Origin of the sequence: Streptomyces sp. NPDC088252, from assembly GCF_044740965.1 — a bacterium.
In the GTDB taxonomy this organism is placed as follows: domain Bacteria; phylum Actinomycetota; class Actinomycetes; order Streptomycetales; family Streptomycetaceae; genus Streptomyces.
In genome coordinates this window covers 283,133-398,475 of the sequence record NZ_JBIURS010000007.1, presented here as the reverse complement: position 1 = coordinate 398,475, position 115,343 = coordinate 283,133, and the positions used below count along the sequence as shown (strand labels likewise).

85 protein-coding genes, 6 pseudogenes and 1 riboswitch (2 of these 92 running past the window's edge) are annotated in these 115,343 nt (G+C 70.0%); of the genes and pseudogenes, 32 read left to right on the top strand and 59 right to left on the bottom strand.

Translation table 11 applies throughout. The annotated features are described in order from the left end of the window. From ACIOHC_RS17745 to ACIOHC_RS17735, 3 genes are all read left to right on the top strand, one after another. A protein-coding gene (locus tag ACIOHC_RS17745) for an alpha/beta hydrolase (RefSeq protein WP_401843132.1) crosses the window boundary here: on the top strand, nt 1–22 show its 3' end. It extends 782 nt beyond the left edge of the window; 22 of the gene's 804 nt are visible here — the last part of the coding sequence; the start codon falls outside the window, past its left edge; the stop codon is at nt 20–22. Between the two features lie 266 nt (nt 23–288). Next, nucleotides 289–1,083, top strand: a complete 795-nt coding sequence (locus tag ACIOHC_RS17740) for an integrase (protein WP_365690181.1) — start codon at nt 289–291, stop codon at nt 1,081–1,083. 70 nt (nt 1,084–1,153) lie between these two features. Beyond that, a complete protein-coding gene (locus ACIOHC_RS17735; protein ID WP_401843131.1) occupies nt 1,154–1,741 on the top strand; it encodes a carboxymuconolactone decarboxylase family protein in 588 nt (195 codons plus the stop codon). A gap of 136 nt (nt 1,742–1,877) precedes the next feature. On the opposite strand, the gene ACIOHC_RS17730 is transcribed toward ACIOHC_RS17735, so the two are convergent. Continuing rightward, nucleotides 1,878–2,477: a short chain dehydrogenase gene (locus ACIOHC_RS17730; protein WP_351074126.1), complete on the bottom strand. Its 600-nt coding sequence runs from the start codon at nt 2,475–2,477 to the stop codon at nt 1,878–1,880. A gap of 120 nt (nt 2,478–2,597) precedes the next feature. On the opposite strand from ACIOHC_RS17730, the gene ACIOHC_RS17725 reads away from it, so the two are divergent. Continuing rightward, nucleotides 2,598–3,464 carry a LysR family transcriptional regulator gene (locus ACIOHC_RS17725; RefSeq protein WP_351074125.1) on the top strand — a complete coding sequence of 289 codons (867 nt, stop codon included), beginning with the start codon at nt 2,598–2,600 and terminating at the stop codon, nt 3,462–3,464. Nucleotides 3,465–3,607: 143 nt separating this feature from the next. On the opposite strand, the gene ACIOHC_RS17720 is transcribed toward ACIOHC_RS17725, so the two are convergent. The 5 genes and pseudogenes from ACIOHC_RS17720 to ACIOHC_RS17700 all read right to left on the bottom strand — a co-directional run. Continuing rightward, nucleotides 3,608–4,705 (bottom strand): hypothetical protein, encoded by a 1,098-nt coding sequence (locus ACIOHC_RS17720; RefSeq protein WP_351074124.1) that lies wholly within the window; start codon nt 4,703–4,705, stop codon nt 3,608–3,610. 674 nt (nt 4,706–5,379) lie between these two features. After that, nucleotides 5,380–7,181, bottom strand: a pseudogene (locus ACIOHC_RS17715) (flavin-containing monooxygenase); the annotation flags it as partial. Between the two features lie 939 nt (nt 7,182–8,120). Further along, nucleotides 8,121–9,068 (bottom strand): ATP-dependent DNA ligase, encoded by a 948-nt coding sequence (locus ACIOHC_RS17710; protein WP_351074123.1) that lies wholly within the window; start codon nt 9,066–9,068, stop codon nt 8,121–8,123. 14 nt (nt 9,069–9,082) lie between these two features. Beyond that, nucleotides 9,083–10,015: a Ku protein gene (locus tag ACIOHC_RS17705; protein WP_351074122.1), complete on the bottom strand. Its 933-nt coding sequence runs from the start codon at nt 10,013–10,015 to the stop codon at nt 9,083–9,085. Between the two features lie 574 nt (nt 10,016–10,589). Next, nucleotides 10,590–11,162, bottom strand: a pseudogene (locus ACIOHC_RS17700) (transcriptional regulator); the annotation flags it as partial. A 91-nt stretch (nt 11,163–11,253) separates the two neighbouring features. Between ACIOHC_RS17700 and ACIOHC_RS17695 the strand changes: the two are divergent. Continuing rightward, entirely contained in the window at nt 11,254–11,961 is a 708-nt protein-coding gene (locus tag ACIOHC_RS17695) for an SDR family oxidoreductase (RefSeq protein WP_365690177.1), read from the top strand. Between the two features lie 349 nt (nt 11,962–12,310). Here the strand turns inward: ACIOHC_RS17695 and ACIOHC_RS17690 are convergent, their stop codons facing one another. Further along, nucleotides 12,311–13,168 (bottom strand): serine protease, encoded by an 858-nt coding sequence (locus ACIOHC_RS17690; RefSeq protein WP_365690175.1) that lies wholly within the window; start codon nt 13,166–13,168, stop codon nt 12,311–12,313. Between the two features lie 420 nt (nt 13,169–13,588). Between ACIOHC_RS17690 and ACIOHC_RS17685 the strand changes: the two genes are divergently transcribed. Then, nucleotides 13,589–14,296, top strand: a complete 708-nt coding sequence (locus tag ACIOHC_RS17685; RefSeq protein ID WP_365690174.1) for a hypothetical protein — start codon at nt 13,589–13,591, stop codon at nt 14,294–14,296. A 466-nt stretch (nt 14,297–14,762) separates the two neighbouring features. Here the strand turns inward: ACIOHC_RS17685 and ACIOHC_RS17680 are convergent, their stop codons facing one another. After that, nucleotides 14,763–15,278 (bottom strand): MarR family transcriptional regulator, encoded by a 516-nt coding sequence (locus ACIOHC_RS17680; RefSeq protein WP_351074117.1) that lies wholly within the window; start codon nt 15,276–15,278, stop codon nt 14,763–14,765. A gap of 817 nt (nt 15,279–16,095) precedes the next feature. Here ACIOHC_RS17680 and ACIOHC_RS17675 point away from each other — a divergent pair. Continuing rightward, a pseudogene (locus tag ACIOHC_RS17675) lies at nt 16,096–17,163 on the top strand (MFS transporter); the annotation flags it as partial. Between the two features lie 14 nt (nt 17,164–17,177). Here ACIOHC_RS17675 and ACIOHC_RS17670 read toward each other — a convergent pair. Further along, nucleotides 17,178–18,320 carry an alpha/beta hydrolase-fold protein gene (locus tag ACIOHC_RS17670; protein ID WP_351074204.1) on the bottom strand — a complete coding sequence of 381 codons (1,143 nt, stop codon included), beginning with the start codon at nt 18,318–18,320 and terminating at the stop codon, nt 17,178–17,180. Nucleotides 18,321–18,526: 206 nt separating this feature from the next. Then, on the bottom strand, nt 18,527–19,075 hold the full coding sequence (locus ACIOHC_RS17665) for an FABP family protein (RefSeq protein WP_351074116.1): 549 nt from the start codon (nt 19,073–19,075) through the stop codon (nt 18,527–18,529). A gap of 408 nt (nt 19,076–19,483) precedes the next feature. On the opposite strand from ACIOHC_RS17665, the gene ACIOHC_RS17660 reads away from it, so the two are divergent. Further along, complete coding sequence (locus tag ACIOHC_RS17660; RefSeq protein ID WP_351074115.1) at nt 19,484–19,942, top strand: hypothetical protein; 459 nt, start codon at nt 19,484–19,486, stop codon at nt 19,940–19,942. Nucleotides 19,943–20,077: 135 nt separating this feature from the next. Here the strand turns inward: ACIOHC_RS17660 and ACIOHC_RS17655 are convergent, their stop codons facing one another. Further along, entirely contained in the window at nt 20,078–21,154 is a 1,077-nt protein-coding gene (locus ACIOHC_RS17655; RefSeq protein WP_351076370.1) for a hypothetical protein, read from the bottom strand. 194 nt (nt 21,155–21,348) lie between these two features. Between ACIOHC_RS17655 and ACIOHC_RS17650 the strand changes: the two genes are divergently transcribed. Together ACIOHC_RS17650 and ACIOHC_RS17645 are read left to right on the top strand one after the other, a co-directional pair. Further along, on the top strand, nt 21,349–21,936 hold the full coding sequence (locus ACIOHC_RS17650) for a L,D-transpeptidase (protein ID WP_401843129.1): 588 nt from the start codon (nt 21,349–21,351) through the stop codon (nt 21,934–21,936). Nucleotides 21,937–22,205: 269 nt separating this feature from the next. Next, nucleotides 22,206–23,579: an alkaline phosphatase gene (locus ACIOHC_RS17645; protein WP_401843128.1), complete on the top strand. Its 1,374-nt coding sequence runs from the start codon at nt 22,206–22,208 to the stop codon at nt 23,577–23,579. Nucleotides 23,580–23,732: 153 nt separating this feature from the next. Here ACIOHC_RS17645 and ACIOHC_RS17640 read toward each other — a convergent pair whose 3' ends face one another. Further along, on the bottom strand, nt 23,733–25,577 hold the full coding sequence (locus ACIOHC_RS17640) for a protein kinase (protein WP_401843126.1): 1,845 nt from the start codon (nt 25,575–25,577) through the stop codon (nt 23,733–23,735). Nucleotides 25,578–25,687: 110 nt separating this feature from the next. Between ACIOHC_RS17640 and ACIOHC_RS17635 the strand changes: the two genes are divergently transcribed. Both ACIOHC_RS17635 and ACIOHC_RS17630 read left to right on the top strand, forming a co-directional pair. Beyond that, entirely contained in the window at nt 25,688–25,855 is a 168-nt protein-coding gene (locus ACIOHC_RS17635) for a hypothetical protein (protein WP_351076380.1), read from the top strand. Nucleotides 25,856–25,937: 82 nt separating this feature from the next. Then, nucleotides 25,938–26,738 carry a hypothetical protein gene (locus tag ACIOHC_RS17630; RefSeq protein ID WP_365690171.1) on the top strand — a complete coding sequence of 267 codons (801 nt, stop codon included), beginning with the start codon at nt 25,938–25,940 and terminating at the stop codon, nt 26,736–26,738. A 306-nt stretch (nt 26,739–27,044) separates the two neighbouring features. Here the strand turns inward: ACIOHC_RS17630 and ACIOHC_RS17625 are convergent, their stop codons facing one another. After that, nucleotides 27,045–27,635 (bottom strand): dihydrofolate reductase family protein, encoded by a 591-nt coding sequence (locus tag ACIOHC_RS17625; RefSeq protein ID WP_401843124.1) that lies wholly within the window; start codon nt 27,633–27,635, stop codon nt 27,045–27,047. Nucleotides 27,636–28,070: 435 nt separating this feature from the next. On the opposite strand from ACIOHC_RS17625, the gene ACIOHC_RS17620 reads away from it, so the two are divergent. The 5 genes from ACIOHC_RS17620 to ACIOHC_RS17600 all read left to right on the top strand — a co-directional run bounded on the left by ACIOHC_RS17620 (nt 28,071) and on the right by ACIOHC_RS17600 (nt 35,432). Beyond that, nucleotides 28,071–28,544, top strand: coding sequence for a hypothetical protein (locus ACIOHC_RS17620; RefSeq protein WP_365690169.1), 474 nt, complete (start codon nt 28,071–28,073; stop codon nt 28,542–28,544). A 180-nt stretch (nt 28,545–28,724) separates the two neighbouring features. Next, nucleotides 28,725–29,969 carry an MFS transporter gene (locus ACIOHC_RS17615; protein WP_389637018.1) on the top strand — a complete coding sequence of 415 codons (1,245 nt, stop codon included), beginning with the start codon at nt 28,725–28,727 and terminating at the stop codon, nt 29,967–29,969. A 784-nt stretch (nt 29,970–30,753) separates the two neighbouring features. Further along, nucleotides 30,754–31,668: a diiron oxygenase gene (locus ACIOHC_RS17610; protein ID WP_351076388.1), complete on the top strand. Its 915-nt coding sequence runs from the start codon at nt 30,754–30,756 to the stop codon at nt 31,666–31,668. A 28-nt stretch (nt 31,669–31,696) separates the two neighbouring features. Then, nucleotides 31,697–33,346 (top strand): FAD-dependent oxidoreductase, encoded by a 1,650-nt coding sequence (locus ACIOHC_RS17605; RefSeq protein WP_365690168.1) that lies wholly within the window; start codon nt 31,697–31,699, stop codon nt 33,344–33,346. An 805-nt stretch (nt 33,347–34,151) separates the two neighbouring features. After that, nucleotides 34,152–35,432: a cytochrome P450 gene (locus ACIOHC_RS17600; protein ID WP_351076554.1), complete on the top strand. Its 1,281-nt coding sequence runs from the start codon at nt 34,152–34,154 to the stop codon at nt 35,430–35,432. A 191-nt stretch (nt 35,433–35,623) separates the two neighbouring features. On the opposite strand, the gene ACIOHC_RS17595 is transcribed toward ACIOHC_RS17600, so the two are convergent. The 8 genes from ACIOHC_RS17595 to bla form a co-directional block, all read right to left on the bottom strand. After that, nucleotides 35,624–36,826 (bottom strand): cytochrome P450, encoded by a 1,203-nt coding sequence (locus ACIOHC_RS17595; protein ID WP_351076394.1) that lies wholly within the window; start codon nt 36,824–36,826, stop codon nt 35,624–35,626. A gap of 82 nt (nt 36,827–36,908) precedes the next feature. Further along, complete coding sequence (locus ACIOHC_RS17590; protein ID WP_351076397.1) at nt 36,909–37,964, bottom strand: NADP-dependent oxidoreductase; 1,056 nt, start codon at nt 37,962–37,964, stop codon at nt 36,909–36,911. Further along, a complete protein-coding gene (locus tag ACIOHC_RS17585; RefSeq protein ID WP_351076399.1) occupies nt 37,961–39,685 on the bottom strand; it encodes an NAD(P)/FAD-dependent oxidoreductase in 1,725 nt (574 codons plus the stop codon). The genes ACIOHC_RS17590 and ACIOHC_RS17585 overlap by 4 nt, the downstream gene beginning before the upstream one ends. Before the next feature lie 20 nt (nt 39,686–39,705). Beyond that, on the bottom strand, nt 39,706–41,388 hold the full coding sequence (locus ACIOHC_RS17580) for a phytoene desaturase family protein (RefSeq protein WP_389637022.1): 1,683 nt from the start codon (nt 41,386–41,388) through the stop codon (nt 39,706–39,708). Next, nucleotides 41,378–50,881, bottom strand: a complete 9,504-nt coding sequence (locus ACIOHC_RS17575; RefSeq protein ID WP_401843122.1) for an amino acid adenylation domain-containing protein — start codon at nt 50,879–50,881, stop codon at nt 41,378–41,380. Before ACIOHC_RS17575 ends, ACIOHC_RS17580 begins: the two co-directional genes overlap by 11 nt. Nucleotides 50,882–50,961: 80 nt before the next feature. Then, the gene (locus ACIOHC_RS17570) at nt 50,962–51,819 is read right to left on the bottom strand and encodes a sterol desaturase family protein (RefSeq protein WP_401843163.1); all 858 of its coding nucleotides are present in this window, start codon (nt 51,817–51,819) and stop codon (nt 50,962–50,964) included. 1,002 nt (nt 51,820–52,821) lie between these two features. Further along, nucleotides 52,822–53,667, bottom strand: coding sequence for a Gfo/Idh/MocA family protein (locus ACIOHC_RS17565; RefSeq protein WP_401843121.1), 846 nt, complete (start codon nt 53,665–53,667; stop codon nt 52,822–52,824). A 128-nt stretch (nt 53,668–53,795) separates the two neighbouring features. Continuing rightward, nucleotides 53,796–54,629 (bottom strand): class A beta-lactamase, encoded by an 834-nt coding sequence (gene bla, locus ACIOHC_RS17560; protein ID WP_389637050.1) that lies wholly within the window; start codon nt 54,627–54,629, stop codon nt 53,796–53,798. A 504-nt stretch (nt 54,630–55,133) separates the two neighbouring features. On the opposite strand from bla, the gene ACIOHC_RS17555 reads away from it, so the two are divergent. Beyond that, on the top strand, nt 55,134–55,724 hold the full coding sequence (locus tag ACIOHC_RS17555) for a lytic polysaccharide monooxygenase auxiliary activity family 9 protein (RefSeq protein WP_351076412.1): 591 nt from the start codon (nt 55,134–55,136) through the stop codon (nt 55,722–55,724). A 222-nt stretch (nt 55,725–55,946) separates the two neighbouring features. On the opposite strand, the pseudogene ACIOHC_RS17550 reads toward ACIOHC_RS17555, so the two are convergent. The 4 genes and pseudogenes from ACIOHC_RS17550 to ACIOHC_RS17535 all read right to left on the bottom strand — a co-directional run bounded on the left by ACIOHC_RS17550 (nt 55,947) and on the right by ACIOHC_RS17535 (nt 59,977). Next, nucleotides 55,947–56,860 (bottom strand): annotated as a pseudogene (locus ACIOHC_RS17550) (aminoglycoside phosphotransferase family protein). 225 nt (nt 56,861–57,085) lie between these two features. After that, nucleotides 57,086–57,958 carry a DMT family transporter gene (locus ACIOHC_RS17545; protein ID WP_351076415.1) on the bottom strand — a complete coding sequence of 291 codons (873 nt, stop codon included), beginning with the start codon at nt 57,956–57,958 and terminating at the stop codon, nt 57,086–57,088. A gap of 192 nt (nt 57,959–58,150) precedes the next feature. Next, nucleotides 58,151–58,804, bottom strand: coding sequence for an HD domain-containing protein (locus ACIOHC_RS17540; protein WP_351076417.1), 654 nt, complete (start codon nt 58,802–58,804; stop codon nt 58,151–58,153). A 51-nt stretch (nt 58,805–58,855) separates the two neighbouring features. Beyond that, nucleotides 58,856–59,977: an NAD(+)/NADH kinase gene (locus ACIOHC_RS17535; protein ID WP_351076420.1), complete on the bottom strand. Its 1,122-nt coding sequence runs from the start codon at nt 59,975–59,977 to the stop codon at nt 58,856–58,858. A 269-nt stretch (nt 59,978–60,246) separates the two neighbouring features. Here ACIOHC_RS17535 and ACIOHC_RS17530 point away from each other — a divergent pair, with 269 nt between their 5' ends. Then, the gene (locus ACIOHC_RS17530; protein WP_351076423.1) at nt 60,247–61,137 is read left to right on the top strand and encodes an alkaline phosphatase family protein; all 891 of its coding nucleotides are present in this window, start codon (nt 60,247–60,249) and stop codon (nt 61,135–61,137) included. 156 nt (nt 61,138–61,293) lie between these two features. On the opposite strand, the gene ACIOHC_RS17525 is transcribed toward ACIOHC_RS17530, so the two are convergent. After that, complete coding sequence (locus ACIOHC_RS17525; RefSeq protein WP_351076425.1) at nt 61,294–62,691, bottom strand: APC family permease; 1,398 nt, start codon at nt 62,689–62,691, stop codon at nt 61,294–61,296. 338 nt (nt 62,692–63,029) lie between these two features. On the opposite strand from ACIOHC_RS17525, the gene ACIOHC_RS17520 reads away from it, so the two are divergent. Together ACIOHC_RS17520 and ACIOHC_RS17515 are read left to right on the top strand one after the other, a co-directional pair. After that, nucleotides 63,030–63,347, top strand: a complete 318-nt coding sequence (locus ACIOHC_RS17520; RefSeq protein ID WP_351076427.1) for a hypothetical protein — start codon at nt 63,030–63,032, stop codon at nt 63,345–63,347. A gap of 109 nt (nt 63,348–63,456) precedes the next feature. Further along, on the top strand, nt 63,457–64,107 hold the full coding sequence (locus tag ACIOHC_RS17515; protein WP_351076430.1) for a DUF2461 family protein: 651 nt from the start codon (nt 63,457–63,459) through the stop codon (nt 64,105–64,107). A gap of 135 nt (nt 64,108–64,242) precedes the next feature. Here the strand turns inward: ACIOHC_RS17515 and ACIOHC_RS17510 are convergent, their stop codons facing one another. Further along, nucleotides 64,243–64,974, bottom strand: coding sequence for a transglycosylase SLT domain-containing protein (locus ACIOHC_RS17510; protein WP_401843118.1), 732 nt, complete (start codon nt 64,972–64,974; stop codon nt 64,243–64,245). A gap of 4 nt (nt 64,975–64,978) precedes the next feature. Continuing rightward, nucleotides 64,979–65,166: riboswitch (cyclic di-AMP (ydaO/yuaA leader) on the bottom strand. A gap of 674 nt (nt 65,167–65,840) precedes the next feature. Here ACIOHC_RS17510 and ACIOHC_RS17505 point away from each other — a divergent pair. Next, nucleotides 65,841–67,502 (top strand): ATP-binding cassette domain-containing protein, encoded by a 1,662-nt coding sequence (locus tag ACIOHC_RS17505; protein WP_365690162.1) that lies wholly within the window; start codon nt 65,841–65,843, stop codon nt 67,500–67,502. Between the two features lie 79 nt (nt 67,503–67,581). On the opposite strand, the gene ACIOHC_RS17500 is transcribed toward ACIOHC_RS17505, so the two are convergent. From ACIOHC_RS17500 to ACIOHC_RS17490, 3 genes are all read right to left on the bottom strand, one after another. Then, complete coding sequence (locus ACIOHC_RS17500; protein WP_351076438.1) at nt 67,582–68,247, bottom strand: DUF305 domain-containing protein; 666 nt, start codon at nt 68,245–68,247, stop codon at nt 67,582–67,584. Nucleotides 68,248–68,347: 100 nt separating this feature from the next. Beyond that, nucleotides 68,348–68,767, bottom strand: a complete 420-nt coding sequence (locus ACIOHC_RS17495) for a hypothetical protein (protein WP_351076440.1) — start codon at nt 68,765–68,767, stop codon at nt 68,348–68,350. 146 nt (nt 68,768–68,913) lie between these two features. Beyond that, nucleotides 68,914–70,887, bottom strand: a complete 1,974-nt coding sequence (locus ACIOHC_RS17490; protein ID WP_401843115.1) for a heavy metal translocating P-type ATPase — start codon at nt 70,885–70,887, stop codon at nt 68,914–68,916. A 103-nt stretch (nt 70,888–70,990) separates the two neighbouring features. On the opposite strand from ACIOHC_RS17490, the gene ACIOHC_RS17485 reads away from it, so the two are divergent. Then, a complete protein-coding gene (locus ACIOHC_RS17485; protein WP_351076446.1) occupies nt 70,991–71,383 on the top strand; it encodes a metalloregulator ArsR/SmtB family transcription factor in 393 nt (130 codons plus the stop codon). A 117-nt stretch (nt 71,384–71,500) separates the two neighbouring features. Here the strand turns inward: ACIOHC_RS17485 and ACIOHC_RS17480 are convergent, their stop codons facing one another. Next, entirely contained in the window at nt 71,501–72,340 is an 840-nt protein-coding gene (locus tag ACIOHC_RS17480; protein ID WP_365690159.1) for an alpha/beta fold hydrolase, read from the bottom strand. A 57-nt stretch (nt 72,341–72,397) separates the two neighbouring features. Here ACIOHC_RS17480 and ACIOHC_RS17475 point away from each other — a divergent pair, with 57 nt between their 5' ends. The 3 genes from ACIOHC_RS17475 to glpK all read left to right on the top strand — a co-directional run bounded on the left by ACIOHC_RS17475 (nt 72,398) and on the right by glpK (nt 75,491). After that, nucleotides 72,398–72,871 carry a MarR family transcriptional regulator gene (locus tag ACIOHC_RS17475; protein WP_351076452.1) on the top strand — a complete coding sequence of 158 codons (474 nt, stop codon included), beginning with the start codon at nt 72,398–72,400 and terminating at the stop codon, nt 72,869–72,871. A gap of 211 nt (nt 72,872–73,082) precedes the next feature. Further along, entirely contained in the window at nt 73,083–73,928 is an 846-nt protein-coding gene (locus ACIOHC_RS17470) for an MIP/aquaporin family protein (protein ID WP_351076454.1), read from the top strand. 45 nt (nt 73,929–73,973) lie between these two features. Next, entirely contained in the window at nt 73,974–75,491 is a 1,518-nt protein-coding gene (gene glpK / locus ACIOHC_RS17465) for a glycerol kinase GlpK (RefSeq protein WP_351076457.1), read from the top strand. A gap of 61 nt (nt 75,492–75,552) precedes the next feature. Here glpK and ACIOHC_RS17460 read toward each other — a convergent pair whose 3' ends face one another. The 22 genes from ACIOHC_RS17460 to ACIOHC_RS17355 all read right to left on the bottom strand — a co-directional run bounded on the left by ACIOHC_RS17460 (nt 75,553) and on the right by ACIOHC_RS17355 (nt 102,664). Continuing rightward, a complete protein-coding gene (locus ACIOHC_RS17460; protein WP_351076460.1) occupies nt 75,553–77,826 on the bottom strand; it encodes a M20/M25/M40 family metallo-hydrolase in 2,274 nt (757 codons plus the stop codon). Beyond that, nucleotides 77,823–79,577: a non-ribosomal peptide synthetase gene (locus ACIOHC_RS17455; protein WP_351076463.1), complete on the bottom strand. Its 1,755-nt coding sequence runs from the start codon at nt 79,575–79,577 to the stop codon at nt 77,823–77,825. The genes ACIOHC_RS17460 and ACIOHC_RS17455 overlap by 4 nt, the downstream gene beginning before the upstream one ends. Further along, nucleotides 79,574–82,873, bottom strand: coding sequence for an amino acid adenylation domain-containing protein (locus tag ACIOHC_RS17450; RefSeq protein ID WP_401843111.1), 3,300 nt, complete (start codon nt 82,871–82,873; stop codon nt 79,574–79,576). Before ACIOHC_RS17450 ends, ACIOHC_RS17455 begins: the two co-directional genes overlap by 4 nt. Beyond that, complete coding sequence (locus tag ACIOHC_RS17445) at nt 82,870–83,685, bottom strand: class I SAM-dependent methyltransferase (protein ID WP_351076468.1); 816 nt, start codon at nt 83,683–83,685, stop codon at nt 82,870–82,872. The genes ACIOHC_RS17450 and ACIOHC_RS17445 overlap by 4 nt, the downstream gene beginning before the upstream one ends. Nucleotides 83,686–83,696: 11 nt before the next feature. Next, nucleotides 83,697–84,770, bottom strand: a complete 1,074-nt coding sequence (locus tag ACIOHC_RS17440; protein ID WP_389637027.1) for an ornithine cyclodeaminase family protein — start codon at nt 84,768–84,770, stop codon at nt 83,697–83,699. Nucleotides 84,771–84,829: 59 nt separating this feature from the next. Then, complete coding sequence (locus ACIOHC_RS17435; RefSeq protein WP_401843109.1) at nt 84,830–86,056, bottom strand: MFS transporter; 1,227 nt, start codon at nt 86,054–86,056, stop codon at nt 84,830–84,832. Between the two features lie 2 nt (nt 86,057–86,058). After that, complete coding sequence (locus ACIOHC_RS17430) at nt 86,059–87,093, bottom strand: pyridoxal-phosphate dependent enzyme (protein ID WP_351076477.1); 1,035 nt, start codon at nt 87,091–87,093, stop codon at nt 86,059–86,061. 318 nt (nt 87,094–87,411) lie between these two features. Further along, entirely contained in the window at nt 87,412–88,509 is a 1,098-nt protein-coding gene (hypE, locus tag ACIOHC_RS17425; RefSeq protein ID WP_401843161.1) for a hydrogenase expression/formation protein HypE, read from the bottom strand. 16 nt (nt 88,510–88,525) lie between these two features. Continuing rightward, nucleotides 88,526–89,653 carry a hydrogenase formation protein HypD gene (hypD, locus tag ACIOHC_RS17420; RefSeq protein WP_351076480.1) on the bottom strand — a complete coding sequence of 376 codons (1,128 nt, stop codon included), beginning with the start codon at nt 89,651–89,653 and terminating at the stop codon, nt 88,526–88,528. Next, entirely contained in the window at nt 89,650–89,970 is a 321-nt protein-coding gene (locus ACIOHC_RS17415; protein WP_351076483.1) for a HypC/HybG/HupF family hydrogenase formation chaperone, read from the bottom strand. Before ACIOHC_RS17415 ends, hypD begins: the two co-directional genes overlap by 4 nt. A gap of 52 nt (nt 89,971–90,022) precedes the next feature. Beyond that, nucleotides 90,023–92,461 (bottom strand): carbamoyltransferase HypF, encoded by a 2,439-nt coding sequence (hypF, locus tag ACIOHC_RS17410; protein WP_365690150.1) that lies wholly within the window; start codon nt 92,459–92,461, stop codon nt 90,023–90,025. Then, a complete protein-coding gene (gene hypB / locus ACIOHC_RS17405; RefSeq protein ID WP_401843106.1) occupies nt 92,458–93,303 on the bottom strand; it encodes a hydrogenase nickel incorporation protein HypB in 846 nt (281 codons plus the stop codon). Before hypB ends, hypF begins: the two co-directional genes overlap by 4 nt. A gap of 3 nt (nt 93,304–93,306) precedes the next feature. Continuing rightward, nucleotides 93,307–93,699: a hydrogenase maturation nickel metallochaperone HypA gene (hypA, locus tag ACIOHC_RS17400; protein ID WP_351076489.1), complete on the bottom strand. Its 393-nt coding sequence runs from the start codon at nt 93,697–93,699 to the stop codon at nt 93,307–93,309. Nucleotides 93,700–93,822: 123 nt separating this feature from the next. Then, nucleotides 93,823–93,927, bottom strand: coding sequence for a DUF6893 family small protein (locus ACIOHC_RS17395; protein WP_389637029.1), 105 nt, complete (start codon nt 93,925–93,927; stop codon nt 93,823–93,825). Between the two features lie 16 nt (nt 93,928–93,943). Next, nucleotides 93,944–94,492 carry a hydrogenase maturation protease gene (locus ACIOHC_RS17390; RefSeq protein WP_365690147.1) on the bottom strand — a complete coding sequence of 183 codons (549 nt, stop codon included), beginning with the start codon at nt 94,490–94,492 and terminating at the stop codon, nt 93,944–93,946. Next, nucleotides 94,489–95,937 (bottom strand): hypothetical protein, encoded by a 1,449-nt coding sequence (locus ACIOHC_RS17385; RefSeq protein WP_365690145.1) that lies wholly within the window; start codon nt 95,935–95,937, stop codon nt 94,489–94,491. The genes ACIOHC_RS17390 and ACIOHC_RS17385 overlap by 4 nt, the downstream gene beginning before the upstream one ends. Further along, nucleotides 95,934–96,632, bottom strand: a complete 699-nt coding sequence (locus ACIOHC_RS17380; protein WP_351076494.1) for a DUF6084 family protein — start codon at nt 96,630–96,632, stop codon at nt 95,934–95,936. The genes ACIOHC_RS17385 and ACIOHC_RS17380 overlap by 4 nt, the downstream gene beginning before the upstream one ends. Beyond that, nucleotides 96,629–97,297 carry a DUF5947 family protein gene (locus ACIOHC_RS17375; RefSeq protein WP_351076495.1) on the bottom strand — a complete coding sequence of 223 codons (669 nt, stop codon included), beginning with the start codon at nt 97,295–97,297 and terminating at the stop codon, nt 96,629–96,631. Before ACIOHC_RS17375 ends, ACIOHC_RS17380 begins: the two co-directional genes overlap by 4 nt. Next, nucleotides 97,294–97,869, bottom strand: a complete 576-nt coding sequence (locus ACIOHC_RS17370; protein WP_351076498.1) for a hypothetical protein — start codon at nt 97,867–97,869, stop codon at nt 97,294–97,296. The genes ACIOHC_RS17375 and ACIOHC_RS17370 overlap by 4 nt, the downstream gene beginning before the upstream one ends. Then, nucleotides 97,866–99,650 (bottom strand): nickel-dependent hydrogenase large subunit, encoded by a 1,785-nt coding sequence (locus ACIOHC_RS17365; protein WP_351076501.1) that lies wholly within the window; start codon nt 99,648–99,650, stop codon nt 97,866–97,868. Before ACIOHC_RS17365 ends, ACIOHC_RS17370 begins: the two co-directional genes overlap by 4 nt. An 83-nt stretch (nt 99,651–99,733) precedes the next feature. Beyond that, the gene (locus ACIOHC_RS17360) at nt 99,734–100,813 is read right to left on the bottom strand and encodes a hydrogenase expression protein HypE (RefSeq protein WP_351076504.1); all 1,080 of its coding nucleotides are present in this window, start codon (nt 100,811–100,813) and stop codon (nt 99,734–99,736) included. Between the two features lie 48 nt (nt 100,814–100,861). Then, nucleotides 100,862–102,664, bottom strand: a complete 1,803-nt coding sequence (locus ACIOHC_RS17355; RefSeq protein ID WP_351076507.1) for a hydrogenase maturation protein — start codon at nt 102,662–102,664, stop codon at nt 100,862–100,864. Nucleotides 102,665–103,218: 554 nt separating this feature from the next. On the opposite strand from ACIOHC_RS17355, the pseudogene ACIOHC_RS17350 reads away from it, so the two are divergent. Continuing rightward, nucleotides 103,219–105,253 (top strand): annotated as a pseudogene (locus ACIOHC_RS17350) (transglycosylase domain-containing protein). A gap of 83 nt (nt 105,254–105,336) precedes the next feature. Next, nucleotides 105,337–106,548: a hypothetical protein gene (locus ACIOHC_RS17345; protein WP_365690136.1), complete on the top strand. Its 1,212-nt coding sequence runs from the start codon at nt 105,337–105,339 to the stop codon at nt 106,546–106,548. 104 nt (nt 106,549–106,652) lie between these two features. Here the strand turns inward: ACIOHC_RS17345 and ACIOHC_RS17340 are convergent, their stop codons facing one another. From ACIOHC_RS17340 to ACIOHC_RS17330, 3 genes are read right to left on the bottom strand one after another with little or no spacing between them, the layout of a single operon-like run. Further along, nucleotides 106,653–107,690: an ABC transporter substrate-binding protein gene (locus ACIOHC_RS17340; protein WP_351076512.1), complete on the bottom strand. Its 1,038-nt coding sequence runs from the start codon at nt 107,688–107,690 to the stop codon at nt 106,653–106,655. A 53-nt stretch (nt 107,691–107,743) separates the two neighbouring features. Next, nucleotides 107,744–108,607, bottom strand: a complete 864-nt coding sequence (locus ACIOHC_RS17335) for an ABC transporter permease (protein WP_351076515.1) — start codon at nt 108,605–108,607, stop codon at nt 107,744–107,746. Beyond that, complete coding sequence (locus ACIOHC_RS17330) at nt 108,597–109,412, bottom strand: ABC transporter ATP-binding protein (protein WP_351076518.1); 816 nt, start codon at nt 109,410–109,412, stop codon at nt 108,597–108,599. The genes ACIOHC_RS17335 and ACIOHC_RS17330 overlap by 11 nt, the downstream gene beginning before the upstream one ends. Nucleotides 109,413–109,630: 218 nt before the next feature. Between ACIOHC_RS17330 and ACIOHC_RS17325 the strand changes: the two genes are divergently transcribed. The 4 genes from ACIOHC_RS17325 (at nt 109,631) to ACIOHC_RS17310 (ending at nt 113,580) form a co-directional block, all read left to right on the top strand. Next, the gene (locus ACIOHC_RS17325) at nt 109,631–111,229 is read left to right on the top strand and encodes an ATP-binding protein (RefSeq protein ID WP_401843104.1); all 1,599 of its coding nucleotides are present in this window, start codon (nt 109,631–109,633) and stop codon (nt 111,227–111,229) included. Next, nucleotides 111,226–111,924 (top strand): response regulator, encoded by a 699-nt coding sequence (locus ACIOHC_RS17320; protein ID WP_351076524.1) that lies wholly within the window; start codon nt 111,226–111,228, stop codon nt 111,922–111,924. The genes ACIOHC_RS17325 and ACIOHC_RS17320 overlap by 4 nt, the downstream gene beginning before the upstream one ends. A 247-nt stretch (nt 111,925–112,171) precedes the next feature. Next, a complete protein-coding gene (locus ACIOHC_RS17315; protein WP_351076527.1) occupies nt 112,172–112,606 on the top strand; it encodes a DUF779 domain-containing protein in 435 nt (144 codons plus the stop codon). Beyond that, the gene (locus ACIOHC_RS17310) at nt 112,603–113,580 is read left to right on the top strand and encodes an alpha/beta fold hydrolase (RefSeq protein ID WP_401843160.1); all 978 of its coding nucleotides are present in this window, start codon (nt 112,603–112,605) and stop codon (nt 113,578–113,580) included. The genes ACIOHC_RS17315 and ACIOHC_RS17310 overlap by 4 nt, the downstream gene beginning before the upstream one ends. A gap of 55 nt (nt 113,581–113,635) precedes the next feature. On the opposite strand, the pseudogene ACIOHC_RS17305 reads toward ACIOHC_RS17310, so the two are convergent. The 3 genes and pseudogenes from ACIOHC_RS17305 to ACIOHC_RS17295 all read right to left on the bottom strand — a co-directional run. Beyond that, nucleotides 113,636–114,053 (bottom strand): annotated as a pseudogene (locus ACIOHC_RS17305) (hypothetical protein); the annotation flags it as partial. 320 nt (nt 114,054–114,373) lie between these two features. Beyond that, nucleotides 114,374–114,568 carry a hypothetical protein gene (locus ACIOHC_RS17300; RefSeq protein WP_351076529.1) on the bottom strand — a complete coding sequence of 65 codons (195 nt, stop codon included), beginning with the start codon at nt 114,566–114,568 and terminating at the stop codon, nt 114,374–114,376. Between the two features lie 110 nt (nt 114,569–114,678). Continuing rightward, a protein-coding gene (locus tag ACIOHC_RS17295; RefSeq protein WP_401843102.1) for a phosphatidylinositol-specific phospholipase C/glycerophosphodiester phosphodiesterase family protein crosses the window boundary here: on the bottom strand, nt 114,679–115,343 show its 3' portion. 277 nt of this gene lie beyond the right edge of the window; only the last 665 of its 942 coding nucleotides appear in the window; its start codon lies off the right edge, out of view; the stop codon is at nt 114,679–114,681.

The following is a 115,343-nucleotide window of genomic DNA, read 5'->3' as shown; positions in this document are numbered from 1 at the left end:
GGCCGGACCCGCCCGCGGATGACAGCGGGACAGGCGCCACCGGCACAGGTCGGAGCGTACCGCCGGGCGGCCTGTGAATGCCCGCGTCCGTGCACCCGGCATCAGCCCGGCCGGATCCGGTCCATCGCTCCCATGACGGTCGGCGCCAATCGCCACCGGGTCGGCCCTCCATGCCGACGACATGCTCCTCGGCATCGGCAATCATGCATGGGGAGCGTGTGTGCGCCCGAGGAGCGTCGGTGCTCGGTGGTGTCGGCGCCCTGACCGACGGGAGGACGGGGACAGGGCATGCGGGTGACGATGACGAGCGCCGCGGCGCGGGCCGGCCGCACGAACGAGGACTTCACCGGCGCCCTGCCGACGGCGGCGGTGCTGATCGACGGCGCCGGCATCCACGGCACCGAATCAGTCTGTCGGCACGGTGTGGCCTGGTACGCCAGTCGCCTGGGAGGCAGCCTCCTCGGCCTCTTGTCACTCGTACGGGACCGCGGCCTGCCGGCGCTGCTGGCCGAGGCCATCGAGCAGGTGACGGACGATCACCGCGGCATCTGCGACGTCACCGACCCCATCAGTCCGTCGGCGACCGTAGCCGTCCTGCGCCTGTCCGACGGCCTCATCGAGTACTTGGTGCTCGGCGACTCGGTCGTCGTGCTCGACAGGGCGGACGGTGCACCGCTCGTCGTCTCGGATCCCCGGGAGGTGATCATCAGCCGGTCGTACCGGTCCGCGCTCCGGGCCACCGCGGCGGGCAGCGAGGAGTACCACCGCGTCCTGCGGAGCCTGCGCGCCCGCCGGAACCAGCCCGGTGGCTTCTGGGTGGCCAAGGACGACCCGCGGGCGGCGGACGAGGCGATCACCGGAAGCTGTCCGGTCTCCGAACTGACCGGCGCTGTCCTGCTCAGCAATGGGGCCGGTCGTGTCGTGGACAGGTACCGGCTCACCGACTGGCCAGGGGTCATGGCCGTCCTGGCGTCGAGCGGACCCGCCGAAGTCATCGATCGTGTCCGGCAGGCGGAGGCTCGCCACGCGGTGGCGGCGGACGATGCGACGATCGCGTACTGTACCGACCTCGGCGAGGCCTGACCGTCGCAGGCGACTTCCGCCCCGGGCTCCTTCGGGTCTCGACGTCGCTCGTCGCACGCCCTTGCCGGAGATGATTTCATGTTCAATAATCAGGCCTGATCGTGAACCTACGCTCATCAGGCACACGCAGGACGAGCGGGGGCCGAGAAGTCCCGTGAAGGAGTCCAGGTTGAGTGGGACGACAGCAGGCCCCGTGAGGAAGCGGGTCTTCGTGGACAAGCAGAGCCCGAAGGCCTACGACGCACTGGTCGAGACGTCCGGCGCGGTCCGTGCGGTCGCCGCGGACGCCGGACTGGACCGCACGCTCGTGGAGCTGATCAACCTCCGCGTGTCACAGATCAACAACTGCGCCTACTGCCTCAACGTGCACACCCGGGCCGCACTGCGTGCGGGCGAGACCACCCAGCGCCTGGGTGTGCTGGCCGCCTGGCGCGACACCGAACTGTTCACGGCACAGGAACGTGCGGCACTCGCCCTGGCCGAGGCGACCACCGAGCCCGCGAACGCTCTCGCACAGGAGAACGCCTACGACGCGGCTCGGCGGACCCTCACCGACGACGAGATCTCCGCGGTGATCTGGGTGGCGATCACCATCAACGCGTTCAACCGGGTCTCCGTCATGAGCAAGCATCCTGTCCGCGGGATCCCCCAGCAGTGATCCGGTGTCGCGGGACCGGGCAACGAGTCGTCCGGCCGCGCGCAAAGGTGCGTCCACGACGAAGCCGCGGTCGACGTAGGACTACTTGCTCGCGGTGAGCTCCGGCGCCGGAACACCGGGCAGTGGCGGCCCGGGGCTACCGCACCCGATAGACCTGTCCCGTCTGCGCGCCCTCGATCGAGCGGACGTACGCCGTCGCCACGCGGTCCGCCGGGACCGCCTCCATACCGGCGAAGAAGGGCGCGTAGACGGGCAGTGATTCCTCGGCCACTGTCGGGCTCACCACGTTGATCCGCTGCGGCGGGAGCTCGATCGCGGCAGCCCGCACGAATGCCTCGACCGCGCCGTTCGCCGCGGACGCTGCCGCCCCGGACACGATCGGTTCCTCGGCGACGACCCCGCTGACCAGAGTGAACGAGCCGGTCGGTGCCACGTGCCGGGCGCCCTGGCGGACCAGCTCCAGCTGGCTCAGTGCCTTGCCGCGGAAGGTCGTCACGATGTCCTCGGCGGTCAGCTCGCCCAGCGGCCTGAAGACGGCGTCGCCCGCCGCGACCGCCACCGCGTCCAGCGGGCCCGCCTCCGTGTACAACCGGGCCAGCGCCTCCGGGTCGGTGACGTCGGCCACCAGGTCGCCGCCCGAGCGGCCCACACCGATCACCTCGTGCCCCCGCGCGACGAGTGCCCGGCGCACCGCACTGCCCAGCGTGCCACCCGCGCCGACCAGAAGAATCCTCATAACCCACCATCCGTTGTTCACCGGGAACGAAATCCGGGTGATCACCCGGGCATCTCCGACGCTACGGACTGACGGCCCGGCTCGGAAATGCCATCTGGGCAGGGTCTATGCTCCACAGGCATGGATGATGTGGAGCTGCGCCATCTCAGGGCCCTGGACGCGTTGGCCGAAGCGGGTACCGTCACCGCCGCGGCAGCCCGACTGCACATGACACAGCCCGCTCTCTCCCGCACGCTCGCCCAGCTCGAGGCGCGCGTCGGCGTGCGGCTCGTCGACCGCTCCTCCCGGCACCTGGCCCTCACCCCCGCCGGGACGACCCTGCTCGGGCACGGGCGCGCGATCCTCGCCCACCTGGACGCGGCTCTCGCCGACACCCGGGCAGTCTCCCGCCCCCTGCGCATCGGCTACACCTGCGCGGTGCTCGGGCACCAGACCGTCCCGCTGCTCCGCTCGTGGCGCCGGATGTACCCGCATGTCCCGCTCGACGTGGTCCGGCAGGACGACAGCACCGCGGGCCTCGCCACCGGTGACACCGACATGGCGGTGCTCCGCACCATCCCGGCCGACCCGCGCATCCGCACCGAAGCCCTCTACAGAGAGGGCCGGGTCGCCGCCCTGCCCGACGATCACCCGCTCGCCGACCGGGACCGGGTGCTGCTGGCCGAACTCACCATCCGCCCGGACCTCCCGCTGGCGCTGTGGCCCGACACCGGCACTGCCTCGCCGGACCTGTGGCCCCCGGATCGGCGTCCGACCCGGACGGTCGAGGTGGGCAATGTGGACGAGTGGCTGAACCTGATCGCCACCGGTGGTGCGTTCGGACTGGGCGCGGCGGGCACGGCGGAGAGTCACGGCCATCCGGGCGTCCGCTTCGTCCCTGTCTCCGACGCCCCCGCCACCACGGTCTACCTCGCCCGCCCCGCACATCCCACGCATCCGCGGACGGAGGACTTCCGCGCGGCGGTGAGAGAAGTGGTGAGCTCCTGAAGCCGCCCCGGGAGCACCGTGCGGCAGGTCGGCCGAATCCGTTCCGCGGGGCATCGGGCAGCCGCTGACACCGGATGCCGGAGCCGCCCCGCCCCGGTCACAGCCCGGGTGCCGGGCGAAGGCGTGCGGGGCCGGATCGTCGGTCAGCGGGCCGGGCTGCGTCGTACGACCTTCCCCGCACCGTCCGCGTCGAGTGACGCTGCCCCGTTGGGTCCGGTCACGGTGACGCGGATGGTGAGGGGGCCGCCGAGATGGTCGGCGGTGAGTTGCCAGGTCCGTGGGGAGCGGACGCCGAGGGTCGTCGTGGCCTCCCGGACCAGGGCGGGGATACGGTCGTAGGGCAGGGAGCGCAGGTCGAACTGCGGGGCGGCGGTGCCGGTGGGGGTGAACACCACTGACATGAGCCGTTCCTGGAGGACGACGGTGATGGCCTGCGGTGCGTCCTTTCCCCTGGTCAAGGACGCGACTGCGCGCCGCAGTTCGCCCTCGTCGAGCAGGGACTGGTCCGGGCCGAGGGCGACCGTCCCTGATACCTCCGTGGACGTGACCGTGGTGGACGACGACGATGAGGAGACGGAAGGCTTGGCCGAGGCGGGCGGCTGCCCGGAGCCGTCCGGGCCGAACAGGTCCCCGTGGAAAAGCAGGACGACCGTAGCGGCGCCGAGCAGCAGGCCGATGAGGAAGACGGTACCGAACGCACAGCCCTCGGGAGGCTGTTGCACCACGGCGGACTCGGGGGCGGAGTCGATGCGGGCGTCGGCCGCACGGCTCTCCCACTCCGGTGTCGGCCGGGTGACGATCCGAACCCGCCACGGCCGGTCCGGCGGGTACTGGACCACGAGGACGCCGCGCGGCCGGTAGTCGGGAAGGTCGACCAGGTTGATGCTCTGGGTGATCTCTGCGCGGAACGCCGGTGCGTCGTCCGGCGCGACCGTGAGGACGAAGTGGATCGGCACGTCACCTGTTTCGCTCGAACCCGCGCGCAGGTTCTCGATCATCGCGAGAGCCGTGCGCGGCGCGACGGCCGCCTCGCGGGCACGCCTCGGCACGCCCGCCAGAAAGAGGAGCACGCCGTACACCACGGGCAGTCCCAGGCCCGTGACGAGCAGGGGGACGTTCTCGATGACGATGCCGACGACCAGGGCGGCCGGCGTCACCCCGGTCACACCGCCGGTCAGGAATCCGCGCACGAGGGCGACCGGACCGTTGTGCGTGGGCGCCGTATCCGTGGCGATCGTCATGCGGTTGATTGTGTCGCGCCCGGGTGACCGCTGGAAGGCTGTCCGCCAACCATTCATGGTCGAGCGCTCCGTCGGCGACACACCGGTGCCCCCGGTCGCGGTGCCACTCGGGTACGGGCAGTCGGCCGCATTCGCGTCGGCCTTGCGGAGTCCGCAGGGCCGCGCGCCTCTCGCGGTACCACGCTCAGTCGTTGCCCCGCGACGGGGTGAGCCGCAGCACCGTGCCCTCCCCGTCGGCCGAGAGCAGCAACGTGCCGTCGGGCGCGACGGTGAGGCCGGCGAAGCGGCGCGCCGAGCCGGGCAGGCCGCCCGCGAAGAGGGCGGGCCGAACCGGTGGGCGAACTCCAGGGGGCAGTCCGACAGGCAACTCCTCGGCTTCGACGCGCGGTTCGCCCGTCATGGGCGAGACGGCGAGGAGTCTGCGTCCTGCGGTGTCGACGGTGAACAGTTCGCCGTCCAACACCGCGAGCCCCTCCGGCGCGCCGAGCCCCTCGGCGACGACGACCGCGCCGTCCTCGCCGAGCCGGGACACCGATTCCGTTGGAACCCCACAGCCGGTTGGGCGGGTTGAGGCGGCGGGTCTTCCAGCGACCACTGGTGGTCCGCGCCCGGCCGGTCGCGTCGAAGCGGTTGGGGAACGCGCTCACCACGTCCCCGCCCGCCTCTTCGTCGTCCTGCTTCCCGACGAGCACGTCGCTCGGACCGCCTTTCTCGCGCCAGTTCCGGAGCAGTTCGTGGAAGGCGACCGGGCCGTCGCCGTAGGCCTGGCTCCGCTCCCTGGGCCGGCCCTCGTTGTTGTAGTAGCCGGGGGTGCACTCGGCGTGGAACGCGTACAGATCGGCGGCCTTGCGTCGAATCGTGGCCACCCACGCGTCCTGGGCCTCGACGGTCGGTTCGACGTACCTCGCCCGGCGTTCGCGGGCCTGCGCCACGACCTCGGCGATGTGTGTGGCCTGCTCGTCGAGGACGTGGACGAAGTTGACGGCGCTGACGTTCTGCAGCGACCCCATGTGGAACAGATTCGGGAAGCCATGACTGTAGAACCCGTGCAGGGTGCTGGGTCCGTCCTTCCAGGAGTCGAGAAGGCTCGCGCCGCCGCGTCCGTACACGGGCAGCTTGCCCGACATCACGCCGGAGACGCCGGTCTCGAAGCCGGTCGCGAAGATGATGCAGTCGACCTCGTACGCGGTGTCGCCGACCACGACGGCCCGGTCCGTGATGCGTTCGACGCCGTGGGTGTCGGCGGTGTCGACGAGAGTGACATCGGGCCGGTTGAAAGTCTGCAGGTAGGTGTCGCTGAACGTGGGACGCTTGCACATGTAGCGGTACCAGGGCTTGAGCTTCTCCGCGGTGGCCGCGTCCGTGACGATGCTGTCGACGCGGCCGCGCAGCTCGTTCATCTTCTGGAAGTCGGCTGTCTCGTAGGCCCGTTCGCGTTCCTCGGCCGGGATGTGCGCGTAGCTGTTGGTGGGGATCATCTTCTCCTGGAGCCGGGCGCTGCTGGTCCAGGCGTCGTTCACGAGGTCCTCCACCACGCGTGCTCCGGTGACGGTCTCAAGGAAGCTCTCCATGCGGCGCCGCTGCCAGCCAGGAGTCAGGGACTGGGCCCAGTCGGGGTCGGTGGGCCGGTTGCCGCGCACATCGACGGTGGACGGGGTGCGCTGGAACACGTACAGATGCTGGGCGTCGGCGCCGAGGTGCGGGACGACCTGGATGGCGGTCGCGCGGGTCCCGATCAGGGCGACGCGTTTGTCCGCGAGTTTGTGCAGTCCGCCGTCGGCGCCCCCACCGGTGTACGCGTAGTCCCAGCGGCTGGTGTGGAAGGTGTGGCCGCGGTACGTCTCGATGCCCGGGATGCCGGGGAGCTTGGCCTGGCTGAGGGTGCCGGTGGCGACGACCACGTGGCGGGCCCTGATCCGGTCGCCGCGGTCGGTGGCGACGAACCACTCCGCTCCTTCCTCGTCCCAGCGCAGTTCGGTCACCCGGGTGCGGAAACAGGCGTCGTCGTGGAGCTGGAAGCGGCGCGCGATCGCCCGCGCGTGCTGCCTGATCTCCTCGCCCGGGGCGTACTTCCACGCCGGGACGTACCCCACCTCTTCGAGCAGGGGAATGTGGACGTACGACTCGATGTCGCAGTGGATGCCCGGATAGCGGTTCCAGTACCAGGTGCCGCCGAAGTCGGCGCCCTTCTCGATCAGGCGGACCGAGTCGACGCCCGCCTGGCGCAGCCGGGCTCCGGCGAGCAGTCCGCCGAAGCCGCCGCCGATGATCAGGGCCGTCACCCGGTCGTCGAGCGGCTCCCGCGTCGACTCGCCGTCGGCGTAGGGGTCTTCGTCGAACCGGTCGAACTCACCCTCGGGGCGCCGTACTGTCCGCTGCCCTCCGGGCGAATGCGCCGGTCCCGTTCGGTGCGGTACCGGGCACGCAGTTCGTCGAGGTCGAAGCCGAGCTCCTGCGGGGCGTGGGGGGTGGGCATGGGTCTCCTGTGGGTGTGGGGCGGGGTCGGGGTCCTTCGTTCGGATCACGCCGGGCTCGTCTGCTCCGGTGCCATGCCTCGCCGCGTTGTCGCCGGTCGGCGCGTCCCCTCGTCCGCCTTGCGATCCGTGCGGGTTACGGGGCAGCCCTCTGCGGCGAACGGTGACCGGTGCGAGAAACAGGCCGACGACGGCATCGGCAAGGGTGCCGGCGGTGTGGGTCCAGGACGCGTGGCGGGTGGCAGCGCCGTCGGCGAGTGCGCGCTCCCGCTCGGCGCAGGTCTGGAGGATGAGGTGACGCGCCATGTCGGCGCGCTCGGCGCGGACGTGGAGGGGTACTGCGGTGATGCGGGTGGCGAGTCCCTCCAACGTCCTTCGCAGGGAGGGTCGTTCGATTGCCTCGTCGATGGCGATCGCGCGCAGTACGGGGTCGGCCATGGCCTGGACGGCGAAGCGGCCGTGCCACGACGGGACGCCGAGTTCCGCCAGGTGCTCGCAGGACGGGCGGACGAGGCAGCCGACCGACCTGCGGCACATGGGTGGGGCGGATCACGACAAAGCCGTGCGCCGCCCCCTTCCGCCGAGCCGGACGGAAGGCAGCTGCATCACATTCCGGTCCGGCGGTCGGCCACCAAGCGTGTCTCATAGACGACGATCACCAGTTGCGCACGATCGCGAGCATGGAGCCTGGCCGGTAGCCGCCCGATACGCGTCGTGATCGTGGCGGGACTCAGCCGCGGGGCTCCACAGGTTCCGCTTCCGGGAGGGCACGAGCGATCGGCCCGAAGGCCCCCGGCTGACGATCCGGTCGGCCGAAGCGGCCCGGGAACATGGCGAAACCGAGCCGGGAGGAGGCGGCTTCGGCCGTGACCGGGCCCGACATCGGTCTGTGCCGGATCGGCAGTCCGCAGACACGCCTGGCCCCGCAGGCCATGTCGTGTTCATGCGGTGTCGTCAGGGGCGAGGTCGGGTCGCAGCCGGTGCCAGGTGGGGTGCCGGAGCAGGCCTGCCTTGGTGCGGGTCGTGTAGCGCACCTCGCCGACGAGGCGCGGGAGTACCCATCGTGCCCCGGCCACCGCAGGCGGGGTGTCGAAGGGGCAGTCGTCGATGGCGGCGGTCCGGAGAAGTGCTGCCAGTGCGGTGCGTTCCCTGTCGCTCCATCCCGTGCCGACGCTGCCGATGTATCGCAGACCGTGCTGGTGCTGCTCTCCCACCAGCAGGGCGCCGGGCAGGCCGGTGAGCCTGCCGCGGCCGGGCAGCCATCCGCCGACGATCACGTCGATGGTGCGGACATGCCGGATCTTGATCCACGCGTGGGAGCGAACACCGGGCTCGTAGCGGGAGGTGAGACGCTTCGCGACCAAACCCTCCAGACCCGCGGCCCGGGTCGTCTCCAGGGCTTGCGCGCCGCGCCCGACGACCGCCGTTGGAGTGGACCACTGGTCCCCGTCCAGGCCCAGATCCTCCAGTACGGTGCGGCGCTCGGTGTACGGCAGCCGGATCAGACTGGACCTCCCCAAGTGGAGGGCGTCGAACAGGACCAGGTGGGCGGGCACGGACCGGGCCATGCGGGCCGCTTTCGCCGGGGATCCGGCAAGCCCCATCCGGGACTGGAGCCGCTCGAAATCGCTCCGTCCCTCGGAATCGAGCGCGACGATCTCTCCGTCCAGGACCGCAGGGCCGCCGAGGGCGGATCCCAGGTCCCTGAGCTCTGGGTATGCGCCGGTGATGTCCGCCCCGGACCGGGCCCGCAAGGTGACGGTGCCATCGCCCGGAAGGTAGATCACGGCCCGCTGACCGTCGTGCTTCACCTCGAACGCCCACCGGTCGTCCTCGACCGGCAGGCTGCCGGGGGTGGCGAGCATGGGATCGATCCGGGGCAACAGCATGGGCCGATTCGGGTTCAGGAGGCACTGCGCTTCGGCGCGGCGGCCTTCCGGGCCGTGGTCTTCCTCTTCGTCGCGGTCTTCTTCGCGGCGGTCTTCGTGGCCGGTGCGGTCTTCTTCACAGGCGTCTTCCTGCGGGGCCGCATCTCGTGCACCGTCGCTTCCTCGCCGCGTGATTTCCTGGCGGCCTCGACCGAGGCGTTCAGGGCAGCCATCAGGTCCACGACCTTCCCGGCCTTCGGTTCCTCTCCCTCGGCCGGCCGCGGTGATTCCTTGCCCTCCGCCTTCGCCTCGATCAGTTCCTCCAGGGCGTCGCGGTACTGGTCGCGGAATCCGGAGATGTCGTCGAGGGCCATGGTGTCGGTGAGCTGGACGGCCCGTTCGATCTCGTCCTCGTCCAGACCGGTGACCTTGGGAGCGAGGGATTCGGGACTGCGGATCTCGTCCGGCCACCGCATGCTGTGCAGCACGATCGCCCCCTCCCGTACCCGCAGAAGTCCGAGGCGCTCGCGGTTGTGCCAGGCGAACTTCGCGACGGCGACCTTGTCGGAGCGCTCCAGGGCCTTGCGGAGCAAGGTGTAGGGCTTGGCGGCTACCTGTCCGTCGATCGCGAGGTAGTAGCTGTCGCTGATCCGGATCGGGTCGATGCTGTCCGCGTCGACGAACGCCACGATCTCGATCGCCTTCGCCGTGGGCAGCGGCATCTCATCCAGCTCTTCATCGGTGACGGGGACGGTCTCGTCCCGGGTGAGCTCGTAGCCCCTGCCGATCTCTTCCTGCGGGACGACTTCGCCGTCCAGTTCACAGACCTTGCGGGTACGGACCCGGCCCATGTCCTTCAGATGGACCTGGTGGAACCGGACCGAGCGGTCCTCGGTCGCGGACACGACCTTGATCGGGATCGTGACCAGGCCGAAGCTGATGGCACCGGTCCACAAGGGCCGCGGCATGTCCACCTCCAGGCCCCCCTGGCAGCGTGGGAAGGGAAGCGGACCGGAGCGCCCGAGGAAGGGGACCGGCCCCGTTCGGGGCCGGGGCGCGACCGGACCACTGCCCGTACCCCGATCGTCACGCCGGTCTCGCTCGCGCGCATCTGGATCAGACACTGCCGACCCCGCACATGCCGACCGCCTACCCCAAGAGCGGCTCGCAATGGCGGCTCGGAGCGGTGCGTGACGACCTCCGGCGTCGCTGTTCTGCTTCGCGTTGCTCCGGCCGAGTGCACGCGATGTCGTTGTGCGAGCCGATGAGGCCCACGTTCTCGCAGGCGCGGCCCTGGGCGCGTTCAACACGCTTCTCCGGGACCTCGGCGACGTAGGGCAGTCTCCCGCCAGGCGCCACGGGCATGAGCGACCGGAATCGGCCGCTGCCGCTTGTCGGCACGAAACCGCGTCCAACCCGATGAATGACAAACCGAGCACGGTATTCGGCGTGTCCGACGACACGGCTGGAAGCAGGTGGCACATGGGCCGCGCAGGACACCGGCGCGGGCGACGGCCTCGGTGTGATGGCGCCTTCGAAGCGCTACCCGGCGAGTGTCTGGGTGCCCAGGACGGAAAGGAGCTCAAGTCGTTCGGCGTCCTGGCTACCGGGCTCGGCCGTGTAGATCATGATGCGCAGGTCGCTGCCCGCGACGCTGAGCACGTCGCAGTCCAGCGTCACGACGCCCACCTGTGGGTGATCCACGGTCTTGCGGGACGCCTCGTGACGACCCACGGCTCCGCAGTCCCACAGATCGGCGAACCGCTCGCTGTTCGCCCGCAATTCGGCGATCAGGTGCCGCAACCGCTGGTCCTCCGGATACCGGCTCGCTGCCGAGCGCAGGTCGGCCACCACCGCGGTCTCCATCGCGAGCCGGGACTGCGATGTGTGGCGGACGCGGCCGCCGGGGCCGAGGAAGGCGCGCCACGCGCCGTTGCGCTCCCGACGTTGCCTCTCGCCCATCAGCGCCGTGTACAACGGGTTGGCCAGCAGCAGCGTCCACGACGCGTCGGAGACCGCGACGGGCGTACCGGTGAGCCGGTCCAGCATCCGGTGCACGCTCGGCGTGATGTACGCCGGCCCCGTGCCCTGCCCCGGCGGTACGAGCCCGGCCACGTGGCCGCCCCACGCGGATCTTCCTGGTACCGGCAGTCCCAGGAAGAAGGGGCTGCTGGCAGATTCCCACCGCCCGCCGCAGCCTGGAGGCATGACTACGACACTGATCACCGGGGCCAACAAGGGCCTCGGTTTCGAGACCGCCCGCCGCCTGACCGCCGCGGGCCACATCGTCTACGTCGGCAGCCGGGACATCGAACGCGGCCGCCGCGCCGCGGAACGGCTGGGCGCGCGGATCGTCCAGCTCGACGTCACCGACGACGCGTCCGTTCAGGCCGCGGCCAAAAGCATCGAGGCCGATGGAGGGCTGGACGTACTGATCAACAACGCGGGTATCGAGAGCCTCGACGCCGACAACAACGTGATCGGTGCCGCGGACGTGACCGCCGACGTGATGCGGCACCTGTTCGAGACGAACGTCTTCGGCACGGTGCGCGTCACCCACGCGTTCCTCCCGCTGCTGCGGCGTTCCATCGCCCCGGTGGTGGTCAACGTCAGCAGTGGCCTGGCTTCCCTGACCCGCGTCACCGACGCGGACGCTCCGGCGTACGCCTACCCGGGCGTCGCCTACCCGGCGTCGAAGACAGCGGTCAACATGATCACCGTGCAGTACGCGAAGGCGTTTCCGGGCATGCGGATCAATGCCGTGGAGCCTGGCTTCACCAAGACCGACCTGAACGGCAACACCGGCGTCCAGACCGTCGAACAGGGCGCCGAGATCATCGTCCGCATGGCCCAGGTGGGACCCGACGGCCCCACCGGTGGCTACTTCGACGAAGCGGGCCCCCTCCCTTGGTAGGAACAATCCGGACTTGAAGGATCCCGGTCAGTCGCGAGGAGCGCTTCGCGTAGCGTGTCCTCCCCCTGGAAGCCCTCTGCCACGGCTTCCGAGGAAGCGCGAGAGTCGGCCCCTCGGCAGGCGCGCCGACCCGGGGCCTCCGGGTCGGAACCCGCGACGAAGCCCTCACCGCGGGCAACTGCCCCTCCGCGTCCGTTCTGGAGTGGACGCCGCACCACCTCGTCCCCGCCGAACCGGCCGCCGAACTCCCGGTCGCCCTCGGATGATCGGTCCGCCGGTCTTCATCCGACCGACCAGGACATCGCGATATGGCTCGGCCAGAGGTCCGGCGGCCTCCCGGCGTGCGGTTTCAGGCCGCTTCGGCCGGGTCAGCGGCCTCGGTCGGAATGACGTGCGAGAGGCCGTGAGAAGCGAGCGGTTCTCGGAACACCTTCCAGATGGCCGGGTCGGCCAGGTTCGTGAACAGCCCCTGGCAGGTGTTCGTTTCTCCGGTCACCAGGCCGTACACGACAGCCTTGCCGGATGCGCCCGGATCGAACAGGGGCCCTCCGCTGTCGCCGGGCGCAACCCGCGACTGTGCGGTTCCGGCGCAGATGAACTGCTTGTCCCACGTCCCTCCTTCAGTGTCGAACTTCGTGACGGGAAGCGTCGCTTCGCGCAGGCGTGACGGCTTGTCCGGTTCGGCGAGGTCGGTACGCCCCCAGCCGGCGGCGCGCAGGAGACGCCCCGCCCGCAATTTCGTTCGCAATGCGGGAAGGGCCGCGGTCGCCTGGTCGGCGGGACGGTCGAGCACGATGAGACCGAGGTCCGTGTTCGTCAGTGTCGAGAACTCGGGGTGGCTGTGGACGGCGAAGTGATCATCGGTCACCACCGTTCCTCCGGGTGCACTGGAATCAGCCCGCCCCAGGACGAGCCGGATCTCGACCTTGCCCTGTTCGGCGAACTTGGCACAGTGCGCCGCCGTGGCGACGACCCGGCTGTCGATGAGCGCCCCGCCGCAGAAGTGCGACCAGGCGCCGTCGTCGCCCTGTTCCTCGATCTGCACGACGAAGGGCCGTTTGCCGTCCGCGACCGGCTCTCCGCCGACGATCGCCGACGCGGACGGCGTGGCGGTACACAGGTTCCGAACGCACCGGAACTCGCGAGGGCGGCGGCCGTCCGTCGGCTCATTGGCTTGCGCAAGAGTGCACTCCCTTTCGTCTGCCACCGGGTACGGCCCCGGCGGGCTCGTGCGGGGTACGGCACTTGGCCGTCGATTCCGGCCCCGATCTTGGGCTCGGCGGCCCTCCGGCCGGTCTCGACCGCGCGTCAGGCACGTCAAGGCATCCACTCAGTCGTGTAACAGCCCTGCGGCGGCAGTCATGAGCGGCCGCATCCGGACGGAGGCGTACCGAGGGACGAGCCGGGTACGAATCACGGCCGATCAGCGCACGGCCCCGTGGTCCGACGGTGCGCCGGGAACGTACTGATCCGGCAGTTGTCCGTTCTGCCCCGGGTTCCGGTGCAGTGGCGCCGGACGCGAGTTCGGGGAGCGGAGCGCCCGACTCCCGCGGTCGGACGTCGCTGCCCCAGGCACTCGTGTGAACCTTGCGGACTCCGGGCAACGGCCGGGTGCGAAGATTCCGTTGTGCTGGATGCCGTAGACGCGGTGGACTGGGGCGCCATACCGGGCCCTCCCGACTGGTATGTACCTGCTCGTGCCGCCCACGGCCTGCGTGCCCTGGCCGACGCGGCGAACCCGATACAGGCGGCGGAAGCCGGCTCGATGCTCGGCGGCGGCGGAATCGTCCATGGCCACAGTGCCGCGGTGTTTCCAGCGGCGGCGGTCGCGGCGCCTCTGCTCCTGGACATCGCCCAGCAGGGGCGCCCGACGGTACGGGACACCGCGTTGGGGCTGCTCGACGAGGCCCTGTCGTGCTATCCCCACGCCGGGTACACACGGGTGGTGACGCCGTACGGCACGGCGGTCCCGATCTGTTGCGCCGTCGCGCACCAACTACGGGCCCGCTCCGAATTCCTCACCGGACTGGGCAGGAGCGGCAAGTCCCTGCTCACCGAAGCGGCCGGGCACTGGTGCTTCGAGATCAGCGAGTGCGTTGCCGAGGACGGCGGCACGGCAGCCTTCGGGACCCTGGGCGGCTCCATCCCGGAGGGCGTGCACACGGCGGAGCTCCAACTCGCCGGGGAGCTCACCGTACTGGACGCGATCACCCTCGAACACCCGCCCGGGGAAGGGTCCCTCGAAGCATGTCTGCGGGTGATCGGACGGCAACCGGGCGAACTGCCACCCGGCTCGTTGCTGTTTGCCACGGATTGCTGCGAACGCGTGCACTGACCGGCTCCTCCGGCTCAAGGAGCATGACCCGGATACGCCAGAAATCCGCCACGGGACGGTCGGCGATCTCCGTGCAGGCGAGGCCGTCGGCCGGTCCCAGCGCGATCGGCCGACGTGTCCGCCGGGTGAGCCCGCCTCGCGGCATCGCGATCTCCTCGGGACCCCTCGCCACAGCCCTCACCTCTCACCCATTGCAATGATCGAACAGCCACGTGCCGGGCTCGGAGAGGTCGTACAAGGCACCCAACGCGACCCGGTGGAACACAGACCCGCCCGGACTCCGAGATCATCCCGTGGCGGGTTTGCGGCGTATCGGGTCATGCCCCCTCAAGGGCCGCCCGGCGCGGGGACGGCCGTCATGGCACGGCCGGACGCATCCGGCACATGAAGACACCCCCGAAGGCAGCGCCGGTTTCGCGCACCGATCCCACGGCCGGCCAGGACCTGACCGCCCGCTATCCATTGGTCAGTCTGCGGCGGTCGGATTCTCGGCCCGGCCCGCGCGCGACCACGTGAGCCCCTCCAGTTGTTCGATGCTCTGGTTGAACTCGACCAACAGCGTGAGGAACTGCTCGGTTCGCTGGTCCGCCCAGCCCGAGGCTTCGATGAGGCGCGTGGTCCCGGCGCGACTCACGGCACGGTCGGCCTCCAGACGTTCCAGGCCGAGCGCGGTGGGACGGAACTTGCGGGCCATTCCTCCCTCGGGATCGGGGATCCGCTCCACCAGGCCGTTGCGGAGCATGGCGCTGACCTGGCGGTTGATGGTGGACACGCCGACCTGGAAGGTGTGTGCCAGCTCCTTGAGCGTGAGCGGTTCACCGACCTCCAGCCGGGTGAGCAGAACGTAGGCCGAGCGTTCCAGGCTCTGGCCGATGCGGGGGCCTCGCGCGGCGATGAAATGCCGGGACAGCAAGGTCAGCTCACGCTCCAGATCACTCAGCCGGCGCTCTCGCCCACTCAGCCCTCGCTCTTGCTCACTCATGTCCTTGGTCCTCTTCCACCGTCGGTTCCCGCTCATCATCGCGCATGCCCCCGCGCTCCCGAGCCAAGACCACCGGGGTTTGTGCATTGTGCACATGATGCGTACAGCGCACATCGTATGCACAATGCTCAGCAAACCCTGTGCGCCCGACCCTCCCGACGCACCAGAGGCATGGAGCCCCACATGAGCGCAGATCAGCCCGACGCCGGATCCGCCGGCGCGCATCCGACCGCACGGACCTGCCCCTTCGACCCGTGCGCCGGGCTCGCCCGGCCACGCACCCGCGGTGCAGGTTCGACGTCTTCGTAGCGGGTGATCGTCCGGGGCCGCGCTTCTTCCGGAGCCTGAGTACCCGGTGGTCCCGGGCGGTGACCCGGCGCACGGGACGCGCTGCGACGCGGACGGCCGGGCCGCGGCCCGGCGTCCAGACGTGCAGCGGCGTGGCTGCCGCCACCAGATGCTCAGCAGGTACTCGAACTCCGGACACACGCCGACGAGTGGGCCCGCTCCGCCACCGAGCTGCCGGACGGCGGACAAGTGCTGCCCCGTCCCCCTCCTCTGCACAGACCGGGGGCCGCACGAGACGGTCGCGCACGGCGTGGTCACGCCGGAGGCGGAGTTCGACTCCATGGCCTCGGCCCCGATCCGGACCGCTTCACCGGCGTCCACAGGGTGAATGGCCGCACCATCGCCGTCCTCGCCCGGAACGCCCCGGAGAAAGCACCGCGCCTGCACCGAAGGCCGCTCACCGGCCCCACCCGCGCCGTGCCCGCTGCCGGTGCGCCCGCGCCCCGGTGAACCCACCCGTTTCATGCCCATGCGCGCCCCACGGGCGCCGATTCGTTCAAGGAGCTCTTCGTTGTCGGACTCGTCCACCCGCACGCCGGGACCCGGTGCGGTCACCGCCGTGATCGCACTGAGCGGCGTCGTGGTGTCGCTCATGCAGACCCTCGTCGTACCGATCATCCCGCAACTACCACACCTGCTGGACGCCGAGCCGTCCGACGCGTCCTGGGTGATCACCGCCACGCTCCTCGCGGCAGCCGTGGTGACACCCATCTCCGGACGCCTCGGCGACATGTTCGGCAAACGCAAGATCCTCATCGCCAGCCTGGTCGCGCTCGTCGTGGGCTCCGTGGTGTGTGCCCTGACCGACAGCCTGATCCCGGTGATCACCGGACGGGTGCTGCAGGGCCTGGCCACCGGAGTCATCCCCGTGGGCATCAGCATCCTGCGCGACGAACTGCCCGCCGCACGCGTGGGCGGCGCCGTGTCACTGGTCAGCGCGACCCTCGGGGTCGGTGGTGCGATCGGCCTCCCCGTCGCCGCCGCCATCGTCCAGTACGCCGACTGGCACGTCCTGTTCCGGCTCGCGGCCGGGCTGGGACTGGTGTGCCTCACGCTGGTGGTCTTCCTCCTGCCCGAATCCCCCAACCAGGCACCCGGACGATTCGACACCCCGGGCGCGATCGGGCTCGCGGCCGGACTCGTGTGCTTGCTGCTGCCGGTCACCAAGGGCGGCGACTGGGGCTGGACGAGCGCCACCACCCTCGGGCTGTTCGCGGGCGGCGCCGTGATCCTGGCGCTCTGGGCGGTCTACGAGACGCGCGTGTCCCAGCCGCTGGTGGACCTTCGGGTCACCGTTCGGCGGCCCGTACTGTTCACCAACCTGGCCTCCGTGCTCGTCGGCTTCGCCATGTACGCGATGTCGCTGACCCTGCCGCAGTTGCTCCGGTCTCCCGAAGCCACCGGTTACGGGCTCGGGCAGTCCACACTCGCGGCAGGTCTCGCACTGGCGCCGGGCGGCCTGGTCATGATGGCCCTGTCACCCGTCTCCGCCCGCATCACCGCCCGGCGCGGTGCCCGTACCGCGCTTCTCACCGGCCCGGCCCCCGTCGATCAGATGCCCTTCGCGCGAGCGCCCCCGCCCTGGTAGGGCGCCAGTTCTGCCGTCAGCCAGCGGAAGACCTGCGGCACCTGGCGTTTCCACAGTCCGATGGTGTGCGGCCCGCTCACCTCGGCCACCGCCACCCGTGTCGGGAACACCGCGGCCCGCCGCAGTGCGAGGCCGTCACGGTAGCCGTCGTTGAGCCCACCCGAGAGGTACAGCGCGACGGGCGGCGGGGTGATGGCGTGGCGCAGAATCCACAGCGGGTTGTTGACGCGCCGCAACTTCGGGTCCCGGGCCGTGAGGGAGACCCGTTCGGCGGCCGGGTCGTTGTAGCCGGAAAGACCCACTGCGGCCCGGTAGCGGTCGGGGTGGGCGAGCGCCATCTTCACGGCGCAGTGCGCCCCGGCCGAGAACCCGGCCACCGCCCAGCCGCTCGCACGGCTCTGCGCGCGGAAGGTGTCGGTCACCATCTGCCGGACGTCCACGCTCAGCCAGGACTCGGCGTCCACGACACCCGGCACATTGGCGCACCCGGTGTCCTGGCCCGCCAGCAGGTTGGTCCGCGGCTCCACGAGGATGAACGGGGCGACCCGCCCGCTCCGCATCCCGGACTCCAGCTGCGACTGCACCCGCAGGCTGCCGAACCAGGCCTTCGCCGATCCGGGGAAACCGCCCAGGAGCTCGACCACGGGAAACTTGCGGTGCCGGAAGGCCGGTTGGCCGTACTGCGGCGGCAGCCATACGTAGACCTCGCCGCGCACCCCCGACACCCGGCCGTTCAGCTGGGTGACGCGAACGCCGCGGCCCATCCGGGCATCGTGCGTCAGGCTGAAGTCCTGGACGACCTTCGGCTCGTTCGCCAGGCGCCCGTGCTCCCCGAGCCCGTCGCGCCCGAGGCTCGGCGCGGCGACGATGTGGTGGCCGGTGCCGAGCAGATCGGCCCAGCTGTCGTAGAGGCCGTTGGTGTTGTTGACCATCACGAAGACGCTCAGCACCGCCGCCGCCTGCGCGGAGACGACCATCACAAGGCGGGCCGTGCCGCGCACCACGGCGGGACCGCGCACCCGGCCCCACAACAGCAGGGGCAACAGCACGGTGACCACGACCAGCGCGATCGTGGCCAGGAAGAACGGTGTCCCCGTCAGGCTCATCACGCCTGGGAGGATGCCCTGCACGCCACAATGGTTTACCCGCTTTTCCACCTTTTTACGTCGGACGCGAAACCTGGGAACGCCATGTTGACGCCGGGCGCCATCGATACGGGGCCCGCAGGCGCGGTGGTCCTGGGGTCCTCCGTTCGGATCGGAACGGATCGGCGCCGGGGCACGAGCCCGGCACGATCCCGACGAGAGACCCCTTAGCTGCCACCTCCGCGTCGAAGCCGCGCCGACAGGTGGTGCTGCAGCGGCTGACCGACCGCAGCGAGGTCGTGGACGAAGTCGAGCGTGTCCTCGTCCGTCAGCGTGTAGCGGCGGCGGGTGGCATCGACCTCCTTCGCGGTGGGAGCGAGAGCCACCTGATGGGAGCCGAGGTCGACCAGGCCGTCGCCCGCGTGGCCGACCAGGATTTCCGCGACGCCGGTGGGCTGGGTGATCAGTGCTTCCACGCGCGCCTCGGGCTGCAGCCGCCACCAGCCGCTCTCCCGCGCCGACGGCCGCACCGGCGTACCGTCCGGGCCGAGCAGCCAGGATCGCGCCTCGTAGCGGAGGAACGGCCGGCCGTCATGACTGAAGGTGACCTCCTGCGCATAGACGAATTCTTCGGCGAGCGTCGGGTACCCGCCTCGGCCGCGGCCGACCCAGGTGCCGAGGAACCCGATCAGCGGTGCGAGCAGTGGGTGCGGCACGGGTGCTTCGTCCGGCCGAAGGGCGTCGGGGTACGGATGCTTCTGAACGGGACCGAACATGAGGTGCGCTCCTGAGTCTGGGCCGGTATCAGGCGGAAGCCTAAGGTTTTTCGTCCGCGGCGGTTGCCGACGGACACGAGCACCCCTCAAGGGCCACCTTCAGTCGCCTCAACCCCCTCGCGTCTCACCGATGAGAATGCTTTTCGTTGTGGAAACGTACATCCGGGCATCCACGCTCAAGGGGGGCTTCCTTTGCGTACCTTTACGCGCACTCTCACCGTCACCGCGCCAGGCTGACCAAAATTGACCGTAACATGCCAAAAATCATGACGGTGCACCTTGTTGCCTCAAGGGGGTTGTGCCTCAATGAGGGCCAGTTCGCTGACGATACGTCAGGGAACTGGCATGTTCCGACGCGGCCCCGCGATGACGCGCGTCGGCAATCCCCCCACACGAAGGGCAACCACCATGAGGCTTGGCACAAGGCGACTCGCCGTCTGTTGCGCCCTCGCCGCAGGCACACTCGCGCTGGCACCCACGGCCGACGCGGTCAGCCCCACCACCGCCACCATCTCCTTCGACTGCGGCGCCTACGGCTCGGGCAGCGCGACCCTCACCGCCACTCAGAACGGGACGGCCGCGACCATCAACGTCTCGACGTCCGCCATCACCGCGCCGATCAGCATCGGGGCGAACTCGGTGAAATCGACACTCACCCTCACCAACAAGGGTGCGGGAACGGTGACGTTCACCGGCAATGCCAACCCGGCCATCCCCGCCGGCAGCCCCGTTTCCACGGGCCCGCTCAACGGCACCGTCGCCTCGGGTGACAGCCTGGAGGCCAAGTCCCTCAAGGTCGTGGTCCTGGGCATCACGGCGACCTGCAACGCAACGTCCGCCCAGTCGCCGGGACCGTTCGTGTTCTGAGCCGATCCCCGCTCGCTGAACGAGTTCCAGGTCGCGCCGCCGGTGCGGCCGGCCGGTTTCCCCACCCGCGGGAGGGGAAACCGGCCGGCCGCTCGTCAGACACCCGGCGCTCCTCGGCCGTCGCGGCGGAGAAGTTCATGAAAGCTGGTCGTTCCACCGGTACGCGTCGGCCTGGATGTGCACGCTCTGGGATGTCTCGCGCGTGCCCCAGCTCATGTCCGACGACGCGATCACCCAGGCCATGGCCTGGTAGGCGCGGGGACGGTCGGCGCGCTGCGCGCAGGCCGCGAGCGGCGTGATGGCGACCTGCCCGGCCGGCACGGTCAAGCGGACGCCGTTGCCCCATGGTCGCGGACAGGGCCTGATCCCCTGGCTGCGGACCCAGGACAGACGGGCACGCACGGTCAGGGCACGAGACCCCGGATTGTTGATCTGCAGCGCGAACCGGACGGTGTCGCCGTCGTCGAGGACTTGTGTGCAGGCGCTCCAGGCCGCCCAGGCCACAGCGCGCTCCATCCCGCATCGGTAGTCACCGGTCATCGGCCCCGGAGACGCGGTGGCCGTGACCGCGGCCGGGCCGACCGGACCTTCGGACGGCGCCCCGTGGCCCGGCGAGGAGGGCCTCGACGGGTCGGAGACCGCCCAGCTCGCCACCAGCGCTGCGGCGGTGACCGCGGCGACGGCCGCCGCACCGTGGTACCGGCGGCCGCGGCGTGTGACGGGGACGCCGGTCGTCGGTGCGGCCGACCCCGACGGCATGCGCGCGCCCGGAACCGGACTCACAGGAACGGGCAAGCATCCCGCGGGGTCGGGAGCGGCGTGACCGGGGGTGGCCTGCGCCGGCTCCAGGGGGCTCGGCGCGGGTGAGGAGGTGCGGCGCCCCCTGGCAGCCCTGCGCCTGCGTTCCTCCGCCCGGGCCAGATCCAGTAACCGTGCCCACTCCTTCGTTTCCCCTTCGTCGACGTGGAAGATCTGGGCCAAGGCGATCAGGACGGCAGGGTCGGGCAGCGCCGTCGCTGTCGGATCCTTGTAGCGGTTGAAGCTGGAATCGCTCAGTCCGCGCTTCTTCTGGCCGTCGAAACGGCGCTTGAGCCGGGCCTCGATCCGCTCCTGCGCCAGGCAGCCCGACCGGGCCCATGCCGCACCGATCCTGCGAGCCAGCTCCGCGCGGGGCAGCTCCTGTTCCGGGGTCTCGCACATCTTCTTCGTCATCCCTCCGCCATCCCGGCCTCTGCCATATGTGCAGGTCAAAGAGGTGGGACGAGCGCGGGACCAGGGTGAAACGACGGCGGGCGAGCGGGCCCGGCCAGGGTTCTGGTGACGCGGCCGCGTCCTGCGGATTCTGGATGAGCCGAGCCCGTGGAGGGCTCGGCAATCCCTCTGCCTGACACAGGAGAAGAACGATCATGACTCGCGCCAAGACACGCGCCGCCGGCCTCGTCGCAGCGGCTGCCGTCCTCTCGCTCGCCGCACCCGCCACCGCCTCCACGGCCGTCACACCGTCCGCAGTCCCCGCGCACAGTGAGATCGCGTCCGCGGCTGGTGCAGCGGTGTACCTGGTGTTCGACAAGAACCCGAAGCACCCCACCTATTCCAAGCTCACCGCCTACAAGGGCACACGGGAGATCGGGCACTGGCGCGCGGGCTCGGGGACCGACACCCGCGAGTGCCACGTCGGCAGCAACGGGAGGACCGGCGGCTGGCTGCCCGACGGGGCGTACGCGATCAAGGGCCGCACCAAGAGCCACAACGGTCGGCAGATCAAGGGATACGCCATCCGGCTGGCCGACAAGCGGTGCAACAACGGCAAGGGGGCCTTGCGCAACGAACTCTTCATCCACAGCAGGATGAACGTCCACGGAGCGTCGCTGTGGCGGGGTGACCGGGACTACCGGTCCGTCGGCTGCATCAAGCTGCGCCCCGACCACATCAAGGCGCTCTTCGCCGCGCTGGACCGCAACGGCGAGCCGACCACCCTGAAGGTCATTCCCTGACGACACCCGCGTGCCGGGGCGGGCGGGGAGTGTTCGACACCGCCCGCCCCGGCACCGGCGGGCGTGCGCGCCACGCCGCGCCGCGCCGCGCCAAGCGGAGGCGGTCCCGTCCTCGTGGCGTCCGGGTGGCCGGGACTCCCCGGAGCACGCGGACCGACGCGCCACGTCCCGGCAGGGCGGAGGGCGCCTGGACGTCGTCCGCGGTTCACGTGGCGCTGATGGACTGATCACCGTTGGCACCCTGCACCGACCTGTTCAAGGAGACCTCCATGCGCGGACCGCGCCTGACACGCAACCACCTGATAGCCGCCAGTGCGGTCTTCGTCGCCACCGCCGCCGTGGCAGTCACCACGACGGCCGGCGCGTACGACACGGCGGAGCACGCCAAGGGTGCCGTCAAGAGCGGGAAGGCGAAGAACGTCATCCTGCTCATCGGCGACGGCATGGGCGACTCGGAGATCACCCTGGCCCGTGACTACACCGTGGGCGCGGGTGGTCGCCTGAACATGGACAAGTTCCCGCTGACCGGCGCCTACACGACGTACGCGGTGCACGCGGACGGCACCCCGGACTACGTCACCGACTCCGCGGCCAGCGGCACCGGCTGGGCGACGGGCCAGAAGACGGTCAACGGACGGATCTCCAAGACGCCGGGCACGGACAAGGCCGTGCGGACCATTCTGGAGCTGGCGCAGAAGGGCGGCTACGCGACCGGTTCGGTGACCACCGCCGAGCTCACCGACGCCACCCCGGCCGTCCTGGCCTCGCATGCCACCGACCGCTCCTGCCAGGGCCCGGCCGATATGGCCAAGTGCCCCACCGACACGATCGCCAAGGGCGGACCGGGCTCCATCGCGGAGCAGAGCGTCGATCACAAGGTCGATGTCCTCCTCGGCGGCGGCAAGCAGCGCTTCGACCAGAAGGTGACCGACGGCAAGTACAAGGGCCTGACCGTCACCGAGCAGGCGCGGAAGCTCGGGTACCAGGTCGTCGAGGACAACGCCTCCCTGAAGGCGGCCAAGGGCGACAAGCCGGTGCTGGGGCTCTTCGCGCCCGGCAACGTGCCGACCGAGTGGACGGGCAAGCCCGCCGCGGTCGGCGGGACCGACCCGCAGCGCTGCGTCACCTCCAATCCGAACCGGCCTTCCGGCACCCCGAACCTCGCCGACCAGACGGCCAAGGCCATCCAGCTCCTGGAGGCGAAGCAGAAGCAGAAGCAGAAGCACAGCAAGAACGGCTTCTTCCTCCAGGTCGAGGGCGCCTCGATCGACAAGCAGGACCACGCGGCCGACCCGTGCGGCCAGATCGGCGAGACCGCGGCGTTCGACCGCGCGGTCGAGGTGGCACGCGCCTACGCCGCCAAGCACCCCGACACCCTGGTCGTCACCACGGCCGACCACGGCCACACCAGCCAGATCGTGCCCCTGGAGGCCCAGCCGCCCGGCCTGTCCTCCACGCTGGTCACCGACGAGGGCCAGCAGCTGAAGGTCAACTACTCGACCAATGCGCCCGGTCAGTCGCAGGAGCACACCGGCACCGAGGTCCGGATCGCGGCTCAGGGGCCGCTGGCGTACCGGGTCCTGGGCGTCACCGACCAGACCGACCTGTTCACGACGATCCGCGAGGCGCTGCGTCTGGGCTGACCACTCGTAGACCGCCCTTCGGCCCCGTCGGCAGCGCGTCGACGGGGCCGAATGTGTGCTGTTCGCTGCCCGGCTGCGGCCCGTCCGTACCCCCGGCCCGGACAAGCACACCGCGTCGGTGGTCGATCGCTGATGTAGGCACGACGACGCCCTTTAGTAGGGCACCGTGTCACACAAGCTCTCCGCCCAGGCAGAGGCACCGTACTTGTTGGCCGCGCGCACCGTGACGCAGATCTCGTCACCGGAGTACGGACCCGTGATCGTGTAGCTGGTGCTGCCGGTTGAGTAGGTGGTGTCGACGTTCTTCTTGGTGAAGTTGCTGCCCGTGTTGGTGTAGTGGATGTCGTACCTGGTCGCTCCGGAGATCGCCGACCAGCTCACCTTGATCGGCATGTCGCACGCGCCAACACAGGAGTTGGTGTACGCGGCCTTGTAGCTCTTCAGGGCGGGTGGCCGCGAGCCGGAGGACGAGCCGCCGGAGCTGGACGAATCTCCGCCGTGCGAGCCCGAGGAGCCGGACGACCCCGTAGAGCCGGACCCGCCGCTGGTTCCGGTACCGCCGCCGTCGGAGCCGCTGTTGCCGTTGGATGAACTGGCTTCGCCCTCCCGGGCGTTCGTCCCACCCGGCTTCTTCTCGCCGCCCTTCCCCTTCTTGGCGTCCTCACCCTTCTTGGCGTCCTCGCCCTTGCCGTCGCCCCCGCCCTTCCCCTTCCCTCCCTTGGAAGGGGAACTGCCGGGTCTGCTGGGCGAGTTGCTGCCATCGGGAGTGGCACTCGCGCTGCTGCCCGGTGACTGGGCGCGTGTTCCGTCCCCGCCGCCGCCCGCGAAGGGCTGGAGCAGGACGACCCCGCCGCCGCCGACGGTGATGACGGCAACGATGGGCAGAACGATGAGCCTGTGGCGCCGACGGGGCCGCCGTTCGTGCTCCCGCCGTCGCGTCGTGGCGTCGTTTCCCGCCGGGACGACGGCGGGAGGTCCGCTCTTCGGCCGCAGCCCGACGGTCGCCAGGTCCACGGGCTCCTCCCGCAGCGGCGTCGCCTCGGCGTCGAGCAGCCGTGCGGACTGCTGCGCGAGGTGCGTGACGACGCCGGCAGGCAGCCAGGCACCGCGTGCGGCACGGGGGCGCGGTCGCTCAGGATCCTCCAACAGCTCGTCGACGTCAGGTCGTTGGTCGATTCCCTTCGTCAGGCACCGGGCGATGAGCGCCCGCAGTGCGGCGTCCTCGACACGCGTCAGATCGGGCTCGCCCTCCACGATCTGGAACATCACCGCATGCTGATTGCTCACCCGCTGCCCGAACGGCAGCTGCCCCGTCGCCGCATACGTCAGTACGCACCCGAGGGTGAACACGTCGCTCTTGACCCCCACGCGCTGCCCACGCACCTGCTCCGGCGACATGAACCCGGGTGAGCCGATGGCCATCCCCGTACTGGTCAACAAGGACTCGACGGACGTCTCGAGCGCCCGCGCGATCCCGAAGTCGATGACCTTCGTGCCGTCCACGGTCAGCATCACGTTGGACGGCTTCAGGTCGCGGTGCACGATCCCGGCGCCGTGAATATCCTTGAGTGCCTTCAGCAACCCGTCGGCGAGGAAGTGCAGGGACGCCGCCGGCAACGGCCCGTACAGCCGGACGACTTGCTCGAGCGAGAGCCCTGGAACGTACCCCGTGGCGACCCACGGCGGTTCGTCGCCCGGCCCCGCGTCGAGCACCGGCGCCGTGTACCGCTCACCGACCCTCCGCGCCGCCTCGATCTCCCGCCGGAACCGCGCCCTGAACTGCTCGTCGAACACGTACTCTTCGTGCACCACCTTCACGGCCACGGTCCGCCCGCTGTCCGACCGCGCGAGGAACACCCGCCCCATGCCACCGGCACCAAGCCGTCCGAGCAGCAGATACGGCCCGATGCGCGCGGGATCGCTCACCGCGAGCGGCTTGACACCCCCGTCGACGATGTCGTCCCGCTCGTCACGGCCGTCCCCGTTCGTACCGCTCATGGTGGTGTGACTCCCCCGCTCTTCCCGCCTGGTCAGCGGCGTAACCCGGTGAGGATAGACGTTGTTGATGCACCTGGTGAAGTTGAGGGACGCGCTGTACGAGCGGGGCGATGGCCGGGGGTGAGCCCGGTTCCTGGATCCACGTCCAGTCGGACGTGGCCGGACTGCCCCTGGTCGTCGGCGTCTCCGCCGCCGCTACGAGCGCACAGCTGAAACGCTTCCTCGCCTGCACCGCCATCGCGGCGACCCTCATATGCCACCGCAGGCTCGCCGGATGAAGGAGTGCAGCGCCTCCCGAATCGACGTCGGACACGTCGATGAGCACGTCCGTTGTCGGTGCGGTGCACTTCACTGTCCGCCATGGAACTCACGCAAGCGACCGTCACCGACCTGCTGGCCCGAATCGGCCCTGGGAACGGGTACATGTACCTGCCCGGCGACCTGGCCCCGCAGGACCTGACCGACCTGCTCGAAAGCAGGTACGGCGCCCCGCGCACTCTTGTCCTCGACGGCTTCACCGACCCGACGGTCGACGAGTCCGCAGGCGCGGCTCTCCTCGTCCCCTTCGAGGACCGGGCCGTGAAGATACGGGCGTGGGCGTACGGGGATCAGTGGGTCGGCACGGGTACGGCGCGGGACGCCGAGGGGACCGAGCGACCCGTGCTGGTGGTCGCTCACAGGGAGGTGCCAGAACCCTTGGCGGTCGCTCCGGACGGGGACGAGGAGGTCGACTGGGTGGAGCGGCTCATACGGGTCACTGGCTGGGCACGGCCCGCCCAGCGGCCCGACGTGCCCTGGGCAGAGGTGGAGTCGCGCCTGGGCACCGCGCTGCCGAGCGACTACAAGCGCATGGTCCAGATGTTCGGCGAAGGTTCCTTCGACGGATACCTGGACCTGAACCAGGAGCCGTGGACGCATCTGAGGGAGGACGGCCTGCTCATCTGGGCGGGTACTGAGCACGAGGACCTGTACTGCTGGAGGGCCGACGGCGACGACCCTGACCGCTGGCCCGTCGTAGTCCGGTCCTTCGACGGCAAGGACGTCCCCTTCGACTGCCGGGCGGCGGAGTTCGTCTGCCGCATCCTCATCGACCCGCACCACCCGTTCACGATGGCCCGCTATTTCGACACCCACTGGTTCTTGACTTCCTCCCTCTCGTGAACGGGGGGGGAATTCCTACGGCTCGCGCCGTGGGGGTTTCTGCTCCGGACAGGCGTGAAGCCCCTGGTAGGACGGTGCTCACCACAAGATCGTCCCTGACACCAGAGGCTTCACGTTGGTCAGTGCGCCCGGGTGCGTCTAAGGGTTGTCCCGTAATCCGTGGTGGATCAGTGCGCGGCGTCGGATGCGGTGCATCGCAAGGCGGAGGGACATCCGCATACCGGATGTATGCGGACGTTCCGACAACGCGGCGAGGTGCCGTAGCTGTCGTCGCGCGCCCGCCAGGGATTGCGGGACAGCCCTTAGCTAGCTGACCCAGCGGGTCTCCACGATGCCACAGGCGTAGGCGGCCGAGTGGGCGGCCCGGTAGTTCCGCGTGGCGAGCCGGGACCCGAAGATGCTGGTTCCCGCGCCCGCGAAGCCGGGGTTGGTGAACAGCCGGAGCTCGTCGGCCAGGTCCTCTCGCAGCAGGGAGGAGACCAGGCCGGCGCCACCGAAGCAGACCAGTTCCCCGTCGGCCTGTTGCTTCGCTTGTTCCACGGTGTCGGTCAGCTCGCCGTCGAGCACCGTGGTCCGTGGCCAGTCGAGTTCGGGCCTGCCCGACCGGCTCACGACAAACTTGGGGAGTGCACCGATGGCCCGGCTGAACTCCCAGTCGGGGTCGCCGGGATGCTGCTCCGCCATCCGACCCCAGTGCCCCAGGTATCCCTCGTCCGCCATGGGCCGGCTCAGCAGGATGCCCGAGGCACTCGTGAGCAGGTCGTTGAAGGCCGCGCGGAGGTCCGCGCTCCACGGCCAGTCAGGACCCCAATTCCACAATTGCCAGTTGGCGTCGGGCAGGCTGCTGTCGACGTAGCCGTCCATGGAGATCTGCATCCCCACAGTCAGGCGGCTCATGATTCTCTCGTCCCCTCGTCATGGTCAGGACTGCGGATGGCTCGGAGGCCGTCCCCCCAGTCTCACCCAACAACCGGCCGGACTCGCCAGGCCCCGCCGATCCGAGCCGGAAACGAGACGGCAGGTCGGGCGACCGGGAAGACCTCAATCGGGTCTCGGGGCAACCAGCGCCTGACCGTTTTCCGGATTATGGAAAAGTGGCGAGTGGGTTTCTCGCCCGGTCGAGCATTCCATCGACCGGGCGCTCCATGGGACGGAGCGGACCCCTCGTCCCCTGTCTGCGCAGCTCTCACCTGTACGGGTGGTGCATACCTGGGCGCGGTCGTACTGTCGATTCTGGAACCGCCGCTGGAAGAAGTGCACGGCCACCGGCGACTTCCCTTGCCGCGCGGGCCTCCGCCTGCGGAGCGGTTGCGGTGTGAACGGATGGGCCGCGTGGACTCGAAAAAGGGCAGCTGGGGAGCCGACATGCAACGAGACAAATTCAGGAGCGCGGTCATGCTGTGTGCCGCCGTGGCCCTCGCGGCTGCGGCTGTGCCGACCTCCGCCTCCGCGGAGTCGCCCTCGCACGCTCGTGCAGTGGCCGTCGACTGTTTCTCGAATTCACAGGTTCGCCCGGGTGATTTCCTGATCGCCTGCGGCGACGGCAACAACCGTCTGATCGCACTGCATTGGAGCAAATGGGGTGCGACGTCCGCTGTGGGGAGCGGTCTCGACGCGGTCAATGACTGTCAACCCTATTGCGCAGCGGGCAAATTCCACTCCTATCCTGTCACCGTGAGGCTCGACCGCCCGAAGAGCTGGCAGAGGCATCCCGAGGTACAGCAATTCACCCGGCTGCAGCTCGTCTACACCGGTGCCAAGCCGGCACAGACGCAGCAGGTCGTGACATACAAGCTCTGGGACTGACGGTTCCCGAGAACCAGGTCTCAAGTCGACCGGCCACATTCGTATGGGCCCTCGTATCGCAAGGCGGAGGGACGTCCGCGTACTGGATGTACGCGCACGTTCCGACAACGAGGCGAGGTGCCGCAGCTGTCGTCGCGCGCCCGCCGGGGATTACGGGACAACCCTTCTAGGGTGGCGTGCGTGATCCTTCGCGAGGAGGCAGTGAGCGCAGGCGTCGGCCTGCGACCGGGCTATCCGGCAGCGGCAGCGGTGTTCGCCATCGGGATGGCCGGGACCACTCTGCCGACGCCGTTGTACGGGCTCTACCAGCACCGGATCGGTTTCTCCGAGCTGATCGTGACCGTCGTCTTCGCCGTGTACGCCATCGCGGTCATCGGCGTGCTCCTCGTGGCGGGAAACTACTCCGACGAGGCAGGTCGCAGACCCGTCCTCCTGTGCGCCATGGTCCTGTCGGCCGGCAGTGCGGGATGCTTCCTGCTGCAGAGCGGGCTGCCTCTGCTCTTCGCGGGACGCCTGCTGTCCGGCTGCGCGGCCGGCCTGCTGAGCGGCGCGGCGACAGCGGCCGTCATCGAACTGGCCGGTCCCGGGCAGAAGGCGCGGGCCGGGTTCGCAGCCACCGCCGCGAACATGGGTGGTCTGGGCTGTGGGCCACTCCTCTCCGGCGTGCTCGCGCAGTACACCCCGTGGCCACTGGCATTGCCGTTCTGGGTCCACCTCGGACTGGTGACGGCCGCCATGGGGATCACCTGGTTCCTGCCGGAAACCGTCGTGGAACCGAAGAGATGGCCGCCCCTGAAGCCGCAGGGAGTCACGGTTCCTCACGAGGTCAAGGACGTGTTCACACCCGCGTCGCTGGCGGCGTTCGCCGGCTTCGCACTCCTCGGGCTGTTCACCGCGGTCGCGCCGAGCTTTGTCTCGCAGACACTGGGGGTGCACAATCTGGCCGTCACGGGCGCCGTGGTGTTCTCCGTATTCCTCGCTTCGACCGTCGGTCAGTCCTTGACGCAACGCATCGGCGCGCGTCTCGCGCTCCCCGTGGGGTGCGGCGTCCTCGTCGTGGGCCTGCTACTGGTGGCGTCGTCACTGATCGCCGAATCCTTGCCCCTGCTCGTCCTGGGCGCCCTGTGCGGTGGCGCCGGTCAGGGACTCGCCTTCCGCGCGGCGCTCACCCTGATCAGCGACGCCGCCCCGGCACAGCACCGCGGCGGCACGATTTCGGCGTTCTTCGTCGTCGCCTACGCCGGGATCTCGGTGCCTGTCGTCGGTGTGGGTGCCCTGGCCACATGGCTCGGCCTGCGCCAGGCCGGCCTGCTCTTCACGGGCTGTGTGATGCTGCTGGCGGCGTGCGCGGGCACGTATGCCGCACGCAGGCCACCAGCAGAATCGCGGGCCGGGAAGGACCACCGCGCGGGTCCGTCCGAGTAGCCCGACCAGGCAGGAACGCCCGCGCCCACTGTTCGACGTGACGCGGACGCCGGGGCGGCCAAGTGCTGAAGATCCCCCGGCCCTCCCCTGCGTGCGAGCCGATGTCCGTGGACGTCCGCCGGACAAAGCTGCGGCCCCCTGCTCGCAGGAGGCCGCAGCTCGCGGTGAATCCGATCTCCCTCTGAGAGGAGCCGTTTCCATGGATCATGGAAAGGCGGAATGCCGTGAGCGCCCACTCCACGGAGGCCCGCTGCACGCGGTGTGCTGCCGTTCGATACCGCTGGTCGGCGGCCTCGCACCGCATCCATGCGAGCGCCGTCCTCTTGCGCCGCGGAACGCGGTTCATTGCGGAGCAGGCATCGGCGGAGGCCGTGTTCCTTCGCCGGCCGGGGAAGACACACCTGCTCAGCGACAAGGTGACCAGGCGGACGACGTCCGAGGCCGCCAGGTTCCGTCGATCCGTGAACCGGCCGCTCAGGGCCCCGTCCAAGCCGCTCACCCGACCTGCGCCATCCGGGCACGCACCCGCGTCCGGCAGGGCGGGCGAGCCCTGCTGCGCGGTCGTCGGGACATGGTGTCGACAGGCGGCAGACCGCGTGGATTTCTCTGCGGGGGGGTAGGCCCGCACGGCAGTCTTGTTATACGTTCCGTCCAACAGCTTGCTGGACGCCGCGTCTAACAAGCGGGGGTGGCGTCCAGCTGCCGACGGACTCATCGCGCGGGCACGAGATGGGGCCGCGGCCGGCCGACGTCGAGTCGTTCCGTCGATCCAAGGAGCCGCAGCATGGCAGGCAGCACCGTTCGGCCGGAGAACCAGGACCGGCTCGACGAGCACGACGTCGCCCGTCGCCTGCTCGATTCGTCGGCGAAGTTGTCCTACGACCCGGTCACGGAAGTGGACTGGGACACCCCTCTGGACAAGGACTTCCACGGTGCGAGCCCCGAGTGGAGCACGCTCTACGGCACCACCTACTGGCAGGAACTGACCGATGCGCAGCGCAAGGAGCTGACACGGCAGGAGGCCGCATCGGTGGCCGGCACCGGCATCTGGTTCGAGATGATCCTGCAGCAGATGGTGCTGCGCGACATCTACACCACGGACGCCACGGACCCTCGGTTCCAGTGGGCCCTCACGGAGATAGCCGACGAATGCCGGCACTCCGTCATGTTCGCCCGTGGCGCGGCGAAGCTGGGGGCCCCGGCCTACCGTCCGCACCGGCTGGTGGTCGAACTCGGACGGGCATTCAAGACATTGGCGTTCGGCGAGGCTGCCTACGCGGCGATTCTGGTCGCGGAAGAGGTGCTGGACGTCATGCAGCGTGACTGGATGCGGGACGAGCGGGTCGCACCGTTCGTCCGCACCATCAGCAACATTCATGTCGTGGAGGAGTCACGGCACATGAAGTTCGCCCGCGACGAGACCCGTAGGCATCTCCGGCACGCCGGTCCGCTGCGCCGGCAGCTCAACGCCTTTGTGATCGCGGTCGCTTCCTACTACATCGTCACGAGCATGGTGAACCGGAGCGTCTACGCGAACGCCGGGCTGGACACGAAGCGTGCCGTGGCAGAGGCCAGGACGAACGAGCACCACAAGTCCCTGATCCGGTCCAGCTGTTCGGGCCTCATGGAGTTCCTGGCGTCGGCCCGGCTCCTCACCGGGCCGGCACTGTACTTCTACAAGCGCGCGAACCTGATCTGATCCGAGCCGAGCGACCCGAGCCGACGACATGACCTACGCCATCACACAGACCTGCTGCAGCGACGCCACGTGTGTCGCCGTGTGCCCCGTCAACTGCATCCACCCGACACCGCAGGAGCGGGCCTTCGGCAGCACGGAGATGCTGTACGTCGACCCGAAGTCCTGTATCGACTGCGGTGCCTGCGCCGACGCCTGTCCGGTCAACGCGATCCTCCCCGTGGACGGCCTGCCCGAGGCGCAGAAGGGATACGCCGCGATCAACGCGGCCTACTTCGCCGAGGAGGAGCCCGAACCGGGCAGCACGGGACCGAACTTCCACATCTGGGGCCCTCCCACGTTCGAGCGCAGCCTGCCGTCCGACTTCGCGCCGATCCGGGTCGCCGTCGTGGGCACCGGCCCGGCCGGCATGTACGCCGCCGAAGACCTGCTGTTGCACACGAACGCCGAAGTGACGCTGATCGACCGGTTGCCGGTGGCCGGTGGTCTCGTGCGGTACGGCGTGGCGCCCGATCACCCCGCGACCAAGAAGGTGGGCGACACCTTCGCACGCTTCCACGCCCATCCCCGGGTACGGATGCGTCTGGGCGTCGAGATCGGCAAGGACATCACCGCGGACGAGCTCGCCGCACATCACGACGCGGTCATCTACGCCGTGGGCGCGTCCACGGATCGCCGACTCGGCGTCCCCGGCGAGGAGCTGACGGGAAGCCACTCGGCGACCGCGTTCGTGTCCTGGTACAACGCCCATCCCGAGGTCGCACCGGACGCCATCGATCTGTCTGCCGAGCGCGTGGTCGTGGCCGGCAACGGCAACGTCGCCCTCGACGTCGCCCGCATCCTCGTCACGGATCCTTCGGAACTGGCCGATACGGACATCGCCGACCACGCCCTGGCGGCGCTGCGCACCTCAAAGGTGCGTGAGGTGGTCCTGCTCGGGCGGCGCGGCCCCGAGCACGCGGCCTACAGCGCCTCCGAGTTGCTCGCCCTCACACACCGGCCCGGCGTGCAGCTGGTCGTGGACGACCACGATCCGCGGATCGGCGGGGCGATCGACGGCGCGCGGCCCGGCGGGAAGGCCGCTTCGCTGCGCGGCGCGGTACGCGAGTCGGTGGACTGGTCGCGTGCGCCGGGGTCCGGGCTGCGCATCGTCTTCCGCTTCCACTCCGCTCCCGTGGCGGTGCTGGGCGACACCCGCGTCCAAGCCACACGCGTGACGGGAGGGTCGGGTGAGCTGGACATACCGGCCGGCGCCCTCCTGCGGGCAGTGGGCTACCGCGGTGTGCCGGTGGCCGGGCTGCCCTTCGACGAAGCGACCGGCACGGTCCCGCACGAGAACGGTCGGGTGACGGGGATGCCGGGGACGTACGTCGTCGGCTGGATCAAGCGCGGGCCCTCGGGCGGTATCGGTGCCAATCGCGTCTGCGCCGCCGAGACGGTCGGCACCCTCCTGACCGACGCCGTCGCCGGCGCGCTGCCCTCACCGACCGGTTCGGCCAAGGCGTTGCTCCGCCTCGCCCGGAGCCGTAGCCGCCATGTCGTCGACGCCCGGGGTCTGGCGGCAATCAACCGGGCCGAGTCGGCACGTGGCCGCGGTGAGGGGCGTCCCCGGCTCAAATTCGGCACCGTGCCTGACCTGGTGGCGGCGGCGAAGGGCAACCGCTGGAGGATGCCGGGCTGAATCCCGGAGAAGGACCGGGCGCCCGTCGGGCCGTGTCCGGTGCGGAACGCCGACTTCTGACAGCCGTATCCCGTCCGCCGGGTCGCGAAGGGCACCGGACGGTTGCGGTGCCCTTCGAAGTCCCGGCGGCGGCCCGCCGGCGAGCCGGACGCGGCCCGACGGGTGCGGCGAGAGGCCGCGCCGTCGACCGTGTCGCGCCCACGGGCATGGCGTGCCGTCACGTCGGCACCGCGCGCCACCAGGGGCCCGTACCGCAGGCCACTTCGGCGCGCGCCCTCCGCACTACTCGATGGCGACGGGCACGGTCCTTGACCGTCCCAGATCGTCATCGCAGGCCTCGGCCCACACCGGGCTGCTGCCGTACGACAGGGCGGGACCAGGGCGTTTCATGGGGCCATGACCCGTGGGACAAGCGCCCGCCGGGCGGCGCGAACGTACAACCACAGGCACCGACAAGCGCTTTGGAGCCGGGCACGAAGGCCGAGTACCTGTTCGACCCCTGTGCCGCGCCCGCCCGTCCGGCCACCCCGCCCCGGCCAGGGTCCCGTGTTCACACCGGCCGCCCGGTGATTGCGCCCTGTCCAACCGGCGCCCCGGCCCTCCGGCCCTGGCGGAGCAGGCTGCCGACCGCCCGCCGCGCCCGCTCGCGCTACCGTGTGCTACCAGCGTTGTTGCGACTTCTGCCCTGAGATACGACTCTCTCGGTACAAGTCGCGTCAGCGCCTGTCCTTGTCCGTTCCCGAGCCCGCTGCACATCCCTCTCATCTCCGCACCGTGCGTGCGGACCGCGCGACCCATGGAGAACATGTTGAGGACGAAGTTCCGTTCTCGTATCACCGCCCGGCTTGGGCGCACCTATCTGTCCAGGATCCAGAAGTACGGAATTGGATCCTCCACGATCCGGCTGCTCCCCGAAGACCTGCTGATGATGCTGCGCAGGGATGGGCTGGACCCGGTGGACAAGTTGGCCGGGCTCCGGGCGGATGAGCCGATATCCAAGGTCTCGCTGCCGTTCGGCATGGACGTCTGGCTGGTCACCGGATACGAGGAGTCGAAGGCCGTGCTCGGTTCGGCCGGCGGGTTCAGTACCGACTTCGCCCACCTCGCCACGAACGCCGGAGTGGCAGCGGAGCAGAGTCCGGGCGGGCTCGGGTTCAGCGACCCTCCCGTGCACACGCGGCTGCGCCGCATCCTCACACCGGAGTTCACGATGCGCCGGCTGCGGCGCCTGGCTCCCCGGATCGACGCCATCGTCGAGGAGCGCCTCGACATGATGGAAGCCCAGCAGGGGCCGGTCGACCTGGTGAAGGAGTTCGCACTGCCGATCCCCTCCCTCACCATCTGTGAGCTGCTCGGCGTGCCCTACGAGGACCGCCACGACTTCCAGCAACTGGCCATGGACCGCTTCGACCTGTTCGGCGGGACGACCGCGCCGTTCGGTGCGATGTCGGAGTCGCTGGCGTACTTCAGGAATGTGGTCGAGGCACAGCGCGAAAGACCGGGTGACGGCCTGCTCGGCATGATTGTGAAGGAGCACGGCGACAGCGTCGACGACGAGGAACTCGCGGGTCTCGCCGACGGCGTGCTGACCGGCGGATTCGAGACGACCGCCAGCACGATCGCCCTCGGCTCACTCGTGTTGCTGCGGAACAAGGACGTCTTCGAGCGAATACGGACCGACGACGCGATGGCCGCGCCCTTCGTCGAGGAGGTGCTGCGCTACCTCTCCGCGGTACAGATCGCCTTCCCGCGGTTCGCCCGTGAGGACATCGAGATAGCAGGGGTGGTCATTCCGCAGGGCGACATGGTGCTCTGCTCGCTGAGTGGCGCCAACCGTGACGCGTCGTACGTCAGGGACGACGGGCGCTTCGACCCGCACCGTCAGGCCTCGGGGCATCTCGCCTTCGGCTACGGAATGCACCGGTGCATAGGCGCCGAACTCGCGCGCATGGAACTGCGCTCCGCCTATCCGGCCCTGGCCCGGCGGTTTCCCCGGATGCGCCTCGCCGTTCCACCCCAGGAACTGGCCTTCCGCAAGCTGTCCATCGTGTACGGCGTCGAATCCCTGCCGGTGCACTTGCACTGAGCGGGTGCTCACCCCCGGCACATCGGCTGCCCTCCGCCGGGGCCCGTCGTCGCTCCGGTCGTCGTGTGCGGGCCGTGCGCATCACCCTTCCGCAGTCCGTCGGTCCTGTCGGGCCGGGGGCTCCACGGCCGGCCCTTCCGGGATCGGACGGGGTGGGCTCCGGCCCCTGTCGCCGACCGTGTGCCTTCCTCCTACCAGGTGACGGTGATCCGCTGAGGGCTGCGGGACGTGGTGCCGCGTCGCCACTCGATTTCTTCGGCCGGTCGTGCCAGCCGGAGGCCGGGAAAGCGGGCGGCGAGCCGGTGCAGGGACAGCTGGAGTTCGAGCCGCGCCAACCAGGCGCCCAGACAGTAGTGCGGACCGGCGCCGAACGACAGGGTGGGGGCCGCCAAGGGCGCGAACAGGTCGTCGAACGGCCGGGGCGGAAAGACATCAGGATCGCGATTGGCCATGCCGCAGTCGGCCAGCACCACCGATCCCGCAGGGATGGTCACGCCGCCGACCTCCGCATCGGCGGCGGCGTGGCGCGCGGTCCCCCGGTCGTCGCCGAGCGGGACCAGGTGCAGCAACCGCTCGGCCACCGCCTCGGCGGCCCGCTCGTCCTCCCCGAGACGGGTCCAGATCTCCTGCCGTTCGCCGAGCAGAAAGAGCAGGGCGTTGCCCAGCATCGTCATGGTGCTGTCGTGCCCGCCCACCACCAGTCCGCACACGAGGTCGACCAACTGTCCCTCCGGGATGCCTCCCTCCTCATCGGCCGCCCGTACCAGCACACTGGTCAGATCGTCCCCCGGTGCGTTTCTCCGCTCGGCCAGCAGCGCGGCTCCGAACGCGGCGAACTCCGCCAGCGCCGAGTCCATTTCCTCCTTGGGGTGGGAGCCGTCCGAGAACGCGTACTGGGTCCAGTGGCGCAGTCGCTGCCTCGCCGCGGTGTCGAGACCCATGAGCCGGCTGATCACCTCGACCGGGAGCGGAAGGGTGAAGGCGGCCACCAGGTCCACCGGAGGGGCTCCGGCGGCGAGCTCGTCGAGGCGCTGTTCCACGATCGCGGCGATCCAGGGCCGCCATCGGGCGACGGCCCTCGGTGTGAAGGCGCGCCGCAGCGAGCGGCGCAGGCGCAGATGGTCCTCGCCGTCCTGGTTGAACATCAGATCCAGGCTCCCCACCAGACCGGCGTCCGCCGTCAGGGGCGGGGCGTCCGGTGTGTGGAGCCCCGCGCGTCCGAACCGGGTGTCGGTCAGGACCTTGCGCACGTCCTCGTACCGGCTCACCAGCCACGCCCCTGTCCCGTCGGGCAGGTCGACCTGCCTGGGTGGTCCGGGTGAGTCGAAGCCCAGACGGTGCAGAGGGAGAGTCGGCAGGCCGGTCGTCGCGTCGGAGTCGTCGGAGCGGGGCATGGGACCTCCAGGCGGGCACGGGTACGTCGGGGTGCTGGGCACGGTCGTGCGGGCGGGAAGAAGACATCGGAGCGACGGGGGGTCAGAGCTCGACCAGCACCTTGCCCCGACTGGCTCCCGTGTCCTCGTAGAGGCTCCGATAGGCGTCCGGGATGTTCTCGAAGCCCTGGTGAAGGGTGTGCCCGCAGCGGATCTCGCCCCGCCGGACCCTGCCGCCGAGCTCGTCGTGGAGGGCGCGCCAGTTCTGTTCGGTGAACCATTCAAGCGAGAAGATGCCGCGCACCGATGTACGGGGAAACATGATGTACGGAAGCAGCCTCGGCCCGAAGGCCTCCCGGCCGACCTGGGTGGCCCACTGCCAGCACACGGCCACCTGGCTGCCGACGTTGAGCATGGAGAAAACGGCGTCGGTGACCGTGCCGCCCAGGTTGTCGAAGTACTTGTCGACCCCGTCCGGTGCGACCCAGGAGAGGGCTTCGCGCACCGCGTCGCAGCTGTCCTTGTGGCGATAGACGACGACCGCGTCGAATCCCAGCTCGTCGAGGTACTCCGCCTTGTCCGCCGTCGAGGTGGTACCCACCACCCGCGCCCCGGCGAGCTTGGCCAGCTGACCGACCAGCGACCCGACGGAGCCGGAGGCGCCACTGATCACGACGGTGTCCCCGGGGCGGACGGACATGAACTTGGTCAGGGTGCCCCAGGCCGTCATCCCGGGACCGCCCATGACGCTCAGCGCGGTGGACAGCGGAAGGGCGTCGTCGTACCAGTTCGGGTCCAGGCGGCGGAAGGCCGGGAAGACCATCGGGAACGTACCGGTCTGCCACGGGGTCGCCGCGCCGTCGCTGATGAGATGGGTGCGCCAGCCACCGAAGCCCTGCACCAGATCGCCGGGCCGGTGGGCCGCCCGTGGACCCGCTTCCAGCACCTCCATGATCGAGTCGGCCCCCATGTGGGCCCCGAGAGGGGTGTCCAGCGCGATGCCCTGGAGGTAGGGATCCACCGATACGTAGCGCGTTCTCAGCAGCATCTCGTCCGGGGCGAGGTCGACGTCGAGTTCCTCCTCGACCAGCCCGTAGACCCTCTCGATGTCGGGGACGCCCTCGACGTGCTCACGTACCACCCATTTCCTGGTCCTCATCCCGTTCCCTTTCTGTCGACGGGGGACAACCGGTCGACCGTCGCGGACCGCGCGTCCGGTCGGGGGCCCACCGGAACGACGAGATGAGTGGGGGGCGGCCCGCTCTCGTCGACGGACGCGGTGAAGGTCCTGCCGTCGTCCCGGCAGATGAACTGCATGACGTGCCGGCCCGCCGCCGCCGCGCGGATCAGGCCGCCCGTCGTCGCCCATACGCCGGACTGGTAGAAGTTCCGCAGTCCCGGCAGGCCGGGGCCGTGCTTCTTGATGAGTGTCTCCAGCGTCTCCCCGCTCTCCACGAACGGCTGCCAGCCGAGCACCGTGCCGTCGTAGTTGCCCGTGTAGCGGACCTGTGTGAGCGGGCTGGACACATCGCGCACGGCGATCGCGTCGGTGATGCCGGGGTGGCGCCGTTCCAGGAACGCGACGAGTACGTCGCGGGCCCGCTTCTTGGCCGCGTAGTACCCGCGGCCGTGACGCACCGGCAGCGTGTGGAGTCTCCGCCCGCCACGGGTCCGGGTGGCCTGCTCGGGTCCTTCGTCCAGGGCCCGCCAGGGAGCGATGTCGCAGAAGTAGGTGACGTACACGATGCTCGTCCCGCGCGGGGAGAGTTCCGGATAGTGCCTGCTGCGGAACTGGACGTTGATGCTGGGATGGCGGATTCCGGTCAGATGGGCGGCTTCCGCCTCGTCGAGCAGATAGGTCGTGCAGGGGTCGGCGTCGGGGAAGTCGCGGCGCAGTCCGAGAAAGAGCGTGAAGTACCCGGGGAAGACCATGCCGGGCCGGTGGATGGTCCGGGTGTAGAGGCGGCGGTAGGCGTCGTCGAGGTAGCGGCCGCCGAGCAGGTCCATCATCGTGGTGCGGCCGTCGCAGGCCGAGACGACGATGTCGGCGCGCAGTTCGCTGCCGTCGCTCAGCCGTACGCCGACGGCACGGTCGTCCTCGACGAGTACCTTCTCGACCTTGGCGTTGTAGGTCACTTCGCCGCCGAGTCCGCGATAGCGCCGCTCGATGGACTCGGCCAGTCCGAGCGAACCGCCTTCGGGGACGCCGGCGGAGAGATTCGCGTGCGAGGCGAGCTGGAAGTGGAAGGGCAGCACGGGGAACGCCGGGTGCTTCTCGTAGAGGATGAAGTTGAACGCCTCGCGCAGCAGGGGGTCCCGGAACCTGGCCGAGTAGTCGGTCATCAGGACGCTGATCGATTTGCGCACGACGTTGAAGTACGGCACGAACGACGCCAGCATGCGCCAGCGCTCCGGCATCGACATCAGCCCGACGGGCTTGAGGAACGGATAGACCGCGAGGCACTTGCGGAATGTGCGCAATTGCTTGCAGAAGTCACGGATCAGAGCGGAATCGGCGGGCGAGATGTCCGTCAGATGCGCCTGAAGCCGGTCGGGGTCGGAGTAGAAGTACACCGCCCGCCCGCACCGGCCGCGCACGACGTTGAACACATCGAAATGCCGTACCTGCTTGCCCTGCAACGCGCCCAGCTCCAGCCAGATCTGGTGCATCTCGTTGCCGGGTCCGCTGCCCAGGAGCCAGCTGACGCAAGGGTCCAGCGTGAAGTCTCCGCGGTCCCAGGCCGTGCAGCAGCCGCCCGGCAGCTCGTGCATTTCCAGGATGTGGGTGCGGTAGCCGTTCATCAGGGCGTAGCAGCCGGTGGACAGGCCACCCAGCCCTGCACCGATGATGATCATCGACTCGCGTCGGGTGCGCGGCATGAACCTGCTCTCCTCGCTGTTCATGTGTGGGTGCCCCCGTTCGCGGACCATTGGTCGAGCTGGGGCAGGTGGCCCAGCTTTCCGGGGTGCCAGGGTTCCTCCCCACGGCTCTCGGACGCCGTGAATCCGCGCCCCAGCTCGTCGCAGAGGTACTGGACGACGAAGCGGCCGGTCGACGCGGCACGGATCAGGCCGCCCATGCCGACCCACTGTCCGGCCATGGAGAAGCCGCGCAGTCCCGGCAGGCGCATGCGGTCCTTGCCGACGAGCCCGGCCGCGATGTCGTCGGCCTCGGAGAAGGCCTTCCAGGCCAGAATGGAGCCCTCGTGGTTGCCGGTGTAGCGCCGGGTCGTCACCGGGGAGGCGACGTCGACCAGCTCGATGCGCTCGGCCGTGCCCGGCAGGCGGCGCTCCAGGAATCCTCGGACGAAGTCGGCCACTTGACGCTTCTGTGCCCGGTACTCCCTGCGATCGGCAGTGCGCAGCGCCTTCCAGTGGGCGAAGTCGCTGAAGTAGGTGCAGTGGACCACCGACCTTCCGGGCGGGGCGAATCCGTCCGAGTAGCGGGAGCGCAACTGGACCACCAGACTGCTCTGGAGCGCGCCGGGCAGTCGCGCGGCGTCCTCGGGGGAGAGCAGATACGTGGTGCTGTGCGCCCGGTCGGGGCCCAGATCGCCCCGGATCCCGACGAAGGCCGAGACCACCGCGGGGAAGAGGGTGCCGGGGCGGTGCAGCAGGTCGTTGTACAGCTTGTCGATCCGCGGCCCGGTGAAACGGCCCTGCAGCAGGCCGTGGATCGTGGTGTGGCCGTCGCAGGCGGAGACGACGTGATCGGCGTAGTACCGTCTGCCGTTGCGCAGTTCGATGCCGATGGCACGTCCGTCCTCGACCAGGATCCGTTCGACCCGTGCCCGGTAGCTGATCTCGCCGCCCAGCGCCGTGTACCGCTCCTCGATCGACCGGGCCAGGCCCAGCGAACCTCCTTGCGGGAATCCGGCGTTGTGGTGATGGGCGCTGGCCATGTTGAACAGGTACGGGAGCAGCGGGAACCCTTCCGGGTCCTGGAAGAAGATGTTGCGGAACGCCCGGCGCAGCAGCGGGTCCTGGAACCGGTCGGCGAACTCGTGCATGGGTGTCGACGCCGTGCGCCAGAAGAGACGGAACGCGGGCAGGACGGTGCGCAGCATCTCCACCCGCTCGCGCACGCTCCGCAGGGCCGGGGCGGTCAGGAAGGGGTACAGCTCGATGTCGATGAACCGCCGCAGATCGCGGCAGAACGAGCGGATCAGCCGGGCGTCGCCGGGCGACAGGTCGAGCAGGTGGCGCTCCAGCCGGTCCGGGTCGTTGTAGAAGACCACTGCGCGGCCGGTCTCGTCGACGACCCGGTTGAACATCTCGAAGTTGGTGATGGTCTTGCCGTCGAGCGCTCCCAGTTCGCGCCACACCTGGTGGGCGTCGTTGCCCGTGGCCGTGCCGATGAGCCACTCGATGCAGTAGTCGAAGATGTAGCCGTCCCGCGACCAGGCCGTGCAACACCCGCCCGGCAGCACATGTTTCTCGAAGATGCGGGACCGCATTCCGTTCATCTGTGCGTAGCACCCGGTGGACATGCCGGCGACACCGGCGCCGATCACGATGACCCGGGGGCTGCCGTCCGCTCCCCGCTCACCTGCGCTCCACGCGTCGCCCGTGTCACCGGCCATCGGCGCCGCCCCCCTGGAGGATGCCGCGCACGATCTCGGCGTTGCGCGCCACGTGCTTGGGGTCGAGCATGTCGGCGTGGATTCCGGAGCCGCGCAGCACGGCCGTGGCCGTATTGGAGCTGCCGTGCCAGGTGCCACGGGCGCCTGCGGCGTAGAGCGCGGTCTTCTCCTCGTCCGTGACCACGCTGACGGTCGCGGAGACCGCGCCGAGGTTCGGTGTGCGGCCGCAGAACGCCAGGTACTCCGCGGCGTGTTCGAGGGTTTCGCGAGCGACGATCTCCGACCCGGTGTGCTTGCGCAGGTGTTCGGCCAGTTCCGCCTCGAAGATCTCGAAGTGCTCGCGTCCGGGAGCGTAGGGCTCCAGGATGCGGTGCGAGTCGAGGACGATCACATGGACGACATCGCGTCCCCGGCATTCGAGTTCCTTGGCCACCTCGAACGCGAGGTTGCCGCCGAGGGAGTAGCCGAGCAGCAGGCAGCTGCCCTCGGGCCGCAGGGATTCGACGAGGTCGGCGTAGTGGCCCACCTTGTTCTCGCCGGGGACGTAGTTGAAGGCGACCAGGCGGTACTCGGGCAGTTGGGCGGCGAAGGCCCGGTAGACGAGGCCGTGGCCGCCGGCCGGCGGGAAGCAGAACACCGTCCGCTCCCGGTCTCCGTTGAAGCTGAGACAGGGCAGGTCGTCCGAGATCCCGCCGGTGGCGAGACGCTCCACCGTGGCGGCCATCCCGTGCAGGGTCGTGACCTGGTACAGCAGACTCACGGGAATGGCCACGCCGAATTCCTGCCGGAGTCGGTGGATGAGCTCGATCAGCTTGATGGAGCTGCCTCCGGCCTCGAAGAACTCGTGCGTCAGGTTGACCCGTTCCAGCCCGAGCAGTTCCTTCCAGTGCCTGGCCATGCTCACCTCGAAGGGTGTGGTGAGCCTCTCCTCGGGTTCGTCGCACGCGTCGAACCGGGGAGTGGGGAGACTAGCGACATCGACCTTCCCGTTGGCGGTCAAGGGCAGTTCCGGCAGGACGACGAAGTGCGAGGGGACCATGTACGCGGGCAGCAGTCCCGCGAGTCGCCGACGGAGCGCGTGCCGGTCGAGCGCTGTTCCTTCCGCCGGAACGCAGTAGGCACAGAGCACGTCCTCGCCCCGGCCGTCGGGACGCACCGCGACGACCGTCCGGGCCAGCTGGGGCCACTGGGCGAGGTGGGCCTCGATCTCGCCGATCTCGATCCGATGGCCGCGCAGTTTGACCTGGTCGTCGACGCGCCCCAGCAGATGGACGAAGCCGTTCACGTCCCAGCGTGCCGCGTCGCCGCTCCGGTAGAGGCGTACGGGTTCGGCGCCCGGCTCCCGGCTCAGTGTCCGGGTCACGAAGCGCTGGGCGGTCTGCGCGGGGTCCCCCGCGTAGCCGAGCGCGACACCGTCGCCGCCGATCCACAGTTCGCCCGGCACCCCGGGCGGCACGGGCTCGCCGTGCTGATCGAGCACATGGAGCGTGCTGTTGCTCAGGGGGCGTCCGATCGGCACCGTCCGCCCGGGTTCCAGGTCGTCGACGGGACCCTCGAAACAGGCGCTGTCGATGGTGGCCTCGGTGACCCCGTAGGAGTTGATGAGGCGGGTGCGCGGTCCGCACAGCTCGCGCAGGCGTCGGTACTCCCCCACCTTCCAGGCATCGGACCCGACGACCAGCAGGCGCATGAAGTCCAGCCGGTGGCCCTCTCGTTCGCAGTGGTCCATGAGTGCCCGCACGACGGCGGGGACGAACTCCGCGCAGTCGACGTTCTCCTCCCGCATGGTCCGGTGGAGACGTTCGGTGTCGAAGAGCAGGTCCCGGTCGACCAGGACCAGATTGCCCCCCGAGCACAGTGCGCGCACCAGGTCTCCGGTGAAGACGTCGAACGACGGGGCCGCCATCTGGAGGTGGACCCGCACGTCACGGTCCAGCCGGTACTCCTTCAGCCACGCTCCGTACGCCGAGGCGAGGTTCCGGTGACTGACCTGCACGGCTTTGGGGTGCCCGGTCGAGCCGGAGGTGTGGATGACATACGCGGGCGAGTCGAGGCCGGAGGTGTCCTCGGCGCCGGACGCGGGCTCCCGCGGGTCGTCCGGGGCGGGCTCGGACTCGCGGAGCTCGCGCAGGGTCAGCGTGTCGGCCGGAAGCCCCGGCAGCCGGTCGCGGCAGGCATCGTCCTCGACGACCACGAGGGTGGCGGCCGCGGTCCGCACAGTGTGCGCGACGCGGTCGGCCGGATGGTCGGTCGGGACCGGGAGGTAGGCGCCTCCGGCCCTGAGCACCGCCAGGAGTACGACGACGAGGTCGGGCGTCTTCTCCAGGCACAGCACCACCACCGATCCGGCACCGGCTCCCCGTCCCCGCAGCCGCCGGGCCATTTCTCCTGAGCGGCGGTCCAGTTCCGCGTACGTCAGCCGGAGGGCATTCCCGCGACGTGCCGGCACCGTGACGGCGACGGCGTCCGGGCACCGGGCCGCGACCTCCGCGATCAGCTGATGCACCGGGCGGACCCGGCCCCTCTCCCACTCCCCCGCACCGGACGGCGGAGCGAGGTGCCCGGCGCCGCTCCACTCGCGGACCAGCCGTTCACGCTCCTGGGCCCCGAGCATCCCCAGCCGGGTGATGGGCCGTTCGGCCGGTGCCCGGGTCATGCTGTCGAGCAGTGTGGTGTAGTGCGTTGCCATCCGCTGCATGGTCCGAGGCAGGAACAGGTCGGTGTTGTACTTGAGGACACAGTGGAACCGACGCTCCGCCTCGTCCTCGTAGACGGAGAGCGTGACATCGAACTGCCCTTCCTCCTCGGGTAGTTCGATGTACTCCAGCCGATAGCCGTACTTCTCGGTGGCGACCTTGTGGGTCAGCAGGATGAACATCGCCTGGAACACCGCGGAGCGGCTGGGGTCGTGCTGGAGCCCCAGCTCGTCCACGAGCAGGACGAACGGGTACTCCTGGTTGTCGAGGCCGCCCAGCACGGTCGCGCGGACCCGCTGCAGCAGGTCGGCGACCGATGGTTCGCCGGAAAGGTCCGCGTGCAGCGGGAGCGGGTTGACGAAGTAGCCGTAGACAGAGGCGAACTCCTGGTCGGTCCGGCCGGTCACGGGACTGCCCACGATGACGTCGTCCTGACCCGAATAGCGCTGGAGCAGTACGTAGTAGGCACTGAGCAGCACCATGAACGGGGTCACGTCGTGCGCGCGGGCCAGAGCGTGCACGCGGGCCGTGAGAGCCGCGTCCAGCACGAAGAACTCCGAGGCGCCGTTGTGTGTCTGCACAGCCGGACGGGGCTTGTCGACGGGCAGTTCCAGCACCGGCACCTCGGCGGGCAGGTGCGAGCGCCAGTAGTCGAGCATGCGGTGCGCCGCCGGCCCGGCCAGGAAGCGGTTCTGTGCGTTGAGGAAGTCCAGATAGCGGGCCGTGACCGGCGGCAGCGAGGGCGCACGGCCTTGACGCAGCCCCTCGTACACCGCGAGGAGTTCCTCGATGAAGGTGAACGTCGAGATCGCGTCGGAGACGATGTGGTGGACCGCCTTCATGATCACCCAGCGGTCCGGGCCGCGTTTGAAGAGCCGGAAGCGGAACAGCGGGTCGTGTTCGAGGTCGTACGGCCTGCGGTACTGGGCCACGATGGTGCGGTGGATGTCCTCCCACTCCTGGTCCTGTACGTCGAACAGCGCGACGTCCGGGCTCCGGTCCGTGGACACCTGCTGCACCGGCACGCCGTCCACGGTGAGGAAGTTCGTCCGCAGCGCGGGGTGACGTCGCACCAGGCAGCGGACGGCCTCGAACATCAGGTCGGGTTCGAGGGCGACACGGACCTCGACCGCGCCGCCGATGTTGTACGCGTAGCCGTCGGGATCGAGCTGCCTGAGGAACCACAGGGCCTTCTGATTCTGCGTCAGCGGATGGCGCAGCTCGTCGTCGAACACCTCCACCGCGGCCTTGTCGTCACCATCGGTTTCCAGCGCCACCGCCTCGGCGAGACCGTCGTGGAGCTGTCCGATCAGCTCGTCGACCGGAATGCCGCTCAGCAGGGCCACCACGGGCGGAGCGACGCCGAGTTCGGAGACGAGCCGGGCGCGCAGCTCCATCGCCAGGAGCGAGTCGAGTCCCAACGCGTTGAGGCCTGCCCGTGGGTCGATCTGATCGGTTCCCGTCCGCAGCACCGAGGAGGCCACTTCCGTGAACCGCCGGGTCACCAGCGCCAGGCGCTCGGTCGCGTCCGCGTCGCGGAAGGCGTCGAGGATGCCCTCGCCCGTGGCGTCGCCCGTGCCGGTGCCTGCCGTCGCCGCGAGGTCGGCCACCAGCGCGGGCGGCGAACCGTACCAGGCCAGGAACACCGGCCAGTCGACGACTGTCGCAACGAGCAACTGGGCCCGGTCCTGGCCCATGACACGCTCCAGGACCGCCATGCCGGCATCCGGAGAGAGCGAGCTCATCCCGCGGCTGCGGAGGTAGTGGTCGACGAGCCCGAGCTCTTCGATCATGCCGGTGGCCCACGGTCCCCAGTCCACGCTCAGCCCCGGCAGCCCCAGTGCCCGACGGTGCTGGGCCAGCGCGTCGAGGAACGCGTTCCCGGCGGCGTAGTTGGTCTGGCCCGCCGTCGTCAGCAGTGAAGCGATCGAGGCGAACAGGACGAAGTGGTCGAGCGGTTCGTCGCCGAGGTGCCGGTGGAGCAGATACGCGCCGATGGCCTTGGGATCGTGGGCCTCGGCGAAGGTTCGCCGGTCCATGTCCGTGACGAGTGTGTCGCGTACCTGGCCGGCCAGGTGGAACACCCCTCGTACGGGCGGCGGGGAGGTGCGCCGACGCGCGTCGAGCCAGGCCGTGAGCGCGGCCTCATCGGTGATGTCGAGCGGTGCCAGGACGATGCGTGCCCCGAGCGCCTCCAGCTCCTTGACGAAGGCCACGGCACGGCCCTCGGCGGTGTCGGGGTCGAGACCGCGCCAGGCGGAGCGCTCCGGGAGCGCGGTGCGTCCGATCAGGATCAGACCGCGCGCCCCGCGCCGTACGAGTGTCCGGCAGAGCAGTCTGCCGAGCGCACCGAAGGCACCGGTGACCAGGTAGTCGGCGTCGGCGCGCAGCCGCAGCGGAAGGGGACGCGTCAGCCCTTCGGCCCGCCGCATCCTGCTGGTGAGGCGGTGGTCGCCGCGCAGCGCGATCTCTTCCTCGTCATCGGTGAGGACCTCGTGCAGCAGCGCCCGGGCGTCGGCCCGGCATCCGTCGCCCCCTCCTCGGCCGGGATCCAGGTCGATCAGTTTGCCTCGGTGGGAGGTCAGCTCCTGATGTCTGAGCACTCGGCCGATCCCCCATGCGGGTGCCCCCAGGGGTTCGACGGTCTCGCCGGGCTCGACGTACTGCGCGCCGCGCGTCACGATGTGCAGCCGGCCTTCGGCCCGGTGGCGGAGCAGTGTCCGGGCGAGCGTGATCAGCGAGTACGCCCCCGTGCCGCTGTGCTGTACGAGGTCCTGCCGTGAAGCCTCCGCGAGGTGCGGCAGGTCGAGGTTCCAGAGATGCACGATGGCTCCGAAGGCTGGCCCACCGGTCCTGCCGTTCGCTCCTTCGTGGTCGTTGTCCCGGTCCTGGCCGCCCTCGCCCAGGTCGGCGAAGAGCCGTTCCAGATCCGCGGCCGATCCCGGCACGACCGTGAACTCCCGTCCGTCGTCGCCCCTTCGGTACACCTCACCCGGGCGCACAAGACGGCAGCGCTCACCGCGCGCGGCGAGCAGGGCGCTCAGAGCATCGCCGACGCCCTGCCGATCGGCGAACACCAGCCAGTCGCCACCGCCCCCTGCCGCCGTTTCGGCTCCGGCTCCGATCCGGGCCTCGCCCTCGTCCCGGCCTTCGCCCGGGTCCTTGCCCTCGGCGGAATCGAAGGGCCTGTCGATCCACGTGGTCTCGGCGAGCCAGGAATCGATCGTGCCGAGGCCGACCGTCGTGGATGCCTTCTCCACATCGGCTGCGCGAAAGCCACCGATGCCGCCCAGGGACTCGCCGCCGTCCGCGTAGACGGCCATGTCCCCGACGAGCTCGTCCGCGCCGCCGCGGGTCACTGTGGCGTGCACCCAGATCGGCCGGTCCCCGACCGGGGCGAGGCACACCTCGTCGATGGACAGGGGCAGGCGGATGCCGGCGGTCTGCCGGTCCGCGCCGCCGTCGAGGAGTTGCGTCGCGAGCAGGGACTGGAAGCAGCCGTCGAGCAGTACGGGGTGGATGTGGTGCCGGGCCGCGTCGTCTCCGAGCACCGCCGGCGGGCTGAGCCGGGCGAGGACTTCACCGGATCCGATCCACACCTCTTCGATGGTCCGGAACGCGGGGCCGTAGTGGTACCCCAGAGCGGCCAGCGCCGTGTAGCAGTCAGCCCCGTCCAGCCGACGTCGGCAGCGTGCCGCGAGAGCCGCGGTGTCGACGGGCGGGCCGGCCGGACGCGGCTGCGCGGAGCGCACGACACCGCTCGCGTGCACCGCCCGCTCACCCCCGCCCTCCTCTGCCGAGGCGATGGTGAACACGGCGTTCTGCGGCGAGAGCGACAGGCGTACGGCCCGGTCCTCGCCCTCGGGCAGGAAGAGGGCTCTGCGGAGTTCGATGTCCGTGAGCACCGCGTGGGTGCCGCCGGTCAGCGAGCGGACCGCCTGCACGGCCATCTCCAGGTACCCCGCCGCCGGGAAGACGACGGTCGACTGGATGCGGTGGTCGTCGAGGTAGGGCAGCCGCTCGGTGTCGAGCGTCGTGTGCCACGTCGGTTCCGTGTGCGTCGTGCGGCGGCCCAGAAGGGGATGCTCGGTCCGGCCGAGGCGGACGTGCGCGACGGGGCCGGGCTCGGTCCAGTAGCGGTCGCGCTTCCACGGATAGCGGGGCAGGGCCACCGGAGCGCCCACCGGGTGCAGGGCGTCCCAGGCGACGGGGACCCCGACGTTGTGCAGCTCCGCCAGCGACGTCGCGAAGCGCTCCGGCTCGTTCTCGCGGCGGCGGATCGACGGAAGGGTGCGCACGGCCGTCCCCCTGCCGTCGAGGCACTCACGGATGGAGTGGCCGAGCACCGGATGCGGACCGATCTCCAGGAACAGCCCGAACCCGTCGTCGGCGAGCCGGTCGACGGCCGAGCGGAAGAGGACCGGGTGGCGGACGTTCTTCCACCAGTACTCCGCGTCCAGCTCGCTGCCGTGCGCCGTGCCCTCCTGAGCCGTCGGATACAGCGGAACCGTCGCCGCCCGGGGTTCGAGTCCGGCCAGGGATGTCAGCAGCTCGTCCTTGATCGCCTCCATGCCCGCGCTGTGGTACGGGACCTGTACCGTCAGAAGCTTGGCGAAGACCTGCTCGGACCGCAGCACGTCCGCAAGCTCGGCCAGTGCGCCGCGGTCCCCGGCCAGCGTCACCGCCGAGGGACTGTTGACCGCGGCCACCGACACCCGATTCCCGTACGCCGCCGCCCGGAACCGCGCCTCCGCCTCCGGCAGGCTGACGGCGAGCATGGTGCCGGTCCCGGTCAGCCGCTGCTGGAGCCGACTGCGGTGCACCACGATTCGCGCCGCGTCCTCCAGGGTGTAGACGCCCGCTTCGTGGAAGGCGGCGATCTCGCCGGTGCTGTGGCCGACCACGGCATCGGGCCGCACACCGTACTGGCGCCACATGGCCGCGAGCCCCACCTGGACGGCGAAGTTGGCCGGCTGTGCGAGCCATGTCTCACCCATGCGCGAATCGGCTTCGTCCGCCGTCATTTCCGCGATCAGGGACCAGTCCGCGAACCTGCGGATGGCCTGATCGCAGCGGGTGACCGCCTCCCGGAACACCTCGTCGCCCTCGAACAGCTGGCGGCCCATTCCCCACCACTGCGGTCCCATGCCGGTGAACACCCAGACCAGACGGCGCCGTTCGACATCGAGCTGCCTTCCGTGGACGACCCTCGGGTGGGGTTCGCCCCGTTGGAAGGCGGCGAGCCCCTCGTCCAGTTCGGCACGTGAGGAGTACACGACGCAGAGCCGTGACTCGAGGTGCTGGCGGCGACGGGCAAGCGTGTATCCGAGATCGGTCGCCGACACCTCCGGCCCATGGACCCCGGCCAGTTCGCGACGGATGCCCGCCGCCACCTCGGGCAGGACGTCCGGGGTCCGGGCGGTCAACGGAAGGATGTTCCAGGCCCGTTCGCGGCGCACGGCCTGCTGGGGTGCCCGCTCGGGTGCCTCCTCCAGTACGACATGGGCGTTCGTGCCGCCGAAGCCGAACGAGTTCACCCCGGCCCGTGCGGGTCCCTCGTGCTCGGGCCAGTCGGTCGGCTCGGTCGGGATCCGGTACGGGGAGGTCTCCCGGTCGATGGCGGTGTTGATCCGTTCCAGGTTGATGTGGGGCGGGATACGGCGATGCTTCAGGCAGAGAACGGTCTTGATCAGCCCGGCGATGCCCGCTGCCGCCTCGGTGTGCCCGATGTTCGTCTTGACGGACCCGACGTAGCAGGGGGCGCCGGGCCTGCGTCCCACGGCGAGCGCCCGGCTCAGCGCGTTCGCCTCGATCGGATCGCCGACCGGGGTCGAGGTGCCGTGCGCTTCCACGTACTGCAGGGCGCCGGGGGTGATGCCCGCTGCGGCGCAGACGCGTTGGATGAGGCCGAACTGGGCGTCCTCGCTGGGCACGGTGATGCCGTTGGTGCGGCCGTCCTGGTTGACCCCCGTACCGAGGATCACCGCGTGGACGGGATCGCCGTCGCGTACGGCGTCGTCCAGCCGCTTGAGCGCGACCATTCCGACGCCCTCGGCCCGTACATAGCCGTTGGCGGCGGCGTCGAACGTACGCGAGCGGCCGTCGGGCGACAGGAATCCGCCCTTCGTCTCGGCGATGGTGTACTGGGGTGCCATGTGCAGCAGGACGCCACCGGCCAGTGCGAGATCGGTCTCGCGGTTGTGCAGGCTCTGGCAGGCGAGGTGCACCGCCACCAGGGAGGAGCTGCAGGCGGTGTCGATCGACAGGCTGGGACCCCGGAAGTCGAAGCAGTGCGACAGACGGTTCGAGACCATCGTCATCATGGTGCCGGTGGCGGTGTGCGCGGCCAGTGAGGCGAAGCCCAGATCGGAGAACTGGAGGATCTTGTAGTCCAGTGTGAACGCGCCGACGAAGACGGCGGTATCGCTGCCGGCGAGCTCCGAGGGCCGCTGGCCGCCGTCCTCCAAGGCCTCCCACGCCACTTCCAGCAGCTTGCGCTGCTGGGGGTCCATATGGTCGGCCTCGCGCGGGCTGATACCGAAGAAGCCGGGGTCGAACTCGTCGAAACCCTCGATGTATCCACCTCGGCCACCGATCAGTCGCCCGGGTTTCTCCTTGAACCGGCTGCGGAGCGTCGAGACGTCGTAGCGGTCGGCCGGTGTGGCGGTGATGCAGTCCTTGCCCTCCATGAGGTTCTGCCAGTAGGCGCGGTGGTCCGATGCACCGCCGGGCAGTCGGCAGCCCATGCCGATGATCGCTACTTTGTCGCTCACAGAGGCACTGTTCACGTCGGGCAAGGTCGTACTCCTCAAGTCGTGGCGCCGCGACACGGCATGGATGCGAGAAGGGGTGCGGTATCCCGGAAAGGAGAGGCAGCTCAGGCGGAACCGGGCCCGGCTCTCTTCGCACGGCGCCAGGGGTGGAGAAGGCTGGTGGCGATATCGGCGGTCGGGGGGAACGAGGCGGGGTCACCGATCCCGACCGCGATCGGCTCCCGGCCGGGCCGCCAGGTGTAGCTGCCGAAGAGGTGGTCCCAGATGGACAGGTCCGATCCGTAGTGGCCCGCCTCGGACAGGTCGACGCTGTGGTGCAGGCGATGTTGTTCGGGGCTGGCGAGCACATGGTTGAACCGCCCGATATGGACGTCGATGTTGGCGTGGACGAAGTAGCCCTGCGCGGCCACGAAAAGACCCACGACGAATACGGATTCCCGGGAGAATCCGATCGAGGCCAGAGCCAACTGCACAGCCCCCTGCGCGAGCATGATGTCGAGGACATGATTGACACCGTTATTGGCGACATTCACTTTCTGCGGCACGTGATGCACGCCGTGCAGTCGCCACAATATCGAATTGGAGTGCCCCAGCCGGTGTACGAGATAGCTCGCCAGCGAACCCGTCAACAAAGCCGCCGGAATCTCCTCCCAGAGATGGGGCGCAGATTCGTCGGGCGCCACCGCCGAAACGGCGGCTGTCACCAGATACTGCGCCAGGGCGCTGGCCGCCATCGTCAGCAGGAAGTAGGCGCCGTACCAACGCCACTCGTCGGCGTTCGGGTGCCAGGCGCGCTGATGCGGAATCAGGCGTTCGAGAGCCGTGAGGTAGGAAATGGTGCCGAGCAGGAAGAGCGGGCTCACCCGGCCGGGATCCCAGTCCAGCCGGAGAGCGGCCGCCGCCACGGAGAACGTGGCCACCAACAGCAAGGGGTACGCCGATGCACGGAGGACGGCGCGCATTGAAAGCACGGCCGCATCCTCATTCCGTACCGGGCCGGAACCCGGGTCCGCATCACCACCGGGTGATCGTTCGCCATTTTCCATCCACAGCACCTTTACAAAGGATCAGAACAGAGAAATACACAGACCGTGAAGCAGACCGCACAAGAGGAACTGACTATTTCCTGCGGGCGCACGGAACCGAAATGACCGGCCGCACGGGACCGGAATGACCGAAACCGTTGGTCACGCGCGCAGGAATTCACATCTGGGACTGATGTGAACCGTGTTACGAACCTTGTGAACTTGAGCGGGGCCACCGGGCGACCTCGCTCTGTTTCCATTTCCCATCCCGACGCCCTCAACCGTCGGATTCCAGCCTCGTCGCGACACTCCGGACACCCTCGACCGGTTTCGCCACCTCGTTTGATTTCCCATGACGAGGGAGGACCAGCCAGGCGGAATGCGAATAATTCGACCAGCCGGCAAGCGAGTTGCTAATAATATTGATAATCTATTGGGACTTTATAATTCGACTCGCCGGACGGGGTTTCTTCGCACGTCCGGCGCGGCTCCCGAGGGCCTGAAGAACAGGCCGGCGCACCGCAACGGCCTTCCGCTGTCGGCCGGGATCCCGCTCGCCCTGCCCAGGACGTCGGCGAGGCCTCGCTCCGGTTCCGGCAACACGGCGGCGCCCGTGGCACCCCCTCGCTCGCCCCGGCATCGGTCGGATGGTGCGCGGGAGGCAGTCGGGTCCGCCGTGGCTCATAAGTACCGGATCCGGAGCACCAATGGGATGCCGACAGCTGCCGCGTTCCCGCCACCGGCCGTCGCCTGACGCGTGACAAGCCCTCGTCGGCGGACCCCGGCGGCCATGCGGCGCGATGTCCGCGCTTCCCCGCGCCCCCGACCACCCGCCCGGCATCCGGTACCGTCCGGACGGCGGGCGACGTCGGTTACGGGACAGCCCTTACGGCCCGGTCCACTCGCCATCGCGCACCAGGCCGTAAGCCCTGGAGCGGCCTACCGGCTCCGCAGGGCAGTGGTGACGGCTTCCAGAACCTCGATGGGGCGCAGCAGATCCGTGTAGCCGATCGGCGGTCTGCCCGTACGCGCCATCTCCAGGAACGCTTCCAGCCCCGGCACGCAGTAGTTCGCGTCGAGGGCGAGAGTCTGCTGGACCATGGTGTCCTGAGTGAACGTCATTCCGTGGAACGGGATCTGGTGCGTTTCGGTCGGTTCGACGAAGTGCACGACGACGCGCGTGCCGCCGGCGGTGAATGACGCGGTGACGGTGGTGTCAGTGGTGTCCGTGCGAATGCCGCAGATCTCGCCGGGCGCGAGCCGGAGAGCGAGATCCACCGGGTGGATGCCGTAGAAGAAGATCCCGCCGTACTCACCATCGGGATCGGCGGGCCCCGACGTCACCACCACGTGCGGCGGCCCGCCGCGGGCGGACCGGGCCGCCAGCGCGTCGGTGTCGGGAATCCAGCGGAGCGCCGAGAACGACGTGAGCGGCGCGTCGTGGGCGAGCGCGATGTCGATGATGGCTCGGGCGTCGTCCACGGTGCAGGCCAACGGCTTGTCGACGAATACCGGAAGCCCCTCGGCCAGGAAGGGGATCGCCTGGTCCCGGTGGTGCGCGCCGTGCCGGTCGGCGACGATGACGGCGTCCACCAGCCCGAGCAGGTCGGTGGGTTCGTCGACGATCTTCGCTATCCCGCCGGTGGACGCCAGTGCCTCGTTGCGCCGACCGCGCCCGCCGCTGAGGGCCACGACGCGGGCGTCGCCGCCCGCGTCGTGGACGTTGAGATGGCCGACGATGTGGTCGACATGGCTGTTCTTGGTGCCAGCGATCCCGATGCGCATCGGGAGAGATTACCTTCATGGTGACGTGCCCGGTCAGCGCGCTCCCCCGCTCGTCAAGCGGCGACCCCCGGCGCCGTGTACGCCTCCGCCGCCGCTCGACCGGGCCCCTGGGGTCGCCCGCCGTGGTTTCAGGCGAGGGCCTGCGCCAGGACGGCGGCCGTCTCGGCGACCACGAGATCGTCCGCCTCGGCGTCGGATTCGCGCTGGGTGGACAGGACTGCCAGCACGATCGGTCCCCGGCCTGGTTGCCAGGCGATACCCACGTCGTTCGCGGTCCCGTAGCTGCCGGTGCCGGTCTTGTCGCCGACGGTCCAGCCGTCGGGAAGGCCGGCGCGCAGGCGTTTGCCACCCGTCGTGTTGGCCAGCAGCCACCCCGTCAATCGTTTCCGGTCCCCTGCCTCCAGGGCGCGCCCGAGGACGAGCCGTGCATAGGTCTCGCCGATCGCGCGTGGACTGGTGGTGTCGGTCGCACGGCCCGGCTCCGCCGAGTTCAGTTCCGGCTCCCAGCGGTCCAGCCGGGTCACCGTGTCTCCGATCGACCGGCAGAAGCGAGTGACGGACCTCGGCCCGCCGAGTTCCTCCAGCAGGAGGTTGGCCGCGGTGTTGTCGCTGAACGAGATGGCGGCCCCGCACAGGGCGTCCACCGTCATCCCGTGCGCGAGATTCTCCGGTTTGCCCGTCACCGGCGCACCCTTCGCCCTCTCGATGTCCTGTTCCGTGTAGTGAATGACTCTCGACAGGAACGTGCCGTCGTGGTCCAGGTCCCTCAGGACGGCCCCGACGGCCAGCGTCTTGAACGCCGAGCACATGGGGAAGCGCTCATCGCCCCGATGGGCGACGCTCCTGCCCGTCACCGTGTTCCACCCGAACACCCCCAGCCGAACGGCATGCTCCCGCTCCAGGGCCTGCAGCTTCCGCTCCGTCGCGTCCCCCGGCCCGACGGCGTACGCGGCCGACGTCATGGGGCCGGCGGCCAGCACCGCTCCCAGGCCCCCGGCGAGCACTGCACGGCGTGACGCGTTCCTGTTCGGGCTCAAGGTCTCCGCCCCTCCTTCTCGTTCACCTGCACTTCCTGCCCATGACGTGCCCCGCGAGCCCGCCGGTTGCACACGTCCGCAACCAGGCCCGGTCCAGGCTCTGTTCGCCCGGCGGAGCGCCGCCGGTGTTGCCACTCCGGCCGAAGCCGTGCGGGCGACGCGCCCTCGGTCCACGTCCGGCCTCTCTGCGTACGCACGGTCGGCGCTTGCGGCGCTCGGCGCACTTCCGCCGCGCCGCGGCTTCGAGGCGGTCGACGGCCCCGGGGGTCGGGTCCCGACGTTCGGACGGCGTGTTCCGGCTCGGCCGGAATGCCCGATGGACATGACCAAGTGCCCTGGATACTCTCGAACTTGGTCTAGACCTAATGGGGTGGAGTGCACCCGCCCCACTCGTCTCGCGCGCCCCCACATCTCCCTCAGGAGCGAAGCATGCGCAGAAGGATCACCTCGTTACTGCTCGGGCTCGGCATCGCCGGAGCCTCCGTCCTCGTCACCGGCGGCAGCGCCCAGAGCCATGGCTACACCGACGCCCCCATCAGTCGTCAGCAGCTCTGCGGCAACGGGACCGTGCGCAATTGCGGCCAGATCCAGTGGGAACCGCCGAGCGTCGAGGGCCCGAAGGGCTTCCCTGCCCGAGGCCCCGTCGACGGCACGATCTGCTCCGGCGGTATCGGCCGGTTCTCCGAGCTCGACGATCCGCGCGGGGGCGCCTGGCCCGCGACCAAGGTCACCGGCGGGCAGAGCTACACCTTCCGTTGGCAGATCGAGGCACGGCACGCCACGACCGACTTCCGTTACTACATCACCAAGGACGGCTACGACCCCACCAAGCCCCTCACCCGGGCCGACCTGGATCCGCAGCCGTTTCTGACCGTGCCCTTCGGCGGCCGTCTGCCGGGTTCCACGGTCAGCCACTCCGGCATCCTGCCCCAGAAGTCGGGAAAGCACCTGATCCTCGGCGTCTGGACGATCGCCGACACCGATAACGCCTTCTACGCCTGCTCGGACGTGACTTTCTGAGCCGGTGCCCCCAGGCCGCACCCGTGCCCGTACCGGTTCGATGGGCGTGCGGTCCTCACGGATGAGGACCGCACGCCCCGGTCACCGCACCGATCACGAGATCCGGTACGGCACGCGGTCCACAGCGGAGGTCTCCTCATGCCGGGCGCATGCGGGACATTCAGCCGCACGGCGAGGTGCCGCGGCTGCCGCCGGGCGCCCCAAGCAGGAGGGCCGGCCCCCTCAGCCGATGAGTGCCTCGCTGATCTGACGGGCGGTCTGCGCGGCGACCCGGGGGTCGACGGCGGCGTAGGAGGTGTATGCGTTCAGCCCGGTGGCCAGGGCCCGGCCGCGGCCCCGGGTCCAGGTCGCATCGTCCACCCCCGACTCGGCGCGGAACGCGGCCCGGCTCCGGCCCGACAGCAGAGTGAAAGCAATGGTCGGATCGCAGGACGGGTCGCCCACACCGAGCTCGCCGAAGTCGATGACCGCGCTGAGCTCGCCGTCGGTCGTCAACAGGTTGCCGGTATGGAAGTCACCGTGGCGCAGACCGAAGGGCGGTCCCACTCGGGGGCGTTCAGCGCCGTTTCCCGCAACTCGGTCATGGGCCCGGCATCGAACAGTCCGTCGACCTCCGCGATCGCGGCCCGGGTGGCGCGGTCCCGGTCGGCCAGCGGCCGTAGCGTCAGAGCACCGCGGGCATGCTCCCCCGGTGCGATCCGCTGAAGGGCCGTCAGGAACTTGGCCAGTGCGACGGCGGTGTCCGTCGAATCGGCCAGTGCCTCGACGGTCGCCACCTCGCCGTCCAGCCAACGAGAGACCGCCCACGGCCATGGACAGCCGAAGTCGGGCCGGCCGACCCCCACCGGAACCGGAACGGCGAGCGGCAGGTGCGGGACGAGTCGGGGCAGCCACGCGGACTCCTCGACGGCCTGGTTGCCGGCCCCGGCATGACGGGGCAGCCGGACGGACGGTTCCTCGCCCAGCCGGTGGATCACATGGTCCGAGCCCGCCGGGTCGAGCAGCCGCAGGGGCAGCCCGGCCCACTGCGGGAACTGCGTGTCGACCAGGCTCCTGACCAGCCCGGCATCGATCACGGGCTGAGGTCCGCAGCTTCCTCGGTCGTCAGGACGCCTCCGCCATCCGGCCCGCTCCATGCGGCGGGCAGTCGAAGTCATCGCAGTGCGTGGCAAAGCGTCTGTCGACTGGATATCGGCCCCGCACCCACGCCTGACCGGGCGGCGACCGGACGGTTTGAGCCCGGGGCGCGGCGGTCCCGGGGCGACGGGGCCGGTCCGGGCGCCGTGGGGGCCGGATCCGCTCGCACGGCCCATGACCGTGGCGGCACGGATCCGTGAGACGTGCCGACGCCGGTGTCCCCGTCACTCGGCTGTGGCGAGCCGGTCCTGTGGATGGACGGTGACGAGAGCGATCCCCCCGCAGCACACCGCGAGCAGCAGCAGTTCGGTGACCGACGGCGCGGGCGCGGTGTTCAGCGCCCAGTCGCCGAGGCGCACCGTGAACGGGACGGCCAGCTGCACAGCGGCCGTGAAGACCGGTCCGCGCAGCAGGATGAGCCGGTGTTGTACGAGGTAGGCGGGCGCGTAGAGGGCCGCGCCCAGCACGAGGACACCGCCGGTCGCGGCGGGTGTCGGCGGGTGGGCGATCAGCGCGGGCAGTGCCATCGGGAGCAGCAGACAGGTGGCGGCGGCGAGGAGCACGGGCAGTACGGCGAGGGGCGGCAGCCCCGCCAGCCGTTCCCGGTACAGGAACCCGTACACCGCGAAGGCCGAGGTCGCGGCCACCACCATCAGCAGTCCCTCCCCGTCCAGATCTCCCGCGTCCGCGCCGAGCGCCGCGTACCCGGCGGCCGCCGCACAGGCCAGGATCGCCCCCGTCGCCTTGCGCGGCCCGGACCGTTCCCCGAAGAACAACGCGCCCACCGCCACCGAGACGCAAGGCATCAGTGCGACGACAAGGTTGGTCAGCGACGTTCCGATGCGCGGGATCGCGAGGAGGGTGCCGGCCGCGTAACCGGCGAAGCCGAGCAGGCCCAGCAGCCACACGGTGGCGGGGCGGGCGGCGGCCCGGCGCAGATCGGCCCGGCCGGCCGCGCTGGAGGCGGCGACGGCGGTGAGCACCGCGCAGCAGACCGCGGTGCGGCCCACGGCGACGATCAGCGGATCCGTCCCGGCGACCAGGGCGCCGGAGAGCAGCCAGGTCCCGGCGAGCAGCAGGACGAGAGCACCCGGCACAGCACGGCCTTTCCGCAGGCGGTCGAAAGACGGACGGCTGAACTCGGGCCGACAGGTTGCCCGGTCCCCCGTGGCCGCCACCCGCCCGATGGCTGTCACGGCTCTCGTCCACCCCGGGGAGCCCGGCTCGGATCACCATCATGGTGTGCCCGGACACAGTCGTCCACCGGCTCGTGCCCCTCTGGCGCGGCTTCACTCCGGCCAGGGGGAATCCAGGATGGTGTCCACGAAGTCGCCCCGCTCGAATCCGGGTGTGTACCGCTGCAGGACATCGGCCTTCACATTGCCGAAGGTGGTGTCCGGCTTGGGTTCGATGCCTTCGGTGAAGGCCCGGAGAATGCGCTGCTTGAAGTCGGGGCGGGGATGCAGGGCGACGATCGAGTCGCGGTCCGCGTCGCTGATGTCCCTGTACCCGATGCCGAGCACGTCGTACTCCACCCCGGCGGTCACGAGGGCGACCTCGGGTTCCATGTACTGGGGGATTCCCGGTGTCGTATGGAGCGCGATCGACGTCCAGACGCGACGGATGCTGTCCTCGGGGACGCCGTGGCTCTGCAGGAATCTCCGTGCCTCGTCGGCGCCGTCCACCTCGAACCGGCGCCCGCTGTTCCGGAACTCCTCGTTGAGGCCCAGGTCATGGAACATGGCCCCGATGTAGAGCAGTTCCGGGTCGAAGCCCAGTCGCCTGTTGCGGCCCTGCAGGCTGCCGAAGAAGTAGACCCGGCGGGAGTGGTGGTAGATCAGGTCGTCGGTCGCGTCACGCACCAGTTCCGTGGCCTCGACGGCCAGTCGGGTGTCGGGCACCGTCACTCCGGTGACGGATGCGAGGTCGGCGCTGCCGGTCATGTGAACTCCTCCTTCGTACGGGGTGTCGGGCCCCTCGTCCGGATGTCGGGTCTACTCGTGCGATTCTTCAGCCGGTGGCCCTTCTCCGCCAGGCCGGCCGTCCGCGGCGTCCCCCCTGTCCGCCAGGGAGAGATGGAGATGGGCCAGGTCGTGCGGGACGGGCCCGTCGTGACGGAAGAGGGGCGGGCTCTCCCCGTCGGCGGCCGTCGCCGGGGCGTCCGTGAGGCGCAGACGTGTGCGCAGTCGCCCGTAGAAGTCGTGCGGACCGAGCCTGATGACGCGCAGACGACGCGGTGCCGCGTACACCCCGAGCCAGTCTCCGGCGTGCAGTACGCCTCGCAGCTGACCGTCGATCGTGACCGCGCCCTGCCCGGAATGGGCCAGGACCCGCACCGCGACCGGTTCGTCCGGGGCGACGACGACGGTGCGGTTGAAGGTCATGTGGGGTGCGACGGGTGTGAAGAGGACGGCGTCCATGCGGGGTGAGACCACCGGGCCGCCCGCGGCGAAGCTGTAGGCGGTCGACCCGGTGGGCGTCGCCATGATCACGGCGTCGGCCGAGTACGAGGCGAGGAGCCGACCGCCGATGTAGACGCCGAGACCCACCTGCCGGTCGCGCGCCAGTTTCTCGACGACGACGTCGTTCAGAGCCGTGACGTCCAGCGCCACGCCCCAGCCCTCCGCCGCGGCCTCGGCCTCCCGGTCCACCTGGGGAGGCGGCAGCATCGGGCGCCGTCCGTAACCCATCAGGGCATCGATGTCCTTGGGCACTTCGAGTACGCGGGAGGCCCGCATCGTCAGCGTCATGCGTTCCTCGACATCGGCCCGCCCGTGGTGGACGGCATCGAGCGCCCGGACGACGTCGGCGGCCGGCACCTCGGTCAGGAAGCCGACCCGGCCCAGGTCGATCCCGAGGACGGCGGCACGGTTCTTGGCCGCGATCCGGGCACCGCGCAGAAATGTCCCGTCGCCACCGAGCGTCACGATGAGATCGGGATTGCCCGCGACATCCGCCTCCTCACGGCCGCCGCGCCGACGTGCGTCGTCACGCCACACGTCGATCTCCATGCACGGAATGCCTTCGCCCGCGCACCAGCCGCGTACGACGTGCTCCGTGGCGACGGCCTCGGGGCGGCCCCGGTGGACAACGACTCCCACCCGCTCGACACTCATCCCGCTCCGACTCCCCGTGTTCCGACGATGTGGCGACGTCCTGGTCCCACCTTGACCGTTCAGGGGTGCGCCTGCTCGGTCGCCGGGCCGACGGGGCGGTCCCCGGTCAGGCGATCGGACCCCGGAGCGGTCTGCCCGCCGCGAGGGCAGACTGGTGGGGAAGGGGTCGTCCGCTCTTCATCTACGCGACGCGGCCGAGTCCACCCGGTGACCCCCAGGTTGCGGCGCCCCACACGGCGCGTGCTCGTCACTTCTGTCCGGAGCAGGCCATGAGCGCAGTCCAGGCGTCCAGGCGCGGTCGACGTTCCCTCATCGCGCCGGCCGGGGCCGTGGCCCTCGCCGTCGCCTCGATCGGCCTCTGGGCCATCACCGGTTCCACGGCACGGGCCGCCGCGCTCCCGGCCCCCGATCATGTCGTGGTCGTGGTGATGGAGAACCACGCCTACACCCAGGTGATCGGCAGCTCCAGCGCCCCGTACATCAACAACACGCTCAAGGCGGGTGGTGCGAACCTCACCCGGTCCTTCGGGCTCACCCACCCCAGCGAGCCGAACTACTACATGCTGTTCTCGGGCTCCGGTCAGGGCCGCACCGACGACAGTTGTGTGGGCGTCGGTTCCCTGTCCGCCCCCGATCTCGCGTCCGAGCTGATCGCCGCGGGAAAGACCTGGGCCAGCTACAACGAGACGCTTCCCAGCCAGGGTTCGACCGTCTGCAGCAGCGGCGACTACGCCCAGCAGCACAACCCCTGGTTCGGGTTCGCCAATGTGCCGACCAGCACCGCGAAGACCATGACTCAGTTCCCGGCCGACTTCACGAACCTGCCGAAGGTGTCGTTCGTCGTGCCGAACCTGTGCAACGACATGCACGACTGCTCGGTGGCCACCGGCGACGCCTGGCTCAGGAACGAGCTGGGTGCCTATGCCGCCTGGGCCAAGACGCACAACAGCCTTCTGGTCGTCACGTTCGACGAGGACGACGAGCTGTCGGGGAACCGTATCCCCACCGTCCTCTACGGAGAACACGTCATCCCCGGCAGCTCCAGCGGTGCCACCTACAACCACTACGACGTCCTGCGCACCCTGGAGGACCTGGCCGGGCTGACGACACACGCCGGCCACGCGGCCTCGGCATCCGACATCACCGGTATCTGGAACTGACAGCGGTGTGTGCCGCGGACCCCCGCGGCGCCGAAACCGGCGTGCCCGGCACCGGGCACGCCGGCTGATGACGTCCGCCGTCACCCCGGGCTGCCCGGGGTCACGTCTCGGCGGCCGGAGCGGGAACACGATCCCCGCCCCCGTCGTCCGGTGTGGTCAGGACTGCACGTCCTCCGGAATGCTGACCAGCCATCGGGTCTCCCCGCGGGGGCGCAGGTACAGCACCCAGTAGAGCGTGGCGACCGCCGTGATCCCGCCGGTCCACAGCAGGTACTCGGTCTCCTGCTGGGCCAGGATGTACGCGAGCACGGCGATGAGCAGCACGGGGATCGCGGGCCACAGCGGCATGCGCCAGGCCGGCGCCTCACGGTGCGCGCCGCGGCGGCAGAGCAGGGCGGCGACCGCGACCAGCAGATACATGCCGGTGACGGAGACACCGGTGACGCCGTACAGGGTGTCGAGGTTGACGAAGCAGAGCGCCGCTCCGGGAACGCCGACGACCAGGGTCGCCACCCACGGGGAGCCGAACCGGCCGAGGCGGGACAGCGCGGCGTTGACCGGCTCGGGCCAGGCCTTGTCGCGGGCGGAGGCGAACAGGACCCGTGAGTTCTGGATGACCATGACGATGCCCGCGTTGATGATCGCGAGAGCGACGCAGAGGCTGACGAACGTGCCGACGGCCGAGTTGGACCAGGCGGCGACCATGGTGTTCAAGTCCCCGGAGGTCAGGGCCGCGAGGTCCGGGGCGCCGAGCGTGATGGCGACGACCGGGACGAGGATGACCGCCGTGGAGATGGCGAGCGTGGCGAGCACGGTACGGGCGACGTTGCGCCGCGGGTTCTCCAGTTCCTCCGAGAGGTAGACGGCCGTGGAGAAGCCCTGGGTGATGAAGAGCGCGATCGCGAGCCCGGAGACCACCATCATCGCGGTGACCGTGGAAGTCGTTCCGCTCGACGAGGCGACCGACCCGTGCACCAGCGCGGAGGCCCCACGCTCGGAGTGCGCGAACCCGAGAACGGCGACGACGCCCGCCGCGATCACCTCCAGGACGAGGAAGATCCCGGTGATCCACGCGTTGGCGCGCAGGTCGAGGAGACCGGCGAGGGTGGCGAGCACCATGACGCCCGCACCAGCGGCGGGGGCCGGAATGTGCACGACGGGGGCGAGGTAGTCGGCCGTTCCCATGGCGATGACCGGGGGCACGATCATCACGACCAACAGGGAGAGCACGAAGACGAGCCACCCGGCCAGCCGTCCCGCCATGGTCGACACCATGGCGTACTCGCCGCCCGCGCTCGGAATGAGGGTGCCGAGCTCCGAGTAGCAGAAGGCGACCGCGATACAGAGCAGTGAGCCGATGGCGATGGTGAGGGCGGTGTATGTGCCGAGGCTGGAGAACAGGTCCGGAACGACCACGAAGAGGGTCGAGGCGGGCGTCACGCAGGACAGCGTGAGCAGTGTCCCGCCCACGACGCCGATGGAACGCTTGAGCTTCTGGGGGGTGGGGCCGGTCGCCGGCGCGAGCGCCTGGGGAGCGCTGAGCGTTTCGGTCATCGTGCGATTCCGATCAACAGGTGCGGTGTCTGAGCACGGGAGCGGTATCGCCTCCAGACGAGGACGTGGTGAGTGGTTTCATCGCTCCCAGCGCGACATGCAATCCTGACGAGTTCCGCAGGTCAAGAGCTGTTCACCTTCGGAATTCGTTGTTTCGGAAGCAGGATCCGACTGTTTGGCGTTAAGAGTGCGTCAATCTGTTGGGGATCGGCGGGTACGGGAACCGCAGCCGGATCCCGGGGAAAGTTTTGCCCGTTCCGCATTCCGGAAGGGTGGGGCGCCGCGAAGCCGGGCTGCCGCGGGTCGCGCATCCACCGCCTTGGTGCCAGCCTGGATACATGGCTTGGGCGTCATGGACGACTCGCGGTGTGTTCTCCGGGCACGGTGGCGTGCTCACGGAAGAGGTCGGCATCCTGTCCGGGGATCTGACTGTTCACACGACCTGGGCCGATGACACGGCCCAGGTGACTGTGCAGTACACAGGGGCGATCGACTGGTTCACCATGTCGGGCAGTCCGGTGCCGTGCTGCTCGGAGGATGACAGCCGGCGTTTGCACGACGCAGTGGTGCGGTCCGTTCGGGAGGGGGAGGCGGCCACGGTTCCCAGACCGCCGCCCCGGCGTTCGGAACGGCCCACGCAGAGCGCCCAGGAGTGACGGTCACCGGCCGACGTACCGACGCCGCGGGACGGCCCTTGGGACGTGTCTTCGAAACTGTGGTCTGCCGTGCGACGCCAGTCCAAAGGCACGTTCTAGGATCCTCCGCATGAGCAGAGCGTTCAGCGGCTGGACAGAGCAGGCATTCGAGCTGCTGCTGCAGTTGGAGGGTGCGCCTTCGCGGGAAGCGCGCGAGAAACTCCGGAAGGACCGGGAACGCCTCGTCCGGCAGCCCATGATCGCGTTGCTGAACGAGGTGGCGGACGCGGACCGGGCGTACGAGGACTTCTCCGTCTGGGGTTTCCGCAAGGATCCGTGGTGGTGGCAGCATCAAGCGGCGGAGATCCGGATCGCGCGCAATGTCCGGATCGGCCTGCGCTTCGATCTCGACGGGCTCCGGATCAAAGGTGGCTGGGACTATCCGGATCCGGGGCAGATCCCGTTGTTCCGTACGGCAGTTGCCGCGCGGGAGAGCGGACCGGAGCTGGTGCGCGCCGTCGAGGCCCTGGAGGCGCGAGGGTACGAGATCACCGGTGACGTCATGCAGCGCGTACCGCGTGGTCACGACGCCGGTCATCCGCGGGCCGCTCTCCTTCGGCACCGCTCGGTATCCGCCGCCCGCCCCCTCGGCGGGGACTGCGCGCAGCACACGGCTGCGCTGGTCGACTCCGTGCTCGTGGCGGCGGAGGAATTGGCACCCCTGCTGTCCTGGCTCGCCCGCCACGTGACCGTTCCGGGCCCCTGTCGCCCTGTCACCTGACGTCGCCGCCGCGTGCGGCTCCGGCCGACGAACCGCCGAAAGGCGGTCCCTGACCGGTGGGTGATCCGTTGCCGGGAGAAGTCCCGGCCTCTCGCCACCCGTCGGTCCTGAACCGCCTTTCGGTGCCGCTGTGCGTCAGTACGCCCCGAAGACGTTGTCGATCGAACCGTACTTGTCGGCGGCGTAGTTGCACGCTGCGGTGATGTTGGCGACCGGGTCGTAGCTGTCCATGGACGTGCCGGGCACGTGGTAGGCACGGAACGTCGGGTCGATGATCTGCAGAAGGCCCTTGGAGGGCGTTCCCTTGGCGGCGTTCGAGTCCCAGTTGTTGATGGCCAGCGGGTTGCCGGAGGACTCACGCATGATGTTGCGGTGGATGCTGTCGTAGCCGCCGGGGATGCCGTGCTGGGCCATGACGGCCAGCGCCTCCCTGATCCAGCCGTCCAGATTGTTCGCGTACGTCGCGGGCTTTGCCGCCGGGGTGGTCGCGGCCGATGCAGCGGCGGTCTTCACGGTGGTCGCGGCGGGGGTGGCTGCCCCGATTGTCAGCGTCATGCCCGGGACAATCAGTCCGGGATTGTCGCCGACGACCTCTCGATTGTCCGCGTACAGCTTCTGCCAGCCACCGCTGAGGGAATGCGCCTTCGCGATCTTGGAAAGGGTGTCGCCGGCGATCACGGAATACGTTGCGGGCGCAGCCTTCTGTACGGAGATTTCCTTGGCGGTGGCGGCCTGCGCCGGCGCGGCGGAGGCGAAGCCGGCACCCACCAGCGGAAGTACGAGGGCGACTCCGCCGGTGGCCGCGGCGATGAAACCGCGGGTCAGCGAAGTGGACTTGCGACGATCGTGCTTACCCGTTATGGACATGCTGAATTCCTCTCCGTCGCCTGCGAGGTGAGCTGTCGGGTTCGGACTGGAGATGTCCGGCCGCACGCGAATGCGACTTCACCCCGAGCCGTTCCGGATACCGGACCGGCGGCTTACCTGGGTCCCCCGCTCCTGCCGTACACGAGATGGGTCGGATTCTCGGACGGCGGCAGGATTTGGCGTTCCGTCCGGATTGACGGTGACCGTAGGCGAGAAACACCGAAAGGAACAAGTCCCCATTTCTGGATCACATTTCATTTACAAGATCGATCAATGGAATTCGCAGTAATCCACCTCACACCGCGCGGCTGAATTTCCTTGCACAGAAGGGCAGCGCACCGGTCACCGAGACCTTCGAACCCTTGAACGTGACTCGCACCACGAAGTCACAAAAGGGACATTTCTTTTTGTATCTAAATGGCGCGACAGGTAGAGAAAGCCCCTTTATTGACGAAGTTATTAATTTTGGGCAAATCGGTCATATAGCGACATTCGTCTGTTGACTCGAAGGGGCTTCGCTCCTGCACACCGCTCGGCGGACCGACCACGTCCGAAACGGCTCCGTCGCCTCGGGGCTTTGCCTTTCGTCCTGCGGCTCGTTATCGTTCCAAACGGCCCTGTTGTCTCCGATAGAGGTGGACGTTGCGCATCTGAGGTTCGCGAACATCGCGCCGTACGGCTCATGCCGTACGCCCGTCACGCAGTAGCAGTGCCTTCCCCTGCCCGTGACCCCGCGTGGATGCGACCTCGGTGCCTCAGCCGTCCTTCGACCTTCCGGACCGCCGCACCCTCCTTCTCGGCACGGTCGCTGCGTGGTGCTCGCATACGAAGCCCCCTTCACCACGCTTGCGACTGCGAGGATCATCATGGCGACACCCACTGCCCCCAGCGCTTCGCTCACCTGCTCCGCTCTGTCGTTCCAGTGGCCGGACGGCACGACCGTCCTCGACGGCCTCTCGCTCAGCATCGGCCGGGGCCGTACCGGACTCGTCGGTACCAATGGCGCGGGCAAGTCCACCCTGCTGCGACTGCTGGCCGGCCGGCTGCGTCCCTCCCAGGGCTCGGTGGCGGTCGGCGGCAGCCTCGCCTACCTGCCGCAGAACATCACCCTCGACACGACGCTGCGTGTGGACGCGGCCCTCGGCATCGCCGAGCGGCGCGACGCGCTGCGCGCCATCGAAGCCGGGGACGTGGACGAGAGGCACTTCGAGACGATCGGCGACGACTGGGACGTCGAGGAACGGGCCGTGGCGACCCTGGGCTCCCTGGGACTCGGCAGCATCGGACTGGACCGCACCGTGGCCCAGCTGTCCGGGGGCGAGACCGTTCTCCTGCGCCTGGCCGCGCTTCTGCTGGAACGTCCCGATGTCCTTCTGCTGGACGAGCCCACCAACAACCTCGATGTGCTCGCTCGGCGCAGGCTCTACGAGGCCGTCGACAACTGGCGCTCCGGCGTGCTGGTCGTGGTCAGCCACGACCTCGAACTGCTGGAGCGCGTCGACCGCATCGCCGAACTCCGTTCCGGTTCCGTGAACTGGTACGGCGGTGGCTGGTCGGCCTACCAGGAAGCCCTGAGCATCGAGCAGGAGGCCGCCGGAAGGATGTTGCGCGCCGCGGAGGCGGATGTACGCCGCCAGAAGCGCGAGCTGGAGGAGACCGAGGTGAAGCTGGCCCGACGCCGGCGTCAGGGCAGGAAGACGGAGGCCGACGGGGGGCTCCCGAAGATCCTCGCCGGCCGCCGGAAGCGGTCCGCGCAGGAGTCCGCGGGAAGGCTTCGCGGCCTCCAGGAGGATCGGCTCAGCGAGGCGCGCGACCGCCATGAGGAAGCCGCGGACGCGATCCGTGACGATGCCGAGATCCGTGTGAGCCTCCCCCGCACCGCTGTTCCCGCCGGCCGCACCGTGCTGAGCCTGCACGAACTGCGCCCCCGGTTCGGCAGGCTGCAGCAGGGCGACCTCCATGTGCACGGGCCCGAGCGGATCGCACTCGTCGGGCGCAATGGTGCCGGCAAGACGACACTGATGCGCACCCTCACCGGCGAGCTCGCTCCGCTGTCCGGCGAGGCCAGGACACACGTACCACTGCGATTCCTTCCGCAGCGGCTGGATGTGCTGGACGACGAGCTCAGCGTCGCGGCGAACGTGGCCCGGATGGCTCCCGGAGTCACCGACAACCACATCCGCTCCCAGCTGGCACGCTTCCTGTTCCAGGGCAAGCGCGCGGAACAGCCGGCGGGCACACTCTCCGGCGGAGAGCGTTTCCGTGCCGCGCTCGCCGCGGCGATGCTCGCCGCACCGGCCCCGCAGCTGCTGATGCTGGACGAGCCGACCAACAACCTCGACATCGCCAGCGTGCGGCAGTTGACCGGCGCACTTGCGTCCTACGAGGGTGCGTTGCTGATCGCGAGCCACGACCTGCCGTTCCTCGAATCGGTCGGCATCACCCGCTGGCTGGTCCTCGGGGAGGAGCTCCAGGACACCACCGCGGAGGAGGTGGGAGACCTGCTCGCGGCGCCGGAAGCGGGCTGAGCGGTCAGGTGGCTCCGAGGAACACGCACGGAAGGGGGTGCGGGCCGCGTGAGGCCGAGGCCCGCACCCCCGGCAGGGGTCAGAGCCTGGCGATGATCTTGTTCATCTTCTCGATCTCGGCCGTCTGGGCGGTGATGACGGCATCGGCGAGCTTCTTCGCGTCGGCGTTGGCGCCCTTCTTGCGCTCGGTCTCGGCCATGGTGACCGCGCCCTCGTGATGGCCGATCATGAGCCGGGCGAACTTCTTGTCGAAGTCCTTGCCCTTGGCTGCCTCAAGGCCGCTCATGTCCTGGTCGGACATCATCCCGGGCATTCCGGAGCCGTTCGAGCCATGGTCCATGCCGGGCATGTCACCCATTGAGGCAGAGGCCGCGGGCAGCGGCTTGCCCCAGGACCTCAGCCAGCCCTTCATGGTGCTGATCTCGGGGTCCTGGGCCTTCTCGATCGCTGCTGCCAGTGTCTTGATCTCCGGGTCGGCGGCGCGGCCGTCGGCCAGCTTCGCCATCTCGACGGCCTGCTGGTGATGCGGGATCATCTGCTGCGCGAACTCCACGTCCGCAGCGTTGAACGTACCGCCGGGAGCGGCCGACGCGGCGGAGCCGTGGTCCATGCCGGGCATGGACGAGCTGTCGGACTTGGAGCTTTCGGAGGAGCCACAGGCCGCCAGCGCCAGAGCGAGCGCGGCGACGGTGCCGACGCCCACGAGCGTGCGGCGACGGGTGGCGATGGGCGAAGAAACGGACATCACACGTTCTTTCCAGGTGGATTGCGCCACGTCGATGGCGCGCGAAAGGGACAGGCCAATCCCGCCGTCCGGCCGGACGGCCGGGAACGGCGAACGCCTGTCACGTCCGCGCGACGCACACCTGGAGCAGTAGATCCCTGCCGGCGAACGGCGGCCCCCGCCGTGCCGGTCCGCGCACCTCCGTACGCCGTCTCGCGGGCATCGACAGGGCCAGGACCACCAGGCCCAGCGCCATGAGCAGCGGCAGCAGCCGGTCGCGCGCATGGGTGAATACGCACGACTCACCGCTCGTCCCCGGCGTGACGGCTGCAGCGTGCGCCGGGCCGTGCTCGTCCGGCACGGCCGTGTGGGCTGCACTCGTCGTCATCGACATGCGCATGTCCGAGCCCGCCGCCGGGTCGCCGTGACAGCCCTCGGCGGCGCTCGCCGGGGACCCGTGCATGAGGAACAGACCGCACAGGACGGCACACAGCACGAGCAGCCGGGACGCCCCCGGTGTGCGCGCACGTCTGCGGTCCACGGCTGCCTCGCATGCTCGGTCGTACGGGTTCTGCGGTACGAGCCCGACGATACCCCCAGAGGGTTTCCCCGTCCTGTCGTACCCCGTCCTCTCGCGGCCTTGTCGGCTTACGGCGGGCCCTCGGCCACGCGCGGGCGCGGGACGGCTCACTCGACGCTTCGGGCGCGCCTCCATGCGGCGTCGCGCAGCAGGCGCAGTCCGTTGAGGCCGACGATGACGGTGGAGCCCTCGTGACCGGCGACGCCGAGTGGCAGGGGCAGCGTACCGATCAGGTCCCAGAGGACGAGGCCGGTGATGAAGACGGCGGCGATCACGAGGTTCTGCACCACGAGACGGCGGCAGCGGCGCGAGAGCGCCACGACGGTGGGGATGGTGGTGAGTTCGTCGCGGACGACGACGGCGTCGGCGGTCTCCAGCGCGAGGTCGGAGCCGGCCCTGCCCATGGCGATGCCGGTGTGGGCGGCGGCGAGTGCGGGGGCGTCGTTGACGCCGTCCCCGACCACGAGGACCTTCCGGCCGGCGCGCTCCATCTCCTTGACGGCGTGCACCTTGTCCTGGGGCAGCAATCCGGCCCGGACGTCGTCGATCCCCACCTCGCCGCCCAGGTGCGCGGCAGCACGCGGATTGTCGCCGGTCACCAGCACCGGTGCGCTGCCGGTGAGGAGGGTGAGGCGGGTGACGGTGTCCTGGGCGTCGGTGCGCAGTCTGTCGGCGATGCCCAGAACGCCGACGGGTGTGCCGTCGAGGACGACCAGCGCGGCGGTGCGGCCCTCTTCCTCCAACCGCGCGGCGAGCTCGGCGGCCGCGTGGTCGGTGCGGCCGTTCAGCAGACGGGCGGGGCTGCCGACGGCGACCGTGCGGCCCTCCACGGTGGCGGTGACGCCGGTGCCGGGGGCAGAGGTGAAGCCCGCCGCGGAAGGCAGGACAAGACCTCGTGTGCGGGCGGCATCGACGACGGCCCGCGCCAGCGGGTGTTCGCTGGGGTGCTCGGCCGCTGCCGCGAAGGCGAGCAGGGTGTCCGCGGTCAGGCCGGAGGCGGACAGGGGCCGGATGTCGGTGACGCGCGGGGTGCCCTCGGTCAGGGTGCCGGTCTTGTCGAGGGCCACGGCGTCGATCTGCCCGAGCCGCTCCATGACGACGGCGGATTTGATCAGCACACCGTGTCGCCCGGCGTTGGCGATCGCGGACAGCAGCGGCGGCATGGTGGCCAGGACCACGGCGCACGGCGACGCCACGATCATGAAGGTCATCGCACGCAGCAGTGTCGGCTGCAGCGCCGCGCCGAAGGCGAGGGGCAGGGTGAACAGGGCGACGGTGGCCGCCACCATGCCGATCGAGTACCGCTGCTCGACCTTCTCGATGAACAGCTGGGTGGGGGCCTTCGTCCCGGAGGCCTCCTCCACCATGGCGACGATCCGGGCGATCACCGAATCGGACGGATCGCGCTCCACCGTGACCCGAAGCGCCCCGGTGCCGTTCAGCGTGCCGGCGAAGACCTCGTCGCCCCGCTCCTTGGCCACCGGCAGCGGTTCGCCGGTGATGGTTGCCTGGTCCACCTCGCCGGCCCCGTCGAGGACCCGGCCGTCGGCGCCCACACGTTCACCGGGACGTACCAGGATCACGTCCCCGACCCGCAACTGCTCCGTGAGCACCGCTTCCTCGGCGCCGCCGTCGCCGAGGCGGGTCGCAGTGGCGGGTGCGAGGTCGAGGAGGCCGCGCACCGAGTCGGCGGTGCGTGCGGTGGCGAACGCCTCCAGAGCGCCCGAGGTGGCGAAGATGACGATCAGCAGAGCGCCGTCCAGTACCTGGCCGATCGCCGCAGCCCCGAGGGCTGCGACCACCATCAGCAGGTCCACGTCCAACGTCTTGTCCCTGAGGGCCTTCAACCCCTCCCAGCCGGGCTCCCAGCCGCCCGCGACGTAGGTGAGCGCGTACAGCGGGCCCCACGTCCACCACGGGACACCGAACAGGTGCAAGGGCAGCGCCGACAGGAACAGCACCAGGGCGGCCGCGGCCCAGCGTGCCTCCGGCAGGGCCAGGATCCGGGTGCGCCGTCCGGCCGCGACCGCGTCCCGGACCGGGCCGGCGGGCGCGGCCGGGCGGGTGAGGGTGGAAGACATGGGCGGTGATCCTTCGGGCGAGAAGGCGGAATGGTTCGACCTCCGCACCATACAGGATTACATGAACACACATTCATGTATGCACCTCCGTAGGATGTAGGGCATGGGCCACGGAGTTGACGCGAGTACTGCTGCCACCGCGCGCGAGCGCCTCGACGCCGTGGGGGCCGCCGACGTGGCGACCACCCTGCAGGCCCTTGCCACCCCGTCCCGCCTCCGCATCCTCGCCCGGCTCCAGGAGGGGCCGTGCCCGGCGACGGAGCTCGCCGACGCGGTCGGGATGGAGCAGTCAGCCTGCTCGCACCAGTTGCGGCTGCTGCGCAATCTCGGACTGGTCACCGGGGAGCGGCGCGGCCGCTCGGTGATCTACGCGCTGTACGACAACCATGTCGCGGAACTCCTCGACCAGGCCCTCTTCCACGTCGAGCACCTGCGCCTGGGCCTGCACGACGTCCCGGCCCAGGAGGCCGGGGGCAAGGTGACCGCCGCCCGCTGAACCTGCACTCGCCGCAGGTCGGGCCGATTCCGCACCCGCCACCGGGCGCGTCACCCCGCGGTGCTTCCCGACCGTGTGACGTGCGCCCGGCGAAGCCCCTCGGCCGGGACGTCATGGTCACCCGCCCTCGCTCCCCCGAGCGATGACGGACTCCAGGAATCCCCCGAGGATCTCGTCGAAGGCCTCCGGTCGTTCCATGTTGGGGTAGTGCGCGGCGCCCTCGACGGTTGCGGCCCGCCCGTCGGCGACTGTCCGCACGAGGCGCTGGGGCATACCGATGTGGTCGTCCGAATCGATGCCGCCAATGATGGCCAGTACCGGGATCGTGATCCTCCCCGCCCGTGCCCAGGTGTCCGGCACGGGCACGCGCCAGTCCGGTTCGTCGCCGGTGTGCTTGGCGACCGTCCGCGCGGTCATCTCGCGCAGGCGGCGAACGACGGTGGGGTCGACGTCGCCGAGCGTGCGGTGCGGGCCGGCGACGAAGAGCATGGAGGCGTCGATCCAGCCCTCGACGTCACCGGCGGCCAGGGCGCGGACCTGGTCGGCGAGGACCCCCTTGGACCAGGGGTCCTGGAACTCGGGCTCGCTCGTTCCGGCACCACTGACGACCAACGCGCGCACCAGATCGGGGTGTTCGAGCGCGGTGTCGACCGCGGTCGCCGCACCCATGGACACCCCGACGAGGATCGCGGGACCGGCATCGAGGTGGCGCAGCAGTGCGGCCAGGTCGTCCGTGTGACGGAACGGCCCACCCGCGTTGGACGATGCGCCGTGTCCACGGGCGTCCGGCACGACCACCCGGTGGCGCCGTGCGAGAACCGGCACCTGGTCGTCCCACATGCCGTGGTCGAGGAAGCCGGCATGCAGCAGCACCAGCAACGGACCCGCCCCGGTGTCCCGGTAGCGGAGGAGGCCGTCCTCGGCCTCGTAGGAGAGAAGGTCTGGGGTGGCAGTCATGACAACCAAGGTGTCATCTGTTTCCTACATTGGCAACCCAGGTGTCATGATGGCCGGGTGACCGACAGCGACCCGCCCCTGGCACCCGACGATCTCGCCCGGCGACTGACGGAGGTGTTCGCTCTCGTCGGCCCGCTGTACAGACGGGTGCAGCGCAAGGTGGAAGAGGCCGCGCCGATCGAAGGCCTCTCCGTCGGCGTGCGCGCCGTCCTGGATCTGTTGCGCGAGCACGGGCCCATGACGGTCCCGCAGATGGGGCGCGCACAGGCGCTGAGCCGGCAGTTCGTGCAGCGCATGGTCAACGACGCCGCAGCGGGGCGGCTGGTCGAGGTCGTCCCGAACCCCGCCCACCAGAGATCGTCGCTGATCCGGCTGACCGATGGCGGCAGGGCGGCGATCGACGCCGCCCTCGCCCGCGAACAGGACCTGCTGCGCCGGGTGGACGGGAACCTGACCGACGCCGACGTGACGGCGTGCGTTCGGGTGCTCAGCAGGATGCTCGATCTCTTCGACGACGTCGACGTGGACTGAGTCGCCGCCCGGTTGCCCGTGAGCAGCCGGTTCTCGATACGGGTGGCCGTGGCGGGAAGCGGGCGTCGGCGACGCACGTGAAGCAAACGCGCGTCAGGTGTCGGTCCACCGACGGGCTTCCGTCACCGAGTGCGGAACCAATTCGCCGCGTCTACGCTCATACGTGGATCCATGCCGCCAACTGTCGTGGCGCGAGAGGAAGCGAGATCCCATGGAGCGGCTCAAGGCATCGGGACTCGCCGGGGAACTCTCGGCGGAGTTCCTCGGCACGATGGTGCTGATCCTCTTCGGCTGTGGTGTCGTGGCCCAGGTCGTCGCGGGCGGTGCGCTCACCGACCCGCCGGGAGGCCTCGGGAATCACGACAGCATCGCCTGGGCGTGGGGCCTCGGAGTCACCCTGGGTGTCTACGTGGCGGCCAGACTGAGCGGAGCGCATCTCAACCCCGCTGTCACGCTTTCGCTCGCCGCTTTCAAGGACTTCCCCTGGAAGAAAGTGGCTCCCTACACGCTCGCTCAACTCGTGGGGGCCTTCATCGGGGCGCTGCTGGTGCGTTGGAACTACACCGAGGCTCTGGCCAAGGCGGACCCGGGACACACGATCAAGACGCAATTCGTCTTCTCGACGCTGCCCGCCAACGGAAATACCGCGTTACCGGTCCACGAGTGGGGAGCGCTGCGGGACCAGGTCATCGGCACCGCCATTCTCATACTGCTGATCTTCGCGGTCACGGATCTGCTCAACACACCGCCGGGCGCCAACATCAGCCCGTTCATCGTGGGCCTCATCGTGGTGGCCATCGGCATGGCGTGGGGCACCAATGCCGGATACGCGATCAATCCGGCGCGCGACCTCGGACCCCGGTTCGCGAGCTTCCTCACCGGCTACGGAGGGGCGTGGCGGGACCAGTACGGAAACCTCTACTTCTGGGTGCCGATCGTGGGCCCGCTCGTGGGCGGCTTGATCGGCGCGTTCGTCTACAAGGCGCTCATCGGCCGCTTCCTGCCGGGCGCGGAACCGGAGCCGGAGGGCAGTATCCCCACGCCGCCGGAGAAGTGACGCCCGGTTCTTTCATCGGGCGCGACTCAGGAGAGGCAGCATGCCATGGCCGACTTCATCGGCGCGGTGGATCAAGGCACCACCAGCAGCCGCTTCATGATCTTCGATCACGGCGGAAACGAAGTGGCCAAGCACCAGTTGGAGCACGAGCAGATCCTGCCCCGCCCCGGCTGGGTGGAACACGACCCGGTGGAGATCTGGGAGCGCACCAACTCGGTGATGCAGAACGCCCTGCGCACCGGAGGTCTCGGTGCCACCGATCTCGACGCCATCGGGATCACCAACCAGCGCGAGACCACCGTCGTGTGGGACCCCCGCACCGGTCGTCCGTACTGCAACGCCATCGTCTGGCAGGACACCCGGACCGACTCGATCGCCAAGGCCCTGGAGAACGAGGGGCATGGCGAGGTCATCCGGCGCAAGTCGGGGCTGCCTCCGGCCACGTACTTCTCCGGCGGGAAGATCAAGTGGATCCTCGACAACGTCGACGGGGTGCGCGAGGCCGCGGAGCGGGGCCGCGCGGTGTTCGGGAACACGGACTGCTGGGTGCTGTGGAATCTCACCGGCGGTCCCGACGGCGGCATCCACGCGACCGACGTGACCAATGCGAGCCGTACGATGCTGATGGATCTGGAGACGCTCGACTGGGACGACGAACTGCTGGGCATCTTCGGCATCCCCAGAGCGATGCTGCCGGTGATCAACCCGTCCTCCGACGCCGAGGCGTACGGCCGCACGCGTACCTCCCGGCCCTTGCGGGCGGCGATCCCGATCACCGGGGTGCTCGGCGACCAGCAGGCGGCCACCGTGGGTCAGGTGTGCTTCGAGCCCGGCGAGGCGAAGAACACCTACGGCACCGGCAATTTCCTCGTGCTCAACACCGGCACGAAACCGATCCGGTCGCGGCACGGGCTGCTCACCACCGTCGCCTACCGGTTCGGGCCTAAGCCGGCCGTCTACGCCCTGGAGGGGTCCATCGCCGTCACGGGGTCCGCCGTGCAGTGGCTGCGCGACCAGATGAAGATCATCACCGAGGCCGCGGAGAGCGAGTGGCTCGCCCGGACGGTCGAGGACAGCGGCGGGATGTACTTCGTGCCCGCGTTCTCGGGCCTCTTCGCCCCGTACTGGCGCTCGGACGCCCGCGGTGCCATCGTCGGCCTCGCCCGCTACAACACCAACGCCCATCTGGCACGGGCCACTCTGGAGGCCATCTGCTATCAGAGCCGCGACGTGGTGGAGGCGATGGAGCGGGACTCCGGTGTCCATCTCGACGTGCTCAAGGTCGACGGCGGGGTCACGGCCAACGACCTGTGCATGCAGATCCAGGCGGACGTCCTCGGGGTGCAGGTCAGCCGCCCGGTCGTCGCCGAGACGACCGCGCTGGGAGCCGCGTACGCGGCGGGTCTCGCCACCGGTTTCTGGCGCGACGAGGGAGAGTTGCGGGAGCACTGGCAGGAGTCCAAGCGCTGGGAGCCGCAGTGGAACGACGAGCGGCGCGCCGAGGGGTACGCGGGCTGGAAGAGGGCGGTCGAGCGCACCCTCGACTGGGTCACCGTGGGCTGACGTCAGGCATCCGACGACCGTACGGGCGCGCTGCAGAGCACGCCCGTACGGTCCGGGCCGGTCAGGCCCCGGTACGCAGTCCCGCCAGCATCTGGTAGACGGTTTCGGTGCCCTGGCGCAGGGCCTCGACGCCGATGTGCTCGTCGGTGCCGTGCATGCGCTTGAGCATGTCCCGGTTCACGGTGAACGGGTACATGCCGTAGACGGGTACATTCTGCTCCCGGAACGGCACCGCGCTGGTGACCGCCTCGAACTGGCAGGCGGTGGCCCGTACTCCGGGATGCGTCCGGCGTACGGCTGTCCGCCAGGCGCGGAAGACGTCCGTGTCGTAGCTGGAGTCGGGCACCGCGAGATAGCCGCGCAGCCGGTCCAGAGCCTCCTGCTCGCTCTCACCGGGGTTGCCGACCACGGTCAGCGTCGCCCGGTTGCCGATCAGCGAGCGCAGTTCGGCGACGACACGGCCGGGGTCGTCGGCCCCGGGCAGGAACGCCGCCCGGAATTCCGCCGTCGCCGTGCCCGGCACGATGCTCGGGTAGTAGCCGGACTGCGCGGAGGTGAAGGCGAGCGTGGTCCGCAGCATCGCGTTGTGCAGTTCCGGGGTGTCGCTGAGCCGTACCACCGCTTCGCCGGCCCGGTCCCGTCGCTGTTCCGTACGGGCATCGAGCATCTCGCGCACCGCTTCGGCGAGCGGCCGGTCGGTGGTGGCCTCGGCGAGTTCGGCGAAGTACTGCCGGGACAGTGCGTTGGGACGGATGTGGGCGCGCCAGTCCCCCAGTTGCTCCAGCACCTCGCCGAGCCGGATCACGGCCTGTCCGGTGAACGGTTTGGACGTGTGGGTGGCGTACGAGGAGGTCTCCACGCGCAGCAGCAGGGAGCGTTTGTCGTTGCAGGTGAGCGAGGCGATCATGGGGGTCCGGCCGTCGCGTTGGTTGAGCACCCAGCCGCCCTCGGTGACGACCGCGCTCGCCTCGATCCTGCCGGGGTGCTCCGCGAGGAACCAGCGCACCCCGTAGGGTCCCTGTTCCTCGTCGCAGTCGGACCAGAGAACGATGTCGCGGTCGAAGGCCGCGCCTTCGCGCACATGACGCAGCAGAGCGGCGACGAAGGCGGCGTTGACGCCCTTCATGTCGAGGGAGCCGCGGCCGTACAGCATGCCGTCCCGGATGTCTCCGGCGAAGGGGTCCGTCGTCCACTTGTCGCCGATGGCGGGGACGACGTCGCAGTGGCCGAGGAGGACCAGCGGCTTCTTCCGGGTCGGTCCGCCGGCCGGTACGCGGGCGAAGAAGTGGACGTTGCCCTCCTTCGGGGTGGGCACGATCTCGGTGCCGACCCCGGCCGCGCGGAAGATGTCCTGGAGCATCCGGGCGAACGGCAGGGTGAGTGCGCCGTCTCCGGGGTTGCTGGTGTTCTGCCGGATCATCGCCACCGCGAGGCCCACGGGGTCGGTGGGATCCCCGTCGAAGGAGACGCCGCCCCCCGCTGCCGGCACGGACGCCGATGCCCTGGGTGATCCCGACGCCATCGCGCCGAGCCCCAGCATCGTGCCCGCGACGGCCGTCGCACCGGCGCCGAGCACGGAGCGGCGTGAGGGCCGGGTCGTGGGAAGACCGTCCAGACAGGCGGATATGACCGCTGCCGGGTTCTCCTGGTGGGCGTAGTGACCTCCCTCGACGGACCGCGCGGTGCACCCGGCACGCGTCCAGTCGGCCCAGCGTCGTACGGTGACTTCGGGCACGTGCGGGTCGTCGGTGGCCCACACCGCGCGCAACTCGACGTGCGGTACGGGAGTCCGGCCGCCGTCGTAGCCCGCGGCCAGCCGCAGATCGGCGACGACGGGCGGCAGCAGCACCTCCTCGAAGTCTGGATCCGCCAGCAGCTCCGGGTCGGTCAGTCCGGTCCCGGTGACGAAGGCGCGGGCGTCCTCCACCGTCACCTCGCCGCCGTCGCCGTGGAAGTCGCCGGGACACTGTCCGGCCACCGCGCACAGCCGCGCGACCGGCACTCCGGCGTCGAGCAGCCGGCAGCACGTCTCGTACGCCAGCAGCGCGCCGAGGCTCACACCGATCAGCACCAGTCGCCGCCCGCCCCGCGACGCACGCACCTCGGCCGCCACCGCATCGGCGTAGGCGGCCATGTCGGTGACGGGTTCCTCGTCGACCCGCGTGCCGCGGCCCGGCGGTGTGATCAACGCGATTGCGGTGTCCTCGGGCAATCGGCCCCGCCAGCTCGCGAACGTCGAACCGTGGGCGCCGGTGGGTGCGAAGCAGACGACGAGAGTGCCGTCCCGGCCCGACGGCGGCTCTTCGCCCGTCATGTTCAGCCATGGCACGTTCATGCCTGTTCCTCCTGCTGGATCTCGCGGCACAGCGCAGCGATCGCGGTGACGGTGGGTGCGCCGAGGATGCGGCGCAGGGGGACGCGTCGGCCCGCCGTGCTCGCCAGCCGGTTGGCGAGCCGTACGGCGAGCAGGGAGTGGCCTCCGGCGTCGAAGAAGTTCTGGTCCGCCGAGGCCGGTGGGGCGCCGAGCAGTTCCTGCCAGAGTGCGGCGACAACTGCTTCGGTGGCGTCGGACGGGGCGAATCCGGCCGTCCGTTCCCGCCCGACATTCTTCACGAGTGTGCGCAGGGCGGTGCGGTCGAGCTTGCCGTTGGTGGTCAGCGGGAGCCGGGCGAGCTGCTGGATACGGGCGGGAAGCATGTAGTCGGGGAGCCGGTCGCGCAGGTAGCCGCGCAGTGCGGCGGGGGCAGTCTGCTCGTCGGCCGTGAAGCAGGCGACGATGCGTGTCTCGCCCCCCTCGATCTCCGTGTACGCCCCCGCGTCGCTGACGTCCGGCGCCTTGCGCAGGGTGGCCTCGATCTCCTCCAGCTCGACGCGGTAGCCCCGTACCTTGATCTGATTGTCGGTGCGTCCGGTCATCTCCAGTACGGCATCAGGGAGTTGACGGCCGCGGTCCCCCGTGCGGTAGTGAAGGACGCCGTCGTCGTCCGTGGTGAAGCGGTCCTCGCCGTCACCGCCGAGATAGCCGAGGGCGAGCGGCGGACCGGAGACCCACACCTCACCCGTCACACCGGGCGGCAGCCGTCGGCCGAGCCGGTCGCGGACCGAGAGCACGGCACCCGCCACGGGGCTGCCGACGGGGACGCGTTCGGCGTCCGCGGGCAGGAGGGCGGTGTCGTACGCGGCGACGTTGGAGGCGGTCTCGGTCATGCCGTACAGATTCAGGAGCGTGGCGTCGGGCCAGACCTCGCGAAAGCGCAGGACCGTGTCCACCGGCAGGGTGTCGGCGCCACTGGTGACCAGTACGGGCCGGTGTCCGCCGGGGCGTTTCGCGCTCTCCTCCAGCAACCCGGCGATCAGCTGCGGGGTCAGGAAGAGATGGGTGATCCGCTCCTGCTCGACGGCGGCCGCGAACAGCACCGGGTCGAGGAGCTCATCGGTGCCGAGCACGACGGACGGGACGCCTTTGAGCAGCCCGCCGAGCAGTTCCCACGGCGAGGCGACCAGAGCCAGTGACTTCTGGACGGCCAGCACCGAGCCCTCGGGGAACGGATGGTCCTGCCACATCCACTCCAGCCGCCCGCGGACCGAACGCCTGCTGATGCGTACGCCCTTGGGGTTGCCGGTCGTCCCGGACGTGTAGACGACATGGAACAGCGCGTCCTCGTCGGGCTCCTGCTCGGGGCCCTGGTGCAGCGGTCCCTCCGTGAGGGGCGCGAGCGTGACGCGGGGGGCGTCCAGCGTCGGGAACTGGTCGAGGCCGGGCTCGGCCAGCACACAGTGCGGTCCTGTCTCCTCGACCATCCGGCGCTGTCGTCGTACGGGTATCGCGGGGTCGAGCCCGAGATAGGCGGCGCCCGTCTTCAGTACGGCGAGGACCCCGGCGACGGCTGCCGGGCCGCGCTGGGCGGCGAGTGCCACCAGCGTGCCGGGGCCGGTGCCCCTGGCGGCGAGCCGGGCGGCCAGTCGGCCGCTCCACTCGTCGAGTTCGCGGTAGGTGAGGCTGGTGCCGGTATGGCGCAGGGCCACGGCCCGGGGGTGGGCCGCCACCTGCTCGGCGAAGCGTTCCAGCAGGGTCGGCGTCGTCATCGGTGATCGTCTCCGGGCAGCAGATCGAGGGAACGGATGGTGGTGTGCCCCGCGCGCTCCGGGTCGGTCAGGGCCCGCAGCGCGATCAGCGTGGATTCCAGTACGTTGCGGGCGGCCGGGGCGTCGAGCAGTTCCTGCTGGTACGCGTACTGCAGCAGCAGTCGGCCGGGGCCGTGCGGCTGGACGTACAGCGCGCAGTCGTACTTGGTGTAGCCGGTGTCCAGCTCGACGAAGCGGAAGGCGACGCCCGCCGCCGCGGTGGCGCGGGCCGGGTACGGCAGCATGTTGAGCATGGTCTGGAAGACCGGTGTCGCCGAGGAGCTGCGCGAGGCGGCCGGAAGCCGTCGCAGTGTCCAGCCGAAGGGGTGCTCCGCCGCGGCGTAGGCGTCGTACACCGTCTCCCGCACCTGCGCGGTGAACTCCGTCAGGGTCGTTGCCGGTTCGACGCGCAGGCGCAGCGGCAGCATGGCGAGCACGAACGCCGGGACCTCGGCAGCTTCCGGCCGATCCCGGCCCGCCATCGGCGCGCCGACGATCACCTCGTCGGCATCACCGTAGTAGCTCAGGGCCAGTGCGTAGGCGGCCAGCAACGGCACGAACGCGGTCGCGGAGGCGGACAGCGCGGTGTCCCGCAGCCGCCGGGACAGCTGCTCGTCGAGGACCGTCTCGGCGATCGCGCCCCGGTAGGTGGGGGTGGCGGGCCGCTGCTTCTGCGCGATCTGCAGTGCCGGGAGATCGCCCGCGAGCCGGCGCAGCCAGTACTCCCCCGCCTCGGCGACCTCCTCGGTGGCGAGGCGCCCCTCCAGGTGGTCGAGATAGCGGTCGTACCGGGTGGCGCGCTCCGGGTCGGGTTGTGGCGGCTGCTGTTCGTACAGTCCGGCGAGCCGTTGGAAGAGCACGGTCGCGCCCCAGCCGTCGAGGAGCAGTTCATGCATGGTGACGAGCAGCCGGTGCTGTCCGCCCGGCAGTCGGAACAGCGCGGTGCGCAGGGCGGGTTCGGCGAGGAGGTCGAAGGGCCTTGCCGCTTCCTCGGCCGCCACCGCGCGAAACCCTTCGGGGGTGATGTCCCGGGCCTGTACGGGCAGCGGTACGTCCCAGTGCGGGTAGCGGTGCACCACTTCCTGCCCGCCCGCTCCGTCGGTCTCGGCGAACCGGGCGAGGAGCAGCGGGTTCTCGGCCAGCAGCAGGTGCCAGGCCCGTGCCAGCCGTGTCACGTCCAGCGGCCCGTCCAGTTCCAGGGAGCCCTGGTAGCTGTAGTAGGGGCTGAGCGGGTCGAGGCGCCAGTGGAAGTACACCCCGGCCTGCTGCGGGGTGAGCGGCCGGGTCCGGGGGGCGCCCGGGGCCCGCTCAGGTCGGACGTCGGCGGCCCGCCCAGGTCGGTGGCCGCCGAGCCCGGCGAGTGCGGCGGGGCTGCCGTCGCGCAGCACGTCGCGCAGGCCGGCCACCGACCCCTTCGCACGCAGCGCCGCGACGAGCCGCATGGCGAGCAGCGAGTCACCTCCCAGCTCCAGGAACGCATCGTCCCGGCCGACGCGCCCGGTGCCGAGGAGTTCGGCGATCAGGGCCGCGACGGCGGTCTCCGCCTCGCCGCGCGGTGCCGTGTACGGACGGCTGTCGGGGCGGGTACGGCGCGGTGGTGCGGGGAGCGCCTTGTAGTCCGTCTTGCCGTTCCGGGTGAGCGGGAGCCGGGGCAGGACGACGAAGGTCTGCGGGACCATCGGCGCAGGGAGCCGTTCGGCGAGATGGGCGCGGAGTGCCTCCTCTGCCACCTCGTCCCCGGTGGCGGTGACGTACGCGACGAGCCGCGGCGGCTGTGCAGCGGCGGGGGCGTGGGCGCTCTCGCGGGCGACGAGGGCTCCCGCGTCCTCGGGGGTGTGGAGGGTGACGGCGCAGGCGGCGATGCCGGGATGGCCGCCGAGGACCGCTTCGATCTCGGCGAGCTCCATGCGCACGCCGCCGAGCTTCACCTGCCGGTCGACCCGGCCCAGGTACTCCAGCTCGCCGTCCGGCAGTACGCGGACGGCGTCCCCGGTGCGATAGAGGCGCCCCTCGCGGTCGTCGAAGGGGTCGGCGAAGAAGGCGAGGGCGGTGCGCTCCGGATCACCGAGGTAGCCGCGGCCCACGACGAGTCCTCCGACGAACAGTTCCCCGGTCTCCCCGTGCGCGCAGGCGTGCCACTCCCCTTCCTCGGCACGCAGCACGTACAGTTCGGCGTTCCCGATGGGCGAGCCGATCGGGAGGTGGCGGATCCCGGCGGCCGGTGAGCCGAGCACGGCATGGGTGACATCGTCCGAACACTCGGTGGGGCCGTAGGCGTTGAGCAGTCCGATGCCGGGCATGGCGTCGTGCCACCGTCCGGCGAGAGCGGGCGGCAGCTCCTCACCGGTGGCGATCATCCAGCGCAGCGCACCGGGCCTCGTGCCCGAACCCTCATGGGCGTCGAGCAGGAAGCGGATCAGAGTGGGTACGGTTTCCAGCACCGTTGTTCCGCGGCTGCGCAGCCCTTCCAGCAGCAGCGCGCCGTCCCGTGCCTGTTCGTCGCCGAAGACCTGGACGCGGCCGCCGACGAGCAGGGGGGCGAGCATCTGCCAGACGGAGATGTCGAAGCCCAGGGGCGCGGTCTGTGCCAGCCGGTCGTCCGCGGTCAGCCCGAGGTCGTCGATCTTGGCCCACAGATGGTTGAGCATCCCCTGGTGTTCGACGATCGCGGCCTTGGGGCGGCCGGTCGACCCCGACGTGTAGAGGACGTAGCGCACCTCGTCAAGTGCGAGCGGGGCGGTCCGGGTGTACGGGGGGTCCGTCGGTCTCGGTGCCGCGGTGGGGACTTCGGCCGCCCGCGCTCCCTTGACCAGTTCGCCGCTGTCCGCCGGTCCGCCGGTGGTCAGCAGCAGGACGGCGCCGCTGTCGGTGAGCAGGGACTCGACGCGGCCGGCGGGCCAACCGGCGTCCACCGGCAGATAGACGGCGCCCAGCAGCTCCAGCGCGAGAAAGGCGGTGATGACGTCGCCGCCGCGTCGGCCGCCGACCGCGACGATCTGTCCGGCCGCGACCCCGGCGGCGGCCAACTGTGCGGCGGTGCGGTGCATGCGGTCCGCCACCTCGGCGTAGCTCAGGGAGTCTTCGCCGTCGTCGATCGCTGTGCGGCCCGGGTGCGTGGCCGCATGCCGGTCGACGTACGCGTGGACTCCTTCGCGCAGCTCGTACGGCTCGCTGCGGGTCAACGCCGCGGCAAGGGCCCGCTCCCGCGCCCCTTCGGCCAGCGGAAGCTTCGGGTAGTGCTCGGGCAGGCCGGTCACCGGGCCCCCTCCTTCTCCGCTACGACGAGCAGATACTCGACGGGCACGCCCGTGCCCCGGTCGTCGGTGGTGTGGAAGCCCTCGGTCATCTCGACCATCTCCGCCCTCAGTTCCTTCCAGCGCGAGGGCGGCGAGATGGTGTTCTTCGCCGCGATGCAGGGCCCGAAGCAGTCCTCGAAGAAGGTGACCAGGTCCTCGGCCGCACCGAACGGGTAGAAGAGTTCGCGGCGTTCGGACGTGATCGTGAAACCGGGGCCGAGCAGTTCGGCGAGATGGTCCGGCGAGCCCCACAGCATGGGCTGGCCCTGGTGGCCGTTGGGCGAGGGGAAGTAGGCCGAGAGGATCTCCTGGAAGTGCGCGGTCCAGCTGCGTGCCGTCCAGTTGCACATGCCGATCCGGCCGCCGGGCCGAAGCACTCGGGCCATCTCGCCGGCGGCCGCGGCGTGGTCCGGTGCGAACTGGATCCCGTAGGTGGACGTCACCAGGTCGAACGCAGCGTCGGGGAAGGGGAGCTCCTGTGCGTCGCCGCGGTGCAGCTCCACCTCGACACCGGCCTTCGAGAACCGCTCTCGCGCATCGGGGAAGAACTCGTCGGTCAGGTCCAGCCCGATGACGACACAGCCGCGCAGAGCGGACAGCAGTGCGACGTTGCCGTTCCCGGTGGCGACGTCGAGATGACGGGTGCCCGGTGCGGGGGCGAGCCGGTCGACCAGCTCCTCGGCGCCGGGCCGCAGCAGATCGGCGACATGCCGGTACTCGCCGTACGACCACATGGTGCGGTTGATCTCCTGGACGTTCTGATCGATCGTCATACGGATCCCCCTCAGAGAGTGAGCCGGGAGCCCAGACCGGCGGCTTCGGCGCGGGCACGGATGCGGTCGGCGACGGCGACGTCGAGGATCGACATACCGAACGGGTTGCTGATCACGATCTCGTCCGGGTCCCGTCGGCCCGGGTGCCGGCCGGCCAGCACATCGCCGAGCGTGCCGTCGACGCGACGGGCGCCGGGTCGCGCGGTGACGCCTTCTCGCGGGGTGCCGTCGGGTCCGAGCAGGGTGCCCGCCCGGTGCATCCGGCCCAGCAGTCGGCGCGGGTCGTCACGGACCAGGCTCCAGTCGTCGACGATCACCGCGCCGGCCGAGAGCACGGCCGCCTCGGTGAGGTCGTCCAGCGAGACGTGGCAGACGAGTGCTCCCGGCCGCAGCCAGTCGGGCTCGATGTATCCCTGTGTCACCGTCGTGACGGGCACCACGAGTTCGGCGTCACGCACTGCTGCCCGTGGACCGTCGGCGAGCACCGTCTCGATGCCGTCGGCTCCGGGGAGCGACGCGATGTACTCGGCGACGGACTTCGCACGGTCGGGTGCCACGTCGTACAGGGCTATTCGGCGCAGCGAGGGCACGGTGCGCAGCAGCAGTGGGACATGCGCCTGTGCGAGGGCGCCGCAGCCGAGGAGAGCCAACTGCCGCGGTTGCGGAACGGCCAGGTGGCGTACGGCGAGCGCGGTCACCGCCGCGGTCCGCATCGCGCTGATGTACGCGGCCTCCATCAACGCGAGGGGGCGGGCGGTCTCCGGGTCCAGGAGCACGGTGAAACCCTGGGAACGCGGTATGCCGCGGCCCGGGTTGCCCAGCGAGGCGTTGATGGTCTTCATGCCGATGACCGGTGGCCTGCCGACCTCCGTCAGGGCCCCGGGCATGGCCAGCAGCCGGGCCGAGTCGCCCTGCGGGGTGGTCCAGCCGAGGTACGCCTCCTCGGGCAGGACGGACTGGCCGGCGGAGTGCAGCCTGAGCGCATCGGCCACCGCCGACTCGATGTCCACGTCGCGGGCCGCCTCGATGACGTCCGCACGGGTCAGATAGCGGAAGTGGTTGTCGGGGTACAGCTCGAAGTCCATGGCGTTCGGGGCTCCTTGACGAGAAAATCGTGGGTGGTCGGACGGTCCGGACGGGCGCTTCAGCCGCTGGTGCCACGCGGCCCGCGCAGCATCACGAGGGGGACGAGCGCGCCGAGCAGCAGTACACAGGCGAGCGCGATCCAGCCGGCCGCGCCGAGGGCGAGCACGACGCCGGTCATCAGCACCGGGCCGGCCACCCGGTTGGCGACCGTCCGGCTGGTGTTGAACAGCACCAGATAGGCGCTGCGCGCCCGCTCCGGTGCCAGGGCGAAGGAGAGTGTCCAGGAGGCGCCGACCTGGAGCAGTTCGGCGAATGTCAGAAGGACGACGGCGGCGCCGAGCACCAGCAGTGCCTCCCGCGCCCCGAAGCCAGGCGCGGCGGCGAAGGCCAGGGCACCGAGGGCGAGCAGCAGCGTGGCACTCGCGTACGAGTACCACGCCCGGCGCGTCGTGCTGTAGCAGCGGTTGAGCGGATACTGGAGGGCGATGCACAGCACGGTGTTGACGGCGTAAAGGATGCCGACGTAGCGCTCCGGTACGTCGGTCTCGGTGACGAGCCACAGCGGGAAGGCCACGTTGAGTACCGGCATCCACAGCGACACCAGCGCGTTGTACGCGGTGAAGCACAGCAGTCGGCGGTCCTTGAGCAGCTCCGAGACACGGGCGCTCCCGACGGCGGTCGCAGCCTCCTCGCCCCGTGCGGTGGCGTACACCGCGGCTACCACCACATAGGCGACTGCGCCGCCGATCAGCAGCGGCCGGAAGGCTCCGGGCGCTCCGGAACCGAGGGCGACTCCGGCGATCAGTCCGCCGAGGCTGATGCCGAGGTTGACGACGGTGCGCTGTACGGCCATCACCTTCGCGCGCAGGCTCTCGGGGGCCCGCGCACCGACGTACGACTGCACGAGTGGGGGCGAGGACTGCTCGGTGACGGCGATGACGGCGACCACGAGGAGAAAGCTCCACCAGCCGTCCACCCACAGATAGCCGACGGTGGCCAGCGCGCGGAGCAGCATCACGGCGATCAGTACGGGCTTCGGCCCGAAGCGTCCGGCCACCCGGGCGATGGGCACGGCGGCGGCTACGGCGACGGCTCCGCCGATGGTCAGGCCGGTGCCGACGGACGAGGTGCTGAGATGGGCGACCTTGACGAAGTAGATCGTGGAGACAGCGAGGAACAGTCCCGTACCGGTCCACTCGATCAGCGTGGCGCCCTGGACCAGTGGCAGGAACTGCTGGTAGCCGGTCCCCGTCCGGCTCCGGTCGAGGGTGGTGCTCGTGCCCATGGTCAGTGCTCCTGGTGCTTTCGGTCGAAGAAGAGTCCTTCGCTGCGCAGCTGGTTCACGGCGGCGGTGATCTCCCCGACGATGCCCTGCTCGGTCGCCCAGTCGTCGGAGTAGAGGGTGTCGCGGTACTTGCGGCCGCCGTCGGCGGCCAGACACACCGGGAGCCGTCCGTACGTGCGGTCGTTCTCCAGGTCGGTCAGCAGCGCGCGTACGGCACAGCCGCTGGAACCCCCGAGGACGACTCCCACGTCCTCGGCGAGGATGCGGCAGACGGCGATCGCCTCGATGTCGTCGACGTGCACGGCGCGGTCGTAGCTGTGCGGCCACTGGAGGAAGGCCGACGGCCGGCTGGACCCTATGCCGGGTATCAGGCGGCGCCCGGCGCTGCCGGCGACGGCGAGCGAGCCGCGTACGTCCACCGCGACCGCGGCGACATCGGGCCGGTGCTCGCGCAGATGCGCGCTGACGCCGGCCAGGGTGCCGCCCGTGGAGACCGGTACGTACACCGCGCCGAGATCCGGCCCGGTCTGCTCGGTGATCTCGGGGCCGGTGGTGCGGCGGTGGATGTCGGGCGAGGCCCAGTTCTCGTACTGGTTGGGCCAGCGGTATCCGGGGTTCTGTGCGCACAGTTCGCCCACCCTGCGCAGTCGGCTCAGCAAGTAGCCGCCCTGGCCGTCGGGTTCGTCGACGACGATCACCCGGGCGCCCCGGTCGGTGAGTTCTCTGCGGGTGGCATGCGGGGTCTTCAGGTCGACCACCGCGAGGAAGACACACTCGATCGAGGGCAGCAGCCGGGCCAGAGCCAGGCCGAGGTTGCCGGAGGTGGATTCCACCACCACGGTCCCCGGAGTGAAAGGCCGTTCGTCGTGCAGCGCCCGTAACAACCCCACGGCACTGCGGTCCTTCACCGATCCGGTGGGGCCACGCTCCTCCAGTTTCAGTCCCAGACGCCGCGTCCGGCCCCGGTGGGCGACGTCCAGGTGAAGTAAGGGAGTCCTACGCAGGGCCCGTTCGAGAACGGGTTCGACACGCGGCACTGCTTCCCCCCTGGGCGATGCGTCGTGGACCTTCTCCGTGGTTCGACCGGACTGCTTCGCTGCGCGCACTCAGACCTTAGGCATGCACCCCCCGGTGCCACCACGCCCTCGCCCCGGACCCTTGTGGCGCTTGGCGAGAAGGGCGCTTGACGCCTCCGCGCCATCTCGCCCTCGCACTGCCGAAGCCAGCGCTGACGGACATACGCCTCGGTGGCCGACCGCGCGCGGGGCGCGGCCGGCCACTCGAATTGGCCGGTTCGGTTCCGCGGCGGACGGCACGGCGGCAGGACGTCGGCCCCGCACGGCGTGGCACAGCCGTCAGCAGATCCGCGGCAGCTGTTCCCCGACCGGCAGGTCGACCACCCGGGTGCCGCCCAGCCCGGTGCGGGCCACCACCATGCCGGGGTGGGCCGCCACCGCCTCGCCGATCACGGCCGCGTCCCGTCCCAGCGGATGCGCGCGCATCGCCTCCAGGACCGCGTCGGCGCTTTCGCGTGGGACGAACGCCACCAGCTTTCCCTCGTTGGCGACGTACATCGGGTCGAGCCCCAGGACGGCGCAGGCATTGGCCACCGGCGGAGGGACGGGGACGGCCCGCTCCTGGATCACGACTCCGGTGCCCGAGGCCGTCGCGATCTCGTTGAGGGAGGCGGCGAGCCCTCCACGCGTGGGGTCGCGCAGTACGTGCAGCTCGGGGGTGACCGCGAGCATGGCCTCCACGAGCCCGCCCAGGGCCGCGCAGTCGCTCTCGATCTCGACCCCGAACTCCAGGCCCTCGCGCACGCTCATGATGGCCACGCCGTGGACGCCGACCGCCCCGCTGACGATCACGACGTCACCCGGTTCGACCCGCTGCGGACGCAGGTCGACGCCGGCCGGGATGAGGCCGATGCCGGCGGTGTTGATGAAGATGCCGTCTCCGTGACCGGCCTCCACCACCTTGGTGTCCCCCGTCACCACCTCGACACCCGCGTGGCGCGCGGCCGCACCGAAGGCGTCGGCGACACGCGCCACGACGGAGAGCTCGACGCCCTCCTCCAGGATGTATCCGCAGGACAGATAGGCGGCCCGCGCACCGCTCATGGCCAGGTCGTTGACGGTGCCGTTGACCGCGAGATCGCCGATGCTGCCGCCGGGGAAGAACAGCGGCCGCACCACGAAGGTGTCGGTGGAGAACGCGAGGCGGGCGCCACCCAGCCGTACGGACGCCGCATCGCCCATCTGCGCGAGCGTCTCGCCGCCGAAGGCGGGGGCGAAGATGTGCTGGACGAGTTCCGCGGAGAGGGCGCCGCCACCGCCGTGCCCCATCACGATGCGCGGGTGGTCACGGAGCGGGGCCGGACACGTCCATGCCGCGGGATCGGGCAGCGCGACGCCGGAGGCGGCTTCCGCCGCGGCCGTCGCGACGCCGCGCATGGATGTCTCGATGGTCTCAGACAACGGGGATCGCCTCCACGGGCACCTTCTTGTCGATGTCCAGCCGCCGGTAGAGGTAGTACGCGGCGCATGCGCCCTCGCTGGAGACCATGGTGGCTCCGAGTGGGGTGCGAGGGGTGCATGTGGTGCCGAACGCTTCGCATTCATGGGGCTTCAGCAAGCCCTGCAATACCTCTCCGCTGCGGCACTGCGCGGGTTCGCGGGTGTTGATGCCGGTCACCGAGAAGCGGTACTCGGCGTCGTGGTCCCGATAGCGCGGGGAGAGCCGCCAGCCGCTGTCGGGGATGACGCCGATGCCGCGCCAGGCCCGGTCGGTGACCTCGAAGACGTCCTCCAGCATGCTCAGCGCGGCCGGGTTGCCCTCGGGGCGCACGGCGCGCGGATAGGCGTTGTCCACGGTGTGTTCGCCGCGTTCCAGCTGGACAACGGTCCGGCGCACCCCTTCCAGGATGTCCAGCGGTTCGAAGCCGGTCACCACGATCGGGACGCGGAAGCGTTCGGCCAGTGCGGGATACTCTCCCATTCCCATGACACTGCACACATGCCCCGCGGCCAGAAATGCCTGCACCCGGCAGTCCGGCGACCTCATGATCGCCTCGATCGCCGGAGGCACCCGGACATGGGAGACCAGCAGACTGAAGTTGCGGATGCCGAGCCTGCGCGCCTGATAGACCGTCATCGCGTTGGGAGGGGCGGTGGTCTCGAAACCGATGCCGAAGAACACGACCTCCCGATCAGGGTTCTGCTGAGCGATCTTCAACGCGTCGAGCGGGGAGTAGACGACGCGCACGTCGCCGCCCTCACCGCGGACCCGGAAGAGGTCACGGCCGGTTCCGGGGACGCGGAGCATGTCGCCGAAGGAACAGAAGATCACCTCCGGACGGGAGGCGATCTCCAGTGCCTTGTCGATGACCTCCAGCGGGGTCACGCATACCGGGCAGCCCGGCCCATGAATCAATTCCACCTGATCGGGCAGGAGTTGATCGATGCCGTGCCGGATGATGGTGTGGGTCTGACCGCCGCAGACCTCCATCAGGGCCCACGGCCTGGTCACGGTGGAGTGGATCTCGTCGAGCAGCCGGCGGGCCAGTTCGGGGTTCTGGAACTCGTCGATGTACTTCACTGCCGCGCCTCCTGCGGTGTCTCACCGGAGCCGGGCAGCGGGGCTCCGCCCGCCTCGGCCGCCATTTCCCACGGGTCACCGAACTCTTCCTGCAACAGGCCGAGTTGGGCGAAGAGCTCCAGGGTCTGCCGAGCCGATTCCTCGTCCAGCTTCTGCAGGGCGAACCCCACGTGGACGATGGCGTAGTCGCCGACCCGGAGGTCCGGCAGATACTCCAGACATGCTTCCTTGACCACTCCGCCGAAATCGACGGTGGCCATGCGGGTACCGTCCCGCTCCTCGATCTCCAGCACTCTGCCGGGCACCGCCAGGCACATGGCTTCTCCTCGCTGTGGTTGGTCACCTGCCCGGCCCTGCCGGGACACGCCGTCAGTGGGTGGCTTCGGTCTCCCGCGCCGGGGTTGAGCGGCCGTCGGGTGTTCGCGGGGCCCGGCTCCGCGCGGCGATCAGCACCTGCCCCAGCGCCAGTCCTCCGTCGTTCGGAGGGACCCGGTGGTGACGCAGAACGGTGAAGCCTTGCCCGCGAAGCGTGCGGGTACATTCCGACGAGAGCAGGGTGTTGGCGAACACTCCGCCGGTGAGGGCCACGGTGTCCAGGCCGTACTGCTCACGCGCGAGAACACAGCTTCTGCGGACGAGTGCGGCGACCGCGGCGTGGAAGCGCGCCGCGACGACCCCCGGTTCGGTGCCCGCGCGCACATCGTCGACCACGGCCGACAGTACGGGCGCAGGGTCGGCGATCAACGCCTCCCCGCTGCCCGGGTCGGGAGCCCGCAGAGCGAAGCCGTATCCCTCGCCGTGGCCCCCGGCCGCGCGGAGCGCGGCCGTTTCGAGTTCGATGGCGGCCTGGGCTTCGTATCCGACCCGGTGGCAGATACCCGTGAGGGAGGAGACCGCGTCGAACAGCCGGCCCATGCTGGACGTGGGGACGCAGTTGAGAAGCCGCTCCAACTGTTGTGCCAGCGGCCTCAGTTCATCACAGGGGCAGGCCATCGTGCACGGCAGATCCCGCGCCCACCCGATCCCCGCCGCGTGCAGATGGGCCAGGGCCATGCGGTAGGGACGCCGCACGGAGGCGTCACCGCCCGGCAGAGGAACGTACGCGAGATGTCCGAACCGGTGGTATCCGTCGTAGTCCGCCAACAGGATCTCTCCGCCCCACACGGCTCCGTCGTCGCCGTAGCCGGTTCCGTCGAACGCGACGCCGATCACCCGTCGGCTGCCGTCCAGGCCGTGTTCGGCCATCGTGGAGGCGATGTGGGCGTGGTGGTGCTGGACGCGCACGACCGGCCGTTCTCCGGCCAGGCGCCGGGTCAACTGGCCCGAGCGGTACCGGGGATGGCGGTCGACGGCCAGAGTGCCGGGCCGCACCCCCGTGAGGGTCTCCAGTTGTTGCGCCGCGTGCTCGAAGGCGTGTTGTGTGGCGAGGTCGTCCATGTCACCGATGTGGGCGGACAGCCAGGCTCTGCGCCCCTCCGCCAGGCAGAGGACGTTCTTGAGATCGCCCCCGGCGGCGAGGACCGCCGGTACCGGGAAGGGGAGTTCGACGGGCCGGGGGGCGTAGCCGCGTGAGCGGCGTACGGTCAGCAGTTCCCCGTCGCAGACACGGACGACGGAGTCGTCGCACGGGACCCTGATCGGGCGGTCGTGGGTCAGCCAGGCGTCTGCCAGACCGCCGAGCCGCTCCAGTGCTTCGGCGTCGTCGGTGACGATCGGTTCCCCGGCCACGTTGCCGCTGGTCATGACGAGCAGGCGTGGCCCGGCCGGGTCGCCGGGCAGGCCGAGGAGCAGGTGGTGCAGGGGGGTGTAGGCGAGCATGACACCGAGGTCGGGGCTGCCCGGGGCGACGTTGTCCGACGGGACCGGGGCGCCCGGCACGGCGGAGGCGCGGGCTCGACGCCGCAGCAGGACGATCGGCCGGGCGACGTCGGTGAGCAGGGCCCGCTCTTCGGCGCTCATACGGACGACGTGTTCGATGTCGTCGATGCCGCGGGCCATGAGGGCGAACGGTTTGTCGCCACGCGCCTTGCGACGGCGCAGCTCGGCCACGGCCAGGGGGTTGGTCGCGTCACAGGCCAGGTGGTATCCGCCGAGGCCCTTCACGGCGACGATCGCGCCGCAGGACAGGAGTTCGCGGGCCTCGGCGACCGGGTCCGCGGCGTGGGTGCGTCGCGGGGTCGTGCCGGGATCGGGGTGTGGCACCAACAGGTCGAGCCGGGGTCCGCAGCGCAGGCAGGCGACCGGCTGGGCATGGAAGCGGCGGTCGGCCGGGTCCGCGTACTCACGGGCGCAGTCGCCGCACATGGGGAAGTCGGCCATGGTGGTGTGCGCCCGGTCGTACGGCAGCCCCGTGACGATGGTGAACCTCGGACCACAGTTGGTGCAGGTGATGAAGGGGTGCCGATGGCGCCGGTCGGCGGGGTCGGCCAGTTCGGCGAGGCAGTCGGCGCAGGTGGCCATGTCCGGCGGAACCAGTGTGCGGGAGGGTCCGCCGGTGCGGGAGGCGATGATGGTGAAGCCGGTGCCGCCCGCGGCGGGGACCTCCCGGTGCTCGACGGATTCGAGGACGGCCATGGGCGGCGCGTCCGTCGCGATCCCTTCGCAGAACAGGGCCACGACAGCGGGTGATCCCTCGACTTCCGCGACGACGCCCTCGGGAGTGTTGGTGACATGTCCGGCCAGGCCCATCGCGAGAGCGCGCGTGTAGACATAGGGCCGGAATCCGACGCCCTGGACGACGCCTCGCACCGTGACCCGGCGACGTTGCGTCGACTCGTCCGGGGCCCCGCCGGACCGTGGCGCCGTCACGCGCGGGTCTGCGCCGCAGCGCCGGACGCACCCGGTACGGCGGCCTGCTCGCCCCGACCGGCATACGTGCGGGGCCGGTCCCGGCCGTCCGCGTCATGCTCCGTGTGTGCGTGGGTGTGGGTGCGGGTGTGGGTGTGGGTGTGATCAGAAGGGTGCTGCCGGGCCATGACGGGCCGGTGGACCGGAATGCCGTTCGCGGCGTCCAGCGCCCGGTCGAGGAGCGCCCCGACGCCGTCTCCGCTCCGGGCGGAGGTGAGGAGCACCTGCACCCCGGGGTTGACCTGCTCGACATGGGCGCGGAACGCGTCCTCGTCGAACCCCACCGCCTCGGCGATGTCCGCCTTGGTGACCAGGACGAGGTGGGCGAGCCCGAAGGCGGTGGGGTACTTCAGCGGCTTGTCCTCGCCCTCGGTGACCGAGGCGAGGACGACCCTCAGCGTTTCGCCGAGGTCGTACGAGGCCGGGCAGACCAGGTTGCCGACGTTCTCCACGAACAGGAGCCGGGTGTCCTCGGGCAGCCATCCGTCCAGGTGCCCGCTCAGCATATGGGCTTCCAGGTGGCAGAGCCCGTCGGTGAGCACCTGCTTGACCGGGGCTCCGGAGCGCGCCAGGCGCGTGGCGTCGTTCTCGGTGGCCAGATCGGCGGTCAGTGCCGCGACGGGGACGCCCGTCTCACGGGCCAGCACCAGTTCGCGTTCGAGCAGTGCCGTCTTCCCGCTCCCCGGGCTGGAGAGCAGATTGACCACCGCTGTGCCACGGCGGGCGAGTTCGGTGCGCAGGTGCTGCGCGGTCGTGTCGTTCTTCGCGAGTACCGCCTGCTGCAGATCGACCACACGGCACATGGTTCAGCGCTCCTCGGAAATCGGTTCACGGTTGTGTCCGTGCGCGGGGCCGTCGTCCCAGTGGACGTCGGCGATCTGCAGTTCGCGGCCCGAGAGCAGCTCCGCGGTCGCTTCGCCGCACACGGGGCAGCACAGCACCGGTGGCATTCCGACCGCCCATTCGTCCGCACAGGGCGCGCAGCGCGCTCTCGCCCGTACGGAGTCGACGATCAGCTCCGCGCCTTCCAGCACGGTCCCGGCACAGGCCAGTTCGAAGCAGAAGGACAGTGCGTCCGGTACCACTCCGGCCAGTTCGCCGACCTGGAGCCGGACGGATGTGACGCCGACGGCGCCATCGGGCCGGGCCGCTTCTTCCACCTGGCCGACGACGGCCATGGCGATGGACATCTCGTGCATGGGTCTCCGTCCTGCCCGCGTCATTAGACCGGGGGTGGCCGTCGCCATCGGGTCGGCTCGCCGACGCCGAGCGCCAGGTACGTCATTCGGTGCAGCCCGGCTCCGCGCCGGAGCCCGTTGCCCTCACATGCACCGCATACGCACGTAGCGCTTGATGTCGGGCAGTACCTGGGCCAGGAGCGCGGCGAGGGCGGCGGCGACCGCGCCGCCGATGATGATCTTCTTCATGATGGTGTTCGTCTCCTCAGTTCACGGCCGTGCCTGTTGCCGGCTGTGGGGTGGGCGTGGTCTGTTCGTCGTTCCGCACCAGGCGCAGCACCATGTCCACGGCCTGCGGAACAGCGGCGGCCACGGGGGCGCTCAGACCGATGCCCTCGTCGACGCGTGCGGGTTCGCATCCGACGACCAGCGTGCGTTGCGGGGGCCTGCATCCGGTCCCGGCGCACAGGGTCTCCAGCAGGGTCAGGACCGTGTCGGGGGACATCCGGTGGCCGTCGAGCAGGGCCTCCTGGGGCTCGATCCGGCCGGGTCGGTCGGCCTCGATCAGATACAGCGTCCCGGGATCGCCGCCGCGTCGGGTGGCATCGATCAGGACGAGCGTGTCGTATCCGTCGAGGAGCTGGTACGCGAGGTGGACTCCGCGCACGCCGATGTCCACCGCTTCGACGTGGGCGGGCAGAGGCTCCGAGGTCAGTCGCCGTACGGTCTCGACACCGAAGCCGTCGTCGCCGAGGAAGATGTTGCCGACGCCCGCGACCAGCGTGGTCGCCCGCTGTGCCGAGGGCGGTGTCATGCGTCCTCCAGTGGTGCGATCTCGTCGGGCTGGAAGTAGAGGAACCGCCCCTGCTCGCGCCGGATGTCCGCACCCGGATCGCCCTCGACGGTGACCGCGAGGTGGACTCCTCCGTCCACGTCGTGGAGCACCGCCTCGACCAGTGCGCTGCGGCCTCGCAGAAAGAGGTCCTGGGCGTCGGTGCGGCGCAGGCCCGGCCGCAGCAGCACACGGCTGCCCGTGCCCACCGGGCGGCCGTCCACGAGGACCCGGTCGCGTGCCGGGTCGACCCCGTCGTCGGCGGCCGGGTCCCACCACGGCTGGTCCGGGCGGACCAGGTCGTAGGTGTCGGCTTCCTCCGGGACTCGCGCACGGCCGTCCGGCGCGACGACCGCGGGCGCACCCGGTTCGGTGACCTCCCGCAGGGCCCGCACCGCGCCGTGCAGCCGCTCCAGGACCTCGGGGGGCATCGAGTCGGCGAGGTCGATCACGGCCGCCGCCCGGTCGTCCGTCCCCCTGGCCTCGCGCTTCTCCCGGTCCGTCAGGGCCGCCGTGCGCAGGGCCAGGATCTCGTCGATCTCCGTGGAGTCGTAGAGCGCTCCGGGGCTCTCCGGGGCGATGGCCGGATGGTCCTCCAGGATGATCGGGGACGAGAGCATCAGGTCCGCGCGGCCGGGCTCACCGGCCAGTACGGGCCAGGTGTGCAGGTTCCGGCAGTCCGCGACCGCCCCCGCGGCCCACTCAGGAGGGTTTGTCATCGAGAGGAACGCGCCTGCGTCGAGGCCGAGGAGGAGGTGTGCCGCCACCAGCGATCTGGGCAGGGCGGCGTCGCGGTCGCCGTCATCGGCGTCCGGGGTCCATGTGCTGGTGTTCTCCACGACGGCGGTGAGGCGCATCGCCCGGTAGGGGCCATCGAGTTCGGCGGCACGGAGCCGTAGCGTCCCGCTGATCTCCTCGCAGCGGCGCACCAGCCGACCCACGGTCCGGCCGTCCTCGTCGCGCACGGTCTCGCTCTCCTCGCGCGCCGGGCGCGTGAACGGGACGACGACGCCGTCGCCGGTGAGCTCGGCCACGGTGGCGAGCACCTCGATCCGTTCCTCCACCCCTTCGTCCCAGGGAACGAGGACCCGGTCGGTGAGGTGGAGTTCGGGAACGGTCTCGAAGCCGCCGTCCTCGCGGAGCCGCTGCACGATGCGTCGTCGGGCGTGCAGAAAGCGCACCTCGGCCGCCAGGGTCGCCTCGGCCTTCGGTTCCATGAGGCACTCGGTGTGCTGGAAGTCGTGCTCGTCGGCGGCCGCCGTCCAGGCCGGTGGTACGAGCACCCCGAACTGCCAGCGGAGCCGGTTCTTGGCCGCCGACGCACGGTACGGGTACAGGACGTAGCCCTCGAAGAGGACCGCGTCGGCCACCCCGCGGGCGGTGGCGAATCGCGATTCCAGCGCGGGAGTGAGAGTGGACGCGGTCATTGCGCCGTCCTTTCGGCGAGCCCGGCGAGTCCGGCGCCGGCGCAGTCCCGGTGCTGCTGAGGGGCAGTGGGTCCGGCGGCGTCGAGAAGGGCCCGGACGGTCGACTCCCAGGACGCCAGTGCGTGCCGGGAGCGGAACGCGAGCAGTTCGTTCATGGTGTCGCGAGGGAGACGGATCCAGCCGCACCCCGGAAAGTGCTGCTCGACCATTTCCTGCCACGCCGTCACCGGCATCCGGAAAGGAGCTTCCAGGTCCCACGGCACCGGCTCGACCCGGAAGCCGCCGGATCCGGTGAACGCGGTACCGGAGAAGAGCATGAGGAGCGGCACCTCACCGTCCGTCAGCGCGTTCAGATACCGTGTCGCGGCGATGTCCAGATCGTAGGTACAGGGCACGACGACGTCCGTCTCGGTCTCCCCGGTGAACGCGGGGACCATGACCGGGACCTGGGCGAACTGCACGGGCTGGAGCGTGCTGCCCCAGCGCGGGCGCTCGCCGAACAGGTCCGCCAGTCCCGCGGCCTCGGCGGGTTCGTAGTCGCGCCGGGCGGGCTCGATGCGGATCTGGCAGCGCAACGCCATCGCATGCACCCGGGCGCCCGGCGAGGCGGTGACACGGAGGCGGAACACGAGGGTGGGGCCCGCGGCGTACGGGTCGGCGCGTACGCCGGTGCAGGTGAAGGTGAACTCCGTCATCGCCGTTGCTCCCCCGCTGTTGCCCCGGAGCGGCGTTCGACGTGTGCGAAGAAGGCCCGGAGATCGGCACGGGCCTCGGCTCCGCCGTCGAAGCCCTGCCACAACAGACGCATGCGTCCCACCAGTTCGTAGCAGATGTCGATCGGTACGAGATAGCACTCGACCCGGCCTTCGGAGCGGCGCAACAACAGCGCCTCCACATCCGGTTCCAGCAGTTCGGCGAGGCGGCTTCCGCCGAGGACCGTCTGCCAGATCGATGGATCGAGTTCGCTCTCGGTTGCTCCGGCAGGGCTCGGATACAACGCCACCAGCCGGTCCAGTGCGGCGTTGCGGAAGAAGAAGGCGACCCCGACCGGGATCTGCAGGAGTTCCCACGCGTTGTCGTCGAAGCGGTGGTCGTGGTCGGCCAGATAGCGGTCCGGGACGCTCAGGAACCGGCCCTGTGCGGCACCGGGCCGTTCGAACAGCAGGGCGCACGGTGTGCAGGCGCACGCCAGTGAGCGCTGTTCGGTGTCCACCACATGCCGGTGGTTCCCCTCGGTGACCCGTACTCCGCAGAGTTCGCACTGCTCCTGCCGGGGTCCACTCGGTGCCGCGAGCCGTCGCAGTGTCTGCAGGCCCGAGGCGGGGGCGGCCCGTCGGGCCTGCGTCGTGGGCGCGCTCATGATCTGCCGGCCGCGGTCGCCCGGGTGGCCGGCGCGGCCTGCGGCGGACGGGATCCGATCTGGAGGAGTGCCGGTTCCCGAGTGGCGGAGCCCGGCTCCTGTTCGACCGTGGTCACCTCCGGCGCGAAGCAGGCGAGGACGTTCTCGATCTGCTGCTGTGCCTCCGGCGCGCCGGCGCAGCCGCAGCCGCCCGTGCCGGTGGTGCGCAGGCGCAGGGTGCCCGTGCTCTCGTCGAAGGCCACGACCTCGACGGGGTCGCGGACGGCCGCGAGCGCCCGGCCGATCCGTGTTCCGGTGTCCTCGGGGTGCAGGTCGTGCAGGACCAGGAGGCTCGACACGAGGTCGTCGCCCAGGAGTTCGTCCAGCGTGTCGGCGGTGTCGCGGCCCGGGACGGCCCGCAGCCCGTCGATGATCCGGGCCAGCCCGGCGCCGTAGAAGTCCATCAGGACCCGCACCAGTTCCTCGGCCGCCGCGACGGCATTCCCGTCACCGGCTGCCGTCACCCGCTCGAGCACCTCGTCGATGCGCCGTCCGGCCTGCTCCGCGTCGAGCGCCCTCGCTGCCACGCTCATCCGCCCAGTCCGCTCAGGCCGGTGGGTACGTGCATCTTCTGCACGGTTCTGCCGCCACCGACGTACATGTGGACCCCGCACGGGAGACAGGGGTCGAAGCTGCGGACGGTGCGCATGATGTCGATGCCCTTGAAGTTTTCCGGCGGGTTCTCCTCGAAGATGGGTGTGTTCTGCACCGCGTCCTCGTACGGCCCGGGGGTTCCGTAGGTGTCCCTGGTACTGGCGTTCCACGGCGTCGGAGGGTAGGGGTGGTAGTTGGCGATCTTGCCGTCCCTGATCACCATGTGGTGCGACAGCACGCCGCGCACGGCCTCGGTGAATCCGACACCGATGCTCTCGTCCGGGACGTCGAACTTCTCCCACGTCCCGGTACGTCCGGCGCGGACCTCCTCAAGTCCCTTCTCGGCGCAGTGCAGCGCGATCGCGGCCGCGTACGCCTGGAAGTAGGTGCGGGCGCGGTTGCGCTCCAGCGCGTTGCTCCACTTCGGGATCTGCCACTCGAAGGTGGTCTCGGGCTTGGTCATCGTGCGCGGCAGGTTGATGACGACGCTGTGGCCGGTGGCCTTGACGTAGCCGACGTCCACGAGCCCGGAGAGCGCGGTGGACCAGAGGCGCGCGATGGGGCCGCCGCCGGTGTCCAGGGCCAGGTGGTCCTTGCCGTCGAACCAGCGCGGCGACATCACCCAGCTGTACTTGTCGTCGAAGTTCCGCTTCTGCGGTGCGGGGATCGTGTGCTGGTTCCACGGGTGGCGCGGGTCGACCGGGTTGCCGAGCGGGTCGTGGGTGACGAACTGCTCCTTGCCCTGCCAGTCGTCGTAGTACGAACTGCCCAGCAGGATCCGGATGCCGAGGTTGATCTCGGTGAGGTCGTTGGTGACCAGCTTGCCGTCCACGATCACACCGGGGGTGACGAACATCCTGCGCCCCCAGTCGCTCATGTTGGCGTACGTGAAGTCGCAGTGCTCGGGGTCGTTGAGCGCTCCCCAGCAGCCGAGCAGCACCCGTCGGCGGCCGACCTCCTCGTACCCGGGCAGGGCCTCGTAGAAGAAGTCGAACAGGTCGTCGTGGAGGGGCACGACCCGCTTCATGAACTCCACGTACCGCATGAGGCGGCTGAGGTAGTCCGTGAAGAGCTGGACGGAGGCGACCGTGCCCACGCCGCCCGGGTAGAGCGTGGAGGGGTGCACATGGCGCCCCTCCATGAGGCAGAACATCTCCCGCGTGTAGCGGCTCACCTGGAGGGCCTCGCGGTAGAACTCGCCCTCGATGGGGTTGAGCGACCGCATGATGTCGGCGATCGTGCGGTAGCCGTGCTCCCCGGCGTGCGGCGCCTCGGTGCGCTCGGCGAGCTCCAGGACGCCGGGGTTGGTCTCGCGGACCATCTTTTCGCAGTAGTCGACCCCGACCAGGTTCTCCTGGAAGATGTTGTGGTCGAACATGTACTCCGCGGACTCGCCGAGGTTGATGATCCACTCACCGAGGTGGGGCGGCTTCACTCCGTACGCCATGTTCTGTGCGTACACGGAGCACGTGGCGTGGTTGTCGCCGCAGATCCCGCAGATCCGGCTGGTGATGAAGTGTGCGTCGCGGGGGTCCTTGCCCCGCATGAAGACGCTGTAGCCGCGGAACACCGACGAGGTGCTGTAGCACTCCGCGACCCGCTTCTGCTTGAAGTCGATCTTCGTGTGGATGCCGAGACTGCCCACGATCCGGGTGATCGGGTCCCAGGCCATCTCCACCAGGCCGCTGCCGTCGCCGGCCGCCTTAGTTGTCGGTGCCATCGTATGTGCCGTAGCCCTTCTGAGAAACGTGCGGTGGGGTCGTCACCGGAAGGTGTGCGGTGCGGTCGGTGTGTCGGGCGTGGTCACCACGGGGGCCGGTAGCCGGTGCTCAGCCGGCCCCGCTTGTGCCGCCACTTCGGCTCCTTGTCCACGGTCTTCGCCGTGATCGTCCGGAGTCTGCGGACGACCGCCCCGTACGCACCGCTGGCGGTGCTGGAGAGCTTGGCGCCCGGGGGTTCGTCCATGAACGGCATGAACTTGTCGGGGAAGCCCGGCATGGTGCAGGCGATGCAGATGCCGCCGACGTTCGGACAGCCTCCGATGCCGTTCATCCAGCCGCGCTTGGGTACGTTGCACTTGACGACGGGTCCCCAACAGCCGATCTTGACCAGGCACTTGGGCGAGTCGTAGGTCTCGGCGAACTCTCCCTGCTCGTAGTAGCCGGCCCGGTCGCACCCTTCGTGCACGGTGGCACCGAACAGCCAGGTCGGCCGGAGTTTGTCGTCGAGCGGGATCATCGGAGCGGCGCCCGCCGCCTGGTACAGCAGATACGTCAGGGTCTCCGAGAAGTTGTCCGGCTGGATCGGGCAGCCGGGCACGCACACGATCGGGATACCGGCCTTCGACCTCCAGTCCCAGCCGAGGTAGTCGGGCACGCCCATGGCGCCGGTCGGGTTGCCGGCCATCGCGTGGATCCCGCCGTACGTGGCGCAGGTGCCGATGGCGACGACGGCCAGGGCCTTGGACGCCAGCCGGTCGATCCATTCGCTGGTGGTGATCGGCTGGCCGGTCTCCGGATCGTCGCCGAAGCCGCACCAGTATCCCTCGGGCTTGATCGTCTCGTTCGGGATGGAACCCTCGACGACCAGCACGAACGGGTCGATCTCGCCGCGCTCGCCCTTGAAGAACCACTCGATGAACGTGTCCGCACCACCCACCGGACCGCTTTCGAAGTCGATCAGCGGCCAGTGGACCTGGACCTTGGGCAGGCCGGGCAGCGCACCGGTCACGATCTCCTCGATGCTCGGCTGCATCGCGGCGGTCAGGGCCACCGAGTCGCCGTCACAGCTCAGCCCCGCGTTGATCCAGAGGATGTGGATCGGGGAGTCCTCCTCGGTGGCCGCGGCCTGTGCGTCCACGGTGTTCGACGTTGCTGCATCCATGAGGATGCCTCCCTGGAAAGAGACACACGAAGGCCGGCGGATCGGCCTTCACTGTTCTTCGTAGCAAGCACTCGGTGCGGGTGCCGCGTGGTGCGCCGCCAGTGCGGTGACGCCGTCCTTCCGACAGGACCGGCCGGCCGCGGGCGGGCCCGGGGTCTTCGGTTCGGACCCTGCCGGGGGACTCTTGAGCACGAACGCATGGCGCAGCGCGTGGTAGGAGGACCGTGGGTCGAAGAAGATCCGCCGCATCTCGGCCAGCTCCGCCGCCCGGTGGTCGGCCAGGGGTCGGCGGGCCTCGTCCCGGTCCCGTTCGGTCTTCTTGGCGGCGATGCGCGACAGGGCCGCCGGCGACTCGGCGAGCCGGCTCGCCAGCCGTACGACCTCGCCCGCGAAGGACTGCGCGTCGCAGTCGACCGTCCGGTCGGCCAGACCGAGCCGCACGGCGGACTCGGCGCTCACCGGCAGCGCCCGCCCGGTGAGGCGCTCGGCGGTTTCCTCCCCCACCCGGCGTGGCAACGTGTACGTCCAGTACTCGGAGCCGTACAGCCCCATCAGGCGGTAGTGCGGGTTCAGCACCGCTCCCGACCTGCACCAGACCTCGTCCGCCGCGAGCGCGAGCATGACCCCGCCCGCGGCCGCGTTGCCGCCGACCGCGGAGACCACGAGCCGGTCGGTGGTGGTCAGCACGGACTCCACGAGGTCGTCCATGGCGTTGATGTTCGCCCAGGACTCCTCGCCGGGGTCGGCGGCGGCCTCGATGACGTTGAGGTGGATCCCGTTGGAGAAGAAGTCCCGGGCGCCGCCCAGCACCAGTACCGAGGTGGGACGTCGACAGGCCAGCCGGTAGGCGTCGTGCAGGCGCCGGCACTGCGTCGTGCTCATCGCGCCTCCGGGGAAGGAGAACCTGAGGAAACCGGCCTGTCCCACCTCCCGGTAGCCGATGTCGCTCCAGCCGCGCCCGCGTTCCTCGTCGTACAGCGGCGCAGGGTGCTCCGGCAGTGCGGGCAGACGTCCGGCGAGAGCCGTCACAGCCGGCAGTTTGAACGTGGCGTCCCCGCCCGGTCTGCGGCGCGGGCGGAGTTCGGGGATCCACACCGCACCGTCGACCGTCGCGCGGCAGACGGCCTCCTCGCGTACGGCCACCAGTTCGCCCGGCCTGCCGCGCAGTTCGTGCTCGGGGTGTCCCCCGTGCAGGAACCACTCGCCCCCGAGCAGTTCGTCGAGCACCCCGGGGGAGGAATCGGCGGCCCGCAGCTTGCGCAGGACCGTCGCCGTGGAGTCCGACCGCCAGTCGATGCGGCGGTGTTCCTGGCGGAGGAACGGCCGGGTGCGGATACACAGCTCCTTGTCGCCGCCGGTCTGCGGACGGGGAACATACGTGCGGGACGCGAAGCGCTCGACGGCGCGGTGCACGGCCCGCGACGCGGCGTCGGAGACCTCGTTGCGGTAGAGGTCGCTCTTGCCCACCGCAGGCAGCGGAAAGGTCTCCGAGGCCCAGATGTCCCCAGCATCCATCTCCTCGCCGGCCTGCAGGACGGTCACGCCCCAGGTGTCCGCGCCCTCCTGGACGGCCCGGTCGAGGGAGGACGGCCCGCGGTCGCCCGGGGGGCCGGGGTGGACGACCATGCAGGTGTGCGCCGCCCATACGTCCCGAGGGATGGCGGTCTTCAGCAACGGGGCCAGGATGAGGTCGGGCGCGAACTCGCGCACCGCCCGCCGCAGCGACACGTCGCGCGCGGACGCGTCCAAAGTCGCGAGTTCCACCGCGACGGTATGGCCACCGTCCCTCAGTTCGGCATGAACACGCTGAGTGAGGCTGTTGAACGCGCTCGCCACGAGCAGGATGTGCACACCGGCCTCCCAACACCCCGGTCCGTCCCGGTCCGGGCGGATTCCGATGATGCGATGGTCGACCACTGACGATGCGTCACCAGTATGCGACCGGCCGTGAAGTCACCCGAAAGCGAACACTTCGGCCACCACTCAGGGGAACCCGGGCGCGAACCCGTCCCATTCCGGACCCAACTGCCCACCCACCGACGGCCGGTCGGGTCCGGGCGGCATGACCCGCCCCGGCGGCCTGTTATCTTTACGTGACTTCGCGACGCAACTCTCGGTCACGCTTTGGCCTTGGCTGCGGCGGAGTGGGCGAGGGCGGAGCCAGTGACCGCCCTCCGGGCGTTTCGGTCCGATCAGCAGCCGCACGGCCTGAACTGAACCTGAGGTTGCACATGCCGTACACCGGCCGGGACGAATGATTCCGCCGCCCGCCGATCGCGGGCAGACGTCCGCAGGGCCCCGGGAGGTCCGGCCTGCACGGAGTGCGGCGGACGAGCAGTGACCACTACACATGTACGGGCACGGTCGAAGTCAGCGGCCGGCCCGGCCTGTCATGGCTGGACGAAATGACACAGCACAACATATTCAGCAGAACGGCGCATGGCGCTCGGTCGTTACGCGCCCCTGGGACGGGACGCCGGAAACAGGCGAAGCGGCCACGTCCGCGCCTGCCGCGCAGACCCGACTATCCGCGCGCGGGCCGAAGCGGCTGGAGGCGATGGGTGCCCTCCTGGCGGTTGGTCACGGGCTCGTTCCTGATGCTCACCGCGACGCTCACGACCGTGGTGGGCATCGCCTACGCGCGGACGGACATCCCGGAGGATCTCAACGCCTTCGCGACCCAGCAGGACACCGTCTACTACTGGGCCGACGGTTCTCCCATGGCCCGTACGGGCTGGGTGAGCCGCCAGGAGATGCCCCTGTCCAAGATCCCCGACGATGTCCGGTGGGCCGTACTGGCAGCGGAGAATGCCGACTTCTACTCGGATCACGGCATATCGGCCCAGGGGATCACCCGCGCGCTGTGGCGCACGGTCGGCGAGGGAGACACCCAGGGCGGCTCGACCATCACCCAGCAGTACGTCAAGAACGTCTACCTCTCGCAGGACCAGTCCTTCTCCCGCAAGTTCACCGAGATGCTGCTCGCGGTCAAGCTCGACCGTTCGGGTGAGCAAGGACAAGATCCTTGAGGACTATCTGAACACCAGCTGGTTCGGACGGGGCACCTATGGTCTCCAGCGCGCGGCCCAGGCGTACTACGGCAAAGAGGTCACGCAACTCGACGCCAGCGAGGGCGCGTTCCTCGCGTCACTGCTCAAAGGGGCCTCGCTCTACGATCCCGCCGTCAACCCCCGCAACCACGCCCGCGCCGTCAAACGGTGGAAGTGGACGCTGGACCGAATGGTGGAGATCGGCAGGCTGAGCCCGGCCGAACGCGCCCGGTACACCACCTTTCCCGAGCCGAAGCCACCTCACAAGCCGAACACCACGGCCGGGCAGAACGGTTACCTGCTCCAGCTCGCCGAGTCGTACGCCAAACGCGCCGGGGACATCTCCGACGCGCGCTTCGACCTCGGCGGCTACCAGATCTACACGACGTTCGAGAAGCCGCGGATGAACGCCCTCACACAGGCCGTGAAGGAGGCGCGCGAGACACTCGATCCCAAGCAGCGCAAGGCCGATCGCCATGCCCGGTTCGGGGCCGCGTCCGTCGCCCCGGACGGCCGGATCCTCGCCGTGTACGGCGGACCGGACTTCGAGCGGCAGGCTTTCAACGAGTCCAACGCGAGCACCGTCCCGGCCGGTTCGGCATTCACGCCCTTCGTCTACGCCGCAGGTCTGGAGCACGGCGTCTCGCGCGAGCGCAACGGCCCCCGGACCGTCGTCACGCCCTCGACCATGTACGACGGTGACGACGACATCCCCGTCATGACCGCGGAGGGGCCGTACTGGGACCGCAGCGGCAAGATGGTCAAGGGCCACAACGACGGCAACCGCTCCTACGGCCGCATCAGTCTGCACGACGCCCTGGCGAAGTCCGTGGACTCCCCGTTCCTCCAGCTCGGCATGGATGCGGGACTGAAGCAGGTCCGCCGTACGGCCGAGGCGTCCGGACTGCTCCCGTCGAGCTTCGGTCCGCCCGTCCCTTCCTTCTCGATGGGCAATTCCACACCGAGCGCCATCCGTATGGCCGACGCCTACGGCATGTTCGCTGCGCACGGCATGCACACCGATCCGTACTCGGTCCGCAAGGTCACGCGCAACGGCGAGCCGGTCCGGCTCGATCTGCCGCGTGCGAAGCGCGCCGTACGCTCCGCCGTCGCCGACGAGGTCACCGCGTCCCTCGCACGACCCGGCGGGGAGAACGGTGTCGCCTCCGGCTCACCGGTCGCCGCCAAGGCCGGAACCACCGAGGACGACACCGCGCGCTGGTACGTCGGATACGACCGGGTCGCTGCCACGGCCGTGGTCATGTACCGCATGGACCTCACGAAGAGTCTCGCGCCTCTGCCGCTCAAGGGGATCGGCGGCACCTCCGCGAACGGCAAGAAGCTCCCGTCCCGGATCTGGAACACCTACACGGAAGCCATGACGAAGTGACAGACACCAGAGCAGAGACGGCCGTTCGCCGAATACGGGCCCGACTGACGCCCCGTGTCGCACTCGGGCTCTCGGCATGCCTCGTGACCTCGGTCACCGCGGTGGTCGTCCCGCTGACGTCCGGTGACTCGGACGGCCGGACACCGCAGCAGGGCACCAGCACCGTGGCCGCACCCACGCCCACCGCACGGGCGCATCGTGATGGTGACGGCAGGAGGAAGGAGGAGAAGTGGGACGGGAAGGTCAGGATTCTGGGGGACGGCTCCACGTCCTACACCGGTCCGCAGCCGCGCCAGTTGAAGGCCGAGCGCCTCAAGCCAGGTGAGAAGCCACCCCAGTTCGTGGTGTTCTCGTGGGACGGCGCGCTGGAGGGCGACGATCGCATGTTCTCGCGCTTCCGCCGTGCGGCGAAGGAGAGCAACGCGCACATGACGTTCTTCCTCACCGGCATCTACCTGCTTCCGAAGGAGAAGAGGAACCTCTACGAGCCACCCCAGCACAAACCCGGCGCGGCTGCGATCTCGTACCCGACGCGCGAGCACATCCGCATGACGCTGGAACAGCTCGGCGACGCCTGGCGGGAGGGGAACGAGATCGGGTCCCACTTCAACGGCCACTTCTGCGACAAGAAGGGCGGTGGGGACTGGAGCACGTCCGAGTGGATCAGTGAGATCAACCAGTTCTACTCCTTCGTGCAGAACTGGAAGACGAACACGGGCTTCACCGACCTCGATCCGCTGCCGTTCGACCCGACCCGCGAGGTCGTCGGCGGGCGGGCTCCCTGTCTCGAAGGCCAGAAGACCCTTCTGCCCGCGACCAAGCCCTTCGGCTGGCGTTACGACGCCAGCTCCCCGGGGGACTTCCAGATCTGGCCGTCCAAGAAGAACGGTGTCTGGGACCTTCCACTGCAGATGCTGCCGTTCCCCGGGAAGGACTTCCAGGTGCTGTCCATGGACTTCAACTTCCTCTACAACCAGTCGGAAGGCAGCACCGAGGGCGACCCCGCGAAGTTCCCGACGTGGCGCAAGGAGGTGCGGGACTCCTATGTCGCGGGATTCGAGCGGGTGTTCAACGGCAGTCGTGCACCACTGTTCATCGGAAATCACTTCGAGGGCTGGAACGGTGGAATCTACATGGACGCTGTCGAGGAGACGATGCGGGAGGTCTGCCCGCGCAAGGAGGTGCGCTGCGTGTCCTTCCGTGAACTGACCGACTGGCTCGACGCGCAGGACCCCGAGGTCCTCGCCCAGTGGCGCACGCTCGACCCCGCCCAGCCGCCGAACTGGAAGCAGTAGGCGGACGAACGCGGGAGGCGGAGCTCCGGCCGGACGACTCGCACGACGTGACGAGTCGTTCAGTGCCGGGCTCCGCCGGGTGCGGGCGTCATCGACGCCCGAGGTCAGCCCGCCTTCTTGACGAACTCCGTGGTGTACGTCTTGTCGAGGTCCACCTTCGCGTTCTTCAGGTTCGGGTTGAAGGCCTTCAGGACCCGCTCGACGGTGGCGGGGCCGTCCGCGGGCATGACACCGTCCGTGGTGAACATGGGCAGGGTGCTCTTGATCGCCTCCGCGTAGAGAGCCTTGCCGCCGCCCTGGGCGTAGTCGGCGGGCATCTTCGCGGCGATCTCGTCGGCGCTGTGCGTGGACATCCACTTCAGCGTCTTGACGAAGGCGTTGGCCAGCTTCTGCACGGTTTCCTTGTGGCTGTCGACCCACTCGGTCTGCATGTAGAGGCTGGAGGAGGGGTAGGGGCCGCCGAGCGCCTGCTGGGAGCCCTCGGGGGTCCGCATGTCGATGAGGACCTTGCCGAGCTTCTTGTCCAGGATGGTGGCGACGGTCGGGTCGGTAGTCATGCCGCCCTGGATGGATCCCTGCTGAAGCGCGGAGATGAACGTCTGCCCCGCTCCGACGGCCACGGGCGTGAAATCGCTGGTCTGCACGTCGTTGCTCACGGCAAGGTACTTCGTCAGGAAGTCGGTCGAGGAGCCGAGACCCGTCACTCCGAGCTTCTTGCCCTTGAAGTCCTTCGCCGACTTGATGTCACCCGCCGCCTGGTTCGAGACGATCTCGACCTCGCCGGGAGCATGGGAGAACTGGACGACCGACTCGACCTGCTTGCCCTTCACCTGAAGGTCCAGGGTGTGGTCGTAGAAGCCCACCGTGCCCTGGACATCGCCGGAGACCAGGGCCGTCTCCGCCTGGACACCCGCGGGCTCGGTCAGGAGCTGGACCGAGACCCCTTCCTCCTTGAAGTAGCCGAGCCGTTCGGTCAGCATCGCGGGCAGATAGATGACCTTGTCCAGGCCCCCGACCATGATCTTGACCTTGTCGTCCTTGCCCCCGGAGGCCGAGGTGGAGTCGCCGCCGCAGGCGGTCAGGGTGGTCAGGGCGAGCGCGCCGGCGACGGCTACGGCCGAGATCCGGATGGATGTGCGCATCTGATTCACGTCCTTGTGAAGAAGAAGTCGGGTGTACGGGTGTGCGGCGGGTGTCAGCGGGCGGTGTCGGCGTCGGCCGGCTTCCACCGGAACAGCCGCTTCTCCAGGAAGGTCAACAGGCCTTCGGCCAGCAGCGCGACGATGGCGAGGATGACCATCGCGGCGTAGACACCGGCCGCGTTGAAGGTGCCCTGGGAAGCGGCGACCAGCAGTCCGAGCCCCTTGGTGGCGCCGATGTACTCGCCGACGATGGCGCCGATGAGCGCGAAGCCGAAGCTCACATGAAGGCTGGTGAAGATCCACGACGTGGCCGAGGGGATGACCACCTGAAGGGTCACCTGGCGGTTGCTGGCGCCCAGGATGCGGGAGTTGGCGACGAGATTGCGGTCGACCTCCCTGGCTCCCTGGAACGCGTTGAAGAAGACGGGGAAGAACACGAGGACGACCGCGGAGGCGACCTTCGAGGCCGGGCCGAGGCCGAACCAGATGAGGAAGATCGGGGCGAGCACGATACGCGGCAGGGCGTTGAGCACCTTGATGTACGGGCCGAGGACGTCGGCGGCGAAGCGGACGCGGCCCAGCGCGATTCCGAGCAGCACACCGGCGATCACCCCGATGACCCAGCCGAGCAGCGCTTCGTAGAGCGTGTACCAGATCTGCTCCCAGAGGGAGCCCTGGGCCGTGCCGTCGACGACCCAGGTGCGGATCTGCTCCCAGATCTTCGACGGCATGGAGAAGTTGAACGGGTCGATGACCGCGGTGCGGGCCAGCCACTCCCACAGCCCGATGACCGCGAGGAGCACCGCGACCCGGCTCCCGAGCACCAGGTACTTGCGGTTCCGGGCGGCCCGCGCCCTGGCTTGGGTCCGTTCGGTCTTGGTGACGGGGGTGCTCGCGGTGATGGTTTCAGGCGACATTGAACGCGCCCCTCTCGCGGGTGATGCGGACCTCTTCGCCGAGCGAGGACCAGATCTCCCGGTAGATCTCGATGAACCGGGGTTCCAGACGCACCTGTTCGACCTTGCGGGGACGGGGCAGGTCGATCTCGAAGACTTCCTTGATCGTCGCCGGTCCCGCGGTCATGACCACGACCTTGTCGGCCAGCGCGATGGACTCCTCCAGGTCGTGGGTGACGAAGACGACGGAGGCGCCGGTGCCGGCCCACAGCTCCAGGAGTTCGTCCGACATCAGGGCCCTGGTCTGCACGTCGAGGGCGGAGAAGGGCTCGTCCATGAGCAGGATCTCGGGGTCGTTGACGAAGGTCGCCGCGAGGGCGACGCGCTTGCGCTGACCGCCGGACAGCTGGTGGGGATAGCGGTCCTCGAAGGAGGACAGCCCGACCCGGGCGAGCCACTCACGGGCCCGCTCCCTCGCCTCGGGCTTCGGTACGCCGCGGAAGCGGGGGCCCGCCATCACATTGGACAGGACGGTCCGCCAGGGGAAGACCGCGTCCTGCTGGAAGACGAAGCCGACCTTGTCGCCGATGCCGCGCACCGGTTCACCGCCCACCAGCACCTCGCCCTCGGTGGGCTCCTCCAGCCCGCTGACGAGCGTCAGGGTGGTCGACTTGCCGCATCCGGTGGGGCCCACGACGGCGACGAACTCGCCGCGCCCGATCGTGAGGTCCAGATCCCGTACGGCGGTGTGGAGCGCCCCCGACGGAGTCCGGAACGCTTTGCTCGCCCCCCGCAGCTCGATGGCGGGGCTCGTTTCGCTGTTCATGGAGCGGGACGCTAGGGGCGGCCCGGGAACGTGGGCACCCTTGCGCTCACAACTCCCGCTTCTGCCCATAACCCGCGGTTCTGCTCGTTTTGCTCGCGGTGCGACAACGAATACGCCACGAGGACTGGTCATGGGCGTCGGTGACGTTTACCTTGCGTTCACACGAGGACGAAACGGAGCATCAGGTTCCTGGTTGACGGAAGGCAGAGGGCGAGCGCATGCGGATTCACTGGCCCCGCCGTGTCTTCGCCCAGGTCCTGCTCACCCAGGTGGCCATCACCACGGGCGTGATCATGCTCGTCACCGGGCTCTTCCTCGCGCCCCTGCGCCACCAGCTCGACGACCAGGCGATGCGCCAGGCCCTGTCCATCGCCCAGACCGCCGCCGCCGAACCCGGTCTGGTGCGCAACCTGACGAGTACCGACCCCACCCCCACGGGGCCGGTGCAGGCCGAGGCCGAACGGATGCGGCGGGCCACCGGAGCGCTCTACATCGTGGTCATGGACACCCGCGGGGTGCGCTGGTCGCACACGGAGACCGAGCAGATCGGCAGGCACGTCTCGACCGACCCCAGCACGGCGCTGGCCGGCCGGGAGATCATGCAGATCGACAACGGAACCCTGGGGCGCTCGGCACGCGCGAAGGTCCCGCTGCGGGACAGCGGACACACCATCGTGGGCGCGGTCTCGGTGGGCATCGCCTACGACAGCGTCCACACGCGGCTGCTCGAAGCCATCCCCGGTCTGCTGCTCTACTCCGGGGCTGCGCTCGCCGCCGGCGTGCTGGCCGCGCTGGCCGTCTCCCGGCGGCTGCAGCGCAGCACCCACGGCCTTGCCTTCGCCGACATCTCCGCGTTGCTGGACGAGCGCGAGGCCATGCTGCACAGCATTCGCGAGGCGGTTCTCGCCCTCGACGCCCGGGGCCGGATCCGGCTGCTCAACGACGAGGCGCAGCGGTTGCTGGAACTGGACCAGGAGGCCGTGGGACGCACGCTGGGCGAGGTGCTGCCGCCGGGCCGTACGTCGGAGGTGCTGGCGGGACGGGTCGATGGTGCCAACCTGATCACCGTCTGCAACGGTCGCGTGCTGATCGCCAACCGCATGCCCACCGGTGACGGCGGAGCCGTCGTCACCCTTCGTGACCGCACCGAGCTGGAGCTGCTCGGCCGCGAACTGGACTCCACGCACGGGCTGCTGGACGCGCTGCGCGCCCAGGACCACGAGCACGCGAACCGGCTGCACACCCTGCTCGGGCTGCTGGAGCTCGGAAGGCACGAGGCCGCGGTGGAGTTCGTCGCGGAGGTGGCCAATGGTCACCGGGCCTCGGCGGAGCAGGTCGCGGAACGCGTCAACGATCCGCTGATCTCGGCGTTGCTGGTGGGCAAGTCGGCGATCGCGGCGGAGCGGGGCGCGTCCCTGCTCGTCTCGCCCGCCACCCGGCTCCCGGACGTGGTGGTGGACCCGCGCGATCTGGTGACGGTCCTCGGCAACCTCATCGACAACGCCCTGGACGTCGCCTCGCTCATCGAGGTCGAGCTGCTCGCCGAGGGCACCACCGTGGTCCTGCGGGTCAGCGACAACGGCCCCGGGGTGCCGCCCGACATGCGCGAGCACATCTTCACCGAGGGCTGGTCCACCAAGGAGTCCCCCGCGCACCGCGGACGCGGGCTCGGTCTGGCGCTGGTGCGCAGGCTGGCCGAGCGCTACGGTGGCGCGGCTCGCGTCACGGCCCGGGCCGGTGGTGGCGCCGTCTTCACCGTCGTCCTGCCCGAGGCACTCAGCGTCCGGACGCTGACCGAAGTGGGAGATTTGCGATGATCGATGTCCTGGTGGTGGACGACGACTTCCGTGTCGCCGAGATCAACTCCGCCTATGTGGCGAAGGTTCCCGGTTTCCGCGTCATCTCGCGCGCGCACAGCGCCGCGCAGGCACTGGCCTTCCTGGAGCGCGAACACGTCGACCTCGTCCTTCTCGATCACTATCTTCCGGACGAGACGGGGCTGACCCTGGTCCGGCGGCTGCGCCAGCTCGGCCATCCGGCCGATGTGATCATGGTGACCGCGGCCCGTGACATAGCGACCGTCCGGGCCGCGATGCGGTACGGCGCGCTGCAGTACCTGGTCAAACCGTTCAGCTTCGCCGGTCTGCGGGCCAAGCTGGAGAGCTACGCCACCCTGCGCCGGACCCTCGAAGGCGTGGGGGGTGGTCGCGGCGAGGCGGGCCAGGAGCAGGTCGACCAGATCTTCAGCGCGCTGCGCACGGCGGAGTCCGGCCCCGCGGCGGGTCTGCCCAAGGGTCACTCCGCACCCACGGCCGACGTCATCCGCCATGTCCTGTCGGCCGCCGACGAGCCACTGTCCGCACACGAGGTCGCCGCACGGGCGGGCCTGAGCCGCTCCACCGCCCAGCGGTACCTCAAGTACCTGGAGGGCGCGGGCCGCATCATCCTCAGCCTCAAGTACGGTGACACCGGCCGGCCCGAACACCGATACGCCTGGTCGAAGGCGAGCTGACGGGAACGTCCGACGAGCACCACCGTCGTCACCATGAGGGGAACCGGGGCCGCGCCCGGGTGCGGCCGCTCGACCGCCGTCCGTGCCGGCGGGGGCGGGCCGGAGACGGATCGATACCTGCGGCGAATGGAATGACAGTCGGACCCCTGCCTTCGCACGCCCCTTGCCGAACGGAACCGGACTGGTAGCGTTCGCACCGATCGTCCCAGCCGACCGGTGCGCCATCCGATGCGACAAGGGCTGATGCATGAACCGAGACGAGACGCAGAATCCGTTCCCGGGCCGACCGGACGAGGAGTCCCCGACGAGGGCGCCCACGACGAGCCGACCGGACGCGCCGCCGGTGGAACTCACCCCCGCGGCCGCGGATCTGGTGCGCCGGTTGCGCGAGACGCACGGCCCGTTGATGTTCCATCAGTCGGGCGGTTGTTGCGACGGCAGTGCGCCCATGTGCTACCAGGACGGTGAGTTCCGCACCGGCGGCTCCGACGTGCTGTTGGCCTCGCTCGACGTCGACGGGGTGTCGGAGCGCGTGCCGTTCTGGATGTCGAGGAGTCAGTTCGAGGTGTGGGCGCACACACGGCTGATCATCGATGTGGTGGAGGGGCGGGGCAGCGGATTCTCCCTGGAGGCCCCGGAGGGCGTGCGCTTCCTGATCCGGTCCCGGCTGGTCGGCTCCTGAGGAGGCGCCGCGCACCGGCCATTTGCCGGAGCGGCAAGAATGCTTGTGGGTACGGCGGCACCGGCCCGCTGGTCCTGCTGATCCACGGCTTCCCCGAGTCGTGGTATGCGTGGCGCCACCAGTTGCCGGCCATCGCCGCGGCGGGCTTTCGCGCCGTCGCCGTCGATGTGCGTGGCTACGGACGCTCGTCGAAGCCCTGTGAGGCGGCGGCGTACCGGATGGCGGACCACGTCGCCGACAATGTCGGCGTCGTCCACGCACTCGGTGCACGGTCCGCGACGGTCGTGGGCCACGACTGGGGTTCGACGATCGCGGCCGGCAGCGCGCTGCTCATGCCCGAGGTCTTCACCTCCGTGGCCCTGCTCAGCGTCCCCTACGCACCGCGGAACGGTCACCGGCCGACCGAGGTCTTCAGCCGGATCGGTGGTGACGAGGAGTTCTACGTCAGCTACTTCCAGACCCCGGGACGGGCCGAGGCGGAGATCGAACCCGATGTACGCGGCTGGCTGGCCGGGTTCTACGCCGGGCTCTCCTCCGACACGATGCCGTCGGGCGGTGAGGGCAGTCTCTTCTTCGTCCCGCCAAAGGCACGGCTCCGCGACCGGATCCCCTCCGGCGCCCGCCCTTCCTGGCTGAGCGAGGCCGATCTCGATTTCTACGCGGCGGAGTTCGAGCGGACCGGCCTGACCGGGGCGCTCAACAGGTACCGCAACGTCGACCGTGACTGGGAGGACCTCGCGGCCTGGGACGGCGCGCCGATCGAACAGCCCTCGCTGTTCATCGGCCGGGAACTCGACGCGTCGACCACCTGGATGGCCGACGCCGTCGAGAGCTTCCCCGAGACCCTGCCCGGCCTGGTCTCCTCCCACATCCTGCGGGGGTGCGGGCACTGGATCCAGCAGGAGCGCGTCGCCGACGTCAACCGGCTGCTCACCGAATGGCTGGGGTCGCCTCAGGTGCGCGCCGCCGGCTGAGCCCGGGGGGCGGCCCCGGTCACTCCGTGTCCCGAACCGAGACGATTCCGTTCTGCCCGGTGAGGTCCCGGTCGTCGTCGACGACGAAGCGCCAACTCCCGTCCGCCGTACACGCGTGGGCGATCGCAGGATGTGCTGCCGGGTGTCGGCGAGGACCACGCGGTTCTCGCCGTCGAGTAGAAGCAGGCACCGCCCGACGTGTGCTTGAAGATCTTCGAGAAGTCGAGGCGGGTGATGGCCTCGACGGTCGAGGAGCGCTGCACGAGCTCGTACTCGGCCAGGGTGTCGAAGGTGCGCGGATCGAGGAGCTTGAGCAGGAACCCGGTGAATGTGCCGCACACGGTGATCAGCCGGCCCGCCGAGTCCAAGGTGGCGGTGGCGCACGCCCCGCCGAGCGGGGCGATCTTCTCGCTGCGTGCTGAGGGGCTCCGGCCGAGGGGGCCCGGGTACGGATGGGTGCCGCTGCCCGCAGCGGGGTCACGCCGCCGCCCGACGCTGGAAGTGAGCGCTGTTTCATGCCCGCTTCACGGCATCGCAATACGGCACGTCCCGAGATGACCGGGGTCGGCACCAGGGCCCGACTCCCGTGCAGCGGACGGCCGTTCGCCCGTGACAGCCGTCGAAAACACCCCGCTGGGGCGTGTGCGCCGGGCGCAGGAGGTGGCGCGGGCGATCGTCCTCGACGGGCGCAATCGCGGCCTGGGCCGGGGCCCGGGACCGTCCGGCGGTCGCACTCCACGAGATGTCCGGTGACCGCGCCCGCCGGGCCCGGTCACCGGACGGGACGCCGAAGTCAGGGCTTGAGACCGCTGACGACGTCGGCCGTGGCCGTCAGCCCGTTCTGAATGGTCGGCGCCATGCTCGTCCCCGCGAGGAAGAACCCGAGCATGGCGCAGACCACCGCGTGTGAGATCTTCAGCCCTCCAGTACGGAGGAAGATCACCGCAAGGATCAGCAGAAGCAACACCAGTGAGATCGAAATAGCCATGGCCAACCTCCTCAGCCGCGCCGGAATTGCGGCATTCGGCCGCCAGTGTGGCGCAGCAAGGAGGCCATCCGGCGGACTGGCGTGTCCGCCATACGGGTGTTGACTGGCTGTCACATCGCGCGCGATGCGGCCGGTCGGCCACCGAGGGGTGCGGTACCGGTCCGGGCGTCCCTGTCATGGGTACGCAGGAAGTGTTCCAGCCCCGCCAGGTCGTCGGTGTTGAGGTGGTCGACGTCGGCCGCCAGCAGTTCGGTCCACACGGCGTCGCGCTCCGGCCCCGGCACGTCGGGCGTGGCCCAGAAGCGGACGCGTCGGCCGCTCCGGTGGGCCGCGGCGACGAGGGAAAGCAGTTTGTCGCGTTCCGCCGCGGGGAAGGAGCCCGCTCCGCGCCAGACGAAGCTGTCGCTCCAGCTGCCGCTGATGAGCGGGATGAACGAGGCGTCGGCCGCGGCCCCGAGGTCGTCGGGCCGGCCGTCGTAGAAGGCGTACCGTGTGCGCTGCGCCTCCATCGGGGCGCGGGCGACGCGGTCACCGGAGACGACGGCCGTGATCGCTCCGGGCCGTACCCGGCCGTGGTGATACGTCGTCAGCATCTCTCGGTAGTGACGGAGTTGCCGGTGCAGTTCGAGGTAGGCGGCCGCCCCGTCGGTCTTGATGTCGATCAGCAGTTGCACGGAATCGCGGTAGCCGGGGTGGACCGTGCCGTGCTGGGCCCGGACCCTGCCCAGCAGCGGGTCGAGGTAGAGCGAGGCGAGGGTGCGGGCTGGGTCGAGGT

Coding starts and splice junctions, on each gene's coding strand:
- ACIOHC_RS17655 (WP_351076370.1), bottom strand. CDS start 21,154: ATGACGAAGAAGATGTGCGAGACCCCGGAACAGGAGCTGCCCCGCGCG.
- ACIOHC_RS17360 (WP_351076504.1), bottom strand. CDS start 100,813: ATGGATGCAGCAACGTCGAACACCGTGGACGCACAGGCCGCGGCCACC.
- ACIOHC_RS17600 (WP_351076554.1), top strand. CDS start 34,152: ATGTTGAGGACGAAGTTCCGTTCTCGTATCACCGCCCGGCTTGGGCGC.
- ACIOHC_RS17710 (WP_351074123.1), bottom strand. CDS start 9,068: ATGCTGTTGCCCCGGATCGATCCCATGCTCGCCACCCCCGGCAGCCTG.
- ACIOHC_RS17455 (WP_351076463.1), bottom strand. CDS start 79,577: ATGACGACGCCGACCCTGCTGGAACGCTTCGCCGAGCAGGTGGCGGCC.
- ACIOHC_RS17380 (WP_351076494.1), bottom strand. CDS start 96,632: ATGACGGAGTTCACCTTCACCTGCACCGGCGTACGCGCCGACCCGTAC.
- ACIOHC_RS17330 (WP_351076518.1), bottom strand. CDS start 109,412: ATGAACAGCGAAACGAGCCCCGCCATCGAGCTGCGGGGGGCGAGCAAA.
- ACIOHC_RS17500 (WP_351076438.1), bottom strand. CDS start 68,247: ATGTCCGTTTCTTCGCCCATCGCCACCCGTCGCCGCACGCTCGTGGGC.
- ACIOHC_RS17565 (WP_401843121.1), bottom strand. CDS start 53,667: ATGCGCATCGGGATCGCTGGCACCAAGAACAGCCATGTCGACCACATC.
- ACIOHC_RS17720 (WP_351074124.1), bottom strand. CDS start 4,705: ATGACGATCGCCACGGATACGGCGCCCACGCACAACGGTCCGGTCGCC.
- ACIOHC_RS17320 (WP_351076524.1), top strand. CDS start 111,226: ATGATCGATGTCCTGGTGGTGGACGACGACTTCCGTGTCGCCGAGATC.
- ACIOHC_RS17640 (WP_401843126.1), bottom strand. CDS start 25,577: ATGAGCGGTACGAACGGGGACGGCCGTGACGAGCGGGACGACATCGTC.
- bla (WP_389637050.1), bottom strand. CDS start 54,629: ATGACGTCGGCCGCGTACGCCGTCGGGCCGGGGGACGCGACGGAGCGG.
- ACIOHC_RS17390 (WP_365690147.1), bottom strand. CDS start 94,492: ATGACACCGCCCTCGGCACAGCGGGCGACCACGCTGGTCGCGGGCGTC.
- ACIOHC_RS17555 (WP_351076412.1), top strand. CDS start 55,134: ATGCGCAGAAGGATCACCTCGTTACTGCTCGGGCTCGGCATCGCCGGA.
- ACIOHC_RS17510 (WP_401843118.1), bottom strand. CDS start 64,974: ATGTCCATAACGGGTAAGCACGATCGTCGCAAGTCCACTTCGCTGACC.
- ACIOHC_RS17505 (WP_365690162.1), top strand. CDS start 65,841: ATGGCGACACCCACTGCCCCCAGCGCTTCGCTCACCTGCTCCGCTCTG.
- ACIOHC_RS17415 (WP_351076483.1), bottom strand. CDS start 89,970: ATGTGCCTGGCGGTGCCCGGCAGAGTGCTGGAGATCGAGGAGCGGGAC.
- ACIOHC_RS17370 (WP_351076498.1), bottom strand. CDS start 97,869: ATGAGCGTGGCAGCGAGGGCGCTCGACGCGGAGCAGGCCGGACGGCGC.
- ACIOHC_RS17740 (WP_365690181.1), top strand. CDS start 289: ATGCGGGTGACGATGACGAGCGCCGCGGCGCGGGCCGGCCGCACGAAC.
- ACIOHC_RS17650 (WP_401843129.1), top strand. CDS start 21,349: ATGACTCGCGCCAAGACACGCGCCGCCGGCCTCGTCGCAGCGGCTGCC.
- ACIOHC_RS17660 (WP_351074115.1), top strand. CDS start 19,484: ATGAGGCTTGGCACAAGGCGACTCGCCGTCTGTTGCGCCCTCGCCGCA.
- ACIOHC_RS17365 (WP_351076501.1), bottom strand. CDS start 99,650: ATGGCACCGACAACTAAGGCGGCCGGCGACGGCAGCGGCCTGGTGGAG.
- ACIOHC_RS17520 (WP_351076427.1), top strand. CDS start 63,030: ATGGCTTGGGCGTCATGGACGACTCGCGGTGTGTTCTCCGGGCACGGT.
- ACIOHC_RS17735 (WP_401843131.1), top strand. CDS start 1,154: ATGATTTCATGTTCAATAATCAGGCCTGATCGTGAACCTACGCTCATC.
- ACIOHC_RS17670 (WP_351074204.1), bottom strand. CDS start 18,320: ATGAGCCTGACGGGGACACCGTTCTTCCTGGCCACGATCGCGCTGGTC.
- ACIOHC_RS17395 (WP_389637029.1), bottom strand. CDS start 93,927: ATGAAGAAGATCATCATCGGCGGCGCGGTCGCCGCCGCCCTCGCCGCG.
- ACIOHC_RS17680 (WP_351074117.1), bottom strand. CDS start 15,278: ATGAGTGAGCAAGAGCGAGGGCTGAGTGGGCGAGAGCGCCGGCTGAGT.
- ACIOHC_RS17315 (WP_351076527.1), top strand. CDS start 112,172: ATGAACCGAGACGAGACGCAGAATCCGTTCCCGGGCCGACCGGACGAG.
- ACIOHC_RS17335 (WP_351076515.1), bottom strand. CDS start 108,607: ATGTCGCCTGAAACCATCACCGCGAGCACCCCCGTCACCAAGACCGAA.
- ACIOHC_RS17485 (WP_351076446.1), top strand. CDS start 70,991: ATGGGCCACGGAGTTGACGCGAGTACTGCTGCCACCGCGCGCGAGCGC.
- hypA (WP_351076489.1), bottom strand. CDS start 93,699: ATGCACGAGATGTCCATCGCCATGGCCGTCGTCGGCCAGGTGGAAGAA.
- ACIOHC_RS17460 (WP_351076460.1), bottom strand. CDS start 77,826: ATGAACGTGCCATGGCTGAACATGACGGGCGAAGAGCCGCCGTCGGGC.
- ACIOHC_RS17470 (WP_351076454.1), top strand. CDS start 73,083: ATGGAGCGGCTCAAGGCATCGGGACTCGCCGGGGAACTCTCGGCGGAG.
- ACIOHC_RS17695 (WP_365690177.1), top strand. CDS start 11,254: ATGACTACGACACTGATCACCGGGGCCAACAAGGGCCTCGGTTTCGAG.
- ACIOHC_RS17635 (WP_351076380.1), top strand. CDS start 25,688: ATGGCCGGGGGTGAGCCCGGTTCCTGGATCCACGTCCAGTCGGACGTG.
- ACIOHC_RS17300 (WP_351076529.1), bottom strand. CDS start 114,568: ATGGCTATTTCGATCTCACTGGTGTTGCTTCTGCTGATCCTTGCGGTG.
- ACIOHC_RS17480 (WP_365690159.1), bottom strand. CDS start 72,340: ATGACTGCCACCCCAGACCTTCTCTCCTACGAGGCCGAGGACGGCCTC.
- ACIOHC_RS17610 (WP_351076388.1), top strand. CDS start 30,754: ATGGCAGGCAGCACCGTTCGGCCGGAGAACCAGGACCGGCTCGACGAG.
- ACIOHC_RS17595 (WP_351076394.1), bottom strand. CDS start 36,826: ATGCCCCGCTCCGACGACTCCGACGCGACGACCGGCCTGCCGACTCTC.
- glpK (WP_351076457.1), top strand. CDS start 73,974: ATGGCCGACTTCATCGGCGCGGTGGATCAAGGCACCACCAGCAGCCGC.
- ACIOHC_RS17340 (WP_351076512.1), bottom strand. CDS start 107,690: ATGCGCACATCCATCCGGATCTCGGCCGTAGCCGTCGCCGGCGCGCTC.
- ACIOHC_RS17535 (WP_351076420.1), bottom strand. CDS start 59,977: ATGAGTGTCGAGCGGGTGGGAGTCGTTGTCCACCGGGGCCGCCCCGAG.
- ACIOHC_RS17625 (WP_401843124.1), bottom strand. CDS start 27,635: ATGAGCCGCCTGACTGTGGGGATGCAGATCTCCATGGACGGCTACGTC.
- ACIOHC_RS17490 (WP_401843115.1), bottom strand. CDS start 70,887: ATGTCTTCCACCCTCACCCGCCCGGCCGCGCCCGCCGGCCCGGTCCGG.
- ACIOHC_RS17605 (WP_365690168.1), top strand. CDS start 31,697: ATGACCTACGCCATCACACAGACCTGCTGCAGCGACGCCACGTGTGTC.
- ACIOHC_RS17325 (WP_401843104.1), top strand. CDS start 109,631: ATGCGGATTCACTGGCCCCGCCGTGTCTTCGCCCAGGTCCTGCTCACC.
- ACIOHC_RS17375 (WP_351076495.1), bottom strand. CDS start 97,297: ATGAGCGCGCCCACGACGCAGGCCCGACGGGCCGCCCCCGCCTCGGGC.
- hypB (WP_401843106.1), bottom strand. CDS start 93,303: ATGTGCCGTGTGGTCGATCTGCAGCAGGCGGTACTCGCGAAGAACGAC.
- ACIOHC_RS17530 (WP_351076423.1), top strand. CDS start 60,247: ATGAGCGCAGTCCAGGCGTCCAGGCGCGGTCGACGTTCCCTCATCGCG.
- ACIOHC_RS17435 (WP_401843109.1), bottom strand. CDS start 86,056: ATGGGCACGAGCACCACCCTCGACCGGAGCCGGACGGGGACCGGCTAC.
- ACIOHC_RS17585 (WP_351076399.1), bottom strand. CDS start 39,685: ATGCCGCGCACCCGACGCGAGTCGATGATCATCATCGGTGCAGGGCTG.
- ACIOHC_RS17540 (WP_351076417.1), bottom strand. CDS start 58,804: ATGACCGGCAGCGCCGACCTCGCATCCGTCACCGGAGTGACGGTGCCC.
- ACIOHC_RS17730 (WP_351074126.1), bottom strand. CDS start 2,477: ATGAGGATTCTTCTGGTCGGCGCGGGTGGCACGCTGGGCAGTGCGGTG.
- ACIOHC_RS17440 (WP_389637027.1), bottom strand. CDS start 84,770: ATGGACTTCGAGCTGTACCCCGACAACCACTTCCGCTATCTGACCCGT.
- ACIOHC_RS17515 (WP_351076430.1), top strand. CDS start 63,457: ATGAGCAGAGCGTTCAGCGGCTGGACAGAGCAGGCATTCGAGCTGCTG.
- ACIOHC_RS17580 (WP_389637022.1), bottom strand. CDS start 41,388: ATGGCCGGTGACACGGGCGACGCGTGGAGCGCAGGTGAGCGGGGAGCG.
- ACIOHC_RS17630 (WP_365690171.1), top strand. CDS start 25,938: ATGGAACTCACGCAAGCGACCGTCACCGACCTGCTGGCCCGAATCGGC.
- ACIOHC_RS17645 (WP_401843128.1), top strand. CDS start 22,206: ATGCGCGGACCGCGCCTGACACGCAACCACCTGATAGCCGCCAGTGCG.
- hypE (WP_401843161.1), bottom strand. CDS start 88,509: ATGCGCGGCGTCGCGACGGCCGCGGCGGAAGCCGCCTCCGGCGTCGCG.
- ACIOHC_RS17705 (WP_351074122.1), bottom strand. CDS start 10,015: ATGCCGCGGCCCTTGTGGACCGGTGCCATCAGCTTCGGCCTGGTCACG.
- ACIOHC_RS17590 (WP_351076397.1), bottom strand. CDS start 37,964: ATGAGGACCAGGAAATGGGTGGTACGTGAGCACGTCGAGGGCGTCCCC.
- ACIOHC_RS17725 (WP_351074125.1), top strand. CDS start 2,598: ATGGATGATGTGGAGCTGCGCCATCTCAGGGCCCTGGACGCGTTGGCC.
- ACIOHC_RS17445 (WP_351076468.1), bottom strand. CDS start 83,685: ATGACGATCGATCAGAACGTCCAGGAGATCAACCGCACCATGTGGTCG.
- ACIOHC_RS17570 (WP_401843163.1), bottom strand. CDS start 51,819: ATGCGCGCCGTCCTCCGTGCATCGGCGTACCCCTTGCTGTTGGTGGCC.
- ACIOHC_RS17525 (WP_351076425.1), bottom strand. CDS start 62,691: ATGACCGAAACGCTCAGCGCTCCCCAGGCGCTCGCGCCGGCGACCGGC.
- ACIOHC_RS17385 (WP_365690145.1), bottom strand. CDS start 95,937: ATGACCGCGTCCACTCTCACTCCCGCGCTGGAATCGCGATTCGCCACC.
- ACIOHC_RS17665 (WP_351074116.1), bottom strand. CDS start 19,075: ATGTTCGGTCCCGTTCAGAAGCATCCGTACCCCGACGCCCTTCGGCCG.